This window comes from Pseudomonas cavernicola (assembly GCF_003596405.1).
Classification (GTDB): Bacteria; Pseudomonadota; Gammaproteobacteria; order Pseudomonadales; family Pseudomonadaceae; genus Aquipseudomonas; species Aquipseudomonas cavernicola.
In genome coordinates, this window is the sequence record NZ_QYUR01000002.1 from 401,259 (window position 1) to 495,000 (window position 93,742).

Consider the following 93,742-nt stretch of genomic DNA (forward strand, 5'->3'; position numbering starts at 1 on the left):
ATCGGCGAGTCCTTGCTGCAGGGCGACGAGCCGATGGACAGGCTGATCGAGTGGATGCAGGGCGTCGGCCTGGGCCATGGCAAGCAGCTCTACGACCACGCGGTGAACGAGGGTATCGACGCCCTGGATGACGCCCCGCAACCGTTGCGGCAGTTCTTCGACCGGGTCGAGGCACCGCCCGCCTGGCTCGACCCGGAACAACTGCACCTGGGCGCGCGGGCCTGCGGCCTGTCCGGGCTGACCGGCATGCGCGTGCTACGCGACCTGGGCCTGCTCGCCGGCTACCAAGCCTCGGCGATCAACCGCACCCTGGTCCTCACCGGCGCGCTGGAGAAAGGCGCGCAACGGCGTGTCGCGGAAACCACCAAGTGGTGGATCGACTGCACCCGCCCCGGCGGCATGCACCGCGGCGCGCCCGGCTACCGCAGCACCCTGCAGGTGCGCCTGATCCATGGCCTGGTGCGCCGCCGCGTGTCCTGCATGACTGACTGGGACCCGGCCTACTACGGCCTGCCGATCAACCAGGGTGACATGCACGCCACCTACCTGGCCTTCTCAGCCATCTTCCTGATCGGCCAGCGCCTGCTCGGCGTGCCGCTGTCGCGTCACGACGGCGCGGCGATCACTCACCTCTGGCGCTACATCGCCTGGCTGATGGGCGTCGACGAGAGCTGGCTGCACGACGACGAAAACCAGGCCAGGCGCGCGCTCTACCACAACCTATTGGCCCAGGCGCCAGCGGACGCCAGCAGCCGCCAACTGGGAGCCGCGCTGATCGACGAACCGCTGCAGCGCCACTACACCAATCTGCCTTGGCTGCGCGGCCGGCTGAACCGCGCGATCCACCTGAGCATCGCGCGCACCTTCATCAACGCTGAAGGCATGCAGGCGCTGGGTTTGCCGAGCGGGGTGCTGCCCTGGTACCCGCTGCTCAGCGGGCCGCCGCGCTTTGTCTGGCACAGCCTGTTGCGCTGCTTGCCGTACGGCCGCGACTTCCTCATAGCGCGCGGCCTACGCCAGCAGGAAACCTATCTGCAGACACTGTTCGGCAAGGACCATCCCCAACTAACCCGCGCGCCCGGCCTACCCCCTGCCTGAGCCCGCGGCAGCGCATTTGCTCAGGGGGCGGAGCTCTGCTAGTGTCGCGACCGTTCCAACGCCGCCGAGACCCGCCACCATGGCCCGTAAAAAAGCCGCGCTCGACTTCGAGCAGTCCCTCACCGACCTACAAAATCTGGTCGAACGCCTGGAAAACGGCGAGCTGTCGCTGGAAGACTCGCTAGCCGCCTTCGAGCAAGGCATACGCTTGACTCGTGACTGCCAGGCAGCGCTCGCCCAAGCCGAGCAAAAGGTGCAGATCCTCCTGGAGCGCGACGGCGAGCTGGAGGAAGCCCCCTTCGACGCGGACCAGTCCGCATGATCGCGGCCTACCAGAAAAGCTGCCAGACACGCGTCGACGCGGCGCTGGAAGACCTCTTCAAGGCCCCGCGCAGCGAACTGGCGCGGCTTTATCAGGCCATGCGCTACAGCGTGATCAATGGCGGCAAGCGCGTGCGTCCGTTACTGGTGTACGCCGCCTGCGAAGCGCTGGAGGGCGACATCAGCCGCGCCGACGGCGCAGCCTGCGCGGTCGAGCTGATCCACGCTTACTCGCTGGTGCATGACGACTTGCCGGCGATGGACGATGACGACCTCCGTCGCGGTCAGCCAACCACCCACAAGGCCTTCGACGAGGCCAGCGCCATCCTCGCCGGTGACGGCCTGCAGAGCTTGGCCTTCGAAGTGCTCGCCGACCCGCGGCGCAACCCGCAGGACGCCAACCTGCGCCTGACAATGATCACCAGCCTGGCCACTGCCGCCGGCCCCGCCGGGATGGTCGGCGGCCAAGCCATCGACCTCGGCTCGGTGGGCCGCAAGCTCGATCAGCAAGCCTTGGAAGTCATGCACCGGCACAAGACCGGCGCGCTGATCGAGGCCAGCGTGCGCCTTGGCGCGCTGGCCAGTGGCCGTGCGGATGAGCGAACGCTGAAAGCCTTGCAGAGCTACGCCCAGGCGGTCGGTCTGGCGTTCCAGGTGCAGGACGACATTCTCGACGTCGAAAGCGATACCGCCACCCTGGGTAAACGCCAAGGCGCCGATATCGCTCGCGACAAACCAACCTACCCGGCCCTGCTCGGCCTCGACACCGCCAAGGCCTACGCCCTGGAGCTACGCGACCAAGCGCTGCATGCCCTGCGCCCATTTGACGAAGCCGCCGAACCGCTGCGCGAGCTGGCGCGCTATATCGTCGAACGGCGCAGTTAAGCCGCCATAAACAACGCTGGGTATTAGGGCATCTGTAGGTTGGCGCTGAGCGCAGCGATGCCCAACAAGGAGTCGCCCAGCGACTCCCTATGCACGGAATCCCGCTTGGCAGCCCGGCCTAGCAGGTCGGTTGTTGGGCATCGCCTTCGGCTCAGCACCAATCTACGGATTTGCGCAATGCCTTAAAGATCCGCGCGCGCCGGCAACAAGCGCAGCCGAAGCAACAACCACGGCATCAACGCCGCCACGAACAAGCCCATGGTCAAGCCACGGATGCCCTGCCAGAGCAACGGTTGCAGCGCCAACTGCGGGCCCAGCCATTTAAGTAGCGCCTGCAACCCGATAAACGCCAGTGCGCCCAACGCGGCTGCCAACGCCCGTTTCCACCACAGGGTTGCCATGGAAAATCCCACCAGCCGGTAACCGAACAACACCCCGACCAGCAAGCCCGCAAGCAACGGCACATAATTCGGCGCCACACCCTGCCAGGTGAAGTAACACAGCAGCGCTACCAGCGTGATCAGCGCCAGATGCCAAAACGCATTGGCCTGCCGCCACCAATTCCAGTCCTTGACCTGCGCAAACAGCAGCAGGGTCACGCCGCCAAGCAGCGTCCCTACCAGTACGTCCTCAAGATCATGAGCGCCGAGATAGAGCCGGCTGAAGATGATCCCCGCCACCACCACCCCGCTCACTAGCCAGAACCAAGGGCGGCGCACTTCATAGGCCAGCCAGAGCCAAAGCACCACGGCGATCTGCGCATGGCCACTGGGCATGCCGAAGCTATCGCCCACGGCATCATCCATGCGCAAGGCCAGATCCGGCCTCGGATCCTGCCAGAGATCCTTCAGGTAGGCGTTCAATACCGCCGTGATCGCCACCAGCACGAACAAGCGCATAAATACCGACTTGCTCCAGGCCCAGTAGCCCAGCGGCAAAAAGAACAAGATGAATTTTTCGTAACCGAGCAACGTGAAGAGTCGCATCAGCGGCGTCAGCCCCTCGTTGCGCAGGGGCAACACCCAGTCGAGGTTGTGCAGCAGGTCGAGCATCGCAGGGCCTTAGCGGTCGCAACCGCGGGTTATGGATTATGAGTGAACAGCGGCCGCCACTTCTAATGTACCGGCGTACCACTTTGCAAGCCGAGCAAGCACACACGGCATTATCAGCGCAGCATGTGGCCAAGCATTCGCCCCAAGCAGCAAGCTTCCCCTGCCCGATGCAGGCTGCCTAAGCTAGACCCAAGCGCTATGCCGAAGAACAAAAACCGGAGCTCAGATGCCCATCAAGACCCTGCTGATCGCCAACCGCGGCGAAATCGCCATCCGTATCGCCCGCGCCGCCGCTGAGTTGGATATCCGCAGCGTGTCGGTCTATGCCGAGGACGACGCAGCCGCGCTGCACACCCGCAAAACCGACGCAGCCGTTGCGCTGCGCGGTCGTGGGGTCAGCACTTACCTGGACATGGATCAGCTGATCGCCGCCGCCCTGGCCCAGAGTTGCGACGCGATTCATCCGGGCTATGGCTTTCTGGCTGAAAACGCTGAGTTCGCCCGCCGTTGCCACGCTGCGGGCCTCTGTTTCGTCGGCCCGACAGCCGCAGTGTTGGAACGATTCGGTGACAAAACCCAAGCCCGCGCCCTGGCCCTGCGTTGCGGTGTGCCACTGGCGGCAGGGACCAACCAACCGACCAGCCTGGCCGAAGCCCAGGCCTTCTTCAGTGGCCTCGGCGCCGGCGGCGCGATGATGATCAAAGCGCTGGCCGGCGGTGGCGGGCGCGGCATGCGCGCGGTGCACCGCGCCGAAGAGGTGCCCGAGGCCTATGCGCGCTGCCAGTCGGAAGCCAAGGCGGCGTTCGGCAATGGCGACCTGTATGTCGAACGGCTGATCCGCAATGCCCGGCATATCGAAGTGCAGGTGATCGGCGATGGCGACGAGGTCAGCCACCTGTGGGAGCGCGACTGCACCCTGCAACGCCGCAATCAGAAGCTGGTAGAAATCGCCCCCAGCCCGAACCTGCCAGCGGCGCTGCGCGACTCTATCCTCCAGGCCGCGCTGCAACTGGCCGCAGCGGTTAACTACAAAACGCTGGGCACTTTCGAATTCCTCGTCGATGAGGACAACGGCGACTTCGTCTTCATGGAAGCCAACCCGCGCCTGCAGGTCGAGCACACAGTGACCGAGGCGGTGACCGGCATTGACCTGGTGCAGGCGCAATTACGCGTCGCCGGCGGCGCCAGCCTGGCCCAGTTGGCTTTGCAGCAAGCGCAAATCCCCGCCCCGCGCGGCTTTGCCGTGCAACTGCGGATCAACCTGGAAAGCATGAACCCTGATGGCAGCGTGCAACCGGCAGCCGGTGCGCTCAGCACCTACGAACCGCCCAGCGGCGCCGGCATTCGGGTGGATGGCTGCGGCTATAGCGGCTATACCACCAGCAGCAGCTACGACTCGCTGTTGGCCAAGCTGATCGTCCACGCCGCCAGCGATTTCCCCGGTGTGCTGCGCCGCGCCTACCGCGCCCTGTGTGAATTCCGATTGGAAGGGGTGGCGAGCAATATCCACTTCCTGCAAAACCTGCTGCGCCAGCCGCAGGTCGCCAGTAACAGCGTGACCACGCGTTTTGTCGAAGAACAGATCAACCTGCTGCTGGCGCCGCAAGCGCAAGCCCATCCCCACCTGTTTTTCCCGCAAGCCGCAACACCGACACAGAAAGCTAGCCAAACCGTGGATGCCCCGGTCGGTTGCCTGGCCCTGGAGGCGCCGACTGCCGGCGTGGTGGTCAGCCTCGACGTGCAGCCAGGAGATAGCGTGGCCGTCGGCCAAAGCATCGCCGTGCTGGAGGCGATGAAAATGGAGTTCGTGGTCAAGGCCCAGCACAGTGGCATCGTCCGCGCCCTGGTGGCCAAACCCGGCGATAGCCTGTTCGAAGGCCAGCCGCTGCTGTTCATCGAGCCGGCCGACGTCAGCCATTACGCGGTGCAGAACGAGGAAAGTATCGACCTCGACTACATCCGTGCCGACCTTGCCGAAGTATTCGAACGCCACGCCCTGACCCGCGACGAACGCCGCCCGCAAGCCGTGGCCAAGCGGCGCAAAACCGGCCAACGCACCACCCGCGAAAACCTCGATGACCTGCTGGATAACGGCAGCTTCATCGAATACGGCGCCCTGGCCATCGCGGCCCGCCGCCGCCGCAACTCGGTGGAAGAACTGATCCAGCAGAGCCCGGCCGATGGCCTGGTCAGCGGTATCGGCACGGTCAACGCCGCGCAATTCGGCGCCGAGCACGCGCGCTGTATGGCCATTGCCTACGACTACACGGTGTTCGCCGGCACTCAAGGCGTGATGAACCACAAGAAAACCGACCGCATGCTGCAACTGGCCGAGCAATGGCGTCTGCCGCTGGTGCTGTTTGCCGAGGGCGGCGGCGGCCGGCCCGGCGATAGCGATTTTGTCGGCGTGGCCGGGCTGGATTGCCACACCTTCGTCGGCATGGCCAAGCTGTCCGGCCTGGTGCCACTGGTGGGCGTGGTCTCCGGCCGCTGCTTCGCCGGCAACGCCGCGCTGCTCGGCTGCTGCGACGTGATCATCGCCACCGAGAACGCCAGCATCGGCATGGCCGGCCCGGCGATGATCGAAGGCGGCGGCCTCGGCAGCTTCACCCCGGAACAGGTCGGTCCGGTTACCGTGCAGAGCCCCAATGGGGTGATCGACGTGCTGGTGGCGGACGAAGCCGCCGCCGTACGCGTAGCCAAGCAGTACCTCGCCTATTTCCAAGGGCCGCTGAGCGAGTGGCAGTGCGCCGACCAACGCGAGCTGCGTCAGTTGATCCCGGAAAACCGCCTGCGCGTCTATGACATCCGCCAGGTGATGGAAACCCTGGCCGACAGCGGCTCGGTGCTGGAACTACGCCGGCAGTTCGCGCCGGGGCTGATCACTGCCTTCGTGCGCATCGAGGGCAAGCCGTTTGGCCTACTGGCGAATAATCCGGCGCATCTGGGCGGTGCCATCGACGCGGCGGCTGGCGACAAGGCCGCGCGCTTCATGCAGCTGTGCGATGCCTTCGATTTGCCGCTGCTGTCGTTGTGCGACACCCCCGGTTTCATGGTCGGCCCGGAGGCGGAAAAACAGGCCACGGTGCGGCACGTGTCGCGCATGTTCGTCGCCGCCGCGAGCTTGAGTGTGCCGTTCTTTACCGTGGTGCTGCGCAAGGGCTACGGCCTCGGCGCCCAGGCGATGGCCGCCGGCAGCTTCCACTCGCCGCTGTTCACCATCGCCTGGCCGAGCGGCGAATTCGGTGCCATGGGTCTGGAGGGCGCAGTGCGCCTGGGCTTTGCCAAAGAGCTGGCAGCGCTCGAGGATCTGACGCAGCGGCAACAGCTGTTCGACAAACTGGTCGCCAAGGCTTACCAGAGCGGTAAAGGCATCAACATGGCCAGCTTCCTCGAAATCGACGCGGTGATCGACCCGCTGGACACCCGCAGTTGGCTGCTGCGTGGCCTCAACGCGGCGCCGCGCTCGGCCAAGCGCGAAGGCAAGAAGCGCGCGTTTGTCGATACCTGGTAAGAGCTGGCGCGCGGCGTCCAAGGTCGTCGCGCTCTAGGCCTTTGGCCTGATCACTCGGCCGCTACGTGGGCGGTGGGATTACTAAATTGCACTGAACGACAACTCAGCGTTAGCGCAGTAATCCTCACTCCTCGTCTTAGGGCGACGGCCAACTTGGGTAGCTTGCGGCGATTCGGGTAAACTGCCGCATCTTTTATACCTATAACGATCTGCCTGATGCCCACGACGTTTCACGAGATTCCCCGCGAACGCCCCGTAACGCCTCTGCTCGACCGCGCAGAGATGCCGGCCGGGTTGCGCCGGCTGGGCGAGGCGGAGCTGGAGACGCTCGCCGACGAACTGCGCCAAGAGCTGCTCTACACGGTCGGGCAGACCGGCGGGCATTTCGGTGCCGGCCTCGGCGTGGTCGAGCTGACCATCGCGCTGCACTATGTCTTCGATACCCCGGAAGATCGTCTGGTATGGGATGTCGGCCACCAGGCCTACCCGCACAAGATCCTCACCGGCCGCCGCCAGCAGATGACCACGCTACGCCAGAAGGACGGCATCGCCGCCTTCCCCCGGCGCAGCGAGAGCGAGTACGACACCTTCGGCGTCGGCCACTCCAGCACCTCGATCAGCGCCGCCTTAGGCATGGCCATCGCCGCGCAACTGCAAGGCAGCAAGCGCAAATCGGTGGCAGTGATCGGTGACGGCGCGCTGACCGCGGGCATGGCCTTCGAGGCGCTGAACCATGCCTCGGACGTCAAAGCCAACATGCTGGTGGTGCTCAACGACAACGACATGTCGATCTCGCACAACGTCGGCGGCCTGTCGAACTACCTGGCGAAAATCCTCTCCAGCCGCACCTACGCGAGCATGCGCGAGGGCAGCAAGAAGGTGCTGTCACGCCTGCCCGGCGCCTGGGAAATCGCCCGCAAGACCGAAGAACACGCCAAAGGCATGCTGGTTCCCGGCACCCTGTTCGAGGAACTGGGCTGGAACTACATCGGCCCGATCGACGGCCACGACCTGCCGACCTTGATCACCACGCTGCGCAATATGCGCGACCTGGAAGGCCCGCAGTTCCTCCATGTGATCACCAAAAAGGGCAAAGGCTTCGCCCCGGCCGAGCTGGACCCGATTGGCTATCACGCGATCACCAAGCTGGAGCCGATTAACGCTCCGGCCAGCGCCGCCCTCTCTGTTCCCAAGCAGGCCGCCGGGCCGAAATACTCCAGCGTGTTCGGCCAGTGGCTGTGCGACATGGCCGAGACGGACCCGCGCCTGACCGGCATCACTCCGGCGATGAAGGAAGGCTCTGATCTGGTGGCCTTCAGCGAGCGCTTCCCGCAGCGCTACTTCGACGTCGCGATTGCCGAGCAACACGCCGTGACCCTCGCCGCCGGCATGGCCTGCGAAGGCGCCAAACCGGTGGTGGCGATCTATTCGACCTTCCTCCAGCGCGGTTATGACCAACTGATTCACGATGTGGCGGTGCAGCACCTCGACGTGCTGTTCGCCATCGACCGCGCCGGTCTGGTCGGTGAAGACGGCCCGACCCACGCCGGCAGCTTCGACCTCTCCTACCTGCGCTGCATCCCCGGCATTCTGGTGATGACCCCGAGCGACGAGAACGAACTGCGCAAGATGCTCACCACCGGTTATCTGTTCCAAGGCCCGGCGGCGGTGCGCTACCCGCGCGGCAGCGGCCCGAACGCAGTGATCGAGCAGGCACTCGAACCACTCGAAATCGGCAAGGGCCTGGTGCGGCGGCAAGGCCAGAAAGTCGCCTTGCTGGTGTTCGGCGTACAGCTGGCCGACGCCCTGGTAGTCGGCGCGAACCTGGATGCCACGGTGGTCGACATGCGCTTCGTCAAACCGCTGGATGAGGCGCTGGTACGCCAATTGGCGGCCAGCCACGAGCTGCTGGTGACCATCGAAGAGAACTCGGTGATGGGCGGTGCCGGTGCGGCCGTCAGCGAATTCCTCGCCCGTGAGAACCTGCTGCAGCCGATCCTGCATCTGGGCCTCCCCGACTATTACGTCGAGCACGCCAAACCGGCGGCCATGCTCGCCGAATGCGGCCTGGATGCCGCCGGCATCGAAGCGTCCGTGCGCACCCGCCTGGCGCAACTTGAAGCTGGCTCACGCTAACCCACCGGGCTTTCGCTTGTGCTGGTGACCACCGCGCATTAAGGTGCGCGGCGTTTTAGCAGGCTGCTGAGAAGCGTAGCGAGCGAAGGACAGGCAAGGCGCAACGCAGCGAAGCGGAGTAACAGCCAAAGGCTGGCCCGCTAGGGTGAGCGCAGCGAGTCAATCAGGCGAAGAGGCGCAGTTTACTGTGCGTAAATGAGCATTCTGAGCCTGCTTTCAACGCAGCATATCCGAGCGCAGTAGTTTCTCAACAGCCTGCGAGTTCCGCCGAGGTGCGCCTGATCCTGTCAGGCCTTAAACGGGAAGCCGGTGCGCTCGTATCACGAGCAATCCCGGCGCTGCCCCCGCAACGGTAATCGATCACAGCCTTTGCGCTGCATGCCAGATCAAGATGCCACTGGGATTTTCCTGGGAAGGCGATCGGGCAGGAAAGTTCGCTTTCGGTCGAGAGCCCGGAGACCGGCCCTGGTGGATGTGACTGGTGTTGCGGAGGGCATCATCGTCAAGCGCAGGCGCCAGCTCATCCCGGCCATTCCACGCCTGCGCTTGTCCCTGCCCTCCTCAAAAGTTTTCTAAGTACTTTTGAGGCTTTATTAATGAAGTTGTCCCGTCTCGCCCTGGCTGCGGTGCTCTTACCGCTGACCAGCCAGGCCGAAGAATTCAGCGAACCTGGCGATGCGCTGAAACTCCCGCCGCTGGTGATCACCTCGGGTCGTGTGGCCGAACCACTGAGCAAAGCCACTGCGGCAACCAGCGTCTTCACGCGCGAAGATATCGACCGCCTGCAACCCAGCTCGATCACCGAACTGCTGACCCGCGTGCCCGGCGTACAAGTCGTGCAGAACGGTGGCCGCGGCAGCACTGCCTCAGTTTTGATCCGCGGCACGGGCAATACGCAGAGCCTGGTGCTGGTGGATGGCCAACGCATTGGCTCGGCATCCGATGGCGGCGCCAGCCTGCAATACCTCAGCATTGAGCAGATCGAGCGCGTCGAAGTGGTACGCGGCTCGCGCTCCGCGCTGTACGGTAGCGATGCCATCGGCGGAGTGATCCAGATTTTCACCCGCCGCGGCGAGCAGGGTCTGCAGCCGCGTCTGCATCTGGGCGCCGGTAGCAACAACACTTGGGAGCGCAGCCTGGGGCTTGCCGGTGGCGATCAGCAGACCCGTTTCAGCCTCAACACCAGCCTCGACGAAACCGCCGGCATCGACCGCACAGGGCCCTCCTTCGACTCCGACGCGGATCACGATGCTTACCGCAACAAGGCGCTGAGCTTCAATCTCAGCCATCAGCTCAATGAACAGCTGGAGACCGGGCTCAGCGTACTGGACCAGCGTGGCCGCAGCGAATTCGACAACCCTTTTGGCCGCTTCGACATGGCCACCTTCCAGAGTTTTCCACAGCAGCCCTCCAGCGACTTCACCCTGAGCGCCGCTTCCGGCTTCGTCGATGCCCAGCTCAGTGATGCCTGGAACAGCCGCCTGGAACTCGGCCACAGCGAAAACCGCCAGCAAAGCCAGGACAAGCTGAGCGACGAACACAACGTGTTCAACACCTACCGCGACTCGGCGAGCTGGCTCAACACCCTCCAGTTGAACGACAGCCACAGCCTGCTGCTCGGCGCCGACTGGTATGAGGACCAACTGCACAGCACCACCGCCTTCGACCAGCAAAGCCGCTGGAACCAGGCCGCGTTCATCCAGCACCGTTTCCAGGGCGAGCTTTTCTCCACCGAACTGGGCCTGCGGCATGACCAAAACCAGCAGTTCGGCAGCCAGAACAGCTGGAACACCGCCGTGACCGTGCCGCTGGCTGACTCCGCTATCGACCTGATCGCCTCCTACAGCGAGGGCTTCCGCGCGCCGACCTTCAACGAGCTGTATTGGCCCAACGACGGCAATGGCTACATCGGCAATCCGGATCTCGAACCCGAGCATTCGCGCAACTACGAGGTGCAGCTGCGTGGTGAGCATTGGGATACGCGCTGGAGCCTGGCGGCCTATCGCAACGAGGTACGCGACCTGATCAGCACCGAGCTCTACGACCCGATCAACTACATCTACCGTGCGGTCAACCTCAACACCGCGCGCCTGCAGGGGCTCGAGCTCAGCCTCGAACGCAATGTGCTGGGTTGGCGCGCCTCGGCCAATGCCAGCCTGCTCGACCCACGCGACACGGAAAGCGGACATACCCTACCGCGCCGAGCTCGCCGTACGCTGAGCCTGGATCTGGACCGCCAGTTCGGCGCCTTCGGTGTCGGCGCCACATGGCAGGCCATCAATTCGAGCTACGACGATGTCGGCAACACCCGACGCATCGCCGGCTATGGCCTACTCGGACTGCGCGGCAGTTGGCAGGCCAGCGACGAAGTAACGCTGGATTTGAAACTGAGCAATGCCCTGGACAAGGATTACAGCCGTGCCCTCTATGCCTATCAGCGGGTGAACTACGCCTACCAGGAAGAAGGTCGAGCGCTACTGTTCGGCTTCACCTGGACACCGAACCTGTAAGCGTAGGTTGGTGCTGAGCGAAGGCGATGCCCAACAACCGGCCTGCAAGGCCGGGCGGTCAAACTCGGGGCCGGTTGTATAGGGAGTCGCAGGGCGACTCCTTGTTGGGCATCGCTGCGCTCAGCGCCAACCTACGGGACAGTCGTTTGCTTGCGATGCTGCGCAAAACTGTAGGTTGGTGCTGAGCCGAAGGCGATGCCCAACAACCGGCCTGCAAGGCCGGGCGGTCAAACTCGGGGCCGGTTGTATAGGGAGTCGCGAGGCGACTCCTTGTTGGGCATCACTGCGTTCAGCGCCAACCTTGTATGTTGTTTTCCGTCAACCGGGTTAGCCTTTCAGGCCCTGCGCTTGACGCAGAGAAGCAGTTACTGGGGAGGCCGTTCCAACCTGGAGGTGAGTTCACACTCAACCTCGTCCGTAGATCGGCCCCCCGCCTCATTGCCCACCGCGTGGAGTATCCGGAAGCCAGCTCATTGAGGTGGACTTCGCATCACAAGGTTGCAGCGGCAAGAAGTGCGAGGTCGGGGAACCGGTAGCTATTGTTGCTCAAATGCCGGGCGAGATGAAAACAATGAGCGTATTTGTCGGTGTGGATGTGGGTGCCAAGACAGTTGTCTTGGCATGGCGAAAGGGTGGTCGCACGCGGGGCAAGCTGGACATCCAGCAAACGCCCGAGGGTCACGCCCAGGCGGTGGAGCGGATTAAAGCGCTAAAAGCCGTCCAAGTCGTGATGGAGGCCACCGGCGTTTACTACTTGGACTTGGCCGTTGCCTTGAGCAAGGCCGGGATCGTCGTGTCTGTCATCAACCCCAAAAGCTTCCACCACTTTGCCCAACTCAAGTTGGCGCAAAGCAAGACCGACCCGCTAGACGCGGCCCTCCTGGCCGAGTACGCCGAGCGGATGACGCCAGCCCCTTGGACTGCGCCGGATACCCTCCGTATGGCGCTGCGTGACATCGGCCGACAAATCAATCGGCTGACCGCGACCCGTACACAAGCCAAGAACCGCCTGCACGCCTTGCGCTCCAAACGTGACACGCTGGCGCTGCTGATTGAAGACGAAGTTGAAGCGGTCGAGAGGCTGGATCAGCGCATCGAGCGACTCAGCAACGCTGCACAGCGCCTGATTGCCGAGGACGCCGTGTTGAACAGTCAGTTTCAGCATCTGCTGGCAGCCAAAGGTGTTGGCGTTGCCAGTGCTATTGCGTTACTGGCTGAACTCAGTGTCCTGCCCCAGCATCTGAAGGCGCCGCAAGTCAGTCGCTATGCCGGGCTAGATATCCGCCTGTGCCAATCGGGCAGTAGCGTCAATAAGGCTTCACGGCTGAGCAAGGCGGGTAATGCCTATCTACGAAGCGCCCTCTACATGCCGGCACTGAGCGCGGTACGACATGACCCAAACGCCAAGGCCTTCTACCTGTCCCTACAACGCCGTGGCAAAAAGAAAATACAGGCCGTGTGCGCCGTCATGCGCAAGTACCTGACCGGGCTTTGGGCTTGCATCCAACTGGGCGAACCCTTCGACTCCAGCAAGCTATTCAGCAAAATCCATCTGGCTGAAGCTTGACGTCCAACAGAGTATCTACGGGACGCGACTCAGCTGTTGGCAGAGTTTTTCCGTCGCATCCAACATCTGCAAGCTGGGCCGCTCCAGGCCCTTATCCGGAATCACCCAGACTTGTCGACGTTGCACCGCCGTCAGTTGTGGCCAGGCTTGCCACGCGGCGGCCAGACCCGGCGAGCTGAGTAGAATCACCTGCGGATCACGCGCCAGCACTGCCTCGACACTGACCTGCGGCGCCGGCAGTGGCAAATCGTCGAACACGTTCTCGGCGCCACAAACACGCAGCGCATCGCCGATGATCTGCCGGCTACCGATGGTATAGAGCGGCGTATCCCAGATCTGATAGAACACCCGCAGCGGCACTGCGCGCCGATAACGCTGACGCAGTTCGCTCAGGCGCGCCTGGAAGCCTGCCGCCAACTGCTCGGCACGCTGCGCACGATCGAGACGGTGACCGAGTTCAAGCACTTGTTGGCCGAGCTCCTCCAGGCTGTGCGGTTCGGCTTCATACAGCGCAATGCCGAAGCGTTTTAGCTGCTCGCGCTGGCTGGCGCTGACGCTGTCCGGCCAGAGCAGGAGCAGGTCAGGCTTGAGCGCCAGCAGGCTTTCCAATTCAAGCTGGCCATAACGCCCGACCGAGGGCAGATGCGCCAGCGCGGCCGGACGCTCGCCACCATCCAGCACGCCGACCAGCAGGCCTGCGGCATCCAGCTCCAGCATGATTTCACTAAGGGACGGCGCCAGGCTGACCACCCGTTCGAACGCTGCCGCCGGCCAAGCCAGCGCCAGTAGCAAACAGGCTAGCAGCGGGCGCATCAGCCGAGTTGGCGAGGAATGCGGTAGAGATACGACAGCACCAGACTGGACAGCGCCAGCAGGATCAACGGGATCGCCTCCAGCCCAGCGAACACCGCGAGCGCCGCGATCCAGGCCGGCAGCCCGGCACCGAGAAACGCCAGGCGCCGCCGATTCGCCAGCTCCTGCCAGGCATCGGGCTCGGCTGGTGTATCGAGGGCTTTTTCGGTGGCGATCAGCGCGCGTTTGTAGGCGCTGAACAGCGGCAGACTGACGAACATCGAGGCCAGCCCGGCAATGAACAGCGGCATCGCCAGCACTGAAACCGTCTTGCCGGCACCGAACAACAGGTTGAGAACCAACAGCGGCGCCAGGGTCAGAGCCAACTGATGCCACCAAACCAGGGCCAGCCGACGCCGCACTTCACTGCGGGTCACAGACTTTCCTCGACCTCGCCCTGGTGCTGGTTGCCCAGCAGATGGCCGAGCTTGCCGGCCTTGGTCGCGAGGTAGTGCTTGTTGTGCGGGTTGTGCTCGATCTGCAGCGGCATGCGCTCGGCGACCGGAATACCCATGTCGGCCAACGCCTTCAGTTTGCGCGGATTATTGGTCATCAACTTTAGCGAGCTGATCCCCAAGTGCTTGAGCATCGGCAGGCAAATGCCGTAGTCGCGCTGATCAGCACCAAAACCCAGGCGCTCATTGGCCTCGACGGTATCGGCGCCACCATCTTGCAACTCATAGGCGCGGATTTTGTTCAGCAAGCCAATCCCCCGACCTTCCTGACGCAGATAGAGCAGTACGCCGCGGCCTTCTTTGGCGATGGCGCGCAGCGCGGCCTCCAGCTGAAAGCCGCAATCGCAGCGCAAGCTGAACAGCGCATCACCGGTCAGACACTCGGAGTGCAGACGGCCGAGTACCGGCGCACCATCCGCTACGTCGCCCAGAGTGAGCGCTACATGTTCACGCCCGGTGGCCTCCTCGCGAAAGCCATGCATGGTGAACACTGCGAAAGGGGTAGGTAGCTGGGAGGCGGCGACGAAGACGACAGGCACCGGATGCTCCTGTAAATAAGAGGGCGGAAAATTCGCGAGGGCGGCATTGTAACAGCAGCCTCTACTCGCCGGTCAGCCTGAATTGCTGGCCATAAAGATCAAAGAGGTTGATCGATAGAACGATTCAGCCAAGCCAGCCGACGACAATCCGCGCGGCAGAGGCCACCACGTCATTGCGCGCTTTGGCATCCTGCGCCTGTTGCGTCACGTAGACAGCCACCACCACGGGCGCCCGTTGCGGCGGCCAGAGCACGGCGATGTCGTTGGTCGTGCCGTAGTCACCGGTACCGGTTTTATCGCCGACTTGCCACGCAGAGGGAACGCCGGCGCGAATGCGAGTGGCACCGGTGGTGTTGCCGCGCAACCAGGTCTGCAACTGCTCGCGCTGCGGGGCCTGCAGCGCGTCGCCCAGCGCCAGCCGTTGCACGCTGCGCCCCATGGCCTCGGGGGTTGAGGTGTCGCGGGGGTCGCCGGGTATCGCGGTGTTGAGGTCGGTTTCCCAGCGGTCGAGACGGAATTCAGCATCGCCAATCGAGCGCGCGTAAGCCGTAACGCCAGCCGGGCCGCCCAGCAACTTCATCAACAGATTGGAGGCGGTGTTGTCGCTGTACTGGACCGCCGCCGCACACAGCTCGGCGACCGTCATGCCGGTTTCGAGGTGTTTTTCGCTGATCGGCGAATAGCTGACCAGATCGCGCTTAATGTACTGGATGCGCTGCTGCATGAGCCCTGGCGTCTGCGTACTGCGCTGCAGAATGGCCGCGGCCAGCAGCACCTTGAACGTGCTGCACACGGGAAAACGCTCGGTGGCGCGGTAACCAAGCTGCGCGCCATGGCCTGTGTTCAATGCGAACAGACCAAGGCGACCGTTGAAGGCGCGTTCGAGTTGCTGGAGCTGCAGGTGAGCCGATGCGGCATCGGGCCTGGCAGCGGCCCAGGCGCTGGCAAAAGGAAGCGCGGCTGCGGCCAGGAGGAATGTCCGGCGGCTCGGAGAATGACCCATCGCCAGGGAACCCTTTACAGTTTGGATTCGAGAATCAGCACGCCCTGCTCCTCGCGCCAACTCACACGATTGAGGAAGCTCATGCCGAGCAACGCCTCGGTCGGCGCATCGCCTTCCATCACCGCGGCCTCCACCCCGAGTAATTCCAGGGCACCGACCTTGACCCGGTCGAGCTTGATGCGCCAGGCCTTGGCCGTGCCGCTGGCGGTGCTGACCATCATCGGCTGGCCCTCCATCCGATAATCAATCCCCAGGCGCTTGGCCTGGGCATCGTTCAGCGCGATGGAGGTGGCGCCGGTATCGACCAGAAACTGCACCGGCTGACCACCGATCGAGCCGGCCACCCAGTAGTGCCCACCGATGCCTTTGGCGATGCTCAACTGCGTCTTAGTCGGCGCGGCAAAGCCTTCGCTGTATTCGCGACTGAGGCTATAGGCGCGCTCCACGCCATCCACCCGCAATACCGCGCCGTGACTGTTGGCGCTGACAACCATCACTCCGCCCGGGCCGGTCTGGCCGACTTTCACCAGCTTGCGCTGGCCATCGACATTCAGCACCGCGGCCCCCGGGAACAGGCCGACCACCTGCACTTGAGGCGCGGCCCAGAGCGCAGGGGCGGAGAGCAGATTGGCAGCGACCAGCAACACAGCAGCAAGCAGGTTAAGGCGACGCATCGAGCTTCTCTTAATCATTAGAAGGGATAGGGTTGCTGCCAACGGGCGAACACCCGGCGCAGACTACCGTTTTTTACCAACTGAGCCATGCGCCGATCAAACAGCCCGGCCAGCGCGTGCCCGTTCGGGGTATCGGCGAAGCCCAGGTAAAGCGGCAAGCGGGTGAGATCAGTGACGCGGTAAGCGGACTTATCGGCAGCCCCGCCAAGCACGTCATCCACCTCGGTGCGCGCATCGATATAGAAATCCATGTGCCCCATGGCCAACATCGAGAGGATACCGTCGCGCCGATAAATTTCCTGGAAGTCGGTCAAGGTCGGCAAATACTTTTGGTACGCATAGCCGCGCATCCAGGCCAGTCGAAAATTCCCGAGCGTCGCCAAGTCGACCTCTGGACTGTCGGCGCGGCTGAGGGCGCTGATCTGATCGGCATCATAGGGCCTGTGCGGATAGAACACGCCCTCCTGAACCTCGTTCAGGTAAGAGCCGAGCCAGGCATCCGCCTCACCGCGCTGCACCAAACCAATCGAACGGGTATAGGGCACGCTGCGAATCTGCAGCTTGACCCCTGCGGGCTCGAACACCGCGCGCAGGATGTCCCAGGCTAGCCCCTGACCATCGGCCTGGGTGTGGCCATTCCAGACCTCGCTGGCCAGGCGAATTTCAGGGGGTAAAGCCGGCTCAGCCTGAACCGCAAACAGCCCTTGGGCGCAGAACAGTAGAGCCAACCAGAAGCCACGCATAAACCGCTCCCTCAGGCTAGCCCCGAACCCAGAGCCAGCCCCAAACCGCAAATTGCATCGTCAGCCAGGCGAAAACTCCGGCCAGCACGTCATCCAGCATGATGCCCACGCCGCCATGCACATGCCGATCGATCCAGTGAATCGGCCAGGGTTTGATAATGTCGAAAAAGCGGAACACCAGAAAACCTAGCAGTAGCCACTGCCAGCCTTCTGGCACCAGCCAGAGGGTGATCCACATGCCGACCATTTCATCCCAGACAATGCCCTCGTGGTCATGCACCCCGAGGTCTTGTGCGACCCTGCCGCACAGCCAGAAGCCGAACAGCATGGTTACCCCGAGCATCAACCAATAGCCCCAGTCCGGCAGCAACTGCCACAGTGGGATAAATGGCAGCGCCACCAGTGAACCCCAGGTGCCCGGCGCTTTCGGCAAGGTGCCGGAGCCGAAGCCAAAAGCGAGGAAATGCCAGGGATTGCGCCAGACCGAAGGCGGCGCCTTGCTGATGGAATCAGTCACCGCCACTCCCAAAATGTTGATAGCCCCGCGCCGGCGGGGTGATGGCCTGGCCTGCCCTGTCCACTAGCTGCACCCCCTGCCCCTCTTCGACCCGGCCAATCACCTGGATCGGCCAACCGTCTGCCTGCAATGCCGACAGGTGTTCCGCCGGCAAGGTGAAGGCCAGTACGTAGTCATCGCCGCCACTGAGCGCACACTGCCAAGCCGCGGCCTCATCGAGCAACGCCCGCACGGCCGAGGACAACGGCAACTTATCCCGTTCGACCCGCAACGCGACGCCGGAGGCCGTGGCGATATGCCCGCAGTCCGCCAACAGGCCGTCGGAAACATCCAGCGCAGCCGAGGCCTTACCGCGCAAAGCCAGCCCCAAGCTCAGCTGCGGCTCGGGCGACCAATAGCGCGCCAGCAGCGGCGCTGCGATCTCCGGCGCCTCCTGCTGCTGACCGAGCACCAGCGGCAAAGCCGCCGCGCCATCCCCCAGCGGCCCGCCGACACAGAGCAGCTCACCCGGCTGAGCGCCTTTGCGCGTCAGCGCCTGACCGGCCGGCACCCGGCCGAACACGGTCAGGGTCAAACTCAGCGGGCCACGGGTCGTATCGCCACCCAGCAGCGTCAGGCCACAGCCTTGCGCCATACGGTTGAGGCCGCGAGCAAAACCTTCCAGCCAAACGGGTTCGGCGTGCGGCAAGGTCAAGGCCAGGGTGAAACCGATAGGCGTGGCACCCATCGCCGCCAGATCACTGGCCGCTACCGCCAACGCGCGCTGGCCCAATAGGAAAGGATCACAAGGATCGGGGAAGTGCACCCCGGCAACCAGGGTGTCGGTGGAAATCGCCAGCTGTTCGCCCGCCGGCACGGCCAACAGGGCACAGTCATCGCCAATGCCCTGCACCACGCCTTCGCCAACCTGCGCACAGGGCGCAGCAGCGAAGTAGTGACGGATCAGCTCGAATTCACCCACGTGGCTGGCTGAACACGGGTTAGCGCTTGTTGCTGCGGACTTCAGCTTCGCGCAGGCGCGGCGCCAACTTGTCCAGCACACCATTGACGAACTTGTGTCCGTCGGTAGCGCCAAAGACTTTCGCCAACTCGATGCCTTCGTTGATCACCACGCGGTACGGTACATCCACGCGTTTGAGCATCTCGAAGGTCGACAGGCGCAGAATCGCCAGTTCAACCGGGTCGAGCTCTTCCAGCGGACGATCCAGGCAAGGCGCGAAGGCCTCGTCGATCTCGGTCTTATGCGCCGGTACGCCGTGCAGGATTTCCCGGAAGTACGCACCATCCACCGCGGTGAAATCGTTGTCGACGCGAAACTGCGCTTCGATTTCGTTGATCGCCTGACCGGCTAGCTGCCACTGATACAAGGCTTGCATGGCCAAGCTGCGGGCCTGACGGCGTGCCGCAATCTTACCGGTCGGGGCGTTAGGACCTTTCTCGGCCGGCGGGTTGAAGGTGTCGTCTTCGTCGTTAATCACTTGGCCTCCAACTGCGCCAGCAGGCTGACCATTTCCAGGGCGGAGAGTGCAGCTTCGGCGCCTTTGTTGCCCGCTTTGGTGCCGGAACGCTCGATAGCCTGCTCGATGGAGTCGACGGTCAATACGCCGAATGCCACCGGCACACCGAACTCCATGGACACTTGGGCCAGCCCCTTGGTGCATTCACCGGCAACGTATTCAAAGTGCGGCGTGCCGCCACGAATGACCGCGCCCAAGGCAATGATCGCGTCGTATTCGCTGCGCTGAGCGATTTTCTGGGCGACCAATGGAATCTCGAAGGCACCCGGCGCGCGGATGATGGTGATGTCGCTTTCGCTCACGCCGTGACGAACCAGCGCATCAACGGCGCCGCTCACCAGGCTTTCAACCACGAAGCTGTTGAAGCGGCCGACCACCAGGGCATAGCGGCCTTTGGGGGCGATGAAAGTACCTTCGATGGTCTTCAGGGTCATGGGGCGTTCTCGTCGTGAAAGAGCAAATCTATATTGAAAAACCCTGGGCGCGAATCCGCATCCCATCGGGCTGTTAACAGGCTGTGTGAAAACGTGCGAGCGAAGGTCAGGCAAGGCAAAAACAGGCGAGGAAGCGGAGTTGACTGCAGTCAATGAGCATTCCGAGCCTGTTTTTAACGCAGCATCACCGATGCGCAGTAGTTTTCACGCGGCCTTTATTCAGAGGGCAGATATTCTACTACCTCCAGGTCGAAACCGGATATCGCGTTGAACTTCATTGGCGAGCTCATCAGGCGCATCTTGCGCACGCCGAGGTCACGCAGAATCTGCGAGCCGGCACCGACCGTGCTGTAAGTGGTCGGATTGGTAATCTTCGACTCGCTACCCAACTGGCGCTCCAGGTGCGCCAACAAGTCCGGGCCGGTCAGCGGATTGCCCAACAACAGCACCACACCGCTACCAGCCTCCGCCACCTTGGCCATGGCCGCACGCAGGCTCCAACGGCCCGGCTGTTTGACCATGAACAGGTCGCGCAGCGGCTCCATGTTGTGCACGCGCACCAGGGTCGGCTCATCCGGGCAGATCTTGCCTAGGGTCAGCGCCATGTGCACATCGTTTTCCACCGAGTCACGGTAAGTGACCAGGTTGAAGTGGCCTAGCTCGCTGTCCAGCGGCTGCTCGGCGATGCGCTCGACCGTGCGCTCGTGGATCAGACGGTAGTGAATCAGGTCGGCGATGGTGCCGATCTTGATCCCGTGCTCGGCGGCAAACGCCTCGAGCTCGGTACGCCGGGACATGGTGCCGTCGTCGTTCATGATTTCGCAGATCACCCCGGATGGCTCGAAACCGCCCATCCGCGCCAGATCACAGGCCGCCTCGGTATGCCCAGCACGCGCCAGCACGCCACCGGGCTGGGCCATCAACGGGAAGATATGCCCGGGGCTGACGATGTCTTCCGCTTTCGCGCCGGGTGCCGCCGCGGCCTGCACGGTTCGCGCCCGGTCGGCGGCCGAGATGCCGGTGGTGACCCCTTCCGCCGCCTCGATCGAGACGGTGAACTTGGTGCCGAAACCGGAGCCATTGCGCGGTGCCATCAGCGGCAGCTTGAGCAACTCGCAGCGCTCGCGACTCATCGGCATGCAAATCAGACCACGAGCATGCTTGGCCATGAAGTTGATGTGCTCGGCCCGTACGCACTCGGAGGCGATGATCAGGTCGCCTTCATTCTCGCGATCCTCGTCATCCATGAGGATGACCATCTTGCCCTGACGGATGTCTTCAAGCAGTTCTTCAATACTATTGAGAGCCATGGGGCGTCCCTTCAATTCAATGTTTGAGGTAGCCGTTTTCGGCCAGAAAGCTTTCAGTCAGGCCCGAGGCCTTGGGTTCGGCAGCCTTGTCGCCAAGCAACAAGCGCTCCAGATAACGTGCCAGCAAATCCACTTCGAGGTTGACCTGCCTTCCTGCCCGGTAGTCGGCCATGATGGTTTCACCCAGGGTGTGCGGCACGATGGTCAGCTCGAACTCGGCGCCATTCACGGCGTTCACCGTCAGGCTGGTGCCGTCGACAGTGATCGAGCCCTTGAGGGCGATGTATTTGGCCAGTTCACGCGGTGCACGGATACGAAACTGCACCGCGCGGGCGTTGTCCTCGCGGGACACCACCTCACCGACACCATCGACATGACCACTGACCAGATGACCGCCCAAGCGGCTGCTCGGGGTCAAGGCCTTCTCCAGGTTGACCTTGCTGCCAGCCTTGAGGTCGATGAACGCGCTGCAGGCCAGGGTTTCGCGACTGACGTCGGCCCAAAAGCCATCACCTGGCAACTCCACTGCGGTCAGGCACACACCGTTTACTGCGATGCTGTCACCCAGCTTGACGTCGCTCAGATCCAGCTTGCCGGTCTCGACATAGACGCGCACATCGCCGCCTTTCGGGCTGAACGCGCGGATGGTGCCGAGGGCTTCGATTATGCCGGTGAACATGGGACCTCCCGAACCTGCTTCAGGCCATGGCGCGCCAGCGCGGCGCGGGCCGTTTGCACAGAATAAGACATCAATACGAACTCCTGTTTATGAAAAACAGGGCGTGTTGGATCGAAGGGGATTTTGCAAGCGCACAGTACCGGCGCCCAGGCAGGCAATCCCGTTCTCTCTTTATCCGGACTATGACCGTCGGCCCCGGAATCACACCGGGTCTGCTGACCTTGCCGCCCACCTGAATAAGGACTGCGGCAAGCGCTCGCGGGCTATGCGCATTGCGCGCAATTACCGCCGGTGGGGAATCGCACCCCGCCCTGAGAACGCTACAGCCATCTGCATGACTGGGGCGCGTTTTACCACAGTCACCGGCTTAGCGCATCCCTAACGCTGGCTCTCGGGCGTTTTACCTTGCGGCACGGCTATGATCCGCCAGTCGTCGCCCACCGCACGCATCTCGATGATTTTCAACGGTGTCGCCTCGGCCATCCGAGCCAAAGGTAGATCGAGCAAGGGCCGCGCACTCGAGCCGAGAAACTTGGCGGCGACGAATAGCTGATATTCATCCACCAGCCCGGCCTGGGCGAATGCCCCGGCCAGGCGCGGACCGGCTTCCACCAGCACTTCATTGACCCCGCGCGCAGCCAACTCGGTGAGCAGCTTGCGCAGATCGACATGCCCATTGCTGCCCGGCATGGCCAGTAACTCGTGGCCCTGCTCGAGGAAACGATCCCGCGCCTCAGCCGCCGCACAGGTCGCCACCAAGGCGGCGCCGACCTGATAAAACGGTGCCGTCAGCGGCACGCGCAGCCGCCCGTCGACCAGCACCCGCAACGGCGGGCGGGTCATGGCCAGCGCGGTCAATTCCGCATTCAGGCCCAGCTCATCCGGGCGCACGGTCAAGCGCGCCGCATCGGTTAATACGGTATCGGCACCGGTCAGCACCACGCTGGCGCGGGCGCGCAGGCGCTGCACTGCGGCACGCGCTGCGGGGCCGGTAATCCACTGGCTCTCACCGCTGGCCATGGCGGTGCGCCCGTCCAGGCTCATCGCCAGCTTCACCCGCACGAATGGCAGGCCATGCTCCATCCGCTTGATAAAGCCGGCATTCAGCGCCCGCGCTTCGCTTTCCAGCACGCCGCTCTGCACCGCGATGCCAGCCTGCATCAGCCGCTGCAGGCCACGCCCAGAGACCTCCGGATTGGGATCCTGCATGGCCGCCACCACCCGCGCGATACCGGCATCCACCAGTGCATCCGCACAGGGTGGCGTACGCCCGTGATGGCTGCAGGGTTCCAGGGTGACATAGGCGGTGGCACCACGGGCTCTGGCACCCGCCTGGCGCAAGGCATGCACTTCCGCATGCGGCTCGCCGGCGCGGGCATGCCAGCCCTCGCCGACAATCTGCCCGTCGAGCACGATCACGCAGCCGACCCGCGGGTTCGGATGGGTGGAATACAGGCCTTTGCGGGCCAGTTCGAGGGCACGGGCCATGAATTTAGGGTCGAGAGCACCCGGATCGGAATTCGGCATACTCAGTCTTGCGCCGGCTCGCGGGACAGCCGGTCGATCTCCTCACGGAACTCGTTGAGATCCTGAAAGCGCCGGTACACCGAGGCGAAGCGGATATAGGCGACTTCATCGAGCTTTTGCAACTCGCCCATCACCAACTCACCGAGCACCCGCGACTTGATCTCGCGCTCGCCGGTAGCACGCAGCTTGTGCTTGATATGGGCGATCGCCGCTTCCAGACGTTCGATACTGACCGGGCGCTTCTCCAGCGCACGCTGCATGCCGGCGCGCAACTTGTCTTCGTCGAAAGGCTGGCGGCTGCCGTCCTGTTTGATCAGGCGCGGCATCACCAGTTCAGCGGTTTCGAAGGTGGTGAAGCGCTCTTCGCAGGCCAGGCATTCGCGCCGACGGCGCACTTGCTCGCCCTCGGCGACCAATCGCGAGTCAATAACCTTGGTGTCATTGGCACCGCAGAAGGGACAATGCATAAATGGCAGGCAGCAGAAAAAAGGAAGCCCATGGTAGCGCATCCCACTGGCAAGACAAGCCGCGTGCTTTACGGTATATAGGCGCCCGCACTTTAATTGTTCTTGTCGTGACGGAACCACCCATGCTGCTGCGCCCGCTTGCTCTGCTCACCGCCCTTAGCCTGCTCGCCGCCTGCGCGGGTGAGCCGGCCGCGCCGCTGCAAGCACCAGCCTTCCCCAAGGCGGCCGCCGCGCCTACACCAGTGCCGGCCCACCTGCGAGAACTGACCGGCAGCCTGCTCAATGTACCGGCCGGCGGCGATGTGGAACTGGCACTGCTCATCATCGATGAACGTAACCGCCCACAGCGCCTGCTCGGCAATATCACGCTGAGCGGTAATGGCGCGACGCTGCGCTTCAGCCTGCGCTTCAACCCCGAGTCTTTCCCGCCCGGCGCGCGCGTCGAATTGCGCGGAAGAGTTAGCCGCTCGGCACAATTGATCTTGCGCCTGCGGCCGCTACGCATTCAGTCCGCGACCAGCCAGGCGCTCGGCGAACTGCGCTTCGTAGCCGCACCATGAAGGCGCCCATCATGTTGCAAGCGGCCCTCAGCGAACTGCTTGGCGATGCCCAGTTAGTCGCCGAAACCTTGCCCGGCACCACGCTTAAACTCTGGCTCATCGACGCCGCCAACATGGATCGCGCCTTCAGCCCCGAGGAAACCCGACGCATTCTCGAAGAACCGCCATACTGGAGTTTTTGCTGGGCCAGCGGCCTGGTGCTCGCGCGCTGGCTGGCCGAGCGCCCGGAATGGGTGCGCGGCGAACGCGTGCTGGATTTCGGCGCTGGCTCCGGCGTCGCGGCGATTGCTGCCGCCAAGGCCGGTGCCGCCGAAGTGGTGGCCTGCGATCTGGACCCATTGGCCATCGCGGCCTGCCGGGCGAATGCCGAACTGAACGGTGTGGAACTGAGCTACTCGCTGGACTTCTTTGCCGAGGCCGACCGCTTCGACCTGATCATCGTCGCCGACGTACTCTACGACCGCGCCAACCTGCCGCTGCTGGATCAGTTCCTCACTCGCGGCAAGCACGCGCTGGTGGCTGACTCGCGAGTACGCGACTTTCAGCACCCGCTGTATCAGCGCCTGGATATCGTCGAAGCTTGCACTTGGCCGGATCTGGCAGAGCCCGCCGAATTCCGTCATGTCAGCCTGTATCACGCTTCGCGCAACTGAAGCGCTGGCTTTCGCGCCACTGAATCCGCACTTATAGTGCAACCATACTTATCAGTTGCAGCCATTCAGTGAATGAGCGCCCTTTCGCCCCCCTTTCCGCGTTTTCGAGAATTCCGATGAGCCAGGACACGCCCTACATCTTTGACGTCAGCACGGCCAACTTCGACCAACTGGTAATCCAGAACTCCTTTCACAAACCGGTATTGGTGGATTTCTGGGCCGACTGGTGCGCGCCCTGCAAGGCACTGATGCCGCTGCTGGCGCAGATCACCGAGGGTTACCGCGGCGAGTTGCTGCTGGCCAAGGTCAATTGCGATCTCGAGCCAGACATCGTCGCCCGTTTCGGCATCCGCAGCCTGCCGACCGTAGTGCTGTTCAAAGATGGTCAGCCGATCGATGGTTTCACCGGCGCCCAGCCGGAATCGGCGATCCGCGCGATCCTCGAGCCGCACGTCCAGGCTCCGCCGCCGCCCGCTGCCGACCCGCTGGAAAGCGCCCAGGCGCTATTCGCCGAAGGCCGCATCGGCGACGCCGAAAGCCTGCTGAAACAACTGCTGAGCGAAGGCAGCGAAAAGCCCGCCGCGCTGATTCTGTATGCGCGCTGCCTGGCCGAACGTGGCGAATTAGGCGAAGCAGAGGCTGCGTTGAATGCGGTGAAAAGCGATGAGCACAAACATGCCCTCGCCAGCGCCCGTGCACAACTGACCTTCCTGCGCCAAGCCGCCGATCTGCCGGAAGTCGCCAGCTTGAAAACGCGCCTGGCGCAAAACGCCGAAGATGATGAAGCGATTTATCAGCTGGCCGTGCAACAGCTGGCACGTCAGCAATACGAGCCGGCACTCGACGGTTTGCTGCGCCTCTTCATCCGCAACCGCAGCTACGCCGATGGCCTGCCGCACAAGACCTTGCTGCAAGTGTTCGACCTGCTGGGTAACGAGCATCCGCTGGTCACCCTCTACCGGCGCAAGTTGTACCAAGCGCTGTATTGATCCGCCCAAGCTTGGCGCGGCGAGACCGCAGCACACAGGCGAGGCGAGCCTGAGAGCCCTACCCCACCCAGCGATACAGCGGCGCATCCTTGCCGCTTTCCAGCTGTACCAGCGGGCTGTGTCGCAGACGCACCAGCAGGCGCTTGCTGGCTGCGGCGCTGCCGGTCAGGGTTTGCAGCTCAGCCAAAAGGTCCGGCCCTTCCATTTGCCCGGCGTTGCGCAGCAACTCCTGCGCCGTCGGCCAGAACCCCTCGCCCTGCACCTCCGGCGCGCTGGACGGCGCAGCGACTGCGACTTTACCCGGTAGCTGAGCCGCCAGACGCGCCCAGTCCTCATCATCCAATTCCAGCGTCAGATCGACCGGCCACTCGCCGATCTGTCCACGAATGCGCAGCATGACAATACCCTCGAATTCACTGCCGTCATGCTCCCACGCGCATCGCGCGCCGCCAAGCAGGCTAGCCAGCGCAGAAAAGTTGTTATAACGTAACAGCTTTAACGCTTCGCTTTGCCCGCCCGGAGAATGTCCATGCGCCGCCTGCTGCTCGCTCTACCTTTTGCCCTGCTGCCCCTGGCCATCGCTCACGCCCAAGGCGATGAACACGAACATGAGGAGCACGCCAGCCTGGGCGCCCACGAGCATGGTGTCGGCCACCTGAATGCGGCGCTGGATGGCAAGACGCTGGAGCTGGAGCTGGAAAGCCCAGCGATGAATCTGCTCGGCTTTGAACATGCAGCCAAGAGTACGGCCGACCAAGCCAAAGTCGCCGCCGCCCGTGCCGAGCTGGAACAGCCACTGACCCTGTTCAGCCTGCCAGCCGCCGCCGGTTGCACAGTGGCCAAACAAGAACTGGAAAGCCCGCTGTTCGGCGACAAGCCGGATACCGAGCATGAGCATGACCACGACGAGCACGCCAAAGGTGAAGCTGCGGAGCACGAGCACGAGCACGAGCACGACGATCAGCACAGCGAGATTCACGCGCGCTATCAGTTCACCTGCAACGAGCCGGCGGCGTTGAAAACCCTCGACTTGCGCGAAGTCTTCAAACGCTTCCCCTCCACCCACAAAATTCAGGTACAACTGATCGGCCCACAGGGCCAGCAAGGTGTGGAAGCCACGGCAGAAAACGCCACGCTGAGTTTTTAAAGGCGCCGTTCTTTTAGACTGAGATGCTTAAGAAAAGCCCAAATCAATCGCCACTCCCGCTCTGGCGGGTATGGCGATGCAGAGCCTGTATTGCATTTTCTTAATGCTCAATTCCTGAATTGCAGCAGATCGGCCGGGGTAACCCGACCGCTTATTTATGACCCCAGCACTGATAGCGCTTTCCGATCTCGGCTTCGCCTGGCCCGGCCACGCGGAGCTTCTGGACATTCCGGGGTTCCGCCTGGAGCATGGGGAGACCCTGTTCCTCAAAGGCCCTAGCGGCAGCGGCAAGACCACCCTGCTCGGCCTGCTCGGCGGCGTGCAGAAGCCCATTCGCGGCAGCATCCGCCTGCTCGGGCAGGAGCTGACCGCGCTGTCCGCTGGTGCGCGCGATCACTTTCGCGTCGATCACACAGGCTACATCTTTCAGCAGTTCAACCTGCTGCCGTTTCTCTCGGTACGCGAGAACGTCGAGCTGCCCTGCCACTTCTCCAAACTCCGCGCCCGCCGCGCCAAGCAGCGCCACGGCAGCGTCGATCAAGCCGCCGCGACCTTACTCGCACACCTTGGCTTGAAAGATCCGAGCCTGCTGGCACGCCGCGCCGATGAACTGTCCATCGGTCAGCAGCAGCGGGTTGCCGCCGCCCGCGCGCTGATTGGCCAGCCCGAACTGGTGATCGCCGACGAACCCACCTCGGCGCTGGATGCTGATGCCCGCGAAGCCTTCCTCCAGCTGCTGTTCGCCGAATGCCGCGAGGCCGGCGCCAGCCTGTTGTTCGTCAGCCACGATCAGAGTCTGGCGCCGCTGTTCGATCGCCACCTGTCCCTGGCGGAACTCAATCGCGCCCGTCAGCCCGCGGAGGCCTGAGATGTATCTGTTTCGTCTGGCCATGGCCAGCCTGGCTAATCGCCGCTTTACCGCCTTGCTCACCGTGTTCGCCATCGCCCTCTCGGTCTGCCTGCTGCTGGCCGTCGAGCGAGTGCGCACCGAAGCGCGCGCCAGCTTCGCCAGCACCATCAGCGGCACCGACCTGATCGTCGGCGCCCGCTCGGGCTCGATCAACCTGCTGCTGTATTCGGTGTTCCGTATCGGTAACGCCACCAACAATATTCGCTGGGACAGCTTCGAGCATTTCGCCCACAGCCCGCGGGTGAAGTGGGCAATTCCGATGTCCCTCGGCGACTCCCATCGCGGCTACCGGGTGATGGGCACCAGCGCGGCCTACTTCGAGCACTACCACTACGGCCGCGGGCAAGCCCTGCAACTGGCGCAGGGCCGGGCTTTCGCGAGCGACCCATTCGAGGTGGTCCTCGGCGCCGAAGTGGCCGACGCGCTCAAGTACCGACTTGGCGAGCAGATCGTACTGGCCCACGGTGTGGCGACGGTGAGCCTGGTCAAACACGATGACAAACCCTTCACCGTGGTCGGCATCCTCCAGCGCACCGGCACCCCGGTAGATCGCACTCTGCATATCAGCCTGGGCGGCATGCAGGCGCTGCATATCGACTGGAAGGCCGGCATGCCGGCGCAGGGTGCCGGGCGGATCAGCGCCGAGCAGACGCGCAGTATGGATCTGACCCCACAAGCCATCACCGCATTCATGCTCGGACTGAACAGCAAGATCGCCACCTTCACCGTGCAGCGCGAGATCAATGAATTTCGCGGCGAGCCGCTGCTGGCGATCCTGCCAGGTGTAGCCCTACAAGAGTTGTGGAGCCTGATGGGTACTGCGGAGAAAGCGTTGTTCGTGGTCTCGCTGTTCGTGGTGATCACCGGGCTGATTGGCATGCTCACGGCAATTCTGACCAGCCTGAATGAGCGTCGCCGCGAGATGGCGATCCTCCGTTCAGTTGGCGCGCGGCCTTGGCATATTGCCAGTCTGCTAGTGCTGGAGGCGTTTGCCCTGGCCTTCTCCGGCGTGCTGCTCGGCACGCTGCTGCTCTACGCCGGCATCGCCGGCGCCCAAGGCTATGTGCAGGCCAATTACGGCCTTTATCTACCGCTGGCGCTGCCGAGTCGCTATGAGTGGACGCTGCTCGGCGCTATTCTGGCCGCCGCCCTACTGATGGGCTGTGTACCGGCCTGGCGCGCCTATCGGCAGTCGCTGGCCGACGGCCTGTCCATACGCTTATGAGGATCGCTTGATGTTGCGCCGCTCACTCACCCTTGCGCTGTTGCTGGCTACTCCGTTCCTGCCCCTCCACGTCGGAGCGGCGGAGGTGCGCGAGCTGACCTGGTCCGAATTGATTCCGGCGGACGCGCCGGCGGCGGCCCCATCGCAAGCGCCGATCCATGACCTCTCGCAGCTGGCCGATGCCTTGGCTGCCGAATCCGCTCCGGCGGCGAAACAACAGTCGCCTGCCGCACCGGTGGTCAAAGCCCTGGATGGCCAGGAAGTGAAACTTCCCGGCTACATCGTGCCGCTGGATGTCACTGAAGAAGGCCGCGTCACCGAGTTTCTCCTGGTGCCTTATTTCGGCGCCTGCATCCATGTGCCACCACCACCGCCCAACCAAATTGTCCACGTCACCAGCGAACTGGGCGTGCTAATGGATGCGCTGTATCAACCGTTCTGGATCGAAGGCCCGTTGCAGGTGCAAGCCAGCAGCAGCGAACTGGCGGAGGCCGGTTACCAGATGGTCGCCAGCAAGATCTATCCCTACGAGATGCCCGACAGCTAACGCCAAGCAATCTCGAGAAGCAAAAGGCCCGGACTAAGCCGGGCCTTTTGCTATCTGCCAGCGCCTTTCTACTGCGCAGACTCGGCAAGCATTGCTCTGGATCAAGATGGCTCCGTAGGCGCTCCTTAACATTGAACCCAGCCAATCAGTTCAATGTTAAGGAGCCCTCTATGCACAAGCCTCTCTTTGCCGCGCCGCTGCTCGCACTAGCCCTTGCCAGCCCCTTGGCCATGGCCTACCAGACCGGCGACATCATCGTTCGCGCCGGCGCCATAACCGTCGACCCGCACGAAGACAGCGGCAACATCGATCATGCCGTCCTCGGCAAGGTCGCAGGCAGCAAGGCCACACTCGACAGCGATACCCAGCTGGGCCTGAACTTCGCCTATATGCTGACCAACCATGTCGGTATTGAATTGCTGGCCGCCACGCCCTTCAACCATGACGTCGGCGTGAAAGGCATGCCCGGTGCCTTTGCTGGCCTGAACGGCAAGTTGGGTGAAATCAAGCACCTGCCGCCAACCCTGAGTGCTGTTTACTATCCGCTGGACAGTGCTTCTGCCTTCCAACCCTACGTCGGGCTCGGCATCAATTACACCTGGTTCTTCGATGACAAGCTGAGCAGCGAAGCAGAAAGCAAAGGCTTCCGCGGCCTGGACATGAAGGACTCCTGGGGCCTCGCCGGCCAGGTGGGCATGGACTACATGCTGACTGACAACATCATGCTCAACGCCCAAGTGCGCTATATCGACATTGAAACTACCGGCACCACATACCTCGCTGGCGACAAGGTGAAGGTTGATGTCGACGTCGACCCATGGGTGTATATGGTCGGTCTCGGCTACAAGTTCTAAGCGTGGGTCCCAGCCCCAGCAAAAAGGCGCCTACCGGCGCCTTTTTCGTATCCGTCAGGCGGGCCGCACAACCGTTTCGCGCCTCAATGCGCCAACAGCTGCGCCAGCCCCATCGCCATCGGCGTCGGTTCGGGGAAGCCGTAGCGGCTCAGCAGGCGCTGATTGTTCGCCCGCGAATGACGAATATCACCGGCACGCGCCGCTACATAGGTAACTTGCGGCAGGCCGCCGAGCACTCCGGCGATCTCGGCCAACAGCTGGTTGAGGCTGGTGGCACGGTTCAAACCGACGTTCGCCGCGCCCACCTCGAGCACCGGCAACTCCAGCGCCCGCAACAGCAGCCCGACCAGATCACCGACATAGACAAAGTCGCGAGTCTGCTCGCCATCGCCAAACACCGTGATCGGCAAGCCCTGCTGCGCACGCTCGATAAAGATGCTAATCACCCCGGAATAGGGCGAGGACGGATCCTGGCGCGGCCCGAAGATATTGAAAAAACGAAAGATCGCCGGCTCCAGGCCATGCTGGCGACGGTAGAAATCCAAGTACTGCTCACTGCCCAGCTTGTCCACCGCGTAAGGCGTCAGCGGTGCCTTCGGCGTGTCTTCATCGATCGCCAGGCCTTCACCATTGTTGCCGTACACCGCAGCGCTGGAGGCGAACAACACTCGTTTGACGCCGTGCTGGCGCATCGCCTCGCAAACATTCAGGGTGCCGACGAAGTTGCTCTGGTGAGTGCTGACCGGGTCGTCTACCGAGGCCTGCACCGAGGCCACCGCCGCCAGATGCGCCACCGCCTGGCAGCCGGCGACCGCCCGCAGCACCAGCGCGGCATCGGCGACGTCACCGACGATCAGCTCCAGCCTCGGGTTCTCCAGCGGCAGATTGCCCGGTTTGCCACTCGACAGATTATCTAGCACACGCACGGCATAGCCCTTGGCGAGCAGCGCATCGACCAGATGTGAGCCGATAAAGCCGGCTCCTCCGGTGACCAGGATAGGCGAATCAGACATGACGATAATAACGATCCAGAAGGCTCGGCAGCCCAGCCCGCCAAGCGCGCGGCTTGATGCCGAAGGTATGTAGAATTTTCTTGCAGGCCAGTACCGCATGCTGCGGCTCATCGGCGGCATCTGGGCGGGCCGCATGTGCCTGCGGGCCGATCTCTTCTACCTGCAAGCGCCGGAAGGCACGGGCCTCGGCCAGGATGGCCTGGCCCAGCGCCAACGAGGTGGTCGCCTCGTAGCCACCATAGTGGTAAGTGCCCCACAGCGGCGCCAGACAGTCCAACTGCTTCAACACGGCGATAATCACCCGCGCGGCATCATCGACCGGAGTCGGGTTACCACGCCGGTCGTCCGCCAGAAACAACTCGGTATCCTGCTCGGCGCGGGTGAGAAAGCGCCCGAGCAGGCCATCGACGCTGTCGTCGAGCAACCAGCCGAAGCGCAGTAACACGTGCCGCGGACAAGCCGCGCGCACACTCTGCTCGATCCGCCAGAGCGCTTGCCCACGCAGCCCGAGCGGAACCTGCTCTTCCTTCTCGCTGTAGGCAGTGGCACGCGAGCCGTCGAATACCCTATAGCTGGACGGTTGCAACAGGCGAATAGCGTGATGCTGACACAGCTCAGCCAAGCGCTCGACCGCCCGTTCCTGGGCCATAAAGCGCTCTTCGCTGACCACTTCGGCCTGGAACCAGTCGAAGTAGTAGGCGAGATTGATCACCGCATCGGGGCGGGTTTCATCGAGCAACTGGGTCAGGCTGGCGGCATCCCAGCCCCCTTCTGGCGGGCGCGGCGCGAGGAAGCCAATGTCTTCCTCGGCGCCCAGGCGAATTAGCGCCTGCCCAAGAGCATTACCACCGCCCAGTAGCATCAGGCGCATACGCATGAGATCCGACTAACCCAGTCGATCAGAACGGTTGTGCATACCAAAAAACTGTTAACAACCTTGAATCCCCATGTGAATCAAAGGAATAGATAGTCATAACAATCTCCTGGCTGGGTATTCTGTAAACGCAACCCCTGATGCGAGGGTACTTGTTTACATTTTGCGGGTTTCATCTCCAGACGTCACTGAAAAAAGCCAGGCATCCAGGGAGGTTCGATGGATTGCGGTTCTCCTCTGTTAGAGGGATACCGCCCCACTGGGGCGCTATCCCAAGTGGGTGACTTCGCGAGGCGAAGAAGTGGTGGCTGTTTATTTCGACAGGCCAGCTACCTGCAATGACGGAGCTCGCATGAGCAACCGGCAAGTGGCGCTATTCTTGAGGTCAAATTGACTGTAGTCAAGTGGATACGCGATGCCCGCCTAGCCCCGAAGAACTTCGGTCGGCTTTGACCGCTGCCACCAGATAGTCTTAGTGATGGCTACTCGGCTCGCTTAAGCATCCATTGATCCTGGTCGACTGGTCACCGATTGATGCTTCTGGAACGTTTTTCTTGTTGCGAGCAGCGATACCCTTGGCTGGGCGTTCGTTTCCCATTTACGAGAGCGTTCATGAGCGCGAAGGGTGTCCGAAATATCAAAAACGTCTGCTTCAAGCGCTGGCCGAAATGCTCTCTGAAGGATGCATTCCAACACTGGTGGCGGACGCGGGTTTTCGACGTCCATGGATCAAGGCGGTCGAGGCGCAGGGCTGGCATTACGTGGGGCGGGTCCGCAATCGAGACCTTTATCGCAGTGCCTCGCAAACGTGGTTGCCGGTGAAAAATCTATACGCTCTCGCGTCAGCCTCGCCTAAATCGCTGGGGTGTATCGAGATGACCCAGAGCACCCCTCACTTCATCCATTTGTACTGCGTCAGACATCCTGCCAAGGGCAGAAAACATCAACGTGTAACCGGCTCAATCGCCAAAAACAAACTCAGCCGACAATCAGCCAACCGTGAGCGCGAGCCCTGGTCGCTTGCCAGCAACCTGCCGGAGCAGCACTGGAATCCGGCGAAAATCGTCGCGATATACAAACAGCGGATGCAGATCGAAGAAGGCTTTCGGGATGTGAAAAGCGAGTACTTGGGCATTGGGTTGAACCTGCATCGAAGCCACTGCCCGAAACGGATTGAAGTACTTCTGCTTGTCGCCGCATTGGCCAACCTCGGGCTCGACGCACTTAGTTTCAATCCGCGCGCCCGCGTGGGGCGCGACGTGTGAGACCAAAGTCCTGACTCCTGAGCTGCAAGTTTCAATCCGCGCGCCCGCGTAGGGCGCGACATCACGCGCTGGTTGCAAAAGTCGACCTCGTCCCGGTTTCAATCCACGCGCCCCGGTGGGGCGCGACCCCGCTGGGCTGATGGACTCGCTGCTGTGGTGTGTTTCAATCCGCGCGCCCCTGTGGGGCGCGACACCGCCTGTGCCGCGATCATGGCATCGATTACCCGTTTCAATCCGCGCGTCCCCGTGGGGCGCGACACCTATACGCCGGATACCAACTACCAAGACCCGCCGTTTTAATCCGCGCGCCCACGTGGGGCGCGACTCAAGGCTTCTACCTGGCCGACGGTACTTACCTGTTTCAATCCGCGCGCCCGCGTGGGGCGCGACTTGCGCTTCTCGCCAATCTCTTGGAACACCTGCATGTTTCAATCCGCGCGCCCGCGTGGGGCGCGACATCCTCCAGCACCGGGTTGATCCGGCCTTGGGCGTTTCAATCCTCGCGCCCCCGTGGGGCGCGACTTACCGGCTATCACATGAGGGCTAGACGCCCGAGGTTTCAATCCGCGCACCCGCGTGGGGCGCGACTTATACGGGATCAGCGTGGTGTTGACGCCATCGAAGTTTCAATCCGCGCGCCCGCATAGAGCGCGACAGCACGCGCTGGTTGCAAAAGTCGACCTCGTCCCGGTTTCAATCCACGCGCCCCCGCAGGGCGCGACCATGCTCGCCGCCGCTCCAGCGCCGAAGGTGGGGGTTTCAATCCGCGCGCCCCCGCGGGGCGCGACGCTTTTATCCGCAATACCTTCCTCGGGTAGCCAGTTTCAATCCGCGCGCCCGCGTGGGGCGCGACCGGCTGGTCGCCTCGTTATGTAGATCAAATACCTGGTTTCAATCCGCGCGCCCGCGTGGGGCGCGACCCTCGGCGCAGGTGATCCGCCGCGCCCTGGAGAAGTTTCAATCCGCACGCCCGCGTGGGGCGCGACTTCGGCCAGCAGACCCAGCTCAACGCGCAGCAGTTTCAATCCGCACGCCCGCGTGGGGCGCGACCTCGCCCTTATAACTCAGCGATCGCCATGAGGAAAACTCTTCTGGTTTGCGAACCGCAGCTTACTGCCGCAAGCGGAAGTTGCAGTTGCTCCTCAATAAAATTAAATCCAGTCAAATCAATTTGTTAAAGAACCGCGAACCCACCAGGTTTTAGCCGGTCGCTTGTGGTTCGCAAAAAACAAGGGAATTAGCGGGCCATTGAGATCCAGCACCGCCTTTGTGCCGATATGCTCGGCTTTGCTTTGCCAGTTTTTGCCTAAGTAGTAGAGGCATGCTGCAAGGCGGACAGTGGAATTAGGTCATCGTCGTCCATGCCCGCCTCTCTTCAGATCAACTCACGTACGCTGACGCCTTGCGGCAGGGATTCACTGTCGATCGACACCCGGTAATCGCCGAAGCTGCGGGCCGGCGTAGCGGCTTCGCCCTGTACACGCTCGACCTTCACCGTATCGAACAACACATGGGCCGGTGCATTGCCCATGGGATGTTCGTGTTTGAACACGATCAACTTGCGGGCGGCCATTTCGCCACGGGCGGCTGAGCGGTCGTGCTCGAACATGTTGATCAGGCTGCGCCAGAGCAATTCGAGGTCAGCCTCAGAGAAGCCGGTGCGCTCAGCCAGCTTGGCCGAGATAAAGCCATGGGCGCGGTAAAGGCCATAGGGAATGATGTGTTTGCGGCCCATGGTGCGGTTATCGCCGCTTTGCTCTTCCGCTTCTTTCACGGTGGTCACGGCCATGCGGGTGATGGAGATTTCCATCGGCACCACCGGGTCGATCGAGGTGGCGAAAGCCATTTGAATCGGACCACGCACCTGACCACAGTTGACCCCAGTGGTCATCACCGCACCGAAGGTACGTACATCGAAGAAGTTAGCGGACATCCAGTCGGTCAACTCCTTGGCCTTTGCCACGTCCTTGGGCAGCTTCTTGTAGCCATCCTTGGCATCGGCAGGTATATCCAGGGCTTTCCAGGCCAGCTCATGTTGATTGTTAAGCACGGATTTTTCCTGCATGTAGATGGCGTAACCGGCACCGCCCTCCTTCTCCAGGCTTACGTAGTTGCGGATCTTGCGCTTGAGACAGACGTCGGTGACCAGCCCCTGGTTGGTTTCCGGGTCAAGGCGCGGCAGGTTGCCGGCATCCGGATCGCCGTTGGGGTTGCCATTGGTGACGTCGAACAGGTAAACGAACTCGTAGCGGTTGGCGATGGCACTCATTGTTCTGCTCCTTGCTCGGCTTCGGTTCCAGCGTTGTTGGCTTCGGTGTTGCGGCTAAAGCGCGCCTGGGACTGGTGGTAATAGCCGATGGCGAAACGACCCTGATCTTCAAGCTTCAGGTTGCGCGGAAACTGGCTATCCAGACCGTCGATGATTTCGCCGATCTCGCGCTCCAGGTTATGCGCCAGACCTGGCTTTTCTTTGCGCACCTTGGCCAGATGGTTTTGCGTGTTGCGCAACAACATCGGGAAAATGCTGGTGGGGGTTGCCGATGCCGCGCCGTAATAACGATCACGAATGGTGGCGTTGACTTGCGTGCCCAAGGCACTGCGCTGGGCGCTTTCCAGTACGGCGAACAGCCTGCCCAGGCGATAACCGGGGTTGCTGGCTTCCTTGTCGAGACTCACAGGCACCTCCTCATTGATTCCCTTGACGCCCAGGCGCAGGTCGCGCACCAGAACGGCTTTGCACAACGCCACACGCACTCCGGAGATGTCTCCATCGGCGCGCATTCGCATGATTACGTTGGCCAACGGGCTGCGCGGGTAGCGGCTGCCGGTCAGAACGGCGCGGGTTATTTCACCGGCCAGTTGCGGTGAAATATCTTCTGCCTTGGTTTTGCCGTCGCGGCTAGGGACGGTTGCATACAGCAAGCGCCAGATCGCCGGCTCAGTTTTCCACGGCAGCGGCTCGATATGCAGATCCTGGAAATGCTCGGCCAGACGCTGGGCGAAAAAGCCCAGGCTGCCGCTCTGCCAGAAGCGGATCGACAAACGCGAAGCATTCGGCGCCAGACCCAGCACGAACAATTGCGTACCCTCATCCAGCTGCAGCCCCAGCTCGCGCAACGGTCTGCCCTTGGCTACGGCTTCCAGCACCGTGCGTAGCTTGTCGGTTTCACCCGCATCATCGGCAGGGGGTGAGAGCAGATCGGCAAACAACTGTTCTGCGCTATTCGTCAGTTCCGGAGTATCAGCCAACGCCCAGAACACCACACTGGCATCTCCGATCTGCAGGCGCTGGCGGTTGTGTTCATCGCGACGCAACAGGTGGTTAAGCACGGTCGTATAAGCGAAAGCCACCGCCTCGGAAACGGGCGCATTGTCACCCTGGCTCTTGCCGTAGGAGCCGAAGGACTCCAGGTTGAAGGAGACTATGGAAGCACCAGAACTCTGGGCACCATTCACCCCCTTGATCGCCGGATGCAGGCGCGCCAAAGGCAGGTTTTTCCCGGTCACGAGACACAACCCATCACGGACCTTGGCACCGGCCAGCAGCTTGGCCCTGAGTAGTTGTGCGGCAGGTAGTTCGTGCAGGTACTTGTGCTCGCCATCGAGGCGGAAAACGAAGCTGGCATCGAGCATTTCTTCACTGAACATCGGCGCTTGAAACTGCTCCGGCGACCAGCGCCCAAGAAAAGCCGAAAGCGCTATCAGTGCAGGATCGCTCTCGTCCGCCAGGCATTGCTGGTGCAATGTCTTGAAAGACTGATGCTCTTGGGCGGTACGCTCGCCGACCTTGGCACTGACACCCAGCACATAACTGCTTTTGTCCCAGAGAAAGTTGGATTTGATCCCGGCCGTGCGCTTTTCCGGCTGCGGAACGGTCAGACTTTTGGGCAGCGGCTTCCTGCCTGAGTTGTCACGTACATCCAGCACATCCACCAGCTCACCTTCGGCGGACAGCACCAACGCATAACTGATCTTTTCCTGGCTGAAACCGAAAACCGGCACCGCACCTTGCTCGGCCAACTGCAGGTAGTAGTTATTCAGCGCCGAGAGGATCATGCCTTGACCTCCTGCGCCATAAACGGCGGCACTTCAATCAGACCATCACTCATCTGCGCACGGAAAAAATGCGGCGTCATGTCATTGGCAAAGTCGATGTCGTGCAGCATCCAGCCCAGGTCGAACCCGCCCTTGAGTGCCTCATCCACAAGCGGCTCGTCACTGTCTGCTTCCAGCAACTGGAAGCTGGCGGGGAATTCGCGAACGCCGAGGCAAGGCGCATGAAAATACTGCCCCTTGCGCGCACGCCGATTGAAGATATCCAGGTGTTTGCCTTCCGAGTCGTTGGCATCGGCCTTCTCGGTCAGCTCGAAGTGCGCCTCGATGACATAGGCCACATCACGCAGGATGGTGGCCGCCCGTTGCTGGCGATCTTCATCGACAAAGGTGATCAGGCCATCGGTGCGCCCCGCCTTCATCGCCTTGCCGACGCTGGCCGAGGACAGCTTGCCGCCCACCTCGTTACGCCGCAGGGATTCGAAGCGGATCGGCTTGAGTACCTGGATACGATCCACCGCCCAGCGAATCGCCGGTTTCCAATGAATGGCTTCGAGAATGCCGCGCGCCGCTGAGGGTGTAATCACGTCATAGGAGACGCGCTCAACTTTCATCTCGGGTCGGGTAAAACAAGCGCGCTCGCCCCAGACCAATAAGCGAATTCCGTAGGCCATCTGGCCCTCCTTTTCAGTATTCCTTTATCCGCGCCAACCTGGGTCGACGACCTAGTTACCAAAACAACCGCTCACTGCTGATAAAGGCTGGATTATCCCAATGCAGCCCGAACCGAGGGTGATACAGATCAGGATTGACCAAGACCAAGAACTGCTCGCCATAGCGTTTTTCGCTTACCGCCTGAATAGCCCCAGCCTGCTGCAACGCGGTATAAGCCTGGCGTGGCACCTGCACCAGATAGGGTTGCAGGCGGCGGGCGATGCCGGCGCAACCCTCAGCAAACTCCAACTCATCCAAGGCCGACAGCACTTCGTCGTCCCCAGGTAGTGGAACGATCACCGGCATTTGCACACTGTCGATCATGCGGAACTTGCTGGCCAGCATTTCAAACGGCAGGCCGTCCAGCTTGCCATCCTCGATCTGCCCCAGGAGATTGTGTGCATCCAGCTCCTGCGGTCCCTTCTGCCAATACAACAGACGGAAATAACGCTGGATGGCGTCCAGACCCAGCGGATCCTCCCCATGTTGGCGCAGCACCTCACGCGCCGCCTGGGCAAACTGCTTGAGCTCAGCTGGCGGTGCCCAATCCGAATTCTCAGTGGCAAAAATTAACACATCGCTGTCTGCTGACGAGCGCTTGCCTTCCCGGTTGCAGCGCCCCGCCGCCTGGGCGATGGAGTCCAGCCCGGCCTCGGCGCGCAGTACCGCGGGGAAATCGACATCGACTCCGGCCTCGATCAAGGAGGTCGCGACCAAGCGACACGGCTTGCCCTCCATTAGCAGCACACGAACCTCAGCCAGCACCTGGCTGCGGTGTTTGGCGCACATCAGCGTCGTCAGATGGCGGGCGCCAGTGCACTCGGCGATAGCCTCATAAAGCGCACGAGCATGGCGACGGTTGTTGACGATGCACAGCACCTGGTCGCGCTCGACCAGCTGGCTCGCCAGTGCGTCATCACTCAAGCTCCCGACATGCCGTACCTGCACGCGCTTGAGTGCAGCGAACAATTTACCCGGCTCGGGCGCCAACTCGCGGACGTTCTGCAAACCGCCGATAAAATCTGGGGCTTCTAGGGCTGGCTGGGTTGCGGTACAGAGCACCGCACTAACCTTGTAGTTCAGCGCCAGCTCGTCGAGCGCAGCAACACAGGGGCGCAGCAACTTGAGCGGCAGGGTTTGCGCCTCGTCCAGCACCACTACACTGCTGGCGATATTGTGCAGTTTGCGGCAAGCGGACGGCCGGGCCGCGAAAAGGCTTTCAAAGAACTGCACCGCGGTGGTCACCACTATCGGCGCATCCCAGTTCTCCATCGCCAGGCAGATTTTTTCGCGTGACTGAAGACTTTTGCTCTTGTCGTCGACAAATGCGCTGTGGTGCTCCAGTACGGCATCGCCCAGATCGCCGAGCGCTTGACGAAAAACTGCCGCGTTCTGTTCCACGATGCTGGTAAAGGGGATGACGAAGACAAGCCGGCGCAAGCCATGGGTTATCGCGTGATCCAGGGCAAATGCCAGAGAAGCTAGGGTCTTGCCTCCGCCGGTGGGCACTGTCAGCGAAAATAACCCAGGCGCAAGCTGCGCTCGATCGCGCACCTCGCCGAGAATTTCAGAGCGCAACTGGTTAACCGCTGAGTTGGCTTTGAATTGACCAAGGTAGCCATCAAGCCGTGAGCGCAGCTCCATCAGACTGGGGTGCGGCCCACCGCGCAGTGCTTTGCGCTTCTCGATCCTGTGGTAGTACGCCTCGGTATCGAGAAAGTCGCCGTCCACCAGACAGGAAAAAATCATCCGGGCGAGAAAGGCAAGTTGAAACTGCCCCCGCCCTTGGCAAGCCCGAAAGCCAGCGGGCGGGGTCAGCGAGTTTTCCGCTGGCAACTCGATTTCATCGTGCCAGGCTGACAACAAACTGGGCAGCTCCACACGCAAGCGGTCGTTCAAGGCCGCTCGCTCACCGGGATCACGGCCATTCGCCAAACCGGCGTGATGCCCGGCAATGCCATAAGCCATTAGTTTACCGAGCGGGCCATAGCGTTCACAGGCAATCCGCGCTCCCCAGGTGGAGTGATCGACACGACCGTAGTCACCATTCAGACGAAGCTGAAATTCCTCGGTGTACTTGCCCAGGTCGTGCAACAAACCCGCAACACGGGCTAACTCCTCAGCAGAAAAAGCGGCAGCGAAACTAGCCGCCAAGCTACCCACCGCTGAGAGATGGTCGGCCAGCAATTGCCAATCCAATCGATCGGAACGTTCGCTAGAGTGGGCGTAAAAAGATGGCATATGAACAATCCTTTTCATGAGAGCGGAGCTTATTGGACTACGTTGAAAAAGGAGGCATATCACCTGCAGATCATGTCGTGACGGGCGCGATTGAGAGGTTCGATTCTGAACATGTGAGATCAGCGTGGACGAAATCACTGGAGCGGCGAACTACCGACCCGGAAGGAGCAATCACGATGGCAAGAACCCTCCTTGAATCTGTGTGCAAGCACATCCTCGAAGCGGCTGGATCTAAGTATGATGATAGCCCCGACCTCAACAAGCTTTACCGCCAAACCGCAGAATTGCTTAAGCGAGCGTGAACGAGATGCCACGAACAGCAACATTTTTTGCGTTGGCCCGGGGCAGTGCGATCAGCTTGAGTCTGAGAGGATTCGCTCCTTTGAGCATGGTCTGCCTCGCCAATGGGCGACGGCAGTGCAACTTACGTTTTCTCTATCTGACGCGGACCTAGCGGACTTTTTAGGTGTTGCTCCACCCGACGTGCTCAGACCAGGTGTCTGTAAGCCCTTTAAGTCGGCAGAGGCTGAGCGTCTCGATCGATTGGCAGCGATCACCCTGCGTGCGAGTAGTACGTTCGATAGCTTCGAAGCTGCAGTACGCTGGATGGTGTCACCCAACCAGGCACTCGGAGGGATTCGCCCGGTGATGAAATGCAGGACGGAAATTGGTGCTAATCAGGTGAGGCGAATTCTTCAAGCCATCGAATGGGGTGGGTGCGCGTAGCCAAGGGCGCATAGGCTCGACACAGAGACATTGGGCTGGCGGGTACGGTGCGGCTGGATGTTATCGACGTTCGACCCGATAGGCTCAAGGGGACGCATCCATGGCCTCGTCAATGCACTCGTTCCCACGCATGTCCGCCCTCCCGACTTGGCTTGACACAACTGGGTGGCAGTGGCTCCGCGTACACAGACCTAACCACACCTCGGATGGCTTTTGGATCGGCACTGACTGTGACGGAAACAGGTGGCTTACAAAACTCCGCGGCTCGTTCTATGCCTATCGCGAGATAGTTTTTGGGCATTTGGCTCAAGCAATGAACTGGTCGTGCCAAAGTTCAGTGTTCATTTGCCTGGATCCTGACAGCGCGGCAATTCTTGGATGTCGAGGAGGTGAAGTGCATGCCGCCCATTGGTACATGGAAGAACACGTCCGTCCGCCGTGTGGCCCGGGATGTGCGCTCGAGTCCTTCGCTGGCAAAGAGGTACACACACTTGAAGACCTTCGTCCGCACAGTATCAGGCACTTGAACGACTGGCCCAAGAGCGAGTTTGCCGCATATATTTTTGGTGGAAACGAACTGCCCGACAGGTTCTTCACGGCATCCCACGAGTTTGTGATCATTGACTCGGAGCAGATGTTCTCTTCTGGCCCGTGTCAGTTCGAAACGGCGTCTTGGTTGAAGCAACGCGACGGTTCCCCGTCGAAGAGCGGTCAGGCACTGGCTATTGAGGTATGTAGAGAGGTTGCCAAGCTCTCGCCCAAAGTGGTCGCTCAGGCGCTCAGCGTACCTGACGCCATTCAAGTCGAACTGCGGTGGCCCATCGAGCCGAAACTCCGCGCAAGTATCAAATTTGCTCGCGCCTATGCACAGGAGAACAAAGGGGCCTAAGTCAGCCAGTCCTAAAGTCGGCTTTCGCCAAGTCTGTGTATAAACGCAAATCTTGAATTTTTTAGGGGAGTACTTAACCCAGACTCAAGTTGGGATAATCGCTTGTAGCACCTTGCAGAAAGTCGCTTTTCTACCGAGTTGATCTCTCTGGAGTTTTTTATACAGCTGAACTAGAAGTTGTCGCTCAACGTTTTCGGAATGCTTACCACTGCTGCTCCCCTAATACTCGAACGGCTCAATCCAGAGGTCGCCAGAGAGTTTATGGCATCAACTCAACTCTTCGAAGGCAAGATAATCAGTAAAAAGCGATCCTGAAATCCGGCTTTCTAGGCCACCCAAAACGACCAGCCAATTCGTTCACACCGTAGTCTTTTTGCGCACACGTGTAGGTCCGCTAACTGTCTGATCCCGCCCAACACGAGGGAGTGGCCGACTCAATGACGCCTCATCAAGCCCCCGAAGATGAGCGTTATATGCCCAGACCACAAATTGCTCCAGTAACCGGTTATTTTCCTCAAGCAACCGTGCATTTTCTGCCTCCAAGCGCTTTAACCGCTCAAGCTTTTTCCAGACAACCGTTTTACTTAGCGCCTTATCTTGATGCTCCGCCACCTCGGCCTCACCGCTCGGCCTGCCCTTATAACGCTGAAAGGCCAACCGTATGCGCTCATGATTAAATAGTGCCTGCCGCGTATAACGCAGATAGACTCTTGACTCTATAGCCTCGATCAAAAGCTCCCACGTCAGCTTTCCTTCCCAACCATCCAGAACTTTAACGATGACTTCTATATCCGCATCTGTGAGGTTTTTTGCCCGCTGAATCATCATAACCTCGCCTAGTTGTTGAATAGCAGAGCCTTTAACTTCTGGTTAGGTAATGCGCCATTTGAGACATCAACAACATCAATCAACTTGCACGTCTCGGAGGCTTGATCAATTCGAGAAGGCAGATCCAAACTCGAGAGCTGAATCACTGCACCGTCAGGAACACTCGGATCATTTAGTATCTGGCAAAGATGCGCCAGCCGCTCAACGGTAACTTGGTGATGTTCAACCCATCGGCTTGCCCCGGCATGCCCCTTAGACTCAACGGCAATTGCCTGATTTAGAAGTTCGCAGGTTTCCGCAAGCATTCGATGTGCAGCTTGAGCATGCTGCACATTCCCTTTAATGCAGACATGCTCTCGACAATTAGTACAGTCGCCATGGAGCTGACAAGACGACATCACATAGTCATGAATGCAGTAGCCAAGATCAGTCGTGTGCGCAGTGGGAACTTTCAGGCGCGAAAATTGATCCCGTGGAATAAGGCTTCTTTTAGGCAGCTCGGCCAGAGGCCCTATTGAAAGCAATTTGTCACCTATAGATTCTCGAATCAGAGATACCACTTGGCCTTGAGTCATTTGATTGTATGCCGCATTCTGGCGAATATCTTTGCGCCCCGACCATTTGGCAATATCCAGCTGACTCATCGACCCCGACTGCGCCAAGGTATTAAGATAATGCCTCATTTGATGGGAGCGAACTTTAATCGATTTTCCCTCTATATCCGTGAAGCCGGCCCGATCAAATACTGATTGCTTCCCATGGTCACTACCAGCTCCTAAACGATCACAAATGTGATCTATAGTCACACCTTCAATAACTCCTAAATAAGTACCACGGGTAGCGTGGAATTCGTTCCGCCGCACAACAAACAAAGCCTCACTGAACCGCAGACTTTTGGCTATATCCACAAAGGGAAAATGCTCTGGCAACATTCCCAAAACAATTTTCTCAACCGCCGCAAAGTGTACTCGCGCCCTTCTCTTCGTATAAGACAGTTCGACACCATTGCTCTTACACCAGTTCTGAGGAGCCGCCGATGCGCCACCACCCCATAACACATCACCCAGTTCTCTAAAGGTGATGAACTCTTGCGCACGCAAATGTTCCAGATGCTCCGGGAGATAGATCTTGGCTGGATTGTGGTCATACCAGAGGGCGACTGCACGTGCTTCCCTAGTCGAAAGGCGTATGCGCTCGATTGCTTCCTGCACCACTCCGGCCATAGGCGTAGTCGGGTACTTGATCATCGGCGCGGCACCTTTTCCTGGCAGCCACCGCAAGCCATACGCAAGCGCTTGGCCCTCTCCGCGACTCTGCCAAACCTCACAGTCGACTGGCAATTGAACCACCTCATGGATGCGGTCAGGGGACCCCAGCATGATCGCAACTGCGCTTGTAACGATCACATCCGAAGGCTCCTTGGCCATCAAGTAGATCTGCGGCAAAGCATCGAGCACCGCCTGAGAGGGCAGCTTGGCGTAACGCTGCTCATCAGCAGCCTTGCCTACACGGTTGGTGTCACTTGGCCTGGAGATCGTGCTACGCCAAGGGACAGAGACCGCCATGATTCGGCAGTTAATCATGAGCTCTGAAATCAACTGAAGCTGGCCAGCAACACGGTAGGCAGTCGCTGCCGTAAATCGCTCCGCAGCCATTTGTGCAGTCCTATTGAGAATGGAGCCCTCAACCCTGATTGGCTCAGCAGCCCCGGTCATCTCAATCAAAGCTGACTCAAGTAGCCTTAGTGCAGAAAGACGGTTGCCAATACATTTGGTCGGTCGATTGCTGTGGAGATAGCGAAGGCACGCCTTCGCAAACGAACAGAACGGTTCCCTCAAGGGTGTACTAACTTTCTCGAGCACTGCCGCGTCGCTGATGAAATACGCTCGATCTCGCCTAGCTCCCCTCCCTTTTAAAGCCAGCCCGTCCGTCACATCCCATACATTTTCGTCAAATGGGAGATCGACTCCAAAGGCAGTTAGCTCATTGCGGCAATACCCCACAAACAGCTGGAGATTTTCTGCCGCCTGGAGAACACGCTGCGGTCTAAACAGCGCGAGCTCAGTCACAGGCCTGTTCCTTCTGCTGAATTTCACACAGCCGAATGACCTCAGCTACCGCGAGTATCGTGCGGTCATTGGTCGCGGCAATTCGTGGATCGCCATTAGCACTTAGACGCTCCCGCTCTGATAGCAGGTGCTCAAGTACCGCCTCATGGGGACCATCTAGCCATGGCTGAAAATGAATGCAGGAGTAACAGGCGATTGGAGCCAATAAACCACAAAAGCCGTACTGCCCGCAGTTGCCCATGGGCTTCATTGAGTTATCAATACGGGGATCCATGATTCGGCTCGAAGGATCAGCACCCCTAACGGCTTCCGACTCTGAGCTGATGATGACACCCGCGAATGCTTGGGCTAAGGGCGCCATCTGCATAGCCACCGCACGGTCAATTCTTTCCAGAATGGCAGGCGTTGCGGCGACATATACCTGGACATTCTGGGTATCTGAATGATCCAGCAGTTCGGCAATCACCAGTTCGCTATGCCCCTCTTGAGCGGCCCGCGTTCCTATCGTGCGCCTAAAGCGGGAGGGGGTTATATTCATCAACCCCCCTGTGCGCTCAGATATAACTGCTAAAGAATGCAAAGCAAAAGACAGCGATGCTCCTAACTCCTTTGCTGTACGGTGATACTCAAATCCAGTTGAGTAGTCTCCTTGGAGCCGGCGTCGCGGAAACAGTGGCGCCTGAGCAGGATCCCTCATCAGCCCATCAAATGAGAGCCTGACCGAGTCGGCATATTGTTTAAGCGGCTTCCCGAACTGTGGGGCAAGCACACGCTCTTTGAATTCACTTCGCGCCAGTTGTGTGGCCTGCTTGGCCCTTGGCACCCGAATGGCATACTCGAAGGCTCCATCGGAGCGCTCAACCTCCAACACATCGCAGACCTTCAAGAGCGCGTACTGTACATCGCGCTGACCCAGAAGAATAAATAGCCAGGCCAGCATATAGTCATCATCCGCAAACAACCCTTGCGAGTACGATCGATTAATTTGCTGTTGAATTGACTGTAGCTCTAAGTCCGTAAATGGCCCCTCATAGGGACACATGGTTAAGACGGCCTTCCCCTTAAGAATTCCTTTCAAACGAATCTGCCGCAGCAGCAAAGGCAGATCATCCGCTATGCCATACAGCCTCATACGGTGCCAACGCTTCAAATAGCCGGCTAAGTGACTCGCATACCAGAAATTACTATTTACCAACGAAGAATAGTAATTTAAAAAATCGATGGCAGCTATTCCATCCACCTGCTGACCACCAACTGAACGCAAAAAATTCAAGAAATACTTTATGTGAGAATAAACGTTCATCAGCGAGACTGGTGATTGGTTTTCCGCATACCAAACAAGCAAGTGCTTTAAAGAATTTCTCATCCGTAAAGACACGTCATCCAATAGATAGAAATTAACACTGACTGCTACAACGCCATCGCGGTAGGACCAGCAATCCAGATCAGGAGTGAATCGTACGCCACTGGCGGTATTGGCCCACTGAGGCAGCGGCAGGAAACAGTCTCTATCCAGGTTATGGTTCTGCATCTTCCCACCCTCCACCTGTAGAGAGCATGCGCTCCTGCATACTCAGCGACGCCTCGGCGGCCTTCTTACGAATGTGCCTGCGCGTATAAGTGGCTGCCGTTCCGGACGTTTCTTTCCAGCCATTCAACTGACAACGTATTTGCTTCTCCCTTTCCTCTGAAATTCCTTTCTCATCCATGATTTCCGAAAGGCGATCATTGAAGGTGTGCCGAAGAACATGCGGGGTCAGTGAAGACGGCAGCAAGATGCACTTGTTGCGCAAAACCTGGAATGTTTTATTTAGCGCAACAAGCGATAACGGGTGACCGGTATATTCGGCAACAAACAAGAATTCGTGGGCATGAGCGCCAGGGGGCTTACTACGCCAGTGGATGACGTAGTCGTAGGTTGCTGCCGCCAGGCTGGAGGACAGTGGTAATACACGGTCAAGGGTTTTAACCCTCGGCTGGTTAGCCCGGGGATCCTGAGGATCGTCGGCTCGGCGCACAATCGTGACCGTCTCCAGGCGGAAGTCGATATCTGCGACTTTGACATTTAGCAGTTCACCGCGCCTTACCCCGAGGTGAAGCAACCAGTGAACCATCAAGGCATTACGCACTTGCACATGAGTGTTGCGCCAGGGATTACCCAGAGCCTTCGGCTTGATCAGCGACAGCAGCTTATCAATATCTTCCGGTGCCGCCCCCTCTCGCCGTCCAATCGCATTCCGTCCCCGACCTACAGGCTCTCTGGACTTAAGTGCGCCCTTTAAAAACTGCAGCTGCGATTCAAGCGCTCTATAGAGGTGCCCCTGTGGCTCCAAGGAGCCAAGTTTTGCTTGAATCAGCCAATCAAGGTACTGGCGAATGCAGCGAAGTCGATTGGCCGCCATGTCTGGCACAACCTCGCTAAACGGTGCTTTAGAGAGTCGAGCGCGGAAGCGTTCCAGAGAGTGGATGCGTTGAGCATGCAGCGGTTTTTCACCGACAGTGAACTGTTCATACAAAACGTTCATCGGCCAGCGGCAAGCGCGTGCCAATGCATCAATCTCGGCCTCACTCAGTGCCCGGCCATGCAGGAAGCGCTGCTCCAGATTGATGGATCGGTGCTCTAGAAACAGCTGGAGCACCAGGATGGCCCGAAGGCTGAACTCTATCGTGCTGGTCGACGCGTTAGCCGTACGCAGCCTGACCATCGTGTAGAGCATCGGCTCGTGTAATGGGAGACCTTCGGCCACACCAAGCAAAACCGGGAGGCGTTCCCCGCTGGAGAGCACCAGTACGCGGACCACATAAGGAGCTGCCATTTGTTTACCATCCCACTTGGTAGAGGGTAGTACTCACATTAGTACAGCTCGGAAAACCGTAAAGAATAAAAAAGCGCAATCAAGTCAATGGCTGCGCTTTAGTTGTTTACAAACAGACAAACGGTACAGGCTAGAACGGGATGTCGTCGTCGAAGCTGTCGTAGTTCGGTGCCGGTTGAGCCGCCGGTTGCGGCTGCGGTGCCGGACGCGACTCACGCGGGGCCTGCTGTTGCGGCTCGCGCTGCGGCTGCGGACGCTGCTGGCGCGGGGCAGAATCGCCACTGCTATCTGGACGACCGCCAAGCAATTGCATGGTGCCATTGATATCGACCACGATTTCGGTGGTGTAACGCTTGATGCCGTCTTTTTCCCACTCGCGGGTTTGCAGCTTACCTTCGATGTACACCTGCGAACCTTTGCGCAGGTACTCACCGGCGATCTCGGCGACTTTGCCGAACAGCGCAACACGGTGCCACTCGGTTTTCTCGACCTTCTGCCCGCTCTGCTTGTCGGTCCACTGCTCACTGGTAGCCAGGCTCAGGTTGGTGACAGCATTGCCGTTAGGCATGTAGCGCGTTTCCGGATCTTGGCCACAGGTTCCGACCAAAATAACTTTGTTAACCCCACGGGCCATAACGTTCTCCTAGGCTTCAGCACGCGCCGGCGCTGCTTCGATCAAGCGCTCAAGGGACGTGCGATCCAACTGTTCGGTATCCAATTTGATATAGATGGCAGCCTCCTCGGCCACCACCACAGCATCCGTTACTCCGGCCACTGCCAGTAAACGCTCGACCAAACCAGCATCACGTACCGCTACGGATGACAATGGTAAACGCAGGCTCGTGACATACGGAGGCTCGCTCATAGTAACAGCAAAGGCCAGCCAGAGCGCGCAGAGCGCAGCGCAACCCAGGAACACAACCCCCAGCCCGCCATGCTGAAACAGCCAGCCACCGAGAATGCCACCCAACGCCGCACCGAGGAACTGACTGGTGGAGTACACCCCCATCGCAGTGCCCTTGCCACCCGCTGGCGACACCTTGCTAATCAGCGAAGGCAGCGAGGCTTCCAGCAGGTTAAATGCGGTGAAAAACACCACCGTGCCCAACACCAACGTGCGCAAACTGCCGCCAAACTGCCAGAAGAACAGTTCACACAGCAGTAGCACCGTGACCGCCCCCAGCAGGACGCGCTTCATCTGGCGTTTTTTCTCGCCATAGATGATGAACGGGATCATCGCGAAAAAGCTCACCAACAGCGCCGTCAGATACACCCACCAATGCTGCTCCTTGGGTAGCCCGGCCTTCTGCACCAGCGCCAATGGCAACGCGACGAAACTAGCCATCAGAATCGCGTGCAGCACGAAGATACCGAGATCCAGGCGCAGCAAGTCTGGATGACGCAGCGTCGCGCCCAGCGCCTCGCGCGCCAGCTCAGACTCGCGATGATGCAACGGCCCGACTGAGCGCGGCACCAACCAGGCGACAATCGCGATCCCCAGCAACGCCATGCCCGCAGTGGCCAAAAACAGCCCAGAGAGACCGAAAACGCGAGTCAACAGTGGCCCCGCCACCATCGCCACCGCAAAGGACAGGCCGATGCTCATACCGATCACGGCCATGGCCTTGGTCCGGTGCTGCTCGCGCGTGAGGTCCGAGAGCAGCGCCATCACCGCGGCCGAAATCGCCCCGGCGCCTTGTAACACGCGCCCGGCGATCACCCCCCAGATGGAGTCCGCATTCGCCGCCAGTACACTGCCGGCGGCGAAAATCAGCAAGCCGACATAAATCACCGGGCGGCGGCCGATGCGGTCGGAAATCACACCGAAGGGGATTTGCAGAAACGCCTGGGTCAGGCCGTAGGCGCCGATCGCCAGCCCAATCAGCACCGGCGTGGCCCCCGCCAGGTCCATGCCGTAGGTGGCTAGCACCGGCAGCACCATAAACATACCGAGCATACGGAACGCGAACACCAACGCCAGCCCGCTCGCCGCGCGGGTCTCGCTACCACTCATGCGTTCGCTGTGCGGATCGTGCATGGAAGAACCTCTTGAAAATGCGCAGCGATTCTACCAGCCCCGTCTCGCCCTCGCACAGGCGCGACGCTTTGCCGCTAGGTAGCCGGGAGCCGTATACTCGCGGGTTTCCGCCCGCCATGCGAGGCCGCAGTGGACAAGATCCTGATTCGTGGGGCACGAACCCACAACCTGAAGAACATCGACCTGACCCTGCCGCGCGATAAATTGATCGTGATCACCGGACTGTCCGGCTCTGGCAAGTCCTCGCTAGCCTTCGACACCCTCTATGCGGAAGGCCAGCGGCGCTATGTGGAGTCGCTGTCGGCTTATGCCCGGCAGTTCCTCTCGATGATGGAAAAGCCTGACGTCGATACCATTGAAGGTCTGTCGCCAGCGATTTCCATCGAGCAGAAATCCACCTCGCACAACCCGCGCTCCACCGTCGGAACCATCACCGAAATTTACGACTACCTACGCCTGCTCTATGCCCGCGTCGGTATTCCGCGCTGCCCGGATCACGATCTGCCACTGGAAGCACAGACCGTCAGCCAGATGGTCGACCAAGTCCTGGCGCTGCCGGAAGGGCGCAAGCTGATGCTGCTGGCCCCAATTGTTCGCGAGCGTAAAGGCGAGCACTTGGCGGTATTCGATGAGCTGCGCGCGCAAGGCTTCGTCCGGGTACGGATCAACGGCAAACTCCATGAGCTGGACGAACTGCCCAAGCTGGACAAGCAGAAAAAGCATTCGATCGACGCCGTAGTCGACCGTTTCAAAGCGCGCGCCGACCTGCAGCAGCGCCTGGCCGAGTCTTTCGAGACGGCCCTCAAGCTGGCAGACGGCCTAGCCTTCGTCGCACCGATGGACGACGAAGAAGGCGATGAAATCATCTTCTCCGCGCGCTTCGCCTGCCCGCTCTGCGGCCACTCGATCAGCGAACTTGAGCCCAAGCTGTTCTCCTTTAACAACCCTGCCGGCGCCTGCCCAACCTGCGATGGCCTGGGAGTGAAGCAGTTCTTCGACATCAAGCGCCTGGTCAACGGCGAGCTGACCCTGGCGGAGGGCTCAATCCGTGGCTGGGACCGGCGCAACGTCTATTACTTCCAAATGCTCGGCTCGCTAGCCACGCACTACGATTTCAGCCTGGACATACCCTTCGATGACCTCAGCGCCGACCAGAAGAAAGTCATTCTCTATGGCAGTGGCAGCGCCAACGTCGAGTTTCGCTACCTGAATGACCGCGGCGATATCGTCAAACGCGCCCACCCGTTCGAAGGCATAGTGCCAAACTTGGAGCGCCGTTACCGCGAGACTGAATCGGCCACCGTCCGCGAGGAGCTAGCCAAATTCCTCAGCACCCAGCCCTGCCCGGATTGCCGCGGCACCCGCCTGCGCCGCGAAGCGCGGCATGTTTGGGTGGGTGAAAGAACCCTACCAGCCGTCACCGGCTTACCGATTGGCGACGCCACTGAATATTTCAGCAGCCTGAGCCTGACCGGCCGCCGCGGCGAAATTGCCGAAAAGATCCTCAAGGAAATTCGTGAGCGCCTACAGTTTTTGGTCAACGTCGGCCTCGACTACCTGACTCTCGACCGTAGTGCCGACACGCTCTCCGGCGGTGAGGCGCAGCGCATTCGTCTGGCCAGCCAGATCGGCGCCGGCCTAGTAGGCGTCATGTACATCCTCGACGAGCCGTCCATCGGCCTGCATCAGCGCGACAACGAGCGCCTGCTCGGTACCTTGCGGCACCTACGCGACATCGGCAATACGGTGATCGTGGTCGAGCACGACGAGGACGCCATTCGCATGGCTGACTATGTGGTCGATATCGGCCCTGGGGCTGGCGTGCATGGCGGGCGAATTGTGGCCGAGGGCACGGCAGCCGAGGTGATGGCGCATCCTGACTCGCTGACCGGCAAATACCTCTCCGGCCGGGTGAAAATCCCGGTCCCGGCCAAGCGCACCGAGCGCGATAAAAAGCTCTCACTGAAACTCAAGGGCGCACGCGGTAACAACTTGCGCAACGTCGACCTGGAGATTCCGGTAGGCCTGCTGACTTGCGTGACCGGCGTCTCCGGTTCGGGTAAGTCGACGCTGATCAACAACACCCTCTATCCGCTCAGTGCCACCGCCCTGAACGGCGCCACGACGCTGGAAGCGGCCGCCCACGATAGCTTCGACGGCCTGCAACACCTCGACAAGGTAGTCGATATCGACCAGAGCCCGATCGGCCGCACACCGCGCTCGAATCCGGCGACCTACACCGGCCTGTTCACGCCGATTCGCGAGCTGTTCGCCGGCGTGCCTGAGTCGCGCTCACGCGGCTATGGCCCCGGGCGCTTCTCCTTCAACGTCAAAGGCGGACGCTGCGAGGCCTGTCAGGGCGACGGCCTGATCAAGGTTGAGATGCACTTCCTGCCGGACATCTACGTACCCTGCGACGTCTGCAAGAGCAAGCGCTACAACCGCGAAACCCTGGAGATCAAGTACAAGGGCAAAAGCATCCACGAGGTGCTGGAAATGACCATCGAAGAGGCTCGGCCGTTCTTCGACGCAGTGCCGGCACTGTCGCGCAAGCTGCAGACGCTGGTCGACGTGGGATTGTCCTATATCAAGCTTGGCCAGTCTGCCACCACGCTCTCCGGTGGCGAGGCACAACGGGTCAAGCTGTCGCGCGAACTGTCCAAGCGCGATACCGGCAAGACCCTCTATATCCTCGATGAACCCACCACCGGCCTGCACTTCGCCGACATCCAACAACTGCTCGATGTGCTGCACCGCCTGCGCGACCACGGCAACACCGTGGTGGTGATCGAGCACAACCTCGATGTGATCAAGACCGCCGACTGGCTGGTCGATCTCGGCCCCGAAGGCGGCTCCAGAGGCGGACAGATCATTGCCTGTGGCACCCCGGAACAAGTGGCCGAGATGCCGCAATCGCATACTGGCTACTTCCTCAAACCCTTGCTAGAACGCGACAGAGCCTAAGCGCAATAAAAAGCCCCTGCTGCCGGTTGGGCGAAGGGGCTTTTTTATGTCTGCTCGAGCAGCTCAGAACTGCGATTGCAGGTAGTTCTCCAAGCCGACCAGTTTGATCCGGCCGAGCTGCTGCTCAAGCCAATAGGTGTGATCTTCCTCGGTGTCGGCCAGCTGTACGCGCAAAATATCGCGTGTGATGTAATCCCTATGCAGCTCACAGAGCTCAATACCCTTGCACAGCGCAGCCCGCACCTTGTATTCCAGGCGCAGATCGCTGGCCAGCATCTCTGGCACCGTGGTCCCACGATCTAGGTCGTCAGGCCGCATGCGCGGTGTGCCCTCAAGCATCAAGATTCGGCGGATTAACGCATCCGCATGCTGCGCCTCCTCCGCCATCTCATGATTGATGCGCTCGTAAAGCTTGCTGAAGCCCCAGTCTTCATACATGCGCGAATGAATGAAGTATTGGTCGCGTGCAGCCAGTTCGCCGGCCAGCAATGTATTGAGATAATCGATAACTTCCGGGTGCCCTTTCATCCGCCCGCTTCTCCCTGATCAAAGCGCTAAGTTTGACTGAACACACCCAACGGGTCACGGCTTTAGCCGCGCGCTAGCCCGAGCTCTTCGCTCAACAATAATCCTACAGGCATAAAAAAACCGCCCAAAGCGAGGGCGGTTTTTCTTATTCCAGACTCCAGTTAGCTCAGAGCAACACCCAAGGCCTTAGCGACGCCTTCACCATAGGCTGGATCGGCCTTGAGAAAATGCCCGATCTGGCGCAGTTGAACGTCACGCGTGACGCTTTTCATCGCACCGGCAATGTTGTTGATCAACAACTCCTTTTGCCCTGCGTCCATCAAGCGGAACAGCGCACCCGCCTGGCTGTAGTAGTCATCATCGACACGGTGATCAAAGCGATCCGCCGCACCACTCAGCGCCAACGCCGGTTCGCGATATTCGGGTGCTTGCTTGGGCGCATCTACATAGCTGTTCGGCTCGTAGTTCGGCGTGGCCCCACCATTGCCATCAAAGCGCATCGAGCCATCGCGCTGATAGTTGTGATATGGGCATTTCGGCGCGTTAACCGGCAATTGCTGATGATTGGTCCCCACGCGATAGCGATGCGCATCGGCGTAGGCAAACACCCGGCCTTGCAGCATTTTGTCTGGCGACAAGCCGATACCTGGCACAATATTGCTCGGGGCAAAAGCCGCCTGCTCAACCTCGGCAAAATAGTTCTGCGGATTGCGATTGAGCTCCAGCTCACCCACCTCGATCAGCGGGTACTCTTTCTGCGACCAGGTTTTGGTCACATCAAACGGGTGCTCGTGATGCGCTGCCGCCTGGGCCTCGGTCATCACCTGAATGCACACCCGCCATTTCGGGAAGTCGCCACGCTCAATCGCACCAAACAGGTCGCGCTGGGCGTAATCAGGGTCAGTACCGGCCAAACGCGCGGCATCGGCTGGCGCCAGGTTCTTGATGCCCTGCTTGGTCTTGAAGTGCCACTTGACCCAATGCCGCTCACCCTTGGCGTTGACTAGGCTGAAGGTGTGACTGCCAAAGCCGTGCATAAAGCGATAGCCGTCCGGAATGCCACGATCCGAGAACAGGATAGTCACCTGGTGCAGCGACTCCGGCGACAGCGACCAGAAGTCCCACATGGCTTGCGGGCTCTTCAGGTTGCTCTGCGGCAAACGCTTCTGGGTATGGATGAAATCAGGGAACTTCAACGGGTCACGGATGAAGAACACCGGGGTGTTGTTGCCAACAACATCCCAGTTGCCTTCCTCGGTGTAGAACTTCAAAGCAAAACCACGCGGATCACGCTCGGTATCCGCCGAGCCACGCTCACCACCCACGGTGGAGAAGCGCAGGAATACTGCAGTCTGTTTACCTACCGACTCGAACAGCTTGGCATGTGTGTATTGGGTGATATCGCGGCTGACTGTGAAGGTGCCATAAGCACCCGAACCTTTAGCGTGCACCCGACGCTCAGGGATTACTTCACGGTTGAAATGTGCAAGCTTTTCTACCAGATGAAAGTCATCCAGCAGTAACGGTCCACGCGGCCCGGCGGAACGAGAGTTCTGGTTATCGGCAACTGGGCTACCGCTACTGGTAGTAAGAATTGGCTTCTGGCTCATCCTGGCTCTCCTCATCAGTTATACAACCGGTGCTGTCCGGCAATGGGTAGAAGGCTAGATCCACCCTAGAAAGAGAGCCAATTTATTAAATAAAAGTTCTCGATAGTCTTATTCTTTTACATAACCAGAAAAATGGAGAAGCTCCCAGCTCATCACCCAAATGCACCTCGCCTCTTACAGCCAGCCAAGCACCCCGCGCACCTGAAGGGCAGCAAGTACTTACAACTGAGGCTCGAAAATGCCGACAGATGACAGAAACAAACACGGCATCCGATGTTTTTGACGCGCATAAAAAAACCGGGCCAATGGCCCGGTTTTTTTTTTACAACCTACGACTTACTCAGCAGCTTCTACTGCGCCGCCGACCGGACGGTCAACCAGCTCAACATAAGCCATTGGAGCGTTGTCGCCAGCGCGGAAACCGCACTTGAGGATACGCAGGTAACCGCCCTGACGGGTGGCGTAGCGCTTGCCCAGGTCGTTGAACAGCTTGCCGACGATGGCTTTCGAACGGGTACGGTCGAAAGCTAGACGACGGTTAGCCAAACTATCTTCTTTAGCCAGGGTGATCAGCGGCTCGGCGACGCGACGCAGTTCCTTGGCCTTAGGCAGGGTAGTTTTGATCAGCTCGTGCTCAAACAGCGACACCGCCATGTTTTGGAACATGGCCTTGCGGTGAGCGCTGGTGCGGCTCAGGTGACGACCACTCTTACGATGACGCATGGTTCAATTCCTTACCAAACTCACGTTCGGTGATTACGACGATCAGGCCGTAGCCTTGTCGTCTTTCTTAAGACTTGCCGGCGGCCAGTTGTCGAGGCGCATGCCGAGGGACAGACCACGGGAGGCCAGGACGTCCTTGATCTCAGTCAGGGACTTCTTGCCCAGGTTCGGAGTCTTCAACAACTCTACTTCGGTACGCTGAATCAGGTCGCCGATGTAATAGATGTTCTCCGCCTTGAGGCAGTTGGCCGAACGCACGGTCAGTTCCAGGTCATCGACCGGACGCAGCAGGATCGGATCGATCTCGTCTTCCTGCTCAATCACCACGGGCTCACTGTCACCTTTGAGGTCGACGAACGCGGCCAACTGCTGCTGCAGAATGGTCGCGGCACGACGGATAGCCTCTTCCGGATCCAAGGTACCGTTGGTTTCCAGGTCAATAACCAGCTTGTCTAGGTTAGTACGCTGCTCAACACGGGCGTTCTCAACCACGTACGCCACACGACGTACCGGGCTGAAAGAAGAGTCCAGCTGCAAGCGACCAATGCTGCGGCTTTCATCTTCATCACTCTGACGCGAGTCAGCCGGCTCATAGCCGCGACCACGAGCCACAGTGAGCCTCATGTTCAGTGCGCCGTTAGAAGCCAAGTTGGCAATAACGTGATCACCATTGACGATCTCGACATCATGATCCAGCTGAATATCGGCAGCGGTAACTACGCCCGAGCCCTTCTTCGCCAGTGTCAGAGTCACTTCGTCACGACCGTGCAGCTTAATAGCCAGACCTTTCAGGTTGAGCAGGATTTCAATGACGTCTTCCTGAACACCTTCAATGGCGCTGTACTCATGGAGTACACCGTCAATTTCGGCCTCGACTACTGCACAGCCAGGCATTGAGGACAACAAAATACGACGCAGCGCGTTGCCCAGGGTATGGCCGAAACCACGCTCGAGAGGCTCGAGAGTGATCTTGGCGCGGGTCGGACTGACCACCTGCACATCGATATGGCGGGGGGTCAGGAACTCATTTACCGAAATCTGCATGGATGCACCTATTTTCTAGCCCTTACTTGGAGTAGAGCTCGACAATCAGGCTTTCGTTGATGTCGGCGGAGAGGTCACTGCGAGCCGGTACGTTTTTAAACACACCAGTTTTCTTCTCAGTGTCCACTTCAACCCACTCAACGCGGCCACGCTGGGCACACAGCTCAAGAGCTTGAACAATGCGCAGCTGATTCTTCGATTTCTCGCGAACCGCAACCACGTCACCAGCACGAACCTGGTAGGACGGTACGTTGACGGTTTTACCGTTGATGCTGATCGCTTTGTGCGAAACCAGCTGACGGGATTCGGCACGAGTAGCACCAAAGCCCATACGGTATACGACGTTATCCAGACGGCACTCGAGCAGTTGCAGCAGGTTCTCACCGGTTGCGCCTTTACGACCGGCAGCTTCCTTGTAGTAACCGCTGAACTGGCGCTCTAGTACGCCGTAGATACGACGAACTTTCTGCTTTTCACGCAGCTGGGTACCGTAATCGGATTGGCGACCACGACGTTGACCGTGGATACCAGGGGCTGCCTCGATGTTGCACTTCGATTCGATAGCGCGAACACCGCTCTTAAGAAAGAGGTCAGTGCCTTCACGACGGGACAGTTTGCATTTGGGACCAATGTAACGAGCCATTTTCTACTGTCTCCTGATTACACGCGACGCTTCTTCGGCGGACGGCACCCGTTATGCGGGATTGGCGTCACGTCGGTGATGCTGGCGATCTTGTAACCGCAGCCGTTCAATGCACGGACAGCGGACTCACGACCCGGACCGGGACCCTTGACGTTAACGTCGAGGTTCTTCAGGCCGTATTCCAGCGCAGCTTGACCAGCACGTTCTGCAGCCACCTGGGCAGCGAACGGGGTGCTCTTGCGTGAACCGCGGAAACCCGAGCCACCAGAGGTAGCCCAAGACAGGGCGTTACCTTGACGATCGGTAATGGTCACAATGGTGTTGTTGAAAGACGCGTGGATGTGGGCGATGCCATCAACCACTGTCTTTTTGACTTTCTTACGAGGACGAGCAGCAGGTTTTGCCATGACTAGATTCCTGTCGATTCGCGGGTGCGATTACTTGCGGATCGGCTTACGCGGACCCTTACGGGTACGTGCGTTGGTCTTGGTACGCTGACCGCGGACCGGAAGGCCGCGACGATGACGCAGGCCGCGGTAGCAACCCAGGTCCATCAAGCGCTTGATTTTCATGTTGACTTCACGGCGAAGATCACCCTCGGTGTTTACCTTCGCAACTTCGCCACGCAAGAGCTCAATCTGCTCATCGCTCAGATCTTTAATCTTTGCCGCTGGGTTAACCCCAGTGGTTGCGCAAATTTTCTGCGCAGTAGTGCGACCAACACCGAAGATGTAGGTCAGCGAGATAACAGTATGCTTGTTATCTGGAATGTTGACGCCTGCAATACGGGCCATTCAGTGAGACTCCAATTGACAGCTACCTACGCCCGGGAAGCCAAGAAAAGGGCGCGAGATATTAACGCTGTAATAACAAATAAGCAACCCGGCAGCGCACTAGCTGCCGGGCTTATAGCTTTTGATCACACTCAGCCTTGGCGCTGCTTGTGACGCGGTTCAGCACTACAGATCACTCGCACGACACCTTCACGGCGAATAATTTTGCAGTTACGGCACAGCTTTTTCACCGATGCACGAACTTTCATCACCAACTCCTCGAACCTTATGGACACATCAGCGGAGCATGCCGCTGCCGTAGCCCTTCAGGTTGGCTTTCTTCATCAGGGATTCGTACTGGTGTGAAACGAGGTGCGATTGTACTTGCGACATAAAGTCCATCACAACCACTACCACGATCAGCAACGAGGTCCCGCCAAGGTAGAACGGTACGTTAGCAGCCACCACCAGGAACTGGGGCAGCAAACAAACGGCCGTCATGTACAAAGCACCGAACATGGTCAAACGAGTCAACACGCCATCGATATAGCGCGCGGACTGCTCACCCGGACGGATGCCAGGAATAAAGGCACCAGACTTCTTCAGGTTTTCCGCTACGTCTTTCGGATTGAACATCAGCGCCGTATAGAAGAAGCAGAAGAAAACGATCCCTGCACTAAACAGCAAAATATTCAACGGCTGACCAGGAGCGATAGCCTGTGAAATATCCTGGAGCCAGCCCATACCTTCAGACTGACCGAACCAGGCACCCAGCGAAGCCGGGAACAACAGAAGGCTACTGGCGAAGATAGCCGGAATGACACCGGCCATGTTCACCTTCAGCGGTAAGTGGCTAGTCTGCGCAGCGAAGACCTTACGGCCCTGCTGACGCTTGGCGTAATGCACCGCAATGCGACGCTGACCACGCTCAATGAAAACCACAAAACCGATGATCGCTACAGCCAGCAAACCAATGGCGACCAAGGCGAAAATATTGATATCGCCCTGACGAGCAGACTCGAAAGACTGCCCGACAGCACTCGGCAAACCGGCCACGATGCCCGCAAAAATCAGCATCGAGATGCCGTTACCGACACCGCGCTCAGTGATCTGCTCGCCCAGCCACATCATGAACATGGCACCAGCCACGAAGGTGGTGACAGCCACGAAGTGGAAGCCGAAATCGACCGAGAACGCCACACCCTGACCCGCCAGGCCAACGGACATGCCGGTCGCCTGCACAAGAGCCAAGATCAAGGTGCCGTAGCGGGTGTACTGGCTAATCTTGCGACGACCAGACTCACCTTCCTTCTTCAACTGCTCCAGCTGCGGGCTGACAGCGGTCATGAGCTGCATGATGATCGATGCCGAAATGTACGGCATGATCCCCAGCGCAAAGATACTCATCCGCTCCAGCGCGCCGCCGGAAAACATGTTGAACAGGCTAAGAATAGTCCCCTCATTCTGTCGGAACAGGTCAGCCAGCCGGTCGGGATTGATCCCTGGCACTGGGATGTGTGCACCTACCCGATAGACGATAATCGCCATAACGAGGAAGCGCAGTCGAGCCCAGAGCTCGGATAACCCACCGTTGCTGAGCGCTGAGAGAGCACCTTGCTTAGCCATTTAGTCCTCGAACTTGCCGCCAGCTGCTTCGATAGCCGCACGCGCACCTTTGGTGGCAGCGATACCTTTAAGGGTGACCGCACGAGTAATCTCACCGGACAGCATGACTTTCACGCGCTGTACGTGTTGATTAATCAGGTTGGCATCCTTCAGAGACTGCAGAGTCACGACATCGCCTTCCACTTTATTCAGCTCGGATGTACGCACTTCGGCGCGATCCATAGCCTTCAGGGAGACGAAGCCGAACTTCGGCAGACGACGGTGCAGCGGCTGTTGACCGCCTTCAAAGCCCGGAGCAATGGTGCCACCGGAGCGGGAGGTCTGACCTTTGTGGCCGCGGCCACCAGTCTTACCCAAACCGCTACCGATACCACGGCCCGGACGGTGCTTCTCGCGACGGGAACCCGGCGCAGGACTCAGATCGTTCAGGTACATGTGTTAACCCTCGACTCGCAGCATGTAGTAAGCCTTGTTGATCATCCCGCGGTTCTCGGGAGTATCCAGCACTTCTACAGTGTGACCAATGCGACGCAGACCCAGGCCCTTCACACAAAGCTTGTGATTCGGGATGCGGCCGCTAACGCTTTTGATCAACGTAACTTTGACAGTTGCATTAGCCATGATTAGAAAATCTCCTTAACGCTCTTGCCGCGCTTAGCTGCAATAGACTCAGGAGATTGCATAGCCTTCAAACCCTTGAAGGTGGCGTGAACCACGTTCACAGGGTTAGTCGAGCCATAGCACTTGGCCAATACGTTCTGCACGCCAGCAACTTCGAGAACGGCACGCATAGCGCCGCCAGCGATGATGCCAGTACCTTCAGAAGCAGGCTGCATGTACACCTTGGAGGCGCCATGAGCAGACTTCATCGCGTACTGCAGAGTGGTGCCATTGAGGTCCACCTGAATCATGTTGCGACGGGCAGCCTCCATAGCTTTCTGGATAGCAGCCGGCACTTCGCGGGACTTGCCACGACCGAAACCAACGCGACCCTTACCATCACCCACTACGGTCAACGCAGTGAAAGTGAAGATACGGCCGCCTTTGACGGTCTTGGCAACGCGGTTAACTTGAACCAGCTTCTCGATGTAGCCTTCGTCGCGGCCTTCGTCGCGGCTGTCGCGTCTTTGATCATTTGCCATAACTTAGAACTCCAGCCCGCCTTCACGAGCAGCATCAGCCAGTGCCTTAACACGGCCGTGGTACTTGAAGCCAGAACGGTCGAATGCCACCTGAGTGACGCCAGCGGCTTTCGCACGCTCAGCAACCAGCTGACCTACTTTCGTGGCCGCATCGATGTTGCCGGTGGCACCATCACGCAGATCCTTGTCCAAAGTCGAGGCGCTTGCCAGGACTTTGCTGCCGTCGGCCGAGATGACCTGGGCGTAAATGTGCTGCGAAGAGCGATACACGCAGAGACGCACGGCTTCTAGCTCGTGCATTTTCAGGCGTGCTTTGCGAGCGCGACGCAGTCGAGTAACTTTTTTGTCGGTCATTTGCTATGCCCTACTTCTTCTTGGCTTCTTTACGGCGGACGACTTCGTCAGCGTAACGCACACCTTTGCCTTTATAGGGCTCTGGCGGACGGAAGTCGCGGATCTCAGCGGCCACTTGACCAACCAGCTGCTTATCAATGCCCTTGATCAGGATATCGGTCTGGCTGGGAGTTTCGGCGGTGACGCCTTGCGGAAGCTCGTATTCCACCGGATGCGAGAAGCCTAGTGCCAGGGACAGCACTTCGCCTTTAGCCTGCGCCTTGTAACCAACACCAACCAGCTGAAGCTTGCGCTCGAAGCCTTGGCTGACGCCGATTACCATGTTGTTAACCAACGCACGGGTGGTACCGGCCATTGCACGAGTTTGCTGATCGCCATTGCGAGCCGCAAAACGCAGCTCACCAGCATCTTCAACCACTTCAACGGACGAATGAACATTCAGTTCTAGAGCGCCTTTTGCACCCTTCACCGAAAGCTGTTGGCCGGAGAGTTTGACCTCAACACCAGCTGGCAGCTTAACGGGGTTCTTAGCAACGCGAGACATGCTTATCCCCCCCTTAGAACACTGTGCAAAGCACTTCACCGCCGACACCGGCAGCGCGCGCAGCACGATCCGTCATCACACCTTTGTTGGTGGAGACGATGGATACGCCAAGACCGCCACGAACTTTCGGCAGATCATCGACGGACTTGTACTGGCGCAAGCCTGGACGGCTGACGCGCTTCACTTCTTCGATGACCGGACGGCCTTCGAAATATTTCAGCTCGATGGATAGCAACGGCTTGATGTCGCTACTGATCTGAAAACCCGCAATGTAACCTTCGTCCTTCAGAACTTTGGCTACAGCCACCTTCAACGTGGAGGAAGGCATGCTTACGACGGACTTTTCAGCCATCTGGGCATTACGGATACGAGTTAGCATGTCCGCTAACGGGTCCTGCATACTCATGGGCTAGACGCTCCTGATACAAAAAGAATTAGCCTTACGGCTACTACAGTCGCTAGAAAAATTCCGGGCAAACCAAAACCCAGGCTCAGGCGAGCCGATCATTCTAGAGACTGCTTAAAAATGAATCAAGCCCCAAAAGGGGCTTGATTCATTATCGCTCAACGCAACTACCTAACCTTTGCAGGTCCAGGCAGCCCCGATTCGAGACATACGACTTACCAGCTAGCTTTCACCAGACCCGGTACGTCACCACGCATGGCAGCTTCGCGCAGCTTGTTACGGCCGAGGCCGAACTTGCGGTACACGCCGTGCGGACGACCGGTGATGCGGCAGCGGTTACGCAGGCGCGAAGCGCTGGCGTCACGTGGCTGCTTCTGCAGAGCGATCTGCGCCTCCCAACGAGCTTCCGGACTGGTGTTCGGATTCACGATGGTAGCTTTCAGCTCGGCACGCTTCTTAGCGAACTTTGCTACCGTTTGCTGACGCTTCAGCTCGCGGTTTTTCATGCTTTGCTTGGCCATGTTCCTACTCCAATCAGTTGCGGAACGGGAAGTTGAAAGCACGCAGCAAGGCGCGACCTTCATCATCCGTACGAGCAGTGGTGGTCAGGGTAATGTCCAGACCGCGCAGAGCATCGATCTTGTCGTAATCGATTTCCGGGAAAATGATCTGCTCTTTGACGCCCATGCTGTAGTTGCCACGACCATCGAAGGACTTGGCATTCAGGCCGCGGAAGTCACGCACGCGCGGCAGGGAGATCGAAAGCAGACGATCCAGGAACTCATACATACGATCGCGACGCAGTGTAACTTTGACGCCGATCGGCCAACCTTCACGGACTTTAAAGCCTGCGATGGATTTCCGAGCGTAAGTCACAATGACTTTTTGACCGGTGATTTTTTCCAAATCCGCTACCGCGTGCTCGATGATTTTCTTATCACCGATCGCTTCGCCAAGACCCATGTTCAGGGTGATTTTGGTAACGCGCGGAACTTCCATCACGTTCGACAGCTTAAGTTCTTCCTTAAGCTTCGGAGCGATTTCTTTCCGATAAATCTCTTTTAGTCGTGCCATGGTCTTCTACCTAGCAGTGTTCAAGCATCAACCGCTTTTTGGGTCGACTTGAAGACACGAATTTTTTTGCCGTCTTCTACTTTGAAACCAACGCGGTCAGCCTTGCTGGTTTCACCGTTGAAAATGGCGACGTTAGAGGCGTGCAGCGGCGCCTCTTTCTCGACGATACCGCCTTGAACGCCCGACATCGGGTTCGGCTTGGTATGGCGCTTCACCAGGTTGATCCCACCAACGACCAAACGGTCGTCAGCGAGAACCTTGAGCACCTTGCCACGCTTACCTTTGTCTTTGCCGGCGATCACGATGATCTCGTCGTCACGACGAATCTTTTGCATGTCGGATCTCCTTACAGCACTTCAGGGGCGAGCGAGACGATCTTCATGAACTTCTCAGAGCGAAGTTCACGGGTCACGGGCCCAAAGATACGGGTGCCGATCGGCTCTTGCTTGTTGTTCAGCAGAACAGCAGCGTTGCCATCAAAGCGAATAATGGAGCCGTCTGGACGACGAACACCATGGCGAGTGCGGACTACGACAGCAGTCATCACTTGGCCTTTTTTCACTTTGCCGCGCGGAATTGCTTCCTTGACGGTGACTTTGATGATGTCGCCGATGCCAGCGTAACGGCGATGCGAACCGCCCAACACCTTGATGCACATAACACGGCGTGCACCGCTGTTGTCGGCCACATCGAGCATGGATTGAGTCTGAATCATATAATTTCTCCGACCCCTAGTCCTTAGACTTCCACTGCGCGTTCAACGACTTCAACCAGTGCCCAAGTTTTGGTCTTGGCCAGCGGACGAGTCTCACGAATAGTGACCTTGTCGCCGATATGGCACTGATTGGTTTCGTCGTGGGCGTGCAGCTTGGTCGAACGCTTCACGTATTTACCGTAGATCGGGTGCTTGACGCGACGCTCGATCAGGACGGTGATGGTCTTGTCCATCTTGTCGCTGACGACACGGCCAGTCAGCGTACGGACGGTTTTTTCGGCTTCAGCCATGATTACTTACCTGCCTGCTGGTTGAGCACAGTCTTCACGCGAGCGATGTCACGCTTAACTTGCGAGAGCAGGTGAGACTGCCCCAACTGGCCAGTTGCCTTCTGCATACGCAGATTGAACTGGTCGCGCAGCAGGCCGAGCAGTTGCTCGTTCAGCTGCTGTGCTGATTTTTCACGAAGTTCATTCGCTTTCATCACATCACCGTCCGCTTAACAAAGGAGGTGGCGAGCGGCAGCTTTGCAGCAGCCAGGGCGAAAGCCTCACGCGCCAGCTCTTCGGAAACACCCTCGATTTCATACAGGACTTTGCCTGGCTGGATCTGGGCAACCCAATACTCGACGCTACCCTTACCTTTACCCATCCGCACTTCGAGAGGCTTCTTGGTGACCGGCTTATCAGGGAACACACGAATCCAGATTTTGCCGCCACGCTTAACGTGACGAGTCAGAGCACGACGAGCGGACTCGATCTGGCGGGCGGTGAGACGACCACGAGCAACAGACTTCAGCGCGAACTCGCCGAAGCTGACTTTGCTACCGCGCTGAGCCAAGCCACGGTTGTGGCCTGTCATCTGCTTGCGGAACTTCGTACGCTTTGGTTGCAACATTTGGCGTACCCCTTACTTAGCAGCTTTTTTACGAGGCGCAGGTGCTTGCGGCTTCAGTTCTTCCTGGCGACCACCAATTACTTCGCCTTTGAAGATCCAAACCTTGACACCGATCACACCATAAGTGGTGTGCGCTTCGTACGTGGCATAGTCGATATCGGCACGCAGGGTGTGCAACGGCACACGACCTTCGCGATACCACTCGGTACGGGCAATTTCTGCGCCGCCCAAACGACCGCTCACTTGGATTTTGATGCCTTTGGCACCAATGCGCATGGCGTTCTGTACAGCGCGCTTCATAGCGCGACGGAACATCACACGACGCTCCAGCTGCTGAGCTACGCTCTGCGCAACCAGCATACCGTCGAGCTCCGGCTTGCGGATCTCTTCGATATTGATGTGCACAGGCACACCCATTTGCTTGGTCAGGTCCTGACGCAGCTTCTCAACATCTTCACCTTTCTTGCCGATCACGATGCCGGGACGAGCGGTGTGGATGGTGATACGTGCTGTTTGAGCCGGACGATGGATATCGATACGGCTTACGGACGCGCTTTTTAATTTGTCTTGGAGATACTCACGCACCTTCAGATCAGCGAACAAATAGTCCGCATAAGTCCGACCGCTGGCGTACCAGACGGAGGTGTGTTCCTTGACGATACCCAGGCGAATGCCAATGGGATGTACTTTCTGACCCATCTCTTCGACTCCGTTACTTGTCAGCAACCTTGACAGTGATATGGCAAGACCGCTTGACGATGCGATCAGCACGGCCTTTAGCACGCGGCATGATGCGCTTCAGCGAACGCCCTTCGTTGACGAAAACGGTGGAAACCTTAAGGTCATCCACGTCTGCGCCTTCGTTGTGCTCGGCGTTGGCTACAGCCGACTCCAGCACTTTCTTCATGATCTCGGCGGCTTTCTTACTGCTGAAAGCCAACAGGTTGAGCGCTTCGCCCACCTTCTTCCCGCGGATCTGGTCGGCGACCAAGCGGGCTTTCTGGGCGGAGATTCGAGCGCCCGACAACTTAGCGGCTACTTCCATCGTTCCTTACCCCTTAACGCTTGGCTTTCTTGTCAGCCACGTGCCCACGATAAGTGCGGGTACCGGCAAACTCGCCCAGTTTGTGGCCGACCATGTCTTCGTTCACGAGAACCGGGACATGTTGACGACCGTTATGCACAGCAATGGTCAGACCAACCATTTGCGGCAGGATCATGGAACGGCGCGACCAGGTTTTCACCGGCTTGCGATCGTTCTTTTCCACCGCCACTTCGATCTTCTTCAGTAGGTGAAGATCAATAAAAGGACCTTTTTTCAGAGAACGTGGCACTGTCGTATCCCTCTATTTACTTGCGACGACGGACGATCATTTTATCGGTGCGCTTGTTACCACGAGTCTTCGCGCCCTTAGTCGGGAAGCCCCATGGAGACACCGGATGACGACCACCAGAGGTACGACCTTCACCACCACCATGCGGGTGGTCGACTGGGTTCATGGCAACACCACGAACGGTCGGGCGAACGCCACGCCAGCGCTTGGCACCAGCTTTACCCAGCGAACGCAGGCTGTGCTCGGAGTTCGAGACCTCGCCCAGGGTCGCACGGCATTCAGCCAGCACTTTACGCATTTCACCGGAACGCAGACGCAGGGTCACGTAAGCGCCTTCACGAGCGATCAGCTGAGCCGAAGCACCAGCGGAACGAGCGATCTGAGCACCTTTACCCGGCTTCAGTTCGATACCATGCACAGTGCTACCCACCGGCATGTTACGCAGCTGCAGAGCATTGCCCGGCTTGATCGGCGCAAGAGCACCCGCGATCAACTGGTCGCCAGCACTCACGCCTTTTGGGGCGATGATATAGCGGCGCTCGCCGTCTGCGTACATCAACAGAGCGATGTGCGCGGTGCGGTTCGGGTCATATTCGATACGCTCGACAGTGGCTGGAATGCCATCTTTGTCGTTGCGACGAAAATCGACCAGACGGTAATGCTGCTTATGACCACCACCGATGTGACGCGTGGTAATACGGCCATTGTTGTTACGACCACCAGACTTCGACTTCTTCTCGAGCAGCGGTGCGTAAGGAGCGCCTTTGTGCAGCTCCTGGTTGACCACCTTGACCACAAAACGGCGGCCAGCGGAAGTCGGTTTGCATTTAACGATTGCCATGATGCACCCCTTCCTTACTCAGCACTGCTGCTGAAGTCGAGATCTTGGCCCGGCTGAAGGGAGATTACTGCCTTCTTCCAGTCATTACGCTTGCCCAGACCGCGAGCAGTACGCTTGCTCTTACCCAGAACATTCAGGGTAGTAACACGCTCTACTTTCACGCTGAACAGGCTTTCGACGGCCTTCTTGATTTCCAGCTTGGTTGCATCAGTCGCAACCTTGAAAACGAACTGGCCTTTTTTGTCAGCCAAAACCGTGGCTTTCTCAGAGACGTGCGGGCCAAGTAGCACTTTAAATACGCGTTCCTGGTTCATCCCAGCAGCTCCTCGAATTTCTTCACGGCCGACACAGTGATCAACACTTTGTCGTATGCGATCAGACTGACCGGATCGGAACCCTGTACATCACGGACATCGACGTGCGGCAGGTTACGAGCAGCCAGGTACAGATTCTCATCAACAGCATCAGACACGATCAGAACATCTGTCAGACCCATGCCATTGAGCTTGTTCAGCAGAGTTTTGGTTTTCGGCGCCTCAACAGCGAAGTCTTGAACCACAACCAGACGATCAGTACGCACCAGCTCAGCAAGAATGGAGCGCAGTGCTGCGCGATACATCTTCTTGTTCAGCTTCTGCGTGTGATCCTGCGGACGAGCTGCGAAAGTGGTACCGCCGCCACGCCAGATTGGGCTACGGATAGTACCGGCACGAGCACGACCAGTACCCTTCTGACGCCACGGGCGCTTACCGCCACCGGAAACGTCGGAACGAGTCTTTTGCTGCTTGCTGCCCTGACGACCGCCAGCCATGTAGGCCACGACCGCCTGGTGTACCAGCGTCTCGTTGAATTCGCCGCCAAAGGTCAGCTCGGAAACTTCGATCGCCTGAGCGTCATTTACATTTAATTGCATGTCAGCTTCCCCTTAACCGCGAGCCTTGGCTGCCGGACGCACAACCAGGTTGCCGCCAGTAGCGCCAGGAACAGCACCCTTCACCAGCAGCAGATTGCGTTCAGCGTCGACGCGCACAACTTCCAGGGACTGCACGGTCACGCGCTCAGCGCCCATATGACCGGACATTTTCTTGCCCTTGAATACACGACCAGGAGTCTGGCACTGGCCGATAGAGCCAGGGACGCGGTGGGAGACGGAGTTACCGTGGGTGTTATCTTGACCGCGGAAGTTCCAGCGCTTGATGGTACCGGCGAAGCCTTTACCCTTGGACTGACCGGTGACATCCACCAGCTGACCTGCTTGGAAAATTTCTGCGTTGATCACATCGCCAGCCTGGTAGTCGCCCTCTTCAAGACGGAACTCCCAGACGCCGCGACCGGCAGCTACGTTTGCTTTAGCGAAGTGACCCGCTTGAGCAGCAGTCACGCGCGAAGCACGACGCTCACCGACAGTGACTTGCACTGCACGATAGCCATCGCTTTCTTCGGTTTTGAACTGAGTGACGCGATTCGGCTCGATCTCAATGACCGTAACCGGAATGGAGACACCTTCTTCGGTGAAAATACGGGTCATACCGCATTTACGACCGACTACACCAATAGTCATGTTGTAAACCTCATGAGTGTACGGGGCTTTCACCCGCTATGGCCGCCCATTTCAGAGCGTTACACGACTAAAACCTTACAGGTCTTAGCCGAGGCTGATCTGCACTTCCACGCCAGCCGCAAGATCGAGCTTCATAAGAGCGTCAACGGTTTTATCCGTTGGCTGAACAATGTCCAGCACGCGCTTATGAGTACGGATTTCATACTGGTCGCGCGCGTCTTTGTTGACGTGCGGAGAAACCAGAACAGTAAACCGCTCTTTGCGAGTAGGCAGAGGAATCGGACCACGCACCTGAGCACCAGTACGTTTCGCGGTTTCCACGATTTCCTGGGTGGATTGGTCGATTAGGCGATGATCAAAAGCCTTCAACCGTATCCGGATTTGTTGATTTTGCATTGATCTCAGACTCCCAGCTGCTATTCCCAGCGGACGCAATACGCCCGTTAAAAGGAGGCGCAATTCTATAGACGCCCCCTCTAGGTGTCAACTCAATAAAAAAGCCCCCGCAAGCGGAGGCTTTTTCATGAATCAACGATTACTCGATGATTTTGGCAACTACACCAGCGCCAACGGTACGACCACCTTCACGGATGGCGAAACGCAGACCATCTTCCATCGCGATCGGAGCAATCAGGGTGACAACCATTTTGATGTTGTCGCCCGGCATTACCATTTCAACGCCTTCTGGCAGTTCGCAGTTACCGGTCACGTCAGTCGTACGGAAGTAGAACTGCGGACGGTAGCCCTTGAAGAACGGCGTGTGACGACCGCCCTCTTCCTTGCTCAGAATGTACACTTCGCCTTCGAACTTGGTGTGCGGCTTGATGGTGCCCGGCTTGGCCAAGACCTGACCACGCTCAACATCATCACGCTTGGTGCCACGCAGCAGTACGCCAACGTTCTCACCGGCACGACCTTCGTCCAGCAGCTTGCGGAACATCTCAACACCAGTGCAAATGGTCTTGGTGGTATCACGGATACCAACAATTTCCACCTCTTCCTGAATCTTGACGATGCCACGCTCAACACGACCGGTTACCACGGTACCGCGGCCGGAGATGGAGAACACGTCTTCGATTGGCATCAGGAACGGCTTGTCGATTGCACGCTCTGGCTCAGGAATGTAGCTGTCGAGAGTCTCAACCAGCTTACGCACAGCGCTGACACCCATTTCGTTGTCATCTTGACCGTTCAACGCCATCAGCGCGGAACCGATAATGATCGGGGTGTCGTCGCCCGGGAAGTCGTAAGTGCTCAGCAGATCACGCACTTCCATCTCAACCAGCTCCAGCAGCTCAGCGTCGTCCACCATGTCCGCCTTGTTCAGGAAGACCACGATGTAAGGAACGCCCACCTGACGGGACAGCAGGATGTGCTCACGAGTCTGCGGCATCGGGCCGTCAGCAGCGGAGCAAACCAGGATCGCGCCATCCATCTGCGCAGCACCAGTGATCATGTTTTTCACATAGTCAGCGTGGCCCGGGCAGTCGACGTGTGCGTAGTGACGGACAGCCGAATCGTATTCAACGTGGGAAGTGTTGATCGTGATACCACGAGCCTTTTCTTCCGGAGCGTTGTCGATCTGGGCGAAGTCACGCGCAGAACCACCGAAGGCTTCGGCGCAGACCTTGGTCAGAGCAGCAGTCAGAGTCGTCTTACCATGGTCAACGTGACCAATAGTGCCGACGTTGAGGTGCGGTTTTTTACGTTCAAATTTTTCTTTAGCCACGACAGTAAACCTCTTGCCTAAAGGGCTGGATCAGCCTTGTTTCTTGACGATAGCTTCGGCGATGTTCGACGGAGCTTCTGAGTACTTCGAGAACTCCATGGAGTAACTCGCGCGACCCTGAGACATGGAGCGGACGTCGGTTGCATAACCAAACATCTCACCCAACGGAACCTCGGCACGAATCACTTTGCCGGCAACCGTATCTTCCATACCCTGGATCAGACCACGACGACGGTTCAGGTCACCCATCACGTCACCCATGTAGTCTTCAGGTGTTACCACCTCTACTTTCATGATCGGCTCAAGCAGTACAGCTCCACCCTTTTGGGCCAGCTGCTTGGTCGCCATGGAAGCAGCGATCTTAAATGCCATCTCGTTAGAGTCGACATCATGGTAAGAACCATCGAAGACCGCGGCTTTTAGGCCGATGAGCGGATAACCGGCAACAACGCCGTTCTTCATCTGCTCTTCGATACCCTTCTGAATAGCCGGGATGTATTCCTTCGGAACCACACCACCCACTACTTCGTTGACGAACTGCAGACCTTCCTGACCTTCGTCAGCCGGCTCGAAGCGAATCCAGCAGTGACCAAACTGGCCACGACCACCGGATTGACGCACGAACTTACCTTCGATTTCGCACTTGTTGCGAATGGTCTCACGGTAAGCAACCTGCGGCTTACCAATGTTGGCTTCCACACCGAACTCGCGCTTCATGCGATCGACAAGGATGTCCAGGTGCAACTCACCCATACCAGAGATGATCGTCTGACCAGTCTCTTCGTCGGTCTTGACGCGGAAAGACGGGTCTTCCTGAGCAAGCTTGCCCAGAGCGATACCCATTTTTTCCTGGTCGACCTTGGTTTTCGGCTCAACGGCAACCGAGATAACCGGCTCCGGGAAGTCCATGCGCACCAAGATGATCGGCTTCTCAAGAGAGCACAGAGTGTCGCCAGTGGTGACGTCCTTCATGCCGATCAGTGCAGCGATGTCGCCAGCGCGCACTTCCTTGATTTCCTCACGGGTGTTCGCATGCATTTGCACCATACGACCAACACGCTCTTTCTTGCCTTTGACCGAGTTGATCACCGCATCGCCCGAGCTCAACACGCCCGAATAAACGCGTGCGAAAGTCAGGGTACCCACGAATGGGTCTGTAGCGATCTTGAATGCCAGCGCCGAGAACGGCTCGCTGTCATCGGCATGACGCTCCATCTCAACGGTTTCGTCATCCGGATCGCTGCCCTTGATCGCCGGAATATCAACCGGAGCAGGCAGGTAATCGATAACGGCGTCGAGAACCAGGGGCACGCCCTTGTTCTTGAAGGAAGAACCACAAACAGCCGGCACGATTTCGCCAGCGATAGTACGCTGACGCAGACCAGCCTTGATTTCTTCGATGGTGAGCTCTTCACCTTCGAGATACTTGTTCATGAATTCTTCGTTGGCTTCGGCGGCCGCCTCAACCATATTGCTGCGCCACTCTTCAGCCAGACCCTGGAGCTCGGCCGGGATCTCTTCCTCGCGGAAGGTCATACCCTGATCGTCGTCGTTCCAGTAGACAGCCTTCATCTTGATCAGATCGATCTGGCCAACGAAGTTCTCTTCAGAACCGATAGCCAACTGGATCGGCACCGGAGTGTGACCCAGACGCTCTTTGATCTGACCGATCACACGCAGGAAGTTGGCACCGGCACGGTCCATCTTGTTGACGTACACAAGACGCGGAACGCCGTATTTGTTGGCTTGACGCCATACGGTTTCGGACTGGGGCTCAACACCCGAGGTGCCACAGAACACCACGACCGCACCATCGAGTACGCGCAAGGAGCGCTCTACTTCAATGGTGAAGTCCACGTGACCGGGGGTATCGATGATGTTGAAACGGTACTTGTCGAACTGCTTGGAAGAACCCGCCCAGAACGCAGTAGTGGCAGCGGAGGTGATAGTGATACCACGCTCCTGCTCCTGCACCATCCAGTCCATGGTCGCGGCGCCATCATGCACCTCGCCCATTTTGTGGTTGACACCCGTGTAGAACAAAACCCGCTCCGTCGTCGTGGTCTTGCCAGCATCCACGTGCGCGACGATACCGATGTTACGGTAGCGGTTAATCGGTGTAGTACGAGCCATAAAGCCCTCGCAAATTTAGAAGCGCCGAAATTAGAAGCGGTAGTGCGAGAAGGCCTTGTTGGCTTCTGCCATGCGGTGCACGTCTTCACGCTTCTTAACAGCAGCGCCTTTGCCTTCAGCGGCATCCAACAACTCACCAGCCAAACGCAAAGCCATGGATTTTTCGCCACGCTTACGAGCGAAATCCACCAACCAGCGCATAGCCAGGGCGTTACGACGGGACGGACGAACTTCGACAGGGACCTGGTAAGTAGCACCGCCTACACGGCGCGACTTCACTTCGACCAGCGGAGCGATGGCGTCGAGAGCTTTCTCGAAGATTTCCAGGGGATCGCTGTTCTTACGCTCTTTAACCTTGTCCAGCGCGCCATAAACGATACGCTCGGCAACGGCTTTCTTGCCGCTTTCCATCACGTGGTTCATGAACTTGGCCAGGATTTGGCTACCGTATTTTGGATCGTCAAGCACTTCGCGCTTGGCTGCTACACGTCTTCTTGGCATGGATAAGCCCTCAAACGGTCTTCAGGTTAGCCCGGGAACAATAAACCCTTTGGATTACAACCTTAGGGGGTTACGCCCGACCTTACTCTTATCGACTCAGAAAAATAGAAATCTGCAATTGTTCAAACGACCGATTACTTCGGACGCTTGGTACCGTACTTCGAACGACCCTGGTTACGGCCTTTGACGCCGGAAGTATCCAAGGAGCCGCGAACGGTGTGGTAACGAACACCTGGCAAGTCTTTTACACGACCGCCGCGGATCAGTACCACGCTGTGCTCTTGCAGGTTGTGGCCTTCGCCGCCGATGTACGAGGAAACCTCGAAACCGTTGGTCAGGCGCACACGGCATACTTTACGCAGTGCCGAGTTAGGTTTTTTCGGCGTGGTGGTGTACACGCGAGTGCACACGCCACGACGTTGCGGGCAGTTCTGCAGCGCAGGCACGTCGGATTTCTCGACGATACGCTTACGCGGCTGACGTACCAGCTGGTTGATAGTTGCCATCTACTAGCTCCACTGTTGTCTTTCGACACTATTTGTTTTTCAACATAAGCAAGATGGCAGGACGTGAGTCCCGCCAAATTTAGGGGTACAAGAGTCTAAAGAGCTTCTAGCACCCCGTCAAGGCGAGGCCCAGGACGCTCCGTCCAGCACTGAACGGATCACCGGAGCCCCACTCTCAATTACAGATTATTCAACGCTTCGGACAGCTGAGCTTCCGCTTCGCTCGCGCTCACCTGAACCGGCTTGCCGGCATCACGCTTGCGCTTGCGCTCACTGTGGTAAGCCAAGCCAGTACCGGCCGGGATCAAACGACCCACCACCACGTTCTCTTTCAGGCCGCGCAAGAAGTCACGCTTGCCAGTAACCGCTGCCTCAGTGAGGACGCGAGTGGTCTCCTGGAAGGAGGCCGCAGAGATGAACGACTCGGTGGACAGCGACGCCTTGGTGATACCCAGCAGAACGCGGTCGAACTTGGAGATGAACTTGTCATCGCCGCTCAGACGCTCGTTCTCGACCAGCACCTGGGTCAACTCCATCTGATCACCCTTGATGAAGCTGGAATCGCCGGATTCGGTGATCTCAACTTTACGCAGCATCTGACGCAGGATGGTCTCGATGTGCTTGTCGTTGATCTTCACGCCCTGCAGGCGGTACACGTCCTGGATCTCGTTGACGATGTACTTGGCCAGCGCGCTGACACCCAGCAGACGCAGGATGTCGTGCGGATCGCTCGGACCGTCGGAGATCACTTCGCCGCGATTCACTTGCTCGCCTTCGAAGACGTTCAGGTGACGCCACTTCGGAATCAGCTCCTCGTACGGCTCACTGCCGTCGGTCGGCGTGATGACCAGGCGACGCTTGCCCTTGGTCTCTTTGCCGAAGGCAATGGTGCCGCTGACTTCAGCCAGGATCGACGCTTCCTTCGGACGACGGGCTTCGAACAAGTCGGCAACGCGCGGCAGACCACCGGTAATGTCGCGGGTCTTGGAGGTCTCTTGCGGGATACGGGCGATAACATCACCCACGCCCACCTGCACACCATCCGCGACACCGACCAAGGCGTTCGCCGGCAGGAAGTACTGCGCCGGTACGTCGGTACCCGGCAACAGCAGATCCTTGCCATCGACACCAACCATCTTCACTGCCGGGCGGATGTCCTTGCCGGCAGCCGGACGGTCTTTAGCATCAAGCACTTCGATGTTGGTCAAACCGGTCAATTCGTCGGTCTGACGCTTGATGGTGATGCCTTCCTCCATGCCGACGAAGGTCACAGTACCCTTCATTTCGGTCACGATCGGGTGGGTGTGCGGATCCCACTTGGCGACGATAGCGCCAGCATCGACCTTGTCGCCTTCCTTGACGGAAATCACAGCACCGTACGGCAGCTTGTAACGTTCGCGCTCACGACCGAAGTCATCCGCAATCGCCAGCTCACCGGAACGGGACACAGCAACCAGGTTACCGTCGAGACGCTCAACGTGCTTCAGGTTATGCAGGCGGATGGTACCGCCGTTCTTCACCTGAACGCTGTCAGCAGCCGAAGTTCGGCTTGCCGCACCACCGATGTGGAACGTACGCATGGTGAGCTGAGTACCCGGCTCACCAATCGACTGAGCAGCGATTACGCCGACCGCCTCACCGATATTGATCTGGTGACCGCGAGCCAGGTCGCGACCGTAGCACTTGGCGCAGATGCCGTAGCGGGTTTCACAGCTGATCGGCGAACGCACGATCACTTCGTCGATGCTGTTCAGCTCGATGAATTCAACCCACTGCTCGTCTACCAGAGTACCGGCCGGCACTATGACTTCGTCAGTCCCCGGCTTGAACACGTCACGGGCAATGACACGACCCAATACGCGCTCACCCAGCGGCTCAACAACGTCGCCGCCTTCGATGTGCGGAGTCATCAGCAGACCGTGCTCGGTACCGCAATCGATCGCGGTCACTACCAGATCCTGGGCCACGTCAACCAGACGACGGGTCAGGTAGCCGGAGTTCGCGGTCTTCAGTGCGGTATCCGCCAAACCTTTACGCGCACCGTGTGTGGAGATGAAGTACTGCAGTACGCTCAAACCTTCGCGGAAGTTCGCGGTAATCGGCGTCTCGATGATCGAGCCGTCCGGCTTGGCCATCAGCCCCCGCATACCGGCGAGCTGACGGATCTGCGCAGCAGAACCCCGCGCACCCGAGTCGGCCATCATGTACATGGAGTTGAAGGACTCCTGATCGACTTCCTTACCATGACGGTCGATCACCTTCTCTTTCGAGAGGTTAGCCATCATCGCCTTCGACACTTCGTCGTTGGCCTTGGACCACAGGTCGATCACCTTGTTGTACTTCTCGCCCTGGGTTACCAGGCCGGAAGCGTACTGAGCTTCAATCTCTTTCACTTCGTCGGTTGCCGCATCGATGATGCGTGCTTTCTCATCCGGAATGACGAAGTCATTCACGCCAATGGAAACGCCGGAGATAGTCGAGTAAGCGAAACCGGTGTACATCAACTGGTCAGCGAAGATCACGGTGTCTTTCAAGCCACAGGTGCGGTAGCACTGGTTGATCAGCTTGGAGATCGCTTTTTTCTTCATTGGCAGGTTGACCACGTCATACGACAGGCCTTCCGGAACCACCTGGAACAACAGCGCACGACCGACGGTGGTGTCGACGATACGGGTGTTCTTGGTGATGCTGCCATCGCGGTCTTTGATGACCTCGTTGATGCGCACTTTAACTTTGGCGTGCAGGGCTGCCTCGCCGCCGCGGAATACCCGGTCAACTTCTTGCAGGTCAGCGAATACTCGACCTTCGCCTTTGGCGTTGATCGCTTCGCGGGTCATGTAATACAGACCCAAGACCACGTCCTGCGACGGCACGATGATTGGCTCACCGTTGGCTGGCGACAGGATGTTGTTGGTCGACATCATCAGCGCACGCGCTTCGAGCTGGGCTTCCAGCGTCAGCGGTACGTGCACGGCCATTTGGTCACCGTCGAAGTCGGCGTTGTACGCGGCGCAGACCAGAGGGTGCAGCTGAATCGCTTTACCTTCGATCAGAACCGGTTCAAACGCCTGGATGCCCAGACGGTGAAGAGTTGGCGCACGGTTCAACAGCACCGGATGTTCGCGAATCACTTCGGCGAGAACGTCCCAAACCTCAGGCAGCTCGCGTTCAACCATTTTCTTCGCGGCTTTGATGGTGGTGGCCAGGCCACGCATTTCCAACTTGCCGAAAATGAACGGCTTGAACAGCTCAAGAGCCATCTTCTTCGGCAGACCGCACTGGTGCAGACGCAGAGTCGGGCCGACGGTAATAACCGAACGACCGGAGTAGTCCACGCGCTTACCGAGCAAGTTCTGACGGAAACGACCCTGCTTACCCTTGATCATATCGGCCAAGGATTTCAGCGGACGCTTGTTCGAACCAGTGATGGCGCGACCACGACGACCGTTGTCGAGCAAGGCGTCGACAGCTTCCTGCAGCATGCGCTTTTCGTTGCGCACGATGATGTCCGGCGCGGACAGATCGAGCAGACGCTTCAGACGGTTGTTACGGTTGATCACCCGACGATACAGATCGTTCAGGTCGGACGTTGCGAAACGACCACCATCCAGCGGAACCAGCGGACGCAGATCTGGCGGCAGAACCGGCAGAACGGTCAGCACCATCCACTCAGGATGGTTACCGGAGCCTTGGAAGGCTTCCATCAATTTCAGGCGCTTGGACAGCTTCTTGATCTTGGTTTCCGAGTTCGTCTGCGGAATTTCTTCACGCAGGCGGGCAGTCTCGTGCTCCAGATCGATAGCGCTGAGCAGTTCGCGGACCGCTTCGGCGCCCATGCGCGCGTCGAAGTCGTCACCAAACTCTTCGATAGCTTCGAAGTACTGCTCATCGTTCAGCAACTGACCCTTTTCCAGGGTAGTCATGCCCGGATCGATCACTACGTAGCTTTCGAAATAAAGCACGCGCTCGATATCACGCAGGGTCATGTCCAGCAGCAGGCCGATACGCGACGGCAGCGACTTGAGGAACCAGATGTGGGCAACCGGCGAAGCCAACTCGATGTGCGCCATGCGCTCACGACGGACTTTGGCCAGGGCCACTTCCACGCCACACTTCTCGCAGATCACGCCGCGGTGCTTGAGGCGCTTGTACTTACCGCACAGGCACTCGTAATCCTTAACTGGGCCAAAGATCTTGGCGCAGAACAGACCGTCACGCTCTGGTTTAAAGGTGCGGTAGTTAATGGTTTCCGGCTTTTTAACTTCACCGAACGACCACGAACGGATCATCTCAGGCGAGGCCAACCCAATACGGATGGCATCGAACTCTTCGACTTGACCCTGGTTTTTCAGCAAATTCAGTAGGTCTTTCAAGGCCTTTCCTCCTGGCGGAGCAAGGAGCGGGCTAGACAGCCCCGCTCCCGATGCGCGTCACGTGTTATTCGGTTTCCAGATCGATATCGATACCGAGCGAACGGATCTCTTTGATCAACACGTTGAAAGACTCGGGCATGCCCGGCTCCATACGGTGATCACCGTCCACGATGTTTTTGTACATCTTGGTCCGGCCGTTCACGTCATCCGACTTAACGGTCAGCATTTCCTGCAGGGTGTAAGCGGCGCCGTAGGCTTCCAACGCCCACACCTCCATCTCCCCGAAGCGCTGACCACCGAACTGCGCCTTACCACCCAGCGGCTGCTGGGTAACCAGGCTGTAGGAACCCGTGGAACGCGCGTGCATCTTGTCGTCCACCAGGTGGTTCAGTTTCAGCATGTACATGTAACCAACGGTCACCGGACGCTCAAACTTGTTGCCGGTACGACCATCGAACAGCTGCATCTGGCCGCTTTCTGGCAGGTCTGCCAGTTTCAGCATGGCCTTGATTTCGCTTTCCTTGGCGCCATCGAACACCGGTGTCGCCATCGGCACGCCGCCACGCAGGTTCTTCGCCAGGTCGAGAATTTCCTGGTCAGACAGGTCTGCCAGAGTCTCTTGACGGCCACCGATCTCGTTATAGATCTGGTGCAGGAACTTACGCAGATCAGCAACCTTGCGCTGCTCTTCGAGCATGCGGTTGATCTTCTCGCCCAAACCCTTGGCCGCAAGGCCCAGGTGGGTTTCGAGGATCTGACCGACGTTCATACGCGAAGGTACGCCCAGCGGGTTGAGGACGATGTCGACCGGCGTGCCATTGGCATCGTGCGGCATGTCTTCGACCGGCATGATCACCGAGACCACACCCTTGTTACCGTGACGACCGGCCATCTTGTCGCCCGGCTGGATGCGGCGACGGATTGCCAGGTAGACCTTGACGATCTTCAGGACGCCCGGAGCCAGGTCATCGCCTTGCTGCAGCTTGCGCTTCTTGTCTTCGAACTTGTCGTCGAGCATCTGGCGACGGTCGATGATGTAAGCCTGCGCCTTCTCAAGCTGCTCATTCAGAGCATCTTCAGCCATACGCAGCTTGAACCACTGGCCGCGCTCGAGGCCGTCGAGGAACTCGTCGGTGATCTCAGCACCCTTCTTCAGGCCAGCGCCGCCTTCAGCCTTGCAACCTACCAGTGCGGAACGCAGACGCTCAAAGGTTGCACCTTCAACGATACGGAACTCTTCGTTCAGATCCTTACGGATCTGGTCGAGTTGCATCTTCTCGATCGACAGCGCACGAGCATCACGCTCAACGCCGTCACGGGTGAAGACCTGTACGTCGATGACCGTACCTTTGGTGCCAGTCGGCACACGCAGGGAGGTGTCTTTAACGTCGGACGCCTTCTCACCGAAGATCGCACGCAGCAGCTTCTCTTCCGGAGTCAGTTGGGTCTCGCCTTTCGGGGTGACCTTACCGACCAGGATGTCGCCAGCGCCAACTTCAGCACCCACGTAAACGATGCCGGCCTCATCCAGCTTGTTCAGCGCAGCTTCGCCCACATTCGGAATGTCCGAAGTGATCTCTTCTGCTCCAAGCTTGGTGTCACGCGCCACACAGGTCAGTTCCTGGATGTGGATCGTGGTGAAACGGTCTTCCTGAACTACACGCTCCGAGAGGAGGATGGAGTCTTCGAAGTTGTAACCGTTCCAGGCCATGAACGCGATGCGCATGTTCTGACCCAGAGCCAGTTCACCCATGTCGGTGGACGGGCCGTCAGCCAGGATGTCGCTACGCTCGACCTTGTCACCTTTGCTCACCAGCGGACGCTGGTTGATGCAGGTGTTCTGGTTGGAGCGGGTGTATTTAGTCAGGTTATAGATGTCGACGCCGGCTTCACCGGTTTCAACTTCATCATCCGCCACACGCACCACGATACGACTGGCATCGACCGAGTCGATCACGCCGCCGCGACGGGCCACAACGCAAACGCCAGAGTCGCGCGCTACGTTACGCTCCATCCCAGTGCCGACCAGCGGCTTATCGGAACGCAGAGTCGGCACAGCCTGACGCTGCATGTTCGAACCCATCAGCGCACGGTTGGCATCGTCGTGCTCGAGGAACGGGATCAACGAAGCGGCGACAGACACAACCTGCTTCGGCGAAACGTCCATGAGGGTGACGTCTTCCGGCACCTTGACGGTGAATTCGTTGAGGTGACGTACTGCCACCAACTCGTCGACCAGCTGACCCTTCTGGTTCATCGTTGCCGATGCCTGAGCGATAACGTGATCAGCCTCTTCGATAGCGGAGAGGAAGACGATTTCGTCAGTGACCAAGGTGTCTTTCACTACGCGGTACGGGCTTTCCAGGAAGCCGTACTGGTTAGTGCGAGCATAGGCCGCCAGGGAGTTGATCAGACCGATGTTCGGACCTTCCGGCGTTTCAATCGGGCACACGCGGCCGTAGTGGGTCGGGTGTACGTCACGAACTTCGAAGCCGGCACGTTCACGAGTCAGACCGCCTGGGCCGAGTGCAGAAACACGGCGCTTGTGGGTGATCTCGGACAGCGGGTTGTTCTGGTCCATGAACTGCGAGAGCTGACTGGAACCGAAGAACTCTTTCACCGCCGCCGCAACTGGCTTGGCGTTGATCAAGTCTTGTGGCATCAAGCCTTCGCTTTCAGCCATCGACAGACGCTCTTTGACCGCGCGCTCAACACGCACCAGACCAACACGGAACTGGTTCTCGGCCATTTCGCCAACACAACGCACACGACGGTTACCCAGGTGGTCGATGTCGTCGACGATGCCTTTGCCGTTACGGATATCTACCAAAGTCTTGAGGACTTCGACGATATCTTCCTTGCTCAACACGCCAGAACCTTCGATCTCGGTACGACCGATACGACGGTTGAACTTCATCCGGCCGACAGCGGACAGATCGTAACGCTCAGCGCTGAAGAACAGGTTGTTGAACAGGGTCTCCGCAGCATCCTTGGTCGGCGGCTCGCCGGGACGCATCATGCGATAGATCTCGACCAGCGCTTCCAACTGATTGGTAGTGGAGTCGATTTTCAGAGTATCGGAGATGAACGGACCGCAATCGATGTCGTTGGTGTACAGCGTTTCGATGCGTACCACCTGAGCCTTGGCAATTTTTGCCAGGATTTCAGTGTTCAGCTCGGTATTGCACTCGGCGAGGATCTCGCCGGTGGCCGGATGCACGATGGCCTTGGCAGTCGTGCGACCGATCACGTAGTCCAGCGGCACTTCCAGCTCTTTGATGCCGGATTTGTCCAACTGATTGATGTGGCGCGCGGTAATACGGCGGCCCTGCTCAACGATGACCTTGCCCTTCTCGTCTTTGATGTCGAGAGCGGCAATTTCACCACGCAGACGCTGCGGAACCAGCTCCAAGCTCAGGCTCTCGCCCTTCACGTGGAATACGTTGGTCGCGTAGAAAGCGTCGAGCACTTGTTCGGTGGTGTAACCCAGCGCGCGCAGCAGGACGGACGCCGGCAGCTTGCGGCGACGGTCGATACGGACGAATACTGCATCCTTCGGATCGAATTCGAAATCGAGCCAGGAACCACGGTAAGGAATGATCCGCGCGGAATACAGCAGCTTGCCGGAGCTGTGGGTCTTGCCCTTGTCGTGGTCGAAGAACACACCTGGGGAGCGGTGCAGCTGGGAAACGATGACACGCTCGGTACCGTTGATAACGAAAGTACCGTTCTCAGTCATCAGGGGAATTTCCCCCATGTAGACTTCTTGCTCTTTAATGTCCTTGATCGCTTTGTTCGACGATTCCTTATCGAAAATGATCAGACGGACTTTTACCCGCAGCGGCACGGCGAATGTAACGCCACGCAGCACGCACTCTTTCACGTCAAATGCCGGTTCGCCCAGGCGATAACCGACATACTCCAGAGCAGCATTGCCGGAATAGCTGATAATCGGGAAAACGGACTTGAAGGCCGCATGCAGGCCGATGTCACGGAACTGATCTTTCGTCGCTCCCGCCTGCAGGAATTCGCGATACGAATCCAGCTGAATGGCCAGGAGATACGGCACATCCATGACATCCGGCAACTTGCTAAAGTCCTTGCGGATACGTTTTTTCTCAGTGTATGAGTAAGCCATCAGCGTTCCCCAGCTTGGTCACCTGCTTATTTGGCTCCTCCCGACGGGAACAGCCAGAAAATCTTGCAAACCCAATGGTTTGCGCCACCGCACAGGGTGGGTACCACTTCTGTTACAGATCCCCCACCGAGGCAGGCGACCTATAACGGAAAAAGGCCGGTGGCAAAAGCCACCAGCCATCAGCCTTTCGCTTAACGCTTGGGCTGTAGACGCAAGGTCGTCGCTTACTTGAGCTCGACTTTGGCGCCTGCTTCTTCCAGGGCTTTCTTAGCAGCTTCAGCTTCGTCTTTCGACACGCCTTCTTTAACAACGCCTGGGGCGCTGTCAACGACTGCTTTAGCTTCTTTCAGACCCAGACCGGTCAGCTCACGGACAACCTTGATCACGTTAACTTTCTTCTCGCCAGACTCGAGCAACATAACGTTGAACTCGGTCTGCTCTTCAGCAACAGCAGCAGCTACAGCTGGGCCAGCGGAAGCAGCAGCAGCGCTAACGCCGAACTTTTCTTCCATTGCCTTGATCAGTTCAACAACTTCCAGAACGCTTTTCTGGCCGATTGCTTCGATGATGTCTTCGTTAGACAGAGCCATGACTCTAATTCCTGTATTGGGGGACAGCCTTCGCGGCCATCGAAATAAACAAATAAACTTGAAAGAATTTGCTTAGCCTTAAGCGGCGGCAGCTTCTTTCTGGTCGCGAACGGCCGCCAGAGTACGAGCCAACTTGCTGGTAGCGCCTTGAATCACGCTCATCAGCTGAGAAATGGCTTCGTCGTAGGTCGGCAGAGTTGCCAGTACGTCGATCTGGTTAGCTGCGAGGAACTTGCCCTCGAACGCAGCTGCCTTAATCTCGAACTTGTCCTGACCCTTGGCGAATTCCTTGAACAGGCGGGCAGCAGCGCCAGCGTGTTCCGTGGAGAACGCAATCAGGGTCGGGCCTTTGAACACGTCGTTGAGCACGTCATATTGAGTGCCTTCAACGGCGCGACGCAGCAGGGTATTACGTACGACACGCACGTATACGCCAGCTTCGCGGGCCTCTTTACGGAGTCCGGTCATAGCGCCTACTGTCACACCACGGGCATCAGCCACGACAGCGGACAGAGCAGCTTTGGCAGCCTCGTTGACTTCAGCGACGATGGCCTTCTTGTCTTCGAGTTTAATTGCCACGGGTTAACTCCTGCTTGTTACCGTTTCATCCAACCGAGGCTGGATGTCGTTTGGTGTCTGATTCGGTAAGGAATCGGGAGCACCATCTGCGTAGGCTTGAGGTTTAAGACTTGCGTCGCCTACGGTCTTGGATAGCCCCCGCCAGGCAGGGACCCCAATTTTTCAGGCTGGCGAGATCGCTCCCGCCAGCCTCTATTTGTTTACAGCAGCGGCTTAAGCGTCGAGCGAGCCTTGGTCGATGACCAGGCCTGGACCCATGGTGGTGCTCAGGGTCACGCGCTTAACGTAAATACCTTTCGAAGAAGCAGGCTTGATGCGCTTCAGATCGGCAATCAGGGCCTCCACGTTTTCCTTCAGCTTGACGGCGTCGAAACCGACCTTGCCAACGGAGGTGTGGATGATGCCATTCTTGTCGGTGCGATAACGAACCTGACCAGCTTTCGCGTTTTTCACAGCGGTAGCTACGTCTGGAGTTACGGTGCCGACTTTCGGGTTCGGCATCAGGCCGCGCGGGCCGAGGATCTGACCCAGCTGGCCCACAACACGCATTGCGTCCGGAGAGGCAATAACAACGTCGTAGTTCAGGTCGCCAGCTTTCATTTCAGCTGCCAGCTCATCCATGCCAACGCGATCAGCGCCGGCAGCGAGGGCAGCCTCAGCAGCCGGGCCTTGAGTGAACACGGCAACGCGAACGGTTTTGCCAGTACCGTGCGGCAGCACGGTAGCGCTACGTACGACCTGGTCGGATTTACGCGGATCAACGCCGAGGTTCACTGCGATGTCAACCGACTCAGTGAACTTGACAGTGGACAGCTCGCTCAACAGATTTGCTGCTTCTTCAAAGCCATAAGCCTTACCCGGCTCGATTTTGGCCGCGATAGCTTTTTGGCGCTTGGTCAACTTAGCCATTACACACCCTCCACGTTGAGGCCCATGCTGCGAGCGGAACCGGCGATAGTACGCACGGCCGCATCCATATCAGCTGCAGTCAGATCGGCAGACTTGGTCTTGGCGATCTCTTCGAGCTGAGCACGGGTCACGGTGCCTACCTTGACGGTATTCGGGCGCGCGGAACCGCTAGTCAAGCCAGCAGCCTTTTTCAGCAGAACTGAAGCCGGGGTGCTTTTGGTTTCAAAGGTGAAGCTGCGATCGCTATAAACGGTGATAATCACGGGAGTCGGCAGACCAGGCTCCATGCCCTGAGTCTTGGCGTTGAACGCCTTGCAGAACTCCATGATGTTCACGCCATGCTGACCAAGAGCCGGACCGACGGGCGGGCTCGGGTTAGCCTGTGCAGCCTTTACTTGCAGCTTGATATAAGCCGTTATCTTCTTAGCCATGAGCTACTCCAATTACGGGTTCTAGCGCCTTTCGGCTCCCCGGTTACTTGCGTGTTTATCCCAGTGACGACAAAACCCCGCAGCCTATGACTGCGGGGTACGGGATGCTTTGCCAGCTATGCCTTCTCGACCTGGCTGAACTCCAACTCAACCGGGGTAGAGCGACCAAAGATGGTCACAGCAACCTGAATCCGGCTTTTTTCATAATTCACTTCTTCAACCACGCCACTGAAGTCAGCGAAAGGACCGTCAGTAACGCGGACCATCTCACCCGGCTCAAACAGTGTTTTCGGCTTCGGCTTGTCACTACCATCAGCAACACGACGCAGAATTGCATCAGCCTCTTTATCAGTAATAGGTGCAGGCTTGTCGGCAGTACCGCCAATAAAACCCATGACACGAGGAGTATCCTTGACCAAGTGCCAAGTACCTTCGCTCATGTCCATCTGCACCAGAACATAGCCTGGAAAGAATTTGCGTTCGCTTTTGCGCTTCTGGCCATTACGCATCTCCACCACTTCTTCAGTGGGGACCAGAATCTCGCCGAACCCATCTTCCATGCCAGCCAGCTTGACGCGCTCAATCAAGGAGCGCATGACATGCTTCTCGTAACCCGAGTAAGCATGCACAACGTACCAACGCTTAGCCACGGGACACCTTCAACCAACAATCAAGGAAACAAGCCAGCCCAGCAGGGAGTCAAGCCCCCACAGCAACAACGCCATCACCAAAACAACAGCCACGACAATCAACGTGGTCTGCGTGGTTTCCTGGCGGGTTGGCCAAACGACTTTACGAATTTCAACACGAGCTTCTTTTGCGAGCCCGAAGAACGCTTGCCCCTTGGTAGTTTGCAGTGCCACAAACGCAGCAGCAACTGCGAGCACCAACAAGCCCAGGACACGGTACAGAATCGGCTCACCAGAGAAGAACTGATTGCCGACCACGCCAACCACTACCAAAGCAGCAACTGCCAGCCACTTAAGCAGATCAAAGCGAGAATCTTTGGCTTCAGCCTTAACAGTCATTTACGAGGATCCTGTGAAAGACGTGCCAGTTTTACTACTGCGTAAAACTGGCAGGTCAGGAGGGAATCGAACCCCCAACCTACGGTTTTGGAGACCGTCGCTCTGCCAATTGAGCTACTGACCTAAAACAAAATCAGGCCGACCATTATGCCGGCCTGACAGGGGTAGATCAACGATTACTCGATGATTTTGGCAACTACACCAGCGCCAACGGTACGACCACCTTCACGGATGGCGAAACGCAGACCGTCTTCCATCGCGATCGGAGCAATCAGGGTGACAACCATTTTGATGTTGTCGCCCGGCATGACCATCTCAACGCCTTCTGGCAGTTCGCAGTTACCGGTTACGTCAGTCGTACGGAAGTAGAACTGCGGACGGTAGCCCTTGAAGAACGGCGTGTGACGACCGCCCTCTTCCTTGCTCAGAATGTACACTTCGCCTTCGAACTTGGTGTGCGGCTTGATGGTGCCCGGCTTGGCCAAGACCTGACCACGCTCAACATCATCACGCTTGGTGCCACGCAGCAGTACGCCAACGTTCTCACCGGCACGACCTTCGTCCAGCAGCTTGCGGAACATCTCAACACCAGTGCAAATGGTCTTGGTGGTATCACGGATACCAACAATTTCCACTTCTTCCTGAATCTTGACGATGCCACGCTCAACACGACCGGTTACCACCGTACCGCGGCCGGAGATGGAGAACACGTCTTCGATTGGCATCAGGAATGGCTTGTCGATTGCGCGCTCCGGCTGCGGAATGTAGCTGTCGAGAGTCTCAACCAGCTTACGCACTGCGCTAACACCCATTTCGTTGTCATCTTGGCCGTTCAACGCCATCAGCGCGGAACCGATAACGATCGGAGTGTCGTCGCCCGGGAAGTCGTATGCGCTCAACAGATCGCGCACTTCCATCTCAACCAGCTCCAGCAGCTCAGCGTCGTCCACCATGTCCGCCTTGTTCAGGAAGACCACGATGTAAGGAACGCCCACCTGACGGGACAGCAGGATGTGCTCACGAGTCTGCGGCATCGGGCCGTCAGCAGCGGAGCAAACCAGGATCGCACCATCCATCTGCGCGGCACCAGTGATCATGTTTTTCACATAGTCAGCGTGACCCGGGCAGTCAACGTGCGCGTAGTGGCGGATAGCCGAATCGTATTCAACGTGGGACGTATTGATCGTGATGCCACGAGCCTTTTCTTCCGGAGCGTTGTCGATCTGGGCGAAGTCACGCGCGGAACCACCGAAGGCTTCGGCGCAGACTTTGGTCAGAGCAGCAGTCAGAGTCGTTTTGCCATGGTCAACGTGACCAATGGTGCCGACGTTGAGGTGCGGCTTATTCCGTTCAAACTTTTCTTTAGCCATCAGACCGTCTCCCATCGATAAATTGAGCTAGTCGCGCCACCATTAAAACAAAGGCAGATATCTGCATATCTGCCTTCATATAATGGAGCTCATGAGCGGAATCGAACCGCTGACCTCACCCTTACCAAGGGTGTGCTCTACCAGCTGAGCTACATGAGCGAACACTTTGCACAAACAACAAACTTGGAGCGGGTAGCGGGAATCGAACCCGCACCATCAGCTTGGAAGGCTGAGGTTCTACCGTTGAACTATACCCGCGGAGCTTGCAGCTCACGCTTAATTTGGTGGAGGGGGAAGGATTCGAACCTTCGAAACTCGCGTGTCAGATTTACAGTCTGATCCCTTTGGCCACTCGGGAACCCCTCCAAAGTGAGGCGGCATTCTCGTAGCATGCCACCCTACTGTCAAGCATTTCCTCATAAAAAACTTGAGGTTAGCTCCATTGACAGCAACTTTTCAGACTCACCCAGAAGGCAACCCTGCAAAGCGGGCGCCATTCTATTCAAACTAACGGGGCGTTGCAACGCTTTCACAAGGCATTAATTGATGCTGCAACCCATTAAAGTCCTGAGCCAAGGTCTGCAGCAGCGAGTCATCGGCAAGTCGCCGGCTCTGAGGAGCAATGCGCACCCAGAAATCACGATGGGCACGCGGCAACTCTCGCAGCATTGGCTCATAGCCCACCTCGCGCAGGCGCTGCATGACACTTTCAGCAGACTCGCCGCGCGGGAAGATCCCCAGGGAGATGCCATTGGACAAATCGCCCTGAGTAATGATGTAGCTGTCGATTTTCCGCGCCTGCAACTCTTTCAGCTGACGCAGCGAAGCCTCCCGGGAGGCAAGAGGTGCCAGATACACCCAATAGTCCAGCCCTGCTGGCGCATCAACGGCCTTTACCTCAGATTGAATGTCCAGACTGAGTAGACGCTGCCCCACCACTTGAGCAGCATCCTCCCGCTCAAACCCACCAAGAAAGAGACAGGCCTCGGACACCTCCGCCGCAGCTCCGCCCGACTGCTCACGACGAACCTGCGCCTCGCTCGACTCGCTGAGCAAGCGAATATCCTGCCGCGCCCCTTGATAAAGAGAGAGGGGCGCCACCTCCTTCGCACGTAAGGGAGCCTGCTGCTGATGCCAGACGTAATAGAAAAGGTTGAGTACCAGTAACAGAAGAAATAGCCAGCGCATAAAAGCCTCAGGACAGCGGACAGGCAATCGCCAAGCCAATAAAGATCAGATCAGGCATCACGCGGGCAGAAGGCAGAACCTCCTTGACCAGCACAGCATCCCCTCCAGTCAGAAAAATCTGGAAATCTTCTCCCCAGTATTCTTTAGCCAGCTCAAGCTGCGTATGCACAAACCCACGCAGCATCAGTGAACAGCCGCGCTCCACAGCCTCAACAGTCGAGCGACCCGGCGTCAACGCATGAAGAGCCTGCTCCGCAGCGACGTCATCGTAACGAATTCGTCGAGTATGCGTTCTCAACTGATTGCGCATTAACGGCACTCCAGGACAAATAAACCCCCCCAAATGCTCGCCATCCGCCGCCACGAAATCAGAAGTAACCGCCGTCCCCAAGTCCAGCACCAGACATGCCCCGCCAGCCAGATGGTAAGCACCCAATATCGCCAGCCAGCGATCTAACCCAAGCCGATCATAGTCTTTGTAACCGTTGCGCACTCCGGCGGCCACCAGCGCAGAGCGCGCCCGGCAAGAAGCGATCCCAAAACGTTGCGCAAGTAAATCCATGAGCTGTGCCGTTTCATCATCACTTCGCACACTGACGAGACGACAATGCTGCAACGCAAGACCAGGAATTAGCTGCAGCTCCAAAAGCAACTGCTCAGCTGAGTCAACGACACCACCAGACAGCACACCCGAACCGGTACCCACGATCACTCGCCACTTAATAAAGCTATTACCGCAGTCGAGTTCAAGAATCATTGCGCAACCTCAAACTGAGCTCACCGCCACTGTATTGCCGCTCAATACCATCCACCAGCAACCGCAGCGCACCCTGCCGATCAATACCCAGCACAACACCTTCGATCTGCTGCGCACCAGCAGCCAGTAATACAGAACGCCCTTGCCACAAGTGACTAGCCTCCCATTCAGCCTGCAAACCAACAAAACCCTGCTCACGATGCCTCGTCAGGTAATCCTGCAAACGTTCGTTTAACTGACGGACCAGCACATTACGATCTATCAACTCACCGATCTCAATTCGCATCGAGGTCCAAGGCTGATCAATACCCTCATCAATAGCCCGCATGTTCACATTGACCCCAATACCTATGACCACGTGACAAACATCCGCCGGATCACCAGACAACTCCAGCAGGATTCCTGCGATCTTGCGACCCGACACAAGAAGATCATTTGGCCACTTCAGGCCAACATCAGCCACACCAGCACTCCGCAACGTCTGCATCACCGCAAGACCGACAACCAAGCTAAGCCCCTCGAGCTGGCGAGCCCCCCCTCGATACGCAATACCAAGCTGTAATAAAGGTTCTCTGCAAACGGACTCACCCATTTGCGCCCGCGGCGACCACGCCCAGCAGTTTGGCATTCCGCCAAAACAAAAAATGGTGCTTGCGCTCCGCCCTCCAAATGCCTCAGCGCCTCAGCATTTGTGGAGTCAGTCGAATTTACAAGGAGCGCCGGCCACGCCGGCACTCCAGAAGGCACAACCAAGCGCTCAGCATCTAGCAGCACTAATGGGCTAGCTAGCCGATAACCTCGGCCACGCACCTTATGAACAGGCAAGCTCAATTCAGCTTCTAATTGCTGTAATTGCTTCCACACAGCACTGCGACTAACCCCAAGAGCAGCGCCAAGAGCTTGACCTGAATGAAAGCGCCCATCTTGTAAGAGCTTCAACAACGTAAGCATGCAGATATCGCCTCACAATGAGGCTGGCATCATATCGGCGCGCACCTCGATTGCATAGAAAGCTCCCACTTAGCGCCCTATCGACCTCCGCGTGTTCAGGCCACCCCCACAGGGCGCCCGGCCTGGCGCGCCGCTGCGCTGCTTTTCCGGCGCACAAAGACAAACCCCCCACTCGCTTGCGCGACTGGGGGGTTTGGAATTTAAGCTTGACGATGACCTACTCTCACATGGGGAGACCCCACACTACCATCGGCGATGCGTCGTTTCACTACTGAGTTCGGGATGGGATCAGGTGGTTCCAACGCTCTATGGTCGTCAAGCAATTCGGCTGGAGTGTCGCTGACGCGCTACTCCTAATTGGGTCTGTGATAGACAGTCTTGCGCGAGTTTGACGAACTTTCGGTCTCGTCTTCACACTCATCAATTCGCCGTTAAGCAAATTGCTTGGGTGTTATATGGTCAAGCCTCACGGGCAATTAGTATGGGTTAGCTCAACGCCTCACAGCGCTTACACACCCCACCTATCAACGTCGTAGTCTTCGACGGCCCTTTAGGGAACTCAAGGTTCCAGTGAGATCTCATCTTGAGGCTAGTTTCCCGCTTAGATGCTTTCAGCGGTTATCTATTCCGAACATAGCTACCCGGCGATGCCACTGGCGTGACAACCGGAACACCAGAGGTTCGTCCACTCCGGTCCTCTCGTACTAGGAGCAGCCCCTCTCAAATCTCAAACGTCCACGGCAGATAGGGACCGAACTGTCTCACGACGTTCTAAACCCAGCTCGCGTACCACTTTAAATGGCGAACAGCCATACCCTTGGGACCGGCTTCAGCCCCAGGATGTGATGAGCCGACATCGAGGTGCCAAACACCGCCGTCGATATGAACTCTTGGGCGGTATCAGCCTGTTATCCCCGGAGTACCTTTTATCCGTTGAGCGATGGCCCTTCCATACAGAACCACCGGATCACTAAGACCTACTTTCGTACCTGCTCGACGTGTCTGTCTCGCAGTCAAGCGCGCTTTTGCCTTTATACTCTACGACCGATTTCCGACCGGTCTGAGCGCACCTTCGTACTCCTCCGTTACTCTTTAGGAGGAGACCGCCCCAGTCAAACTACCCACCATACACTGTCCTCGATCCGGATAACGGACCTGAGTTAGAACCTCAAAGTTGCCAGGGTGGTATTTCAAGATTGGCTCCACGCAAACTGGCGTTCACGCTTCAAAGCCTCCCACCTATCCTACACAAGCAAATTCAAAGTCCAGTGCAAAGCTATAGTAAAGGTTCACGGGGTCTTTCCGTCTAGCCGCGGATACACTGCATCTTCACAGCGATTTCAATTTCACTGAGTCTCGGGTGGAGACAGCGCCGCCATCGTTACGCCATTCGTGCAGGTCGGAACTTACCCGACAAGGAATTTCGCTACCTTAGGACCGTTATAGTTACGGCCGCCGTTTACCGGGGCTTCGATCAAGAGCTTCGCGTTAGCTAACCCCATCAATTAACCTTCCGGCACCGGGCAGGCGTCACACCCTATACGTCCACTTTCGTGTTTGCAGAGTGCTGTGTTTTTAATAAACAGTCGCAGCGGCCTGGTATCTTCGACCGGCATGGGCTTACCGAGTAAATCGTTCACCCTCACCGGCGCACCTTCTCCCGAAGTTACGGTGCCATTTTGCCTAGTTCCTTCACCCGAGTTCTCTCAAGCGCCTTGGTATTCTCTACCCAACCACCTGTGTCGGTTTGGGGTACGGTTCCTAGTTATCTGAAGCTTAGAGGCTTTTCTTGGAAGCATGGCATCAACCACTTCGCGCTCTAATGAGCACTCGTCATCAGTTCTCAGCCTTAGGCGCCCGGATTTACCTAAGCACCCAGCCTACAACCTTAAACTTGGACAACCAACGCCAAGCTGGCCTAGCCTTCTCCGTCCCCCATCGCAATAACTAGAAGTACAGGAATATTAACCTGTTTTCCATCGACTACGCTTTTCAGCCTCGCCTTAGGGACCGACTAACCCTGCGTCGATTAACGTTGCGCAGGAAACCTTGGTCTTTCGGCGTGGGTGTTTTTCACACCCATTGTCGTTACTCATGTCAGCATTCGCACTTCTGATACCTCCAGCAAGCTTCTCAACTCACCTTCACAGGCTTACAGAACGCTCCTCTACCGCATCACCTAAGTGATACCCGTAGCTTCGGTGTATGGTTTGAGCCCCGTTACATCTTCCGCGCAGGCCGACTCGACTAGTGAGCTATTACGCTTTCTTTAAAGGGTGGCTGCTTCTAAGCCAACCTCCTAGCTGTCTAAGCCTTCCCACATCGTTTCCCACTTAACCATAACTTTGGGACCTTAGCTGACGGTCTGGGTTGTTTCCCTTTTCACGACGGACGTTAGCACCCGCCGTGTGTCTCCCGTGCTCGCACTTGCTGGTATTCGGAGTTTGCATCGGTTTGGTAAGTCGGGATGACCCCCTAGCCGAAACAGTGCTCTACCCCCAGCAGTGATACACGAGGCGCTACCTAAATAGCTTTCGAGGAGAACCAGCTATCTCCGAGCTTGATTAGCCTTTCACTCCGATCCACAGGTCATCCGCTAACTTTTCAACGGTAGTCGGTTCGGTCCTCCAGTTAGTGTTACCCAACCTTCAACCTGCCCATGGATAGATCGCCCGGTTTCGGGTCTATTCCCAGCGACTAAACGCCCTATTAAGACTCGCTTTCGCTACGCCTCCCCTATTCGGTTAAGCTCGCCACTGAAAATAAGTCGCTGACCCATTATACAAAAGGTACGCAGTCACCCAACAAAGTGGGCTCCCACTGCTTGTACGCATACGGTTTCAGGATCTATTTCACTCCCCTCTCCGGGGTTCTTTTCGCCTTTCCCTCACGGTACTAGTTCACTATCGGTCAGTCAGTAGTATTTAGCCTTGGAGGATGGTCCCCCCATATTCAGACAAAGTTTCTCGTGCTCCGTCCTACTCGATTTCACTTCTAAGATCTTTTCGCGTACAGGGCTATCACCCACTATGGCCGCACTTTCCAGAGCGTTCCGCTAAAATCAAAGAAGCTTAAGGGCTAGTCCCCGTTCGCTCGCCACTACTAAGGGAATCTCGGTTGATTTCTTTTCCTCCGGGTACTTAGATGTTTCAGTTCCCCGGGTTCGCTTCTTACACCTATGTATTCAGTGCAAGATACCTAACTTATGTTAGGTGGGTTCCCCCATTCAGATATCTCCGGATCACAGTCTGTTTGCCGACTCCCCGAAGCTTTTCGCAGGCTACCACGTCTTTCATCGCCTCTGACTGCCAAGGCATCCACCGTATGCGCTTCTTCACTTGACCATATAACCCCAAGCAATCTGGTTATACTATGAAGACGACATTCGCCGAAAATTCGCAATTAAACTCGCAAATTTTACCTTAGCCTGATCACACCCCAGTGAAAAGGGTGACCAGTCTATTCTTTCTATCACATACCCAAATTTTTAAAGAACGATTGTTACTTACTAGTCAAAGACCAGAAGTCAATATTCAACCAGGTCACCCCAGGAATATTCAATTCTGAAC

Annotated in this window: 91 protein-coding genes, 4 tRNA genes, 2 rRNA genes, 2 pseudogenes and 2 riboswitches (1 of these 101 running past the window's edge); of the genes and pseudogenes, 19 read left to right on the forward strand and 80 right to left on the reverse strand. The window is 58.5% G+C overall.

Features of this window, described 5'->3' with window-relative positions; genetic code table 11:
- The 3 genes from D3879_RS02165 to ispA all read left to right on the forward strand — a co-directional run.
- Nucleotides 1-1,098, forward strand: partial view of an oxygenase MpaB family protein gene (locus tag D3879_RS02165; protein ID WP_119954861.1) — the 3' portion only. 129 nt of this gene lie to the left of the window's left edge; only the last 1,098 of its 1,227 coding nucleotides appear in the window; its start codon lies off the left edge, out of view; it ends in the stop codon at nt 1,096-1,098.
- A gap of 79 nt (nt 1,099-1,177) precedes the next feature.
- Nucleotides 1,178-1,420, forward strand: a complete 243-nt coding sequence (locus tag D3879_RS02170; RefSeq protein ID WP_119952493.1) for an exodeoxyribonuclease VII small subunit — start codon at nt 1,178-1,180, stop codon at nt 1,418-1,420.
- The gene (ispA, locus tag D3879_RS02175; protein ID WP_119952494.1) at nt 1,417-2,304 is read left to right on the forward strand and encodes a (2E,6E)-farnesyl diphosphate synthase; all 888 of its coding nucleotides are present in this window, start codon (nt 1,417-1,419) and stop codon (nt 2,302-2,304) included. Before D3879_RS02170 ends, ispA begins: the two co-directional genes overlap by 4 nt.
- 182 nt (nt 2,305-2,486) lie before the next feature.
- Here the strand turns inward: ispA and D3879_RS02180 are convergent, their stop codons facing one another.
- Nucleotides 2,487-3,356 (reverse strand): phosphatase PAP2 family protein, encoded by an 870-nt coding sequence (locus tag D3879_RS02180; protein WP_119952495.1) that lies wholly within the window; start codon nt 3,354-3,356, stop codon nt 2,487-2,489.
- Nucleotides 3,357-3,582: 226 nt separating this feature from the next.
- Between D3879_RS02180 and D3879_RS02185 the strand changes: the two genes are divergently transcribed.
- The 4 genes from D3879_RS02185 (at nt 3,583) to D3879_RS02200 (ending at nt 13,083) form a co-directional block, all read left to right on the forward strand.
- Nucleotides 3,583-6,870 carry an acetyl-CoA carboxylase family protein gene (locus D3879_RS02185; RefSeq protein ID WP_119952496.1) on the forward strand — a complete coding sequence of 1,096 codons (3,288 nt, stop codon included), beginning with the start codon at nt 3,583-3,585 and terminating at the stop codon, nt 6,868-6,870.
- Nucleotides 6,871-7,086: 216 nt separating this feature from the next.
- Nucleotides 7,087-9,006: a 1-deoxy-D-xylulose-5-phosphate synthase gene (dxs, locus tag D3879_RS02190; RefSeq protein WP_119952497.1), complete on the forward strand. Its 1,920-nt coding sequence runs from the start codon at nt 7,087-7,089 to the stop codon at nt 9,004-9,006.
- Nucleotides 9,007-9,259: 253 nt separating this feature from the next.
- Nucleotides 9,260-9,488: riboswitch (cobalamin riboswitch) on the forward strand.
- Nucleotides 9,489-9,602: 114 nt separating this feature from the next.
- Complete coding sequence (locus tag D3879_RS02195; protein WP_119952498.1) at nt 9,603-11,516, forward strand: TonB-dependent receptor domain-containing protein; 1,914 nt, start codon at nt 9,603-9,605, stop codon at nt 11,514-11,516.
- 571 nt (nt 11,517-12,087) lie between these two features.
- Nucleotides 12,088-13,083: an IS110 family RNA-guided transposase gene (locus D3879_RS02200; RefSeq protein ID WP_119952365.1), complete on the forward strand. Its 996-nt coding sequence runs from the start codon at nt 12,088-12,090 to the stop codon at nt 13,081-13,083.
- A gap of 15 nt (nt 13,084-13,098) precedes the next feature.
- Here D3879_RS02200 and D3879_RS02205 read toward each other — a convergent pair whose 3' ends face one another.
- The 14 genes from D3879_RS02205 to nrdR all read right to left on the reverse strand — a co-directional run bounded on the left by D3879_RS02205 (nt 13,099) and on the right by nrdR (nt 23,800).
- Entirely contained in the window at nt 13,099-13,896 is a 798-nt protein-coding gene (locus D3879_RS02205; protein ID WP_119952499.1) for a cobalamin-binding protein, read from the reverse strand.
- Nucleotides 13,896-14,312, reverse strand: coding sequence for an MFS transporter (locus tag D3879_RS02210; protein ID WP_119952500.1), 417 nt, complete (start codon nt 14,310-14,312; stop codon nt 13,896-13,898). Before D3879_RS02210 ends, D3879_RS02205 begins: the two co-directional genes overlap by 1 nt.
- Nucleotides 14,309-14,929, reverse strand: a complete 621-nt coding sequence (ribA, locus tag D3879_RS02215) for a GTP cyclohydrolase II (RefSeq protein ID WP_119952501.1) — start codon at nt 14,927-14,929, stop codon at nt 14,309-14,311. Before ribA ends, D3879_RS02210 begins: the two co-directional genes overlap by 4 nt.
- Before the next feature lie 124 nt (nt 14,930-15,053).
- A complete protein-coding gene (bla, locus tag D3879_RS02220; RefSeq protein ID WP_119952502.1) occupies nt 15,054-15,932 on the reverse strand; it encodes a class A beta-lactamase in 879 nt (292 codons plus the stop codon).
- A gap of 14 nt (nt 15,933-15,946) precedes the next feature.
- Nucleotides 15,947-16,606 carry a retropepsin-like aspartic protease family protein gene (locus D3879_RS02225; RefSeq protein WP_119952503.1) on the reverse strand — a complete coding sequence of 220 codons (660 nt, stop codon included), beginning with the start codon at nt 16,604-16,606 and terminating at the stop codon, nt 15,947-15,949.
- 17 nt (nt 16,607-16,623) lie between these two features.
- On the reverse strand, nt 16,624-17,349 hold the full coding sequence (locus D3879_RS02230; RefSeq protein WP_119952504.1) for a substrate-binding periplasmic protein: 726 nt from the start codon (nt 17,347-17,349) through the stop codon (nt 16,624-16,626).
- A gap of 16 nt (nt 17,350-17,365) precedes the next feature.
- Nucleotides 17,366-17,866, reverse strand: coding sequence for a phosphatidylglycerophosphatase A family protein (locus D3879_RS02235; RefSeq protein ID WP_238474193.1), 501 nt, complete (start codon nt 17,864-17,866; stop codon nt 17,366-17,368).
- Complete coding sequence (gene thiL / locus D3879_RS02240) at nt 17,859-18,827, reverse strand: thiamine-phosphate kinase (protein WP_119952506.1); 969 nt, start codon at nt 18,825-18,827, stop codon at nt 17,859-17,861. The genes D3879_RS02235 and thiL overlap by 8 nt, the downstream gene beginning before the upstream one ends.
- Nucleotides 18,828-18,846: 19 nt before the next feature.
- Complete coding sequence (nusB, locus tag D3879_RS02245; protein WP_119952507.1) at nt 18,847-19,344, reverse strand: transcription antitermination factor NusB; 498 nt, start codon at nt 19,342-19,344, stop codon at nt 18,847-18,849.
- Nucleotides 19,341-19,817 (reverse strand): 6,7-dimethyl-8-ribityllumazine synthase, encoded by a 477-nt coding sequence (ribH, locus tag D3879_RS02250; RefSeq protein ID WP_119952508.1) that lies wholly within the window; start codon nt 19,815-19,817, stop codon nt 19,341-19,343. Before ribH ends, nusB begins: the two co-directional genes overlap by 4 nt.
- A gap of 215 nt (nt 19,818-20,032) precedes the next feature.
- A complete protein-coding gene (ribBA, locus tag D3879_RS02260) occupies nt 20,033-21,127 on the reverse strand; it encodes a bifunctional 3,4-dihydroxy-2-butanone-4-phosphate synthase/GTP cyclohydrolase II (RefSeq protein WP_119952510.1) in 1,095 nt (364 codons plus the stop codon).
- Nucleotides 21,128-21,143: 16 nt separating this feature from the next.
- Nucleotides 21,144-21,806, reverse strand: a complete 663-nt coding sequence (locus D3879_RS02265) for a riboflavin synthase (RefSeq protein ID WP_119952511.1) — start codon at nt 21,804-21,806, stop codon at nt 21,144-21,146.
- A 158-nt stretch (nt 21,807-21,964) separates the two neighbouring features.
- Nucleotides 21,965-22,129, reverse strand: a riboswitch (FMN riboswitch).
- A 55-nt stretch (nt 22,130-22,184) separates the two neighbouring features.
- Nucleotides 22,185-23,333 (reverse strand): bifunctional diaminohydroxyphosphoribosylaminopyrimidine deaminase/5-amino-6-(5-phosphoribosylamino)uracil reductase RibD, encoded by a 1,149-nt coding sequence (gene ribD, locus D3879_RS02270; protein ID WP_119952512.1) that lies wholly within the window; start codon nt 23,331-23,333, stop codon nt 22,185-22,187.
- 2 nt (nt 23,334-23,335) lie between these two features.
- Nucleotides 23,336-23,800 carry a transcriptional regulator NrdR gene (nrdR, locus tag D3879_RS02275; RefSeq protein ID WP_119954862.1) on the reverse strand — a complete coding sequence of 155 codons (465 nt, stop codon included), beginning with the start codon at nt 23,798-23,800 and terminating at the stop codon, nt 23,336-23,338.
- A gap of 122 nt (nt 23,801-23,922) precedes the next feature.
- Here nrdR and D3879_RS02280 point away from each other — a divergent pair, with 122 nt between their 5' ends.
- From D3879_RS02280 to trxA, 3 genes are all read left to right on the forward strand, one after another.
- Nucleotides 23,923-24,360, forward strand: a complete 438-nt coding sequence (locus D3879_RS02280) for a hypothetical protein (RefSeq protein WP_119952513.1) — start codon at nt 23,923-23,925, stop codon at nt 24,358-24,360.
- Complete coding sequence (locus D3879_RS02285) at nt 24,357-25,013, forward strand: class I SAM-dependent methyltransferase (RefSeq protein WP_119952514.1); 657 nt, start codon at nt 24,357-24,359, stop codon at nt 25,011-25,013. The genes D3879_RS02280 and D3879_RS02285 overlap by 4 nt, the downstream gene beginning before the upstream one ends.
- Before the next feature lie 116 nt (nt 25,014-25,129).
- On the forward strand, nt 25,130-26,002 hold the full coding sequence (gene trxA / locus D3879_RS02290) for a thioredoxin (protein ID WP_119952515.1): 873 nt from the start codon (nt 25,130-25,132) through the stop codon (nt 26,000-26,002).
- Nucleotides 26,003-26,060: 58 nt separating this feature from the next.
- Here the strand turns inward: trxA and D3879_RS02295 are convergent, their stop codons facing one another.
- Nucleotides 26,061-26,399: a hypothetical protein gene (locus D3879_RS02295; protein WP_119952516.1), complete on the reverse strand. Its 339-nt coding sequence runs from the start codon at nt 26,397-26,399 to the stop codon at nt 26,061-26,063.
- Nucleotides 26,400-26,531: 132 nt separating this feature from the next.
- Between D3879_RS02295 and D3879_RS02300 the strand changes: the two genes are divergently transcribed.
- The 5 genes from D3879_RS02300 to D3879_RS02320 all read left to right on the forward strand — a co-directional run bounded on the left by D3879_RS02300 (nt 26,532) and on the right by D3879_RS02320 (nt 30,685).
- Nucleotides 26,532-27,149, forward strand: coding sequence for a DUF2796 domain-containing protein (locus tag D3879_RS02300; protein ID WP_119952517.1), 618 nt, complete (start codon nt 26,532-26,534; stop codon nt 27,147-27,149).
- A gap of 157 nt (nt 27,150-27,306) precedes the next feature.
- Nucleotides 27,307-28,017, forward strand: a complete 711-nt coding sequence (locus D3879_RS02305) for an ABC transporter ATP-binding protein (protein ID WP_119952518.1) — start codon at nt 27,307-27,309, stop codon at nt 28,015-28,017.
- 1 nt (nt 28,018) lies between these two features.
- Complete coding sequence (locus D3879_RS02310; protein ID WP_119952519.1) at nt 28,019-29,284, forward strand: ABC transporter permease; 1,266 nt, start codon at nt 28,019-28,021, stop codon at nt 29,282-29,284.
- Nucleotides 29,285-29,294: 10 nt separating this feature from the next.
- On the forward strand, nt 29,295-29,831 hold the full coding sequence (locus D3879_RS02315; protein ID WP_177412347.1) for a DUF3299 domain-containing protein: 537 nt from the start codon (nt 29,295-29,297) through the stop codon (nt 29,829-29,831).
- Nucleotides 29,832-30,001: 170 nt separating this feature from the next.
- Entirely contained in the window at nt 30,002-30,685 is a 684-nt protein-coding gene (locus D3879_RS02320) for an OmpW/AlkL family protein (protein WP_119952520.1), read from the forward strand.
- An 83-nt stretch (nt 30,686-30,768) separates the two neighbouring features.
- Here the strand turns inward: D3879_RS02320 and D3879_RS02325 are convergent, their stop codons facing one another.
- Complete coding sequence (locus D3879_RS02325; protein ID WP_119952521.1) at nt 30,769-31,698, reverse strand: NAD-dependent epimerase/dehydratase family protein; 930 nt, start codon at nt 31,696-31,698, stop codon at nt 30,769-30,771.
- Complete coding sequence (locus tag D3879_RS02330) at nt 31,691-32,575, reverse strand: sugar nucleotide-binding protein (RefSeq protein WP_119952522.1); 885 nt, start codon at nt 32,573-32,575, stop codon at nt 31,691-31,693. The genes D3879_RS02325 and D3879_RS02330 overlap by 8 nt, the downstream gene beginning before the upstream one ends.
- Before the next feature lie 479 nt (nt 32,576-33,054).
- On the opposite strand from D3879_RS02330, the pseudogene D3879_RS02335 reads away from it, so the two are divergent.
- Nucleotides 33,055-33,813, forward strand: a pseudogene (locus tag D3879_RS02335) (IS4 family transposase); the annotation flags it as partial.
- A gap of 1,399 nt (nt 33,814-35,212) precedes the next feature.
- On the opposite strand, the gene cas7c reads toward D3879_RS02335, so the two are convergent.
- The 4 genes from cas7c to D3879_RS02360 are packed head-to-tail and all read right to left on the reverse strand — an operon-like array spanning nt 35,213 to nt 40,845.
- On the reverse strand, nt 35,213-36,106 hold the full coding sequence (cas7c, locus tag D3879_RS02345; RefSeq protein ID WP_119952523.1) for a type I-C CRISPR-associated protein Cas7/Csd2: 894 nt from the start codon (nt 36,104-36,106) through the stop codon (nt 35,213-35,215).
- Entirely contained in the window at nt 36,103-37,893 is a 1,791-nt protein-coding gene (cas8c, locus tag D3879_RS02350; RefSeq protein WP_119952524.1) for a type I-C CRISPR-associated protein Cas8c/Csd1, read from the reverse strand. The genes cas7c and cas8c overlap by 4 nt, the downstream gene beginning before the upstream one ends.
- A complete protein-coding gene (gene cas5c / locus D3879_RS02355) occupies nt 37,890-38,564 on the reverse strand; it encodes a type I-C CRISPR-associated protein Cas5c (RefSeq protein ID WP_119952525.1) in 675 nt (224 codons plus the stop codon). Before cas5c ends, cas8c begins: the two co-directional genes overlap by 4 nt.
- 55 nt (nt 38,565-38,619) lie before the next feature.
- Nucleotides 38,620-40,845 (reverse strand): CRISPR-associated endonuclease Cas3'', encoded by a 2,226-nt coding sequence (locus D3879_RS02360; protein ID WP_119952526.1) that lies wholly within the window; start codon nt 40,843-40,845, stop codon nt 38,620-38,622.
- Between the two features lie 240 nt (nt 40,846-41,085).
- Here D3879_RS02360 and D3879_RS27750 point away from each other — a divergent pair, with 240 nt between their 5' ends.
- Both D3879_RS27750 and D3879_RS02375 read left to right on the forward strand, forming a co-directional pair.
- Entirely contained in the window at nt 41,086-41,571 is a 486-nt protein-coding gene (locus D3879_RS27750) for an antitoxin Xre/MbcA/ParS toxin-binding domain-containing protein (protein ID WP_420800915.1), read from the forward strand.
- 523 nt (nt 41,572-42,094) lie between these two features.
- On the forward strand, nt 42,095-42,460 hold the full coding sequence (locus D3879_RS02375) for a hypothetical protein (protein ID WP_147411084.1): 366 nt from the start codon (nt 42,095-42,097) through the stop codon (nt 42,458-42,460).
- A gap of 357 nt (nt 42,461-42,817) precedes the next feature.
- On the opposite strand, the gene D3879_RS02380 is transcribed toward D3879_RS02375, so the two are convergent.
- The 6 genes from D3879_RS02380 to D3879_RS02405 form a co-directional block, all read right to left on the reverse strand.
- Entirely contained in the window at nt 42,818-43,288 is a 471-nt protein-coding gene (locus D3879_RS02380) for a hypothetical protein (protein ID WP_119952529.1), read from the reverse strand.
- 8 nt (nt 43,289-43,296) lie between these two features.
- Nucleotides 43,297-45,357, reverse strand: coding sequence for an integrase (locus D3879_RS02385; protein WP_119952530.1), 2,061 nt, complete (start codon nt 45,355-45,357; stop codon nt 43,297-43,299).
- Nucleotides 45,350-46,888, reverse strand: coding sequence for a site-specific integrase (locus tag D3879_RS02390; protein WP_119952531.1), 1,539 nt, complete (start codon nt 46,886-46,888; stop codon nt 45,350-45,352). Before D3879_RS02390 ends, D3879_RS02385 begins: the two co-directional genes overlap by 8 nt.
- Nucleotides 46,875-48,173: a tyrosine-type recombinase/integrase gene (locus D3879_RS02395; protein ID WP_119952532.1), complete on the reverse strand. Its 1,299-nt coding sequence runs from the start codon at nt 48,171-48,173 to the stop codon at nt 46,875-46,877. The genes D3879_RS02390 and D3879_RS02395 overlap by 14 nt, the downstream gene beginning before the upstream one ends.
- Nucleotides 48,174-48,303: 130 nt before the next feature.
- Nucleotides 48,304-48,807: a single-stranded DNA-binding protein gene (locus tag D3879_RS02400; RefSeq protein ID WP_119952533.1), complete on the reverse strand. Its 504-nt coding sequence runs from the start codon at nt 48,805-48,807 to the stop codon at nt 48,304-48,306.
- A 9-nt stretch (nt 48,808-48,816) separates the two neighbouring features.
- Entirely contained in the window at nt 48,817-50,211 is a 1,395-nt protein-coding gene (locus D3879_RS02405; RefSeq protein ID WP_119952534.1) for an MFS transporter, read from the reverse strand.
- Between the two features lie 129 nt (nt 50,212-50,340).
- Between D3879_RS02405 and uvrA the strand changes: the two genes are divergently transcribed.
- A complete protein-coding gene (uvrA, locus tag D3879_RS02410; RefSeq protein WP_119952535.1) occupies nt 50,341-53,175 on the forward strand; it encodes an excinuclease ABC subunit UvrA in 2,835 nt (944 codons plus the stop codon).
- Nucleotides 53,176-53,238: 63 nt separating this feature from the next.
- Here uvrA and bfr read toward each other — a convergent pair whose 3' ends face one another.
- From bfr to D3879_RS02670, 52 genes and pseudogenes are all read right to left on the reverse strand, one after another.
- On the reverse strand, nt 53,239-53,703 hold the full coding sequence (bfr, locus tag D3879_RS02415; RefSeq protein WP_119952536.1) for a bacterioferritin: 465 nt from the start codon (nt 53,701-53,703) through the stop codon (nt 53,239-53,241).
- A gap of 161 nt (nt 53,704-53,864) precedes the next feature.
- Nucleotides 53,865-55,313: a catalase gene (locus D3879_RS02420; RefSeq protein WP_119952537.1), complete on the reverse strand. Its 1,449-nt coding sequence runs from the start codon at nt 55,311-55,313 to the stop codon at nt 53,865-53,867.
- Between the two features lie 336 nt (nt 55,314-55,649).
- Complete coding sequence (gene rplQ / locus D3879_RS02425) at nt 55,650-56,036, reverse strand: 50S ribosomal protein L17 (protein ID WP_119952538.1); 387 nt, start codon at nt 56,034-56,036, stop codon at nt 55,650-55,652.
- A 42-nt stretch (nt 56,037-56,078) separates the two neighbouring features.
- Nucleotides 56,079-57,080: a DNA-directed RNA polymerase subunit alpha gene (locus tag D3879_RS02430; protein ID WP_119952539.1), complete on the reverse strand. Its 1,002-nt coding sequence runs from the start codon at nt 57,078-57,080 to the stop codon at nt 56,079-56,081.
- Between the two features lie 22 nt (nt 57,081-57,102).
- Nucleotides 57,103-57,723 (reverse strand): 30S ribosomal protein S4, encoded by a 621-nt coding sequence (gene rpsD, locus D3879_RS02435; RefSeq protein ID WP_119952540.1) that lies wholly within the window; start codon nt 57,721-57,723, stop codon nt 57,103-57,105.
- Between the two features lie 17 nt (nt 57,724-57,740).
- Nucleotides 57,741-58,130, reverse strand: a complete 390-nt coding sequence (rpsK, locus tag D3879_RS02440; RefSeq protein WP_002555466.1) for a 30S ribosomal protein S11 — start codon at nt 58,128-58,130, stop codon at nt 57,741-57,743.
- 30 nt (nt 58,131-58,160) lie between these two features.
- Nucleotides 58,161-58,517, reverse strand: coding sequence for a 30S ribosomal protein S13 (rpsM, locus tag D3879_RS02445; protein WP_108096520.1), 357 nt, complete (start codon nt 58,515-58,517; stop codon nt 58,161-58,163).
- A 131-nt stretch (nt 58,518-58,648) separates the two neighbouring features.
- Nucleotides 58,649-58,765 carry a 50S ribosomal protein L36 gene (rpmJ, locus tag D3879_RS02450; protein WP_002555468.1) on the reverse strand — a complete coding sequence of 39 codons (117 nt, stop codon included), beginning with the start codon at nt 58,763-58,765 and terminating at the stop codon, nt 58,649-58,651.
- A 28-nt stretch (nt 58,766-58,793) separates the two neighbouring features.
- On the reverse strand, nt 58,794-60,122 hold the full coding sequence (secY, locus tag D3879_RS02455) for a preprotein translocase subunit SecY (RefSeq protein ID WP_119952541.1): 1,329 nt from the start codon (nt 60,120-60,122) through the stop codon (nt 58,794-58,796).
- On the reverse strand, nt 60,123-60,557 hold the full coding sequence (gene rplO / locus D3879_RS02460; protein WP_119952542.1) for a 50S ribosomal protein L15: 435 nt from the start codon (nt 60,555-60,557) through the stop codon (nt 60,123-60,125). It abuts the gene before it with no gap.
- 3 nt (nt 60,558-60,560) lie between these two features.
- Entirely contained in the window at nt 60,561-60,743 is a 183-nt protein-coding gene (rpmD, locus tag D3879_RS02465; protein WP_119952543.1) for a 50S ribosomal protein L30, read from the reverse strand.
- A gap of 2 nt (nt 60,744-60,745) precedes the next feature.
- On the reverse strand, nt 60,746-61,264 hold the full coding sequence (rpsE, locus tag D3879_RS02470) for a 30S ribosomal protein S5 (RefSeq protein WP_119952544.1): 519 nt from the start codon (nt 61,262-61,264) through the stop codon (nt 60,746-60,748).
- Nucleotides 61,265-61,267: 3 nt separating this feature from the next.
- Nucleotides 61,268-61,618, reverse strand: a complete 351-nt coding sequence (gene rplR, locus D3879_RS02475; RefSeq protein ID WP_119952545.1) for a 50S ribosomal protein L18 — start codon at nt 61,616-61,618, stop codon at nt 61,268-61,270.
- A 10-nt stretch (nt 61,619-61,628) separates the two neighbouring features.
- On the reverse strand, nt 61,629-62,162 hold the full coding sequence (rplF, locus tag D3879_RS02480; protein WP_119952546.1) for a 50S ribosomal protein L6: 534 nt from the start codon (nt 62,160-62,162) through the stop codon (nt 61,629-61,631).
- A gap of 13 nt (nt 62,163-62,175) precedes the next feature.
- Nucleotides 62,176-62,568 carry a 30S ribosomal protein S8 gene (gene rpsH / locus D3879_RS02485; protein ID WP_119952547.1) on the reverse strand — a complete coding sequence of 131 codons (393 nt, stop codon included), beginning with the start codon at nt 62,566-62,568 and terminating at the stop codon, nt 62,176-62,178.
- A gap of 215 nt (nt 62,569-62,783) precedes the next feature.
- On the reverse strand, nt 62,784-63,089 hold the full coding sequence (gene rpsN, locus D3879_RS02490) for a 30S ribosomal protein S14 (protein ID WP_119952548.1): 306 nt from the start codon (nt 63,087-63,089) through the stop codon (nt 62,784-62,786).
- A gap of 13 nt (nt 63,090-63,102) precedes the next feature.
- Nucleotides 63,103-63,642 (reverse strand): 50S ribosomal protein L5, encoded by a 540-nt coding sequence (gene rplE / locus D3879_RS02495; protein WP_119952549.1) that lies wholly within the window; start codon nt 63,640-63,642, stop codon nt 63,103-63,105.
- 20 nt (nt 63,643-63,662) lie between these two features.
- A complete protein-coding gene (gene rplX / locus D3879_RS02500) occupies nt 63,663-63,977 on the reverse strand; it encodes a 50S ribosomal protein L24 (RefSeq protein ID WP_119952550.1) in 315 nt (104 codons plus the stop codon).
- A gap of 11 nt (nt 63,978-63,988) precedes the next feature.
- Nucleotides 63,989-64,357, reverse strand: a complete 369-nt coding sequence (rplN, locus tag D3879_RS02505; protein ID WP_003289207.1) for a 50S ribosomal protein L14 — start codon at nt 64,355-64,357, stop codon at nt 63,989-63,991.
- A gap of 23 nt (nt 64,358-64,380) precedes the next feature.
- A complete protein-coding gene (rpsQ, locus tag D3879_RS02510) occupies nt 64,381-64,647 on the reverse strand; it encodes a 30S ribosomal protein S17 (RefSeq protein ID WP_119952551.1) in 267 nt (88 codons plus the stop codon).
- Between the two features lie 2 nt (nt 64,648-64,649).
- The gene (gene rpmC, locus D3879_RS02515) at nt 64,650-64,841 is read right to left on the reverse strand and encodes a 50S ribosomal protein L29 (protein ID WP_002555481.1); all 192 of its coding nucleotides are present in this window, start codon (nt 64,839-64,841) and stop codon (nt 64,650-64,652) included.
- A complete protein-coding gene (gene rplP / locus D3879_RS02520) occupies nt 64,841-65,254 on the reverse strand; it encodes a 50S ribosomal protein L16 (RefSeq protein ID WP_110618209.1) in 414 nt (137 codons plus the stop codon). The genes rpmC and rplP overlap by 1 nt, the downstream gene beginning before the upstream one ends.
- A 12-nt stretch (nt 65,255-65,266) precedes the next feature.
- Nucleotides 65,267-65,953, reverse strand: coding sequence for a 30S ribosomal protein S3 (gene rpsC, locus D3879_RS02525; RefSeq protein WP_119952552.1), 687 nt, complete (start codon nt 65,951-65,953; stop codon nt 65,267-65,269).
- Between the two features lie 13 nt (nt 65,954-65,966).
- Nucleotides 65,967-66,299, reverse strand: a complete 333-nt coding sequence (gene rplV / locus D3879_RS02530) for a 50S ribosomal protein L22 (protein WP_003103908.1) — start codon at nt 66,297-66,299, stop codon at nt 65,967-65,969.
- Between the two features lie 13 nt (nt 66,300-66,312).
- Nucleotides 66,313-66,588, reverse strand: a complete 276-nt coding sequence (rpsS, locus tag D3879_RS02535) for a 30S ribosomal protein S19 (protein ID WP_010486981.1) — start codon at nt 66,586-66,588, stop codon at nt 66,313-66,315.
- A 16-nt stretch (nt 66,589-66,604) separates the two neighbouring features.
- The gene (rplB, locus tag D3879_RS02540; RefSeq protein WP_119952553.1) at nt 66,605-67,429 is read right to left on the reverse strand and encodes a 50S ribosomal protein L2; all 825 of its coding nucleotides are present in this window, start codon (nt 67,427-67,429) and stop codon (nt 66,605-66,607) included.
- A 14-nt stretch (nt 67,430-67,443) separates the two neighbouring features.
- Entirely contained in the window at nt 67,444-67,743 is a 300-nt protein-coding gene (rplW, locus tag D3879_RS02545; protein WP_002555488.1) for a 50S ribosomal protein L23, read from the reverse strand.
- Nucleotides 67,740-68,342, reverse strand: a complete 603-nt coding sequence (rplD, locus tag D3879_RS02550; RefSeq protein ID WP_119952554.1) for a 50S ribosomal protein L4 — start codon at nt 68,340-68,342, stop codon at nt 67,740-67,742. The genes rplW and rplD overlap by 4 nt, the downstream gene beginning before the upstream one ends.
- A 12-nt stretch (nt 68,343-68,354) precedes the next feature.
- Nucleotides 68,355-68,990 carry a 50S ribosomal protein L3 gene (rplC, locus tag D3879_RS02555; protein WP_119952555.1) on the reverse strand — a complete coding sequence of 212 codons (636 nt, stop codon included), beginning with the start codon at nt 68,988-68,990 and terminating at the stop codon, nt 68,355-68,357.
- 84 nt (nt 68,991-69,074) lie between these two features.
- Complete coding sequence (gene rpsJ / locus D3879_RS02560; protein WP_003186070.1) at nt 69,075-69,386, reverse strand: 30S ribosomal protein S10; 312 nt, start codon at nt 69,384-69,386, stop codon at nt 69,075-69,077.
- Nucleotides 69,387-69,525: 139 nt separating this feature from the next.
- Entirely contained in the window at nt 69,526-70,719 is a 1,194-nt protein-coding gene (gene tuf, locus D3879_RS02565; RefSeq protein WP_119952556.1) for an elongation factor Tu, read from the reverse strand.
- Between the two features lie 30 nt (nt 70,720-70,749).
- Nucleotides 70,750-72,852 (reverse strand): elongation factor G, encoded by a 2,103-nt coding sequence (gene fusA / locus D3879_RS02570; protein WP_119952557.1) that lies wholly within the window; start codon nt 72,850-72,852, stop codon nt 70,750-70,752.
- Between the two features lie 30 nt (nt 72,853-72,882).
- Nucleotides 72,883-73,353, reverse strand: a complete 471-nt coding sequence (rpsG, locus tag D3879_RS02575; RefSeq protein ID WP_010490886.1) for a 30S ribosomal protein S7 — start codon at nt 73,351-73,353, stop codon at nt 72,883-72,885.
- Nucleotides 73,354-73,487: 134 nt separating this feature from the next.
- Complete coding sequence (rpsL, locus tag D3879_RS02580; protein WP_003186084.1) at nt 73,488-73,859, reverse strand: 30S ribosomal protein S12; 372 nt, start codon at nt 73,857-73,859, stop codon at nt 73,488-73,490.
- Between the two features lie 179 nt (nt 73,860-74,038).
- A complete protein-coding gene (gene rpoC, locus D3879_RS02585) occupies nt 74,039-78,232 on the reverse strand; it encodes a DNA-directed RNA polymerase subunit beta' (RefSeq protein WP_119952558.1) in 4,194 nt (1,397 codons plus the stop codon).
- 64 nt (nt 78,233-78,296) lie between these two features.
- Nucleotides 78,297-82,370, reverse strand: a complete 4,074-nt coding sequence (gene rpoB, locus D3879_RS02590) for a DNA-directed RNA polymerase subunit beta (RefSeq protein ID WP_119952559.1) — start codon at nt 82,368-82,370, stop codon at nt 78,297-78,299.
- 224 nt (nt 82,371-82,594) lie between these two features.
- Entirely contained in the window at nt 82,595-82,960 is a 366-nt protein-coding gene (gene rplL / locus D3879_RS02595) for a 50S ribosomal protein L7/L12 (RefSeq protein WP_119952560.1), read from the reverse strand.
- A gap of 78 nt (nt 82,961-83,038) precedes the next feature.
- Complete coding sequence (gene rplJ, locus D3879_RS02600) at nt 83,039-83,539, reverse strand: 50S ribosomal protein L10 (protein WP_119952561.1); 501 nt, start codon at nt 83,537-83,539, stop codon at nt 83,039-83,041.
- Nucleotides 83,540-83,752: 213 nt separating this feature from the next.
- Entirely contained in the window at nt 83,753-84,448 is a 696-nt protein-coding gene (rplA, locus tag D3879_RS02605) for a 50S ribosomal protein L1 (RefSeq protein ID WP_119952562.1), read from the reverse strand.
- Nucleotides 84,448-84,879, reverse strand: coding sequence for a 50S ribosomal protein L11 (gene rplK, locus D3879_RS02610; RefSeq protein WP_119952563.1), 432 nt, complete (start codon nt 84,877-84,879; stop codon nt 84,448-84,450). The genes rplA and rplK overlap by 1 nt, the downstream gene beginning before the upstream one ends.
- A 116-nt stretch (nt 84,880-84,995) precedes the next feature.
- Nucleotides 84,996-85,529: a transcription termination/antitermination protein NusG gene (gene nusG, locus D3879_RS02615; protein WP_119952564.1), complete on the reverse strand. Its 534-nt coding sequence runs from the start codon at nt 85,527-85,529 to the stop codon at nt 84,996-84,998.
- A 9-nt stretch (nt 85,530-85,538) separates the two neighbouring features.
- A complete protein-coding gene (secE, locus tag D3879_RS02620) occupies nt 85,539-85,907 on the reverse strand; it encodes a preprotein translocase subunit SecE (RefSeq protein WP_119952565.1) in 369 nt (122 codons plus the stop codon).
- A 48-nt stretch (nt 85,908-85,955) separates the two neighbouring features.
- Nucleotides 85,956-86,031: transfer RNA gene (locus tag D3879_RS02625), tRNA-Trp, on the reverse strand.
- Nucleotides 86,032-86,083: 52 nt separating this feature from the next.
- Nucleotides 86,084-87,277: an elongation factor Tu gene (tuf, locus tag D3879_RS02630; RefSeq protein WP_119952566.1), complete on the reverse strand. Its 1,194-nt coding sequence runs from the start codon at nt 87,275-87,277 to the stop codon at nt 86,084-86,086.
- A gap of 83 nt (nt 87,278-87,360) precedes the next feature.
- Nucleotides 87,361-87,436: transfer RNA gene (locus D3879_RS02635), tRNA-Thr, on the reverse strand.
- A gap of 25 nt (nt 87,437-87,461) precedes the next feature.
- Nucleotides 87,462-87,535: transfer RNA gene (locus tag D3879_RS02640), tRNA-Gly, on the reverse strand.
- Between the two features lie 24 nt (nt 87,536-87,559).
- Nucleotides 87,560-87,643, reverse strand: a tRNA-Tyr gene (locus tag D3879_RS02645).
- Between the two features lie 141 nt (nt 87,644-87,784).
- On the reverse strand, nt 87,785-88,465 hold the full coding sequence (locus D3879_RS02650; protein WP_119952567.1) for an SPOR domain-containing protein: 681 nt from the start codon (nt 88,463-88,465) through the stop codon (nt 87,785-87,787).
- A 7-nt stretch (nt 88,466-88,472) separates the two neighbouring features.
- A complete protein-coding gene (locus D3879_RS02655) occupies nt 88,473-89,222 on the reverse strand; it encodes a pantothenate kinase (protein ID WP_119952568.1) in 750 nt (249 codons plus the stop codon).
- Nucleotides 89,212-90,173 (reverse strand): annotated as a pseudogene (gene birA / locus D3879_RS02660) (bifunctional biotin--[acetyl-CoA-carboxylase] ligase/biotin operon repressor BirA). The gene D3879_RS02655 and the pseudogene birA overlap by 11 nt, the downstream one beginning before the upstream one ends.
- 204 nt (nt 90,174-90,377) lie before the next feature.
- Nucleotides 90,378-90,493, reverse strand: a 5S ribosomal RNA gene (rrf, locus tag D3879_RS02665).
- A gap of 135 nt (nt 90,494-90,628) precedes the next feature.
- Nucleotides 90,629-93,517, reverse strand: a 23S ribosomal RNA gene (locus D3879_RS02670).
- Between the last annotated feature and the right edge of the window lie 225 nt (nt 93,518-93,742).

Bases quoted from the DNA above. Each gene is read 5' to 3' on its own strand.
- D3879_RS02170 (WP_119952493.1), top strand. From the start codon at position 1,178: ATGGCCCGTAAAAAAGCCGCGCTCGACTTCGAGCAGTCCCTCACCGAC.
- ispA (WP_119952494.1), top strand. From the start codon at position 1,417: ATGATCGCGGCCTACCAGAAAAGCTGCCAGACACGCGTCGACGCGGCG.
- D3879_RS02180 (WP_119952495.1), bottom strand. From the start codon at position 3,356: ATGCTCGACCTGCTGCACAACCTCGACTGGGTGTTGCCCCTGCGCAAC.
- D3879_RS02185 (WP_119952496.1), top strand. From the start codon at position 3,583: ATGCCCATCAAGACCCTGCTGATCGCCAACCGCGGCGAAATCGCCATC.
- dxs (WP_119952497.1), top strand. From the start codon at position 7,087: ATGCCCACGACGTTTCACGAGATTCCCCGCGAACGCCCCGTAACGCCT.
- D3879_RS02195 (WP_119952498.1), top strand. From the start codon at position 9,603: ATGAAGTTGTCCCGTCTCGCCCTGGCTGCGGTGCTCTTACCGCTGACC.
- D3879_RS02200 (WP_119952365.1), top strand. From the start codon at position 12,088: ATGAGCGTATTTGTCGGTGTGGATGTGGGTGCCAAGACAGTTGTCTTG.
- D3879_RS02205 (WP_119952499.1), bottom strand. From the start codon at position 13,896: ATGCGCCCGCTGCTAGCCTGTTTGCTACTGGCGCTGGCTTGGCCGGCG.
- bla (WP_119952502.1), bottom strand. From the start codon at position 15,932: ATGGGTCATTCTCCGAGCCGCCGGACATTCCTCCTGGCCGCAGCCGCG.
- D3879_RS02225 (WP_119952503.1), bottom strand. From the start codon at position 16,606: ATGCGTCGCCTTAACCTGCTTGCTGCTGTGTTGCTGGTCGCTGCCAAT.
- D3879_RS02230 (WP_119952504.1), bottom strand. From the start codon at position 17,349: ATGCGTGGCTTCTGGTTGGCTCTACTGTTCTGCGCCCAAGGGCTGTTT.
- ribH (WP_119952508.1), bottom strand. From the start codon at position 19,817: ATGACCCTGAAGACCATCGAAGGTACTTTCATCGCCCCCAAAGGCCGC.
- ribBA (WP_119952510.1), bottom strand. From the start codon at position 21,127: ATGGCTCTCAATAGTATTGAAGAACTGCTTGAAGACATCCGTCAGGGC.
- D3879_RS02265 (WP_119952511.1), bottom strand. From the start codon at position 21,806: ATGTTCACCGGCATAATCGAAGCCCTCGGCACCATCCGCGCGTTCAGC.
- ribD (WP_119952512.1), bottom strand. From the start codon at position 23,333: ATGCCGAATTCCGATCCGGGTGCTCTCGACCCTAAATTCATGGCCCGT.
- nrdR (WP_119954862.1), bottom strand. From the start codon at position 23,800: ATGCATTGTCCCTTCTGCGGTGCCAATGACACCAAGGTTATTGACTCG.
- D3879_RS02280 (WP_119952513.1), top strand. From the start codon at position 23,923: ATGCTGCTGCGCCCGCTTGCTCTGCTCACCGCCCTTAGCCTGCTCGCC.
- D3879_RS02285 (WP_119952514.1), top strand. From the start codon at position 24,357: ATGAAGGCGCCCATCATGTTGCAAGCGGCCCTCAGCGAACTGCTTGGC.
- trxA (WP_119952515.1), top strand. From the start codon at position 25,130: ATGAGCCAGGACACGCCCTACATCTTTGACGTCAGCACGGCCAACTTC.
- D3879_RS02295 (WP_119952516.1), bottom strand. From the start codon at position 26,399: ATGCTGCGCATTCGTGGACAGATCGGCGAGTGGCCGGTCGATCTGACG.
- D3879_RS02300 (WP_119952517.1), top strand. From the start codon at position 26,532: ATGCGCCGCCTGCTGCTCGCTCTACCTTTTGCCCTGCTGCCCCTGGCC.
- D3879_RS02305 (WP_119952518.1), top strand. From the start codon at position 27,307: ATGACCCCAGCACTGATAGCGCTTTCCGATCTCGGCTTCGCCTGGCCC.
- D3879_RS02310 (WP_119952519.1), top strand. From the start codon at position 28,019: ATGTATCTGTTTCGTCTGGCCATGGCCAGCCTGGCTAATCGCCGCTTT.
- D3879_RS02315 (WP_177412347.1), top strand. From the start codon at position 29,295: ATGTTGCGCCGCTCACTCACCCTTGCGCTGTTGCTGGCTACTCCGTTC.
- D3879_RS02320 (WP_119952520.1), top strand. From the start codon at position 30,002: ATGCACAAGCCTCTCTTTGCCGCGCCGCTGCTCGCACTAGCCCTTGCC.
- D3879_RS02325 (WP_119952521.1), bottom strand. From the start codon at position 31,698: ATGTCTGATTCGCCTATCCTGGTCACCGGAGGAGCCGGCTTTATCGGC.
- D3879_RS02330 (WP_119952522.1), bottom strand. From the start codon at position 32,575: ATGCGTATGCGCCTGATGCTACTGGGCGGTGGTAATGCTCTTGGGCAG.
- cas7c (WP_119952523.1), bottom strand. From the start codon at position 36,106: ATGAGTGCCATCGCCAACCGCTACGAGTTCGTTTACCTGTTCGACGTC.
- cas8c (WP_119952524.1), bottom strand. From the start codon at position 37,893: ATGATCCTCTCGGCGCTGAATAACTACTACCTGCAGTTGGCCGAGCAA.
- cas5c (WP_119952525.1), bottom strand. From the start codon at position 38,564: ATGGCCTACGGAATTCGCTTATTGGTCTGGGGCGAGCGCGCTTGTTTT.
- D3879_RS02360 (WP_119952526.1), bottom strand. From the start codon at position 40,845: ATGCCATCTTTTTACGCCCACTCTAGCGAACGTTCCGATCGATTGGAT.
- D3879_RS27750 (WP_420800915.1), top strand. From the start codon at position 41,086: ATGATAGCCCCGACCTCAACAAGCTTTACCGCCAAACCGCAGAATTGC.
- D3879_RS02380 (WP_119952529.1), bottom strand. From the start codon at position 43,288: ATGATGATTCAGCGGGCAAAAAACCTCACAGATGCGGATATAGAAGTC.
- D3879_RS02390 (WP_119952531.1), bottom strand. From the start codon at position 46,888: ATGCAGAACCATAACCTGGATAGAGACTGTTTCCTGCCGCTGCCTCAG.
- D3879_RS02395 (WP_119952532.1), bottom strand. From the start codon at position 48,173: ATGGCAGCTCCTTATGTGGTCCGCGTACTGGTGCTCTCCAGCGGGGAA.
- D3879_RS02400 (WP_119952533.1), bottom strand. From the start codon at position 48,807: ATGGCCCGTGGGGTTAACAAAGTTATTTTGGTCGGAACCTGTGGCCAA.
- D3879_RS02405 (WP_119952534.1), bottom strand. From the start codon at position 50,211: ATGCACGATCCGCACAGCGAACGCATGAGTGGTAGCGAGACCCGCGCG.
- bfr (WP_119952536.1), bottom strand. From the start codon at position 53,703: ATGAAAGGGCACCCGGAAGTTATCGATTATCTCAATACATTGCTGGCC.
- D3879_RS02420 (WP_119952537.1), bottom strand. From the start codon at position 55,313: ATGAGCCAGAAGCCAATTCTTACTACCAGTAGCGGTAGCCCAGTTGCC.
- rplQ (WP_119952538.1), bottom strand. From the start codon at position 56,036: ATGCGTCATCGTAAGAGTGGTCGTCACCTGAGCCGCACCAGCGCTCAC.
- D3879_RS02430 (WP_119952539.1), bottom strand. From the start codon at position 57,080: ATGCAGATTTCGGTAAATGAGTTCCTGACCCCCCGCCATATCGATGTG.
- rpsD (WP_119952540.1), bottom strand. From the start codon at position 57,723: ATGGCTCGTTACATTGGTCCCAAATGCAAACTGTCCCGTCGTGAAGGC.
- rpsK (WP_002555466.1), bottom strand. From the start codon at position 58,130: ATGGCAAAACCTGCTGCTCGTCCTCGTAAGAAAGTCAAAAAGACAGTG.
- rpsM (WP_108096520.1), bottom strand. From the start codon at position 58,517: ATGGCCCGTATTGCAGGCGTCAACATTCCAGATAACAAGCATACTGTT.
- rpmJ (WP_002555468.1), bottom strand. From the start codon at position 58,765: ATGAAAGTTCGTGCATCGGTGAAAAAGCTGTGCCGTAACTGCAAAATT.
- secY (WP_119952541.1), bottom strand. From the start codon at position 60,122: ATGGCTAAGCAAGGTGCTCTCTCAGCGCTCAGCAACGGTGGGTTATCC.
- rplO (WP_119952542.1), bottom strand. From the start codon at position 60,557: ATGTACCTGAACGATCTGAGTCCTGCGCCGGGTTCCCGTCGCGAGAAG.
- rpmD (WP_119952543.1), bottom strand. From the start codon at position 60,743: ATGGCTAATGCAACTGTCAAAGTTACGTTGATCAAAAGCGTTAGCGGC.
- rpsE (WP_119952544.1), bottom strand. From the start codon at position 61,264: ATGGCAAATGATCAAAGACGCGACAGCCGCGACGAAGGCCGCGACGAA.
- rplR (WP_119952545.1), bottom strand. From the start codon at position 61,618: ATGACCGACAAAAAAGTTACTCGACTGCGTCGCGCTCGCAAAGCACGC.
- rplF (WP_119952546.1), bottom strand. From the start codon at position 62,162: ATGTCTCGCGTTGCTAAGAACCCCGTTAAGCTGCCAGCTGGTGTTGAG.
- rpsH (WP_119952547.1), bottom strand. From the start codon at position 62,568: ATGAGTATGCAGGACCCGTTAGCGGACATGCTAACTCGTATCCGTAAT.
- rpsN (WP_119952548.1), bottom strand. From the start codon at position 63,089: ATGGCCAAGCAAAGCATGAAAAACCGCGAGCTGAAGCGTCAGCAAACG.
- rplE (WP_119952549.1), bottom strand. From the start codon at position 63,642: ATGGCACGACTAAAAGAGATTTATCGGAAAGAAATCGCTCCGAAGCTT.
- rplX (WP_119952550.1), bottom strand. From the start codon at position 63,977: ATGCAAAAGATTCGTCGTGACGACGAGATCATCGTGATCGCCGGCAAA.
- rplN (WP_003289207.1), bottom strand. From the start codon at position 64,357: ATGATTCAGACTCAATCCATGCTCGATGTGGCCGACAACAGCGGTGCA.
- rpsQ (WP_119952551.1), bottom strand. From the start codon at position 64,647: ATGGCTGAAGCCGAAAAAACCGTCCGTACGCTGACTGGCCGTGTCGTC.
- rpmC (WP_002555481.1), bottom strand. From the start codon at position 64,841: ATGAAAGCGAATGAACTTCGTGAAAAATCAGCACAGCAGCTGAACGAG.
- rplP (WP_110618209.1), bottom strand. From the start codon at position 65,254: ATGTTGCAACCAAAGCGTACGAAGTTCCGCAAGCAGATGACAGGCCAC.
- rpsC (WP_119952552.1), bottom strand. From the start codon at position 65,953: ATGGGTCAGAAAGTACATCCCATTGGCATTCGCCTGGGTATCGTCAAG.
- rplV (WP_003103908.1), bottom strand. From the start codon at position 66,299: ATGGAAGTAGCCGCTAAGTTGTCGGGCGCTCGAATCTCCGCCCAGAAA.
- rplB (WP_119952553.1), bottom strand. From the start codon at position 67,429: ATGGCAATCGTTAAATGCAAACCGACTTCCGCTGGCCGCCGTTTTGTG.
- rplW (WP_002555488.1), bottom strand. From the start codon at position 67,743: ATGAACCAGGAACGCGTATTTAAAGTGCTACTTGGCCCGCACGTCTCT.
- rplD (WP_119952554.1), bottom strand. From the start codon at position 68,342: ATGCAATTAAATGTAAATGACGCTCAGGCGATCGAAGTTTCCGAGCTG.
- rplC (WP_119952555.1), bottom strand. From the start codon at position 68,990: ATGACTATTGGTGTAGTCGGTCGTAAATGCGGTATGACCCGTATTTTC.
- rpsJ (WP_003186070.1), bottom strand. From the start codon at position 69,386: ATGCAAAATCAACAAATCCGGATACGGTTGAAGGCTTTTGATCATCGC.
- fusA (WP_119952557.1), bottom strand. From the start codon at position 72,852: ATGGCTCGTACTACACCGATTAACCGCTACCGTAACATCGGTATCGTC.
- rpsG (WP_010490886.1), bottom strand. From the start codon at position 73,353: ATGCCAAGAAGACGTGTAGCAGCCAAGCGCGAAGTGCTTGACGATCCA.
- rpsL (WP_003186084.1), bottom strand. From the start codon at position 73,859: ATGGCAACTATCAACCAGCTGGTACGTCAGCCGCGTAAGCGTATCGTC.
- rpoB (WP_119952559.1), bottom strand. From the start codon at position 82,370: ATGGCTTACTCATACACTGAGAAAAAACGTATCCGCAAGGACTTTAGC.
- rplL (WP_119952560.1), bottom strand. From the start codon at position 82,960: ATGGCTCTGTCTAACGAAGACATCATCGAAGCAATCGGCCAGAAAAGC.
- rplA (WP_119952562.1), bottom strand. From the start codon at position 84,448: ATGGCTAAGTTGACCAAGCGCCAAAAAGCTATCGCGGCCAAAATCGAG.
- rplK (WP_119952563.1), bottom strand. From the start codon at position 84,879: ATGGCTAAGAAGATAACGGCTTATATCAAGCTGCAAGTAAAGGCTGCA.
- secE (WP_119952565.1), bottom strand. From the start codon at position 85,907: ATGACTGTTAAGGCTGAAGCCAAAGATTCTCGCTTTGATCTGCTTAAG.
- tuf (WP_119952566.1), bottom strand. From the start codon at position 87,277: ATGGCTAAAGAAAAGTTTGAACGGAATAAGCCGCACCTCAACGTCGGC.
- D3879_RS02650 (WP_119952567.1), bottom strand. From the start codon at position 88,465: ATGCGCTGGCTATTTCTTCTGTTACTGGTACTCAACCTTTTCTATTAC.
- D3879_RS02655 (WP_119952568.1), bottom strand. From the start codon at position 89,222: ATGATTCTTGAACTCGACTGCGGTAATAGCTTTATTAAGTGGCGAGTG.